Annotated in this window: 77 protein-coding genes, 1 tRNA gene, 1 pseudogene and 1 riboswitch; of the genes and pseudogenes, 57 read left to right on the top strand and 22 right to left on the bottom strand. The window is 62.8% G+C overall.

The features are described 5' to 3' along the window. From BMZ70_RS27315 to rpoC, 10 genes and pseudogenes are all read left to right on the top strand, one after another. Positions 1 to 129, top strand: a pseudogene (locus BMZ70_RS27315) (elongation factor Tu); the annotation flags it as partial. Positions 130 to 193: 64 nt separating this feature from the next. After that, a tRNA-Trp gene (locus tag BMZ70_RS27310) sits at positions 194 to 269 on the top strand. 36 nt (positions 270 to 305) lie between these two features. Beyond that, a complete protein-coding gene (gene secE / locus BMZ70_RS27305) occupies positions 306 to 689 on the top strand; it encodes a preprotein translocase subunit SecE (protein WP_092281526.1) in 384 nt (127 codons plus the stop codon). Continuing rightward, on the top strand, positions 689 to 1,303 hold the full coding sequence (gene nusG / locus BMZ70_RS27300) for a transcription termination/antitermination protein NusG (RefSeq protein WP_092281524.1): 615 nt from the start codon (positions 689 to 691) through the stop codon (positions 1,301 to 1,303). Before secE ends, nusG begins: the two co-directional genes overlap by 1 nt. A gap of 121 nt (positions 1,304 to 1,424) precedes the next feature. Next, positions 1,425 to 1,856 carry a 50S ribosomal protein L11 gene (gene rplK / locus BMZ70_RS27295; protein WP_072789258.1) on the top strand — a complete coding sequence of 144 codons (432 nt, stop codon included), beginning with the start codon at positions 1,425 to 1,427 and terminating at the stop codon, positions 1,854 to 1,856. Between the two features lie 2 nt (positions 1,857 to 1,858). Continuing rightward, on the top strand, positions 1,859 to 2,554 hold the full coding sequence (gene rplA / locus BMZ70_RS27290) for a 50S ribosomal protein L1 (RefSeq protein WP_092281522.1): 696 nt from the start codon (positions 1,859 to 1,861) through the stop codon (positions 2,552 to 2,554). Positions 2,555 to 2,860: 306 nt separating this feature from the next. Continuing rightward, positions 2,861 to 3,397, top strand: a complete 537-nt coding sequence (gene rplJ, locus BMZ70_RS27285; RefSeq protein ID WP_092281520.1) for a 50S ribosomal protein L10 — start codon at positions 2,861 to 2,863, stop codon at positions 3,395 to 3,397. 63 nt (positions 3,398 to 3,460) lie between these two features. Continuing rightward, positions 3,461 to 3,835: a 50S ribosomal protein L7/L12 gene (gene rplL, locus BMZ70_RS27280; protein WP_092281518.1), complete on the top strand. Its 375-nt coding sequence runs from the start codon at positions 3,461 to 3,463 to the stop codon at positions 3,833 to 3,835. Between the two features lie 266 nt (positions 3,836 to 4,101). Next, positions 4,102 to 8,211 carry a DNA-directed RNA polymerase subunit beta gene (gene rpoB, locus BMZ70_RS27275; RefSeq protein ID WP_092281516.1) on the top strand — a complete coding sequence of 1,370 codons (4,110 nt, stop codon included), beginning with the start codon at positions 4,102 to 4,104 and terminating at the stop codon, positions 8,209 to 8,211. Positions 8,212 to 8,284: 73 nt separating this feature from the next. Next, positions 8,285 to 12,514: a DNA-directed RNA polymerase subunit beta' gene (gene rpoC / locus BMZ70_RS27270; protein ID WP_092281514.1), complete on the top strand. Its 4,230-nt coding sequence runs from the start codon at positions 8,285 to 8,287 to the stop codon at positions 12,512 to 12,514. Positions 12,515 to 12,581: 67 nt separating this feature from the next. On the opposite strand, the gene BMZ70_RS27265 is transcribed toward rpoC, so the two are convergent. The 3 genes from BMZ70_RS27265 to BMZ70_RS27260 form a co-directional block, all read right to left on the bottom strand. Next, positions 12,582 to 13,010, bottom strand: a complete 429-nt coding sequence (locus BMZ70_RS27265) for a hypothetical protein (RefSeq protein WP_092281512.1) — start codon at positions 13,008 to 13,010, stop codon at positions 12,582 to 12,584. Positions 13,011 to 13,084: 74 nt separating this feature from the next. Beyond that, a complete protein-coding gene (locus tag BMZ70_RS28215; RefSeq protein ID WP_130301040.1) occupies positions 13,085 to 13,414 on the bottom strand; it encodes a DUF5615 family PIN-like protein in 330 nt (109 codons plus the stop codon). Positions 13,415 to 13,420: 6 nt separating this feature from the next. Beyond that, positions 13,421 to 13,642 (bottom strand): DUF433 domain-containing protein, encoded by a 222-nt coding sequence (locus tag BMZ70_RS27260; RefSeq protein WP_092281510.1) that lies wholly within the window; start codon positions 13,640 to 13,642, stop codon positions 13,421 to 13,423. A gap of 171 nt (positions 13,643 to 13,813) precedes the next feature. Here BMZ70_RS27260 and BMZ70_RS27255 point away from each other — a divergent pair, with 171 nt between their 5' ends. Beyond that, positions 13,814 to 14,428 (top strand): helix-turn-helix domain-containing protein, encoded by a 615-nt coding sequence (locus BMZ70_RS27255; protein ID WP_092281508.1) that lies wholly within the window; start codon positions 13,814 to 13,816, stop codon positions 14,426 to 14,428. Here the strand turns inward: BMZ70_RS27255 and BMZ70_RS27250 are convergent. Further along, entirely contained in the window at positions 14,413 to 15,771 is a 1,359-nt protein-coding gene (locus tag BMZ70_RS27250) for a sensor histidine kinase (RefSeq protein WP_092281506.1), read from the bottom strand. The two genes, BMZ70_RS27255 and BMZ70_RS27250, sit on opposite strands and share 16 nt — an antisense overlap. A gap of 164 nt (positions 15,772 to 15,935) precedes the next feature. Here BMZ70_RS27250 and BMZ70_RS27245 point away from each other — a divergent pair, with 164 nt between their 5' ends. Continuing rightward, a complete protein-coding gene (locus tag BMZ70_RS27245) occupies positions 15,936 to 16,349 on the top strand; it encodes an acyl-CoA thioesterase (RefSeq protein ID WP_092281504.1) in 414 nt (137 codons plus the stop codon). 39 nt (positions 16,350 to 16,388) lie between these two features. On the opposite strand, the gene BMZ70_RS27240 is transcribed toward BMZ70_RS27245, so the two are convergent. Continuing rightward, positions 16,389 to 18,197, bottom strand: a complete 1,809-nt coding sequence (locus BMZ70_RS27240) for a DUF885 domain-containing protein (RefSeq protein WP_092281502.1) — start codon at positions 18,195 to 18,197, stop codon at positions 16,389 to 16,391. Positions 18,198 to 18,397: 200 nt separating this feature from the next. Here BMZ70_RS27240 and BMZ70_RS27235 point away from each other — a divergent pair, with 200 nt between their 5' ends. Further along, positions 18,398 to 19,051 (top strand): PEP-CTERM sorting domain-containing protein, encoded by a 654-nt coding sequence (locus BMZ70_RS27235; RefSeq protein WP_092281500.1) that lies wholly within the window; start codon positions 18,398 to 18,400, stop codon positions 19,049 to 19,051. A 48-nt stretch (positions 19,052 to 19,099) separates the two neighbouring features. On the opposite strand, the gene BMZ70_RS27230 is transcribed toward BMZ70_RS27235, so the two are convergent. Together BMZ70_RS27230 and BMZ70_RS27225 are read right to left on the bottom strand one after the other, a co-directional pair. Then, positions 19,100 to 20,272, bottom strand: coding sequence for an HPP family protein (locus BMZ70_RS27230; protein WP_092281498.1), 1,173 nt, complete (start codon positions 20,270 to 20,272; stop codon positions 19,100 to 19,102). Between the two features lie 39 nt (positions 20,273 to 20,311). Further along, on the bottom strand, positions 20,312 to 20,788 hold the full coding sequence (locus BMZ70_RS27225) for an Lrp/AsnC family transcriptional regulator (RefSeq protein WP_092281496.1): 477 nt from the start codon (positions 20,786 to 20,788) through the stop codon (positions 20,312 to 20,314). A gap of 99 nt (positions 20,789 to 20,887) precedes the next feature. Between BMZ70_RS27225 and BMZ70_RS27220 the strand changes: the two genes are divergently transcribed. The 3 genes from BMZ70_RS27220 (at position 20,888) to BMZ70_RS27210 (ending at position 32,828) form a co-directional block, all read left to right on the top strand. Next, positions 20,888 to 22,966, top strand: a complete 2,079-nt coding sequence (locus BMZ70_RS27220) for an aminotransferase class V-fold PLP-dependent enzyme (RefSeq protein ID WP_092281494.1) — start codon at positions 20,888 to 20,890, stop codon at positions 22,964 to 22,966. Between the two features lie 112 nt (positions 22,967 to 23,078). After that, positions 23,079 to 24,041, top strand: a complete 963-nt coding sequence (locus BMZ70_RS27215) for a DUF4351 domain-containing protein (protein ID WP_165403579.1) — start codon at positions 23,079 to 23,081, stop codon at positions 24,039 to 24,041. Between the two features lie 96 nt (positions 24,042 to 24,137). Further along, the gene (locus BMZ70_RS27210; RefSeq protein WP_373922570.1) at positions 24,138 to 32,828 is read left to right on the top strand and encodes a glycoside hydrolase family 94 protein; all 8,691 of its coding nucleotides are present in this window, start codon (positions 24,138 to 24,140) and stop codon (positions 32,826 to 32,828) included. On the opposite strand, the gene BMZ70_RS27205 is transcribed toward BMZ70_RS27210, so the two are convergent. Then, on the bottom strand, positions 32,817 to 33,392 hold the full coding sequence (locus tag BMZ70_RS27205) for a TMEM165/GDT1 family protein (protein WP_092281490.1): 576 nt from the start codon (positions 33,390 to 33,392) through the stop codon (positions 32,817 to 32,819). The genes BMZ70_RS27210 and BMZ70_RS27205 overlap by 12 nt on opposite strands. A gap of 11 nt (positions 33,393 to 33,403) precedes the next feature. Further along, a riboswitch (yybP-ykoY riboswitch) is annotated at positions 33,404 to 33,587 on the bottom strand. 73 nt (positions 33,588 to 33,660) lie between these two features. Between BMZ70_RS27205 and BMZ70_RS27200 the strand changes: the two genes are divergently transcribed. Together BMZ70_RS27200 and BMZ70_RS27195 are read left to right on the top strand one after the other, a co-directional pair. Continuing rightward, positions 33,661 to 35,502 carry a M1 family metallopeptidase gene (locus BMZ70_RS27200; protein ID WP_092281536.1) on the top strand — a complete coding sequence of 614 codons (1,842 nt, stop codon included), beginning with the start codon at positions 33,661 to 33,663 and terminating at the stop codon, positions 35,500 to 35,502. Then, a complete protein-coding gene (locus tag BMZ70_RS27195) occupies positions 35,499 to 37,058 on the top strand; it encodes a serine hydrolase (RefSeq protein WP_092281488.1) in 1,560 nt (519 codons plus the stop codon). The genes BMZ70_RS27200 and BMZ70_RS27195 overlap by 4 nt, the downstream gene beginning before the upstream one ends. Positions 37,059 to 37,062: 4 nt before the next feature. Here BMZ70_RS27195 and BMZ70_RS27190 read toward each other — a convergent pair whose 3' ends face one another. Continuing rightward, positions 37,063 to 38,778, bottom strand: a complete 1,716-nt coding sequence (locus BMZ70_RS27190; RefSeq protein ID WP_092281486.1) for a diguanylate cyclase — start codon at positions 38,776 to 38,778, stop codon at positions 37,063 to 37,065. A 156-nt stretch (positions 38,779 to 38,934) separates the two neighbouring features. Here BMZ70_RS27190 and panD point away from each other — a divergent pair, with 156 nt between their 5' ends. Beyond that, positions 38,935 to 39,294, top strand: a complete 360-nt coding sequence (gene panD, locus BMZ70_RS27185; RefSeq protein ID WP_092281484.1) for an aspartate 1-decarboxylase — start codon at positions 38,935 to 38,937, stop codon at positions 39,292 to 39,294. Between the two features lie 48 nt (positions 39,295 to 39,342). On the opposite strand, the gene BMZ70_RS27180 is transcribed toward panD, so the two are convergent. Beyond that, positions 39,343 to 39,960: a Crp/Fnr family transcriptional regulator gene (locus BMZ70_RS27180; RefSeq protein WP_229205617.1), complete on the bottom strand. Its 618-nt coding sequence runs from the start codon at positions 39,958 to 39,960 to the stop codon at positions 39,343 to 39,345. Between the two features lie 250 nt (positions 39,961 to 40,210). Between BMZ70_RS27180 and BMZ70_RS27175 the strand changes: the two genes are divergently transcribed. The 16 genes from BMZ70_RS27175 (at position 40,211) to BMZ70_RS27100 (ending at position 57,358) form a co-directional block, all read left to right on the top strand. Beyond that, a complete protein-coding gene (locus BMZ70_RS27175; RefSeq protein WP_092281482.1) occupies positions 40,211 to 41,809 on the top strand; it encodes a methyl-accepting chemotaxis protein in 1,599 nt (532 codons plus the stop codon). Positions 41,810 to 42,082: 273 nt separating this feature from the next. Then, positions 42,083 to 43,216: a methyl-accepting chemotaxis protein gene (locus tag BMZ70_RS27170; protein ID WP_229205616.1), complete on the top strand. Its 1,134-nt coding sequence runs from the start codon at positions 42,083 to 42,085 to the stop codon at positions 43,214 to 43,216. A gap of 13 nt (positions 43,217 to 43,229) precedes the next feature. After that, entirely contained in the window at positions 43,230 to 43,598 is a 369-nt protein-coding gene (locus tag BMZ70_RS27165; RefSeq protein WP_092281478.1) for a response regulator, read from the top strand. Positions 43,599 to 43,613: 15 nt separating this feature from the next. Continuing rightward, on the top strand, positions 43,614 to 43,910 hold the full coding sequence (locus tag BMZ70_RS27160) for an STAS domain-containing protein (protein WP_092281476.1): 297 nt from the start codon (positions 43,614 to 43,616) through the stop codon (positions 43,908 to 43,910). A 14-nt stretch (positions 43,911 to 43,924) separates the two neighbouring features. Continuing rightward, positions 43,925 to 46,093 (top strand): chemotaxis protein CheA, encoded by a 2,169-nt coding sequence (locus BMZ70_RS27155; protein WP_092281474.1) that lies wholly within the window; start codon positions 43,925 to 43,927, stop codon positions 46,091 to 46,093. A gap of 20 nt (positions 46,094 to 46,113) precedes the next feature. After that, positions 46,114 to 46,686, top strand: a complete 573-nt coding sequence (locus tag BMZ70_RS27150; RefSeq protein WP_092281472.1) for a chemotaxis protein CheW — start codon at positions 46,114 to 46,116, stop codon at positions 46,684 to 46,686. Positions 46,687 to 46,701: 15 nt separating this feature from the next. Beyond that, positions 46,702 to 47,511: a CheR family methyltransferase gene (locus BMZ70_RS27145; RefSeq protein WP_092281470.1), complete on the top strand. Its 810-nt coding sequence runs from the start codon at positions 46,702 to 46,704 to the stop codon at positions 47,509 to 47,511. Next, positions 47,508 to 48,023: a chemotaxis protein CheD gene (locus BMZ70_RS27140; RefSeq protein ID WP_175500830.1), complete on the top strand. Its 516-nt coding sequence runs from the start codon at positions 47,508 to 47,510 to the stop codon at positions 48,021 to 48,023. Before BMZ70_RS27145 ends, BMZ70_RS27140 begins: the two co-directional genes overlap by 4 nt. Then, positions 48,020 to 49,093: a protein-glutamate methylesterase/protein-glutamine glutaminase gene (locus BMZ70_RS27135; protein WP_092281468.1), complete on the top strand. Its 1,074-nt coding sequence runs from the start codon at positions 48,020 to 48,022 to the stop codon at positions 49,091 to 49,093. Before BMZ70_RS27140 ends, BMZ70_RS27135 begins: the two co-directional genes overlap by 4 nt. 2 nt (positions 49,094 to 49,095) lie before the next feature. Next, entirely contained in the window at positions 49,096 to 50,379 is a 1,284-nt protein-coding gene (locus BMZ70_RS27130; protein WP_092281467.1) for an EAL domain-containing response regulator, read from the top strand. A 27-nt stretch (positions 50,380 to 50,406) separates the two neighbouring features. After that, complete coding sequence (locus BMZ70_RS27125; protein WP_092281465.1) at positions 50,407 to 52,089, top strand: HAMP domain-containing methyl-accepting chemotaxis protein; 1,683 nt, start codon at positions 50,407 to 50,409, stop codon at positions 52,087 to 52,089. A gap of 12 nt (positions 52,090 to 52,101) precedes the next feature. After that, positions 52,102 to 52,608 carry a chemotaxis protein CheW gene (locus BMZ70_RS27120; RefSeq protein ID WP_092281463.1) on the top strand — a complete coding sequence of 169 codons (507 nt, stop codon included), beginning with the start codon at positions 52,102 to 52,104 and terminating at the stop codon, positions 52,606 to 52,608. Positions 52,609 to 52,616: 8 nt separating this feature from the next. Then, the gene (locus BMZ70_RS27115; RefSeq protein ID WP_092281461.1) at positions 52,617 to 54,305 is read left to right on the top strand and encodes a HAMP domain-containing methyl-accepting chemotaxis protein; all 1,689 of its coding nucleotides are present in this window, start codon (positions 52,617 to 52,619) and stop codon (positions 54,303 to 54,305) included. Positions 54,306 to 54,326: 21 nt separating this feature from the next. Further along, complete coding sequence (locus tag BMZ70_RS27110) at positions 54,327 to 55,067, top strand: substrate-binding periplasmic protein (protein WP_165403580.1); 741 nt, start codon at positions 54,327 to 54,329, stop codon at positions 55,065 to 55,067. 23 nt (positions 55,068 to 55,090) lie between these two features. Then, positions 55,091 to 55,834 (top strand): substrate-binding periplasmic protein, encoded by a 744-nt coding sequence (locus BMZ70_RS27105; RefSeq protein WP_092281457.1) that lies wholly within the window; start codon positions 55,091 to 55,093, stop codon positions 55,832 to 55,834. Positions 55,835 to 55,891: 57 nt separating this feature from the next. Further along, the gene (locus BMZ70_RS27100) at positions 55,892 to 57,358 is read left to right on the top strand and encodes a methyl-accepting chemotaxis protein (protein WP_092281455.1); all 1,467 of its coding nucleotides are present in this window, start codon (positions 55,892 to 55,894) and stop codon (positions 57,356 to 57,358) included. A gap of 2 nt (positions 57,359 to 57,360) precedes the next feature. On the opposite strand, the gene BMZ70_RS27095 is transcribed toward BMZ70_RS27100, so the two are convergent. Then, positions 57,361 to 58,173 carry a class I SAM-dependent methyltransferase gene (locus BMZ70_RS27095; protein ID WP_092281453.1) on the bottom strand — a complete coding sequence of 271 codons (813 nt, stop codon included), beginning with the start codon at positions 58,171 to 58,173 and terminating at the stop codon, positions 57,361 to 57,363. A gap of 281 nt (positions 58,174 to 58,454) precedes the next feature. Between BMZ70_RS27095 and BMZ70_RS27090 the strand changes: the two genes are divergently transcribed. From BMZ70_RS27090 to BMZ70_RS27045, 10 genes are read left to right on the top strand one after another with little or no spacing between them, the layout of a single operon-like run. After that, a complete protein-coding gene (locus BMZ70_RS27090; protein ID WP_092281451.1) occupies positions 58,455 to 60,092 on the top strand; it encodes a TldD/PmbA family protein in 1,638 nt (545 codons plus the stop codon). Positions 60,093 to 60,110: 18 nt separating this feature from the next. After that, positions 60,111 to 61,448, top strand: a complete 1,338-nt coding sequence (locus BMZ70_RS27085; RefSeq protein WP_092281449.1) for a TldD/PmbA family protein — start codon at positions 60,111 to 60,113, stop codon at positions 61,446 to 61,448. 2 nt (positions 61,449 to 61,450) lie between these two features. After that, positions 61,451 to 63,088, top strand: a complete 1,638-nt coding sequence (locus tag BMZ70_RS27080; RefSeq protein ID WP_092281447.1) for a TldD/PmbA family protein — start codon at positions 61,451 to 61,453, stop codon at positions 63,086 to 63,088. Between the two features lie 3 nt (positions 63,089 to 63,091). Then, entirely contained in the window at positions 63,092 to 64,429 is a 1,338-nt protein-coding gene (locus BMZ70_RS27075) for a TldD/PmbA family protein (protein WP_092281445.1), read from the top strand. A gap of 8 nt (positions 64,430 to 64,437) precedes the next feature. After that, entirely contained in the window at positions 64,438 to 65,061 is a 624-nt protein-coding gene (locus BMZ70_RS27070) for a DUF4159 domain-containing protein (RefSeq protein WP_092281443.1), read from the top strand. 5 nt (positions 65,062 to 65,066) lie between these two features. Beyond that, on the top strand, positions 65,067 to 66,068 hold the full coding sequence (locus BMZ70_RS27065; protein ID WP_092281441.1) for an AAA family ATPase: 1,002 nt from the start codon (positions 65,067 to 65,069) through the stop codon (positions 66,066 to 66,068). A 7-nt stretch (positions 66,069 to 66,075) separates the two neighbouring features. Next, complete coding sequence (locus BMZ70_RS27060; protein ID WP_092281439.1) at positions 66,076 to 67,002, top strand: DUF58 domain-containing protein; 927 nt, start codon at positions 66,076 to 66,078, stop codon at positions 67,000 to 67,002. Continuing rightward, on the top strand, positions 66,999 to 68,156 hold the full coding sequence (locus BMZ70_RS27055) for a hypothetical protein (protein WP_229205615.1): 1,158 nt from the start codon (positions 66,999 to 67,001) through the stop codon (positions 68,154 to 68,156). Before BMZ70_RS27060 ends, BMZ70_RS27055 begins: the two co-directional genes overlap by 4 nt. Continuing rightward, positions 68,140 to 70,161: a DUF4175 family protein gene (locus tag BMZ70_RS27050; RefSeq protein WP_092281435.1), complete on the top strand. Its 2,022-nt coding sequence runs from the start codon at positions 68,140 to 68,142 to the stop codon at positions 70,159 to 70,161. Before BMZ70_RS27055 ends, BMZ70_RS27050 begins: the two co-directional genes overlap by 17 nt. Beyond that, a complete protein-coding gene (locus tag BMZ70_RS27045) occupies positions 70,158 to 71,831 on the top strand; it encodes a hypothetical protein (RefSeq protein ID WP_229205614.1) in 1,674 nt (557 codons plus the stop codon). The genes BMZ70_RS27050 and BMZ70_RS27045 overlap by 4 nt, the downstream gene beginning before the upstream one ends. 39 nt (positions 71,832 to 71,870) lie before the next feature. Here BMZ70_RS27045 and BMZ70_RS27040 read toward each other — a convergent pair whose 3' ends face one another. Both BMZ70_RS27040 and BMZ70_RS27035 read right to left on the bottom strand, forming a co-directional pair. Beyond that, a complete protein-coding gene (locus BMZ70_RS27040) occupies positions 71,871 to 74,606 on the bottom strand; it encodes a TonB-dependent receptor (RefSeq protein ID WP_092281433.1) in 2,736 nt (911 codons plus the stop codon). Between the two features lie 173 nt (positions 74,607 to 74,779). Next, positions 74,780 to 75,430, bottom strand: a complete 651-nt coding sequence (locus BMZ70_RS27035) for a pyridoxamine 5'-phosphate oxidase family protein (RefSeq protein ID WP_092281431.1) — start codon at positions 75,428 to 75,430, stop codon at positions 74,780 to 74,782. 83 nt (positions 75,431 to 75,513) lie between these two features. Here BMZ70_RS27035 and BMZ70_RS27030 point away from each other — a divergent pair, with 83 nt between their 5' ends. Next, positions 75,514 to 77,046 carry a MocR-like pyridoxine biosynthesis transcription factor PdxR gene (locus BMZ70_RS27030; RefSeq protein WP_092281429.1) on the top strand — a complete coding sequence of 511 codons (1,533 nt, stop codon included), beginning with the start codon at positions 75,514 to 75,516 and terminating at the stop codon, positions 77,044 to 77,046. On the opposite strand, the gene BMZ70_RS27025 is transcribed toward BMZ70_RS27030, so the two are convergent. The 8 genes from BMZ70_RS27025 to BMZ70_RS26990 form a co-directional block, all read right to left on the bottom strand. Beyond that, a complete protein-coding gene (locus tag BMZ70_RS27025; RefSeq protein ID WP_092281427.1) occupies positions 76,994 to 79,426 on the bottom strand; it encodes a TonB-dependent receptor plug domain-containing protein in 2,433 nt (810 codons plus the stop codon). The two genes, BMZ70_RS27030 and BMZ70_RS27025, sit on opposite strands and share 53 nt — an antisense overlap. 269 nt (positions 79,427 to 79,695) lie before the next feature. Next, complete coding sequence (locus BMZ70_RS27020) at positions 79,696 to 80,490, bottom strand: spermine/spermidine synthase domain-containing protein (protein ID WP_092281425.1); 795 nt, start codon at positions 80,488 to 80,490, stop codon at positions 79,696 to 79,698. Between the two features lie 12 nt (positions 80,491 to 80,502). Further along, the gene (locus BMZ70_RS27015; RefSeq protein ID WP_092281423.1) at positions 80,503 to 81,819 is read right to left on the bottom strand and encodes a sensor histidine kinase; all 1,317 of its coding nucleotides are present in this window, start codon (positions 81,817 to 81,819) and stop codon (positions 80,503 to 80,505) included. Beyond that, a complete protein-coding gene (locus BMZ70_RS27010; protein WP_092281421.1) occupies positions 81,819 to 83,183 on the bottom strand; it encodes a sigma-54-dependent transcriptional regulator in 1,365 nt (454 codons plus the stop codon). The genes BMZ70_RS27015 and BMZ70_RS27010 overlap by 1 nt, the downstream gene beginning before the upstream one ends. Before the next feature lie 38 nt (positions 83,184 to 83,221). Beyond that, the gene (locus BMZ70_RS27005) at positions 83,222 to 84,457 is read right to left on the bottom strand and encodes an ABC transporter permease (RefSeq protein WP_092281419.1); all 1,236 of its coding nucleotides are present in this window, start codon (positions 84,455 to 84,457) and stop codon (positions 83,222 to 83,224) included. Between the two features lie 12 nt (positions 84,458 to 84,469). Next, entirely contained in the window at positions 84,470 to 85,786 is a 1,317-nt protein-coding gene (locus tag BMZ70_RS27000; RefSeq protein ID WP_092281528.1) for an ABC transporter permease, read from the bottom strand. 10 nt (positions 85,787 to 85,796) lie between these two features. Continuing rightward, on the bottom strand, positions 85,797 to 86,495 hold the full coding sequence (locus tag BMZ70_RS26995) for an ABC transporter ATP-binding protein (RefSeq protein ID WP_092281417.1): 699 nt from the start codon (positions 86,493 to 86,495) through the stop codon (positions 85,797 to 85,799). 23 nt (positions 86,496 to 86,518) lie between these two features. After that, positions 86,519 to 87,787, bottom strand: coding sequence for an efflux RND transporter periplasmic adaptor subunit (locus BMZ70_RS26990; RefSeq protein WP_092281415.1), 1,269 nt, complete (start codon positions 87,785 to 87,787; stop codon positions 86,519 to 86,521). A 182-nt stretch (positions 87,788 to 87,969) separates the two neighbouring features. Here BMZ70_RS26990 and BMZ70_RS26985 point away from each other — a divergent pair, with 182 nt between their 5' ends. From BMZ70_RS26985 to BMZ70_RS26955, 7 genes are all read left to right on the top strand, one after another. Continuing rightward, a complete protein-coding gene (locus BMZ70_RS26985; RefSeq protein ID WP_165403581.1) occupies positions 87,970 to 89,439 on the top strand; it encodes a MutS-related protein in 1,470 nt (489 codons plus the stop codon). A gap of 66 nt (positions 89,440 to 89,505) precedes the next feature. Continuing rightward, positions 89,506 to 89,787, top strand: coding sequence for a type II toxin-antitoxin system Phd/YefM family antitoxin (locus BMZ70_RS26980; RefSeq protein WP_092281411.1), 282 nt, complete (start codon positions 89,506 to 89,508; stop codon positions 89,785 to 89,787). Further along, positions 89,762 to 90,019: a Txe/YoeB family addiction module toxin gene (locus BMZ70_RS26975; RefSeq protein ID WP_092281409.1), complete on the top strand. Its 258-nt coding sequence runs from the start codon at positions 89,762 to 89,764 to the stop codon at positions 90,017 to 90,019. Before BMZ70_RS26980 ends, BMZ70_RS26975 begins: the two co-directional genes overlap by 26 nt. 54 nt (positions 90,020 to 90,073) lie before the next feature. Continuing rightward, on the top strand, positions 90,074 to 90,601 hold the full coding sequence (locus tag BMZ70_RS26970) for a GbsR/MarR family transcriptional regulator (protein ID WP_092281407.1): 528 nt from the start codon (positions 90,074 to 90,076) through the stop codon (positions 90,599 to 90,601). 52 nt (positions 90,602 to 90,653) lie between these two features. Then, positions 90,654 to 91,919 carry an SDR family oxidoreductase gene (locus BMZ70_RS26965; protein ID WP_092281405.1) on the top strand — a complete coding sequence of 422 codons (1,266 nt, stop codon included), beginning with the start codon at positions 90,654 to 90,656 and terminating at the stop codon, positions 91,917 to 91,919. Continuing rightward, a complete protein-coding gene (locus BMZ70_RS26960; RefSeq protein ID WP_092281403.1) occupies positions 91,919 to 92,383 on the top strand; it encodes a DUF2269 family protein in 465 nt (154 codons plus the stop codon). The genes BMZ70_RS26965 and BMZ70_RS26960 overlap by 1 nt, the downstream gene beginning before the upstream one ends. A gap of 78 nt (positions 92,384 to 92,461) precedes the next feature. After that, positions 92,462 to 94,060 (top strand): methyl-accepting chemotaxis protein, encoded by a 1,599-nt coding sequence (locus tag BMZ70_RS26955; protein ID WP_092281401.1) that lies wholly within the window; start codon positions 92,462 to 92,464, stop codon positions 94,058 to 94,060. Positions 94,061 to 94,066: 6 nt separating this feature from the next. On the opposite strand, the gene BMZ70_RS26950 is transcribed toward BMZ70_RS26955, so the two are convergent. Next, on the bottom strand, positions 94,067 to 95,950 hold the full coding sequence (locus BMZ70_RS26950) for a phosphoethanolamine transferase (RefSeq protein WP_092281399.1): 1,884 nt from the start codon (positions 95,948 to 95,950) through the stop codon (positions 94,067 to 94,069). Positions 95,951 to 96,224: 274 nt separating this feature from the next. Here BMZ70_RS26950 and rpsL point away from each other — a divergent pair, with 274 nt between their 5' ends. The 4 genes from rpsL to BMZ70_RS26930 all read left to right on the top strand — a co-directional run. Continuing rightward, positions 96,225 to 96,608 (top strand): 30S ribosomal protein S12, encoded by a 384-nt coding sequence (rpsL, locus tag BMZ70_RS26945; protein WP_092281397.1) that lies wholly within the window; start codon positions 96,225 to 96,227, stop codon positions 96,606 to 96,608. A 104-nt stretch (positions 96,609 to 96,712) separates the two neighbouring features. Further along, entirely contained in the window at positions 96,713 to 97,183 is a 471-nt protein-coding gene (rpsG, locus tag BMZ70_RS26940; RefSeq protein WP_092281395.1) for a 30S ribosomal protein S7, read from the top strand. Positions 97,184 to 97,293: 110 nt separating this feature from the next. Continuing rightward, on the top strand, positions 97,294 to 99,399 hold the full coding sequence (gene fusA / locus BMZ70_RS26935; protein WP_092281393.1) for an elongation factor G: 2,106 nt from the start codon (positions 97,294 to 97,296) through the stop codon (positions 99,397 to 99,399). A 71-nt stretch (positions 99,400 to 99,470) separates the two neighbouring features. Then, a partial coding sequence (locus BMZ70_RS26930; RefSeq protein ID WP_083526564.1) for a GTP-binding protein occupies positions 99,471 to 99,673 on the top strand: 203 nt, incomplete at its 3' end.

Here is a 99,673-nt window from a genome sequence, read left to right as displayed (position 1 = left end):
CCAGGCGACAACGTGTCGATCACCGTTAAGCTGATCAACCCGATCGCGATGGAAGAAGGTCTGCGCTTCGCAATCCGCGAAGGCGGCCGTACCGTCGGCGCCGGCGTGGTTGCCAAGATCCTCGGCTAATAGGATGCCGGATTGCCACCCGGGGAACCGGGTGGTATAATCGCAATCCTTTGTGGTTTTACGTAGGGGCGTAGCTCAATTGGCAGAGCGTCGGTCTCCAAAACCGAAGGTTGGGGGTTCGAGGCCCTCCGCCCCTGCCACCGAATATGGTGCAGGGCACCGAAAGTAAAATATAAATGTCTAATCAATCCGTGCAGACCGTCAGCACGTCGAATGACAAGATTAAGGTTGCACTGGCAATTGTCGTTGCAATCGCAGGCGTGATAGGGTTTTACTACCTGTCGGACAAACCAGCTCTGGTACGCGCAGGCGCACTTGTGGCTGGTTTGGCTTTTGCCGTTTTGATCTTGTGGACTTCGTCGACTGGCCGTGATTTCCTGAATTTCGCTAAAGAAGCCGTTCGCGAGACGAAAAAGGTCGTGTGGCCTACCCGTCGCGAAGCAACCCAGATCACAGGCATCGTGTTTGCCTTCGTGCTGGTGATGGCGATCTTCCTGTGGGGCACGGACAAGACCTTGGAATTCCTGTTGTACGACGTCATTCTGGGAATACGAAAATAATGAGCGAAAATGTGCAAGACGACGCTCAGGGCGCAGTCCCTGAGCAAGACGCTGGCGCAGCGCCAATCAGCGTACCGGTGAGCAACAAGCGCTGGTACGTTGTGCATGCGTATTCCGGCATGGAGAAAAGCGTGCAGCGCGCGCTGACCGAGCGCGTCGAGCGCGCCGGCATGCAAGACCAGTTTGGCCAGATCCTGGTGCCGACCGAAGAAGTGGTCGAAGTCCGCAACGGCCAGAAGTCGGTCACCGAACGTCGTTTCTTCCCTGGCTACGTGCTGGTGGAAATGGAAATGACCGACGAAACCTGGCACCTGGTCAAGAACACCTCGAAAGTCACCGGCTTCATCGGCGGCAAATCGAACAAGCCGACCCCGATTCCTGCGCGCGAGATCGACAAGATCATGCAGCAGATGCAGGAAGGCGTCGAGAAGCCACGGCCGAAAGTGCTGTACGAAGTGGGCGAGCAAGTCCGTATCAAGGATGGCCCGTTCACCGACTTCAACGGCAACGTCGAGGAAGTCAACTACGAGAAATCGAAAGTGCGCGTCTCGGTCACCATTTTTGGCCGCGCAACGCCAGTCGAGCTCGAATTCGGCCAGGTCGAAAAAGTATAAATACCGTTCGCCAGAACGGGCGACGGTGTCAACACCCTAGTTAATCTGGCAAAAGAGGAGCCCCGCCCTGCATTTTTCGCATGGTGGGGCGCTACTACTCATATCCAAGACAGGAGCCATCATGGCAAAGAAAATCATTGGTTTTATCAAGCTGCAAGTGCCAGCTGGTAAAGCAAACCCATCCCCACCGATCGGCCCAGCACTGGGTCAGCGCGGTCTGAACATCATGGAATTCTGCAAAGCGTTCAACGCGCAGACCCAAGGTATGGAACCAGGCATGCCGATCCCTGTGGTGATCACCGCCTTCGCGGACAAGTCCTTCACCTTCGTGATGAAGACCCCACCAGCGACCTTCCTGATCAAGAAGCACTCGGGCGTGCAAAAAGGTTCGGCCAAGCCACATACCGACAAGGTAGGCAAGCTGACCCGCGCGCAAGCTGAAGAAATCGCTAAACTGAAAACCCCTGACCTGACCGCTGCCGACCTGGATGCTGCTGTACGCACCATCGCTGGTTCCGCACGTTCGATGGGCATCACCGTGGAAGGTCTGTAATCATGGCAAAACTGTCCAAACGCGCACAAGCCATCAAGGCCAAAGTTGACACCACCAAGAACTACTCGTTCGACAACGCTGTTGCTCTGATCAAAGAACTGGCCACCGCCAAGTTCAATGAATCGATCGACGTGTCGGTCCAACTGGGTGTGGATCCTAAGAAATCGGACCAGGTGGTTCGTGGTTCCGTGGTTCTGCCAGCCGGCACCGGTAAAACCGTTCGCGTAGCTGTGTTCGCTTCGGGCGACAAAGCCGAAGCCGCTAAAGCAGCTGGCGCCGACGTCGTTGGTATGGAAGACCTGGCCGAGCGCGTCAAAGCCGGCGACATGCCTTTCGATATCGTCATCGCTTCGCCAGACACCATGCGTATCGTTGGTACCCTGGGTCAGATCCTGGGCCCACGTGGCCTGATGCCTAACCCGAAAGTCGGCACCGTAACCCCTGACGTCGCTACCGCCGTGAAAAACGCGAAAGCCGGTCAAGTTCAGTACCGTACCGACAAAGCCGGTATCATCCACGCGACCATCGGCCGCAAATCGTTCAGCGATGCAGATCTGAAGACCAACCTGGTTGCTCTGATCGACGCCCTGAACAAAGCCAAGCCGGCATCGTCGAAAGGCGTGTACCTGCGTAAAGTGTCGCTGTCGTCGACGATGGGCGCTGGCGTCCGCGTTGACCAGGCTACCCTGGCCGCGTAATACCCGGTGTTCCAGCTGCTGACACGCGCAGCGTGTCAGCAGCTGGCACCGCTAGTTAAAAGTATTAAGCCCTCGTGCTGAAAAGCGCGGGGCAGTTCTTTGGGATGGCTGCCGTTTCGGCGGCAGCCGCAATCAAAGACCGTTGGGCTAGGTGCATCAGGCAGGCACCCGGTTAATTGAATGTTTCACCCAACGCAGATGGTGTTCCCGATCAAGTTTTGCAGTCCATTGGACTCCTAACCTCGGACGCCGTTGTTCGAACCGATGGCCGGCAATTACGCTGGTTATCATTTAAGGAGATTGACCGTGGGTCTCAATCTGAATGACAAAAAGGCCGTTGTTGCCGAAGTTTCCGCAAAAGTAGCAACTGCGCAAACTATCGTCGTGGCCGAGTATCGTGGCATCCAGGTTGCTCACTTGACGCAACTCCGTGCCAAAGCGCGCGCTCAAGGCGTGTACCTGCGAGTGTTGAAAAACACCCTCGCACGTCGCTCCGTTGAAGGCACGCAATTTGCCGCCCTGGCAGACAGCATGACCGGTCCGCTGATCTACTCGATCTCGGACGATGCCGTTGCAGCAGCTAAAGTCATCGCTGACTTCGCTAAAACCAACGACAAACTGGTCATCACTGCTGGTAACTACGCAGGCAAACAGCTGGATAAAGCAGCTGTTGCAGCGTTGGCGAGCATTCCTAGCCGTGAAGTCCTCATCTCGCAGCTGTTGGGCGTTATGCTGGCTCCGGTCTCGGGCTTTGCACGTGGTCTGGCTGCTCTGGCAGCGAAAAAATCCGAAGGCGCTCCTGCTGCTGCTGAAGTGGCAGCTGAAGAAGCCCCAGCTGCCTAAGCAGCGGATTTTTCCTCAAGTAGCATTCTGAATTAACGTATCAAAAAATTATTGGAGTTTCAAATGGCAATTAGCAAAGACGACATCCTGAACGCAGTTAGCGAAATGTCCGTAATGGACCTGAACGAACTGGTCAAAGCTTTCGAAGAAAAATTCGGCGTATCGGCTGCAGCAATGGCTGCTCCTGCTGCTGCTGGCGGCGGCGCTGCTGCTGCTGCTGAAGAGCAAACCGAGTTCAACCTGGTTCTGTCGGAAGTCGGCGCGAACAAAGTTGGCGTGATTAAAGCAGTTCGCGAAATCACCGGTCTGGGCCTGAAAGAAGCCAAAGATCTGGTCGATGGCGCACCAAAAACCGTAAAAGAAGCTCTGTCGAAAGCTGACGCTGAAGCCGCTAAGAAAAAGCTGGAAGAAGCTGGCGCCAAGGCCGACCTGAAGTAATTCGTAGTACCGGTGGCTAAGACTTGTACTTAGCAACCAAGAGCCAAAGCTAGAAGGTTTCCCCTTGAAAAAGGGGAAGCCTTCGGCTTTGGCTCCTTTGTCGTCTGTGTCGTATTTGTAGCGTTTTCCCGACGTTGCAGTTCCAATTGAATCAGCTGGAAATGGTAGAAGTTTCAGGTTTCGTCTGTGTGACAGACAGCCCGGTTCTTCCTGGAATACAGGCAAAACCTGAAATTTTTTCCCTTTCTGTCACTCACGGAGTGTCCATGCACTACTCATTTACTGAGAAGAAACGCATTCGCAAATCATTCGCGAAGCGCGCCAACGTTCACAACGTTCCGTTCCTGCTGGCTACCCAGCTCGAGTCCTACCACAGCTTCCTGCAAGAAGACGTTGCCCCGTCCGCGCGCAAGAACGATGGCCTGCAGTCGGCCTTTACCTCGATTTTCCCTATCGTTTCGCACAATGGTTTTGCGCGTCTCGAGTTCCTGTCGTACGTGCTGGGCGATCCTGCCTTTGACGTCAAGGAATGCCAACTGCGTGGCCTGACGTTCGCGTCGCCGCTGCGCGCCAAGGTGCGTCTGGTGATCCTGGACAAGGAATCGCCGACCAAGCCGGTCGTCAAAGAGATGAAGGAACAGGAAGTCTACATGGGCGAACTGCCCCTGATGACCTCCACCGGTTCGTTCGTTATCAATGGTACCGAGCGCGTCATCGTTTCGCAGCTGCACCGCTCCCCGGGCGTGTTCTTTGAGCACGACCGCGGCAAGACCCACTCGTCCGGCAAACTGCTGTTCTCGGCCCGTATCATCCCTTACCGCGGCTCGTGGCTGGACTTCGAGTTCGACCCGAAAGACATCCTGTACTTCCGCGTCGACCGTCGCCGCAAGATGCCGGTATCGATCCTGCTGAAAGCCATCGGCATGTCGCCGGAGCAGATCCTGGCCAACTTCTTCGTGTTCGACAACTTCCACCTGCGCTCGGAAGGCGCGGAAATGGAATTCGTCGCCGAACGCCTGCGCGGCGAAGTCGCGCGCTTCGACATCGTCGACCCGAAGACCGGCAAGACCATCGTCATGAAAGACAAGCGTATCAATGCCAAGCATGTACGCGACATCGACGCTGCCGGCCTGAAACACATCTCGGTACCGGAAGACTACCTGGTCGGCCGCGTGCTGGCCAAGAACATTGTTGATGCGGACACCGGCGAAGTCATCGCCAACGCCAACGATGAGCTGACCGACGAAGTGCTGAACCGCCTGCGCGACAGCAATGTGACCGACATCCAGACCCTGTACACCAACGATCTGGACCAGGGCGCCTACATCTCGCAGACCCTGCGCATCGACGACACCGCCGACCAGACCGCTGCCCGTATCGCCATCTACCGCATGATGCGTCCTGGCGAACCGCCAACCGAAGAGTCGGTGGAAGCGCTGTTCAACGGCCTGTTCTACAGCGCCGACCGTTACGACCTGTCGGCCGTGGGCCGCATGAAGTTCAACCGCCGCATCGGCCGTGATGAACTGACCGGCGCCATGACGCTGTCGAACGAAGACGTGCTGGCCGTGATCAAGATCCTGGTGGAACTGCGCAATGGCCGCGGCGAAGTCGACGATATCGATCACCTGGGCAACCGTCGCGTACGTTGCGTGGGCGAACTGGCTGAGAACCAATTCCGCGCCGGCCTGGTGCGTGTTGAGCGCGCCGTGAAAGAGCGTCTGGGTCAAGCTGAAGCGGACAACCTGATGCCGCACGACCTGATCAACTCGAAGCCGATCTCGGCAGCAATCCGCGAGTTCTTCGGTTCGTCGCAGCTGTCGCAGTTCATGGACCAGACCAACCCGCTGTCGGAAATCACCCACAAGCGCCGTGTTTCCGCGCTGGGCCCTGGCGGTCTGACCCGCGAACGCGCCGGCTTTGAAGTACGTGACGTGCACCCGACCCACTACGGCCGCGTGTGCCCGATCGAAACGCCTGAAGGCCCGAACATCGGTCTGATCAACTCGCTGGCACTGTACGCCCGCCTGAACGAATACGGCTTCCTGGAAACCCCATACCGCAAGGTAGAAGGTTCGAAAGTCACCGACCAGATCGATTACCTGTCGGCGATCGAAGAAGGCCGCTACATCATCGCCCAGGCGAATGCCAAAGTGAATGAACAAGGCCAACTGGTCGACGAACTGGTGTCGTCGCGTGAAGCCGGTGAAACCATCCTGGTGTCGCCAGAGCGCGTGCAGTACATGGACGTGGCCCCAGGCCAGATCGTATCCGTCGCAGCATCGCTGATTCCATTCCTGGAACACGATGACGCGAACCGTGCACTGATGGGCGCCAACATGCAGCGTCAGGCTGTACCTTGCCTGCGTCCTGAAAAGGCGCTGGTCGGTACCGGCATCGAACGTACCGTGGCAGTCGACTCCGGCACCACCGTGCAGGCAGTCCGTGGCGGTATCGTGGACTACATCGATGCAGGCCGTGTGGTGATTCGCGTCAACGACGACGAAGCGCAAGCTGGCGAAGTCGGCGTGGACATCTACAACCTGATCAAGTACACCCGTTCCAACCAGAACACCAACATCAACCAGCGTCCTATCGTGCAGCGCGGTGACCGTGTGGCCAAAGGCGACGTGATCGCCGACGGCGCATCGACCGATCTGGGCGAACTGGCACTGGGCCAGAACATGACCGTGGCCTTCATGCCGTGGAATGGTCTGAACTTCGAAGACTCGATCCTGATCTCGGAAAACGTCGTGAAAGACGACCGTTACACCTCGATCCACATCGAAGAGCTGTCGGTTGTTGCACGTGACACCAAACTGGGCGCGGAAGAAATCACCCGCGACATTTCGAACCTGGCCGAGAACCAACTGGCTCGCCTGGACGAATCCGGTATCGTGTACATCGGCGCTGAAGTGCAGGCCGGCGACACCCTGGTTGGTAAAGTGACGCCTAAAGGCGAAACCCAGCTGACCCCGGAAGAGAAGCTGCTGCGCGCCATCTTCGGTGAAAAAGCATCGGACGTGAAAGACACCTCGCTGCGCGTGCCTTCGGGCATGGTCGGCACCGTGATCGACGTTCAAGTGTTCACCCGCGAAGGCATCGTGCGCGACAAACGCGCCCAGCAGATCATCGACGATGAACTGAAACGCTTCCGCCTGGACCTGAACGACCAGATGCGTATCGTGGAAGGCGACGCCTTCCAGCGTCTGGAGAAGATGCTGATTGGCCAAGTGGTCAACGGCGGTCCGAAGAAGCTGGCCAAAGGCGCCAAGATCACCAAGGACTACCTGGACGATCTGGACAAGTACCACTGGTTCGACATCCGCCCTGCGGACGACGCCGCTGCTACCGCGCTGGAAGCGATCAAGGAATCGATCAACGAGAAGCGCCACCAGTTCGACCTGGCCTTCGAAGAGAAGCGCAAGAAACTGACCCAGGGCGACGAGCTGCAACCTGGCGTGCAGAAAATGGTCAAGGTGTACCTGGCCGTTAAACGCCGCCTGCAGTCGGGCGACAAGATGGCAGGCCGCCACGGTAACAAGGGTGTGGTCTCGCGTATCGTGCCGGTGGAAGACATGCCGCACATGGCGGACGGTACCCCGGCCGACGTGGTGCTGAACCCGCTGGGTGTTCCGTCCCGTATGAACGTGGGTCAGATCCTGGAAACCCACTTGGGTTGGGCAGCAAAAGGCCTGGGTATCCGTATCAGCGAAATGCTGGCACAGCAGATCAAAGTGGAAGAGATGCGCAAGTATCTGACCACGGTCTACAACGAATCGGGCCGTCCGGAAGATCTGGACAAGTTCGACGACGAAGAGATCATGAAGCTGGCGCACAACCTGAAAAAAGGTGTGCCGTTCGCAACGCCGGTGTTTGACGGTGCGCACGAGTCGGAAATCCGCCGCATGCTGGACCTGGCCTATCCGGACGATATCGCCAACCACCTGGGCATGACCGCCTCGAAGAACCAGGTCACCATGTACGACGGCCGCACTGGCGAAGCCTTCGAACGTAAAGTGACCGTGGGCGTGATGCACATGCTGAAACTGCACCACTTGGTCGACGACAAGATGCACGCGCGTTCGACCGGTCCATACTCGCTGGTGACGCAGCAGCCGCTGGGCGGTAAAGCCCAGTTCGGCGGCCAGCGCTTCGGTGAGATGGAGGTGTGGGCACTGGAAGCGTACGGCGCATCGTACGTGCTGCAAGAAATGCTGACCGTGAAGTCCGATGACGTGAATGGCCGTACCAAAGTGTACGAAAACCTCGTCAAGGGCGACCACGTGATCGATGCCGGCATGCCGGAATCGTTCAACGTGCTGGTGAAAGAGATCCGTTCCCTGGGTATCGATATCGACCTGGAACGCAACTAAGACACACGCACGGGCCCCGCTGGCATTCGCCGGCGGGGCAGTTTAAAGAATTCATCACTACCTGGAGTGATACATGAAAGCACTGCTCGATCTATTCAAGCAAGTACAGACGAACGAGACCTTTGACGCGATCAAAATCGGTCTTGCTTCGCCTGAAAAAATCCGTTCGTGGTCCTACGGCGAAGTTAAAAAGCCGGAAACCATCAACTACCGTACCTTCAAGCCAGAGCGCGACGGTCTGTTCTGCGCCAAGATCTTTGGCCCGATCAAGGACTACGAGTGCCTGTGCGGTAAATACAAGCGCCTGAAACACCGCGGCGTGATCTGCGAAAAATGCGGCGTTGAAGTCACGCTGGCCAAAGTGCGCCGTGAGCGCATGGGCCACATCGAACTGGCTTCGCCTACCGCCCACATCTGGTTCCTGAAATCGCTGCCGTCGCGTCTGGGCATGGTGCTGGACATGACCCTGCGCGATATCGAACGCGTGCTGTACTTCGAAGCATATGTCGTGACCGATCCAGGCATGACCCCGCTGAAGAAGTGCCAGATCATGTCGGAAGACGACTACGCCGCCAAGTACGAAGAGTACGGCGACGACTTTACCGCCTTCATGGGCGCTGAAGGTATCCGCGAACTGCTGCGCTCGATCGACATCCACCGCGATGCCGAGACCCTGCGCGTGGAACTGAAGGAATCGAAGTCCGAAGCCAAGATCAAGAAATACGCCAAGCGTCTGAAAGTGCTGGAAGCGTTCCAGCGTTCGGGCATCAAGCCTGAGTGGATGATCATGGAAGTGCTGCCGGTGCTGCCACCGGAACTGCGCCCGCTGGTGCCACTGGACGGCGGCCGTTTCGCGACCTCGGATCTGAACGATCTGTATCGCCGCGTGATCAACCGTAACAACCGTCTGAAACGCCTGATGGAGCTGCGCGCTCCAGAGATCATCACGCGTAACGAAAAGCGCATGCTGCAAGAAGCAGTGGACTCGCTGCTGGACAACGGCCGTCGCGGCAAAGCGATGACCGGCGCCAACAAGCGTCCGCTGAAATCGCTGGCTGAGATGATCAAAGGTAAGGGCGGCCGCTTCCGTCAGAACTTGCTGGGTAAGCGCGTCGACTACTCGGGCCGTTCGGTCATCGTGGTGGGTCCGCAGCTGAAACTGCACCAGTGCGGTCTGCCGAAGCTGATGGCGCTGGAACTGTTCAAGCCGTTCATCTTCAACAAGCTGGAACTGATGGGCTTGGCTACCACGATCAAGGCCGCTAAAAAGCTGGTCGAGATCCAAGAGCCAGTCGTCTGGGACATCCTGGAAGACGTGATCCGCGAACATCCGATCATGCTGAACCGTGCACCAACCCTGCACCGTCTGGGCATCCAGGCTTTCGAGCCGGTCCTGATCGAAGGTAAAGCAATCCAACTGCACCCACTGGTCTGCGCGGCATTCAATGCTGACTTCGACGGTGACCAGATGGCAGTTCACGTACCGCTGTCGATCGAAGCACAGATGGAAGCCCGCACCCTGATGCTGGCTTCGAACAACATCCTGTTCCCATCGAACGGCGAACCATCGATCGTTCCTTCGCAGGATATCGTGCTGGGTCTGTACTACGCGACCCGCGAAGCGATCAACGCGAAAAACGAAGGTATGCTGTTCCCTGACGTGTCGGAAGTCATCCGTGCTTACGACAACAAGGAAGTGGAACTGACCACCCGTATTACCGTGCGTATCGTTGAGAATCCTAAGGATCCAGTGACGGGCGAATTCGTCCGCACCGTGACCCGCTACGAAACCACGGTTGGCCGCGCCATCCTGTCGGAAATCCTGCCGAAGGGCCTGCCGTTCAGCGTGCTGAACCGCGCCCTGAAGAAGAAAGAAATTTCGAAGCTGATCAACACCTCGTTCCGTAAGTGCGGCCTGCGCGCTACCGTGGTGTTCGCTGACCAGCTGATGCAGTCGGGCTTCCGCCTGGCGACCCGCGCCGGTATTTCGATCTGCGTGGACGACATGCTGGTACCGCCACAAAAAGTCACCCTGATTTCGACTGCAGAGTCGGAAGTCAAACAGATCGAGCAGCAGTACGCTTCGGGTCTGGTGACCGCTGGCGAGCGTTACAACAAAGTGGTCGACATCTGGGGCAAGACTTCCGACGAAGTCGGCAAGGCCATGATGGACCAGCTGAAAGTGGAAGACGTCATCAAGCGTGACGGCACCAAGTCGACCCAGGAATCGTTCAACGCGATTTACATGATGGCTGACTCGGGCGCACGTGGTTCGGCAGCACAGATTCGCCAGCTGGCGGGTATGCGTGGTCTGATGGCGAAACCGGACGGTTCGATTATTGAAACGCCGATTACCGCGAACTTCCGCGAAGGTCTGAACGTTCTGCAGTACTTCATCTCGACCCACGGCGCTCGTAAAGGTCTGGCCGACACGGCACTGAAAACCGCGAACTCGGGTTACCTGACCCGTCGTCTGGTCGACGTGACCCAGGATCTGGTCGTCATCGAAGACGATTGCGGCACCAGCAACGGTACCGTGATGAAGGCAATGGTTGAGGGCGGTGAAGTCATCGAAGCCCTGCGCGACCGTATCTTGGGCCGTGTGGCTGGTACTGACATCGTCAATCCAGAAACCCAGGCTACCCTGTACGAAGCCGGCACGCTGCTGGACGAAGACATGGTCGAAGAGATCGAGCGCGTCGGCATCGACGAAGTGAAGGTCCGTACCCCGCTGACTTGCGACACCCGCTACGGCCTGTGCGCCAAGTGCTACGGCCGCGACCTGGGCCGCGGCCTGCTGGTCAACGCCGGCGAAGCAGTTGGTGTGGTGGCAGCACAGTCGATCGGTGAGCCGGGTACCCAGCTGACCATGCGTACCTTCCACATCGGTGGTGCGGCATCGCGTGCAGCAGTGGCGTCGTCGGTGGAAGCCAAGTCGAACGGCACCATCCGCTTCACTTCGACCATGCGTTATGTGACCAACGGCAAAGGCGCGCAAATCGTCATTTCCCGTTCGGGCGAAGTACTGATCACCGACGACCACGGCCGTGAGCGCGAGCGCCACAAAGTGCCGTACGGCGCGACCCTGATCGTCAAGGATGGCCTGACCGTTAAGGCTGGCACCGCCCTGGCAACCTGGGATCCGCTGACCCGTCCGATCATTACCGAGTACGCCGGTACGGTGCGTTTCGAGAACGTCGAAGAAGGCGTGACCGTGGCCCGTCAGGTGGACGAAGTGACCGGTCTGGCGACCCTGGTGGTAATCGATGCGAAACGTCGTGGTTCGCTGACCAAGACCATGCGTCCGCAGGTGAAACTGCTGAACGAAGATGGCAACGAAGTGAAGATCGCCGGCACCGAACACGCTGTAGCGATTGGCTTCCAGGTTGGCGCGCTGATCATGGTGAAAGACGGCCAGGCGGTATCGGTGGGTGAAGTGCTGGCACGTATCCCGACCGAATCGCAGAAAACCCGTGACATTACCGGTGGTCTGCCACGCGTTGCCGAACTGTTCGAAGCACGTTCGCCGAAAGATGCGGGCATGCTGGCGGAAGTGACCGGTACTGTTGCCTTCGGTAAAGAAACCAAGGGTAAGCAGCGTCTGGAAATCACCGATATGGACGGCAACAAGCACGAGTTCCTGATTACCAAGGATAAACAAGTGCTGGTCCACGACGGTCAAGTCGTGAACAAAGGTGAGATGATTGTTGACGGCCCAGCCGATCCACAAGACATCCTGCGCCTGCTGGGTATCGAAGCGCTGGCGCGCTACATCGTTGACGAAGTGCAGGACGTGTACCGTCTGCAGGGCGTGAAGATTAACGACAAGCACATCGAGGTGATCGTTCGCCAGATGCTGCGTCGTGTTCAGATCGTCAATGCCGGCGACACCAACTACATCGTTGGCGAGCAAGTGGAGCGTTCGGAGCTGCTGGAAGAAAACGATCGCGTCACCGCAGAGAACAAGATCCCTGCGACCTACGAAAACGTGCTGCTGGGTATTACCAAGGCATCGCTGTCGACCGATTCGTTCATCTCGGCCGCATCGTTCCAGGAAACCACCCGCGTGCTGACCGAAGCGGCGATCATGGGCAAACGCGACGGTCTGCGTGGCCTGAAAGAAAACGTGATCGTTGGCCGTCTGATCCCTGGCGGTACCGGCCTGGCCTTCCACCGCGCTCGCAAAGAGAAAGAGCAGTGGGAAGTCGAAGAGCGTCAAGCTCTGCTGGCAGCTGAAAAAGCCGCCATGTCCGGCGGCGATGTGGAAACCACTGAAGTGGCTCCGCACAGCGACGAAGCGTAATTCCTTAAGCTGCAAATAGAAACGGCACCCTCGGGTGCCGTTTTTTTATCTGAAGCTTAATTGGCGCTTATTTGAATAAGCAGTTTTGCGGCTCTTCGCGCTGCACGCCAGCGGGCACCGGCTCGCTTCCCGGCGTACTCATAAACATCTCCAGCTTGCAGCGGTCGGCCGCCATCGAATAACGAATAATATGCAGCATGCCCGGTTCCGGCGTAAATGAGAAATCTCCCTCGCAGGTATAAGTCACCATATTCCCGTGAATACGCGCCTGGATATAAAAGTTCGTCTGCTTATTGGAAGGAATGCGGAATTGTTTTCCGCTAGGCGAGGTAATCTCATTACGCTGCCCGCAAAACCCTTGCTGGCCGATGGTAAAGCGATCGACATCCCCCACCAGCGCCACAACAGCTTTGGGTGCATCTTGCTGCGCCAGCGCCGAGGCGCAGGGAAGTGACAGGAGCAGGGTGAGGAGTGCAGGCGTGTATCGAAGGTGCATGAGGAGCTAGTTAACTAATATAGATATGCAATTATTAATCATGCCGATCAGTCTGTACACTATTGATTCGTTCGTTAAGGCAATTCGGTGATAACCGCGCCACTACTAATTGATGCCGCCAGCTTGCTGATGTTGTCCCCGAACTTTTTGAACAGATGGTTTTTGCTGCAATTTCCGCAGCGAACCCATAATATTTGAGGCTTGAGACTGCCTAGATGTGCTCGATGTATAAAATCAGAATCCTTGCTAACGATTATTAAATCGTTCAATCGGGCATACTGCCAAATTATTTCATCCGTAGCCGCCTCCAATCCAATATCGCTGACGTGCAGGCTGTCCAGCCCTTTTTGCTGAAGAAAACGCGCCAAGGCGCCTGGCAACTGATTATCGATCAGGAATTTCACGTTGATTTATAGTGGAATTTTATCTAGCCGTTCCGCCGCATATAGAAGGGATGCCCGAATATCCTCTTCTTGTAAAAATGGATAATCCGCCAGTATCTCATCGTGGCCAACGCCGGAGCCGAGCAGGCTGAGGATGTCGCACACGCGAATGCGGAGATTGCGGATGCAGGGACGTCCGCCGCATTGCTCGGGGTTGATGGTGACTCGTTCCAGCAAATCGATCTTCATGTTGGCTCCTTTGAGGTTACTTCACTATACTCCATCCCTGCTCAAGGATTGGGCAGTTGTCTGGCGCAAGCTTGTCGCATAGCAAGAGCTGCGCGCGCGGCACGGTACAACAGGGCGAAACCCTTTCTTTTCCATGCCAGCAAATAGTTCGTTCATGCTAAGATTTGGCTCATGATCGCTCAAGCCCTCTTCACTCCCGCCCAGCAGAAACTGCTGGGCTTGCTGTTTGTACGTGTGAATCAAGGATTCCACTTGAATGAGATCATGCGCCTGACCGGCCTGGGCAGCGCATCGGCGCAGCGTGAACTGAAGCGGCTGCATGAGTCGGGCGTGATCGTGTCGGAACGGATCGGCAATGTGCGCCGCTTCAAGCCGAACAAGGATTGCATCGTGTTCGGCGAATTGAGCGGCTTGGTGAAGAAAACCTTCGGCCTGGTCAGCGTGTTGAATTCGGCTTTGGCGCCGCTGCAGCATGTGCTGAATGTGGCCTTTGTTTATGGCGCCACCGCCAAGGAACATGAAGGCATGGATACTGCCGTTGAATTACTGCTGATCGGCGATAACACCAGCTACGGTGAGTTATTATCCCGCCTGCCGGTTGCCGAACGTTTATTGCGCCGTAAAATCAATCCCAACCTTTATTCGATTCCCGATTTTAAACGCCGGCTGCGCGAACAGCAGCCATTTATTCTCGAGGTTTTACGCGGCCAAAAGATTTATGTATTGGGCGATGAAACCGATCTGGAAAAAGTCAGCGGCGACGATTTAAATCAATTGGTCGGGTAAGGAAACGACAGCGCAAAGCGCGTATATTTTCCCGCCTGCGATTCACACTGAATATTGCCGCCAAACGCGGTAATCACTTTGCGGCAAAACGCCAATCCCATGCCGGTGCCGCCGGTGCTGTAAAACGGTTCAAATACATGCGGCAATATATCGTCGGGAATCCCCGAGCCGGTATCGGTAATCATTAATTGCCGGCCCGTCAGCCGGATCTCCACCTCGCCCCGCCCGGCCGCCTTGATCGCGTGCAGGGCGTTCTTGAACAGGTTGTACAGCACGTACACCAGCAGCACGTCCGAGCCGAAGAAGGTGAAATCTTCCGCCCCCCGCACCCGGACTTTTTCCCGCATCGTGGTTTCAAACGGATAGCTGGCCAGTGCCTCCTCCACGCATTTCTTGATTGAATGGTTGGCAAAATCGCTACGTGCCAACGTGCCGGCGCGCGCCGAGGCCAGCATCATGTCGACGATGAAATTCGACCGGCTGATCTCGTTCTCGATGTATTGGTTGATTTGTTGCATGTATTGCAATTGCGCCATCGACAGCGTGGGCGCCACCAGCTGCGCTTCCACTGCACGCTGATAGCCTGCGAGCAAATCCGGCAGGCAGCGGCTGAGGATGCGCGACTGGTTGCGGATGGTGGCCAGCGGGGTGCGCATTTCGTGGGCGATGGTGGCGGCCACTTCCAGCGGGTCGGCCAGCAGGTTATAGCGCACCATCGCCTGCGCGATCAGCCCCAGGCTGGTGGCGACGAACAGCACGCCCGGCGGGTAGAACTGCACGCCGTAGTTGCACAGGTAGTCGACCGAGGCAAAAAAGTAAATCAGCAGGCTGACCAGGCAGTAGCGCAGCCGAGTGCGCTCGGTCGACACCGCCATGCGCTGGCGGCGGTACAGCAGCCACAGCCCGCGCCCGACCACCAGCGCGGTTTGCAGCAGGTGCAGCGGATGCAGCAGGCCGGCGCGCGGGTAGAATCCGAAGAAGTAGCGATACAGCCCGGCCACCAGCCAGTCGCTGGTCAGCAGCAGCAGTCCCAGCACGCCAGCCGCGGTGTAGGACAGGGCCACCCAGCGCCCCTCGCCGCGCTGCGCCGTCAGCTCGGCAATGAAATGGTAGAGCGTGGTCGGCAGGAACAGGATCAGCAGGTAGCCGAGCTTGGCCAGCGACAGTGCGGCATGCTCGTCGTCCATCTGGAACAGGATGGCCCAGGTAAATTGCCAGCAAAAGGTGGTGGAGCACAGCAGGAAGAAGGTCAGGCTGATGCGGTTGACGCCGCGCGAGTGCAGCACATAGGCGCCGTAGCACAGGAACAGCAGGGAAACCACGGCTGGCAGGAGGGAATGCATGATGCAGGTTCCAAACGAGTGAGAGGTCAGACAAGTATTGCGCTTGATGAAGACGTTTGCTCATTTATCGCAACAGCGTTTGCGCCAGATCAAACTTCCTGCGCGCCAACTCCCGCGTACTGGTGCTGCCCGGTTGCCGGGTAACCTACTCAAGGAGTGTCATCATGCTGATGCAAGTCACCAACCAAACCTTCACCCACTCGCTGACCATTTACCTCAAGGATTCCAACGCCTACGGCAATACCTACTTTGCGCGCTATTTCGAATGGCAAGGCATCTGCCGCGAAAAGTGGTTCTTCGAGTGCATTTCGCGCGACATGCTGCAGAACGAGGGCGTGTTCATCACCAAGCACGCGGAGCAGGATTATTTGCAGGAGACTTTCCCGTTTCAGGAAATTGCCTGCGAGTTGAACGCTTATGACGTCAAGAAGTGCTCATTCTGGCTGGAGTTTCGCTTTTATGCCGACGGCAAGCCGGTTTCGGTAGGGCGCCAGCAGATTGTGTTTGCCAACCACGCCAAGCAGATCACTGCACTGCCGGCGGCGGTGATTGAGCGCGTCAAGCAGTACGCCAAGTAAAGGAGGGGCGGCGGGCCGGACGGCCCGCCTTTTAGAGGATTATTGCTGCGCCGCGATCCAGCGGTCGACCTTCTCTTCCAGCAGGGCCAGCGGCACGGTGCCGTCGCCCAGCACCACGGCGTGGAAGGCCGGCAGGCTGAACTTCTCGCCCAGCGCTTGCTCGGCGCGCGCGCGCAGTTGCTGGATCTTCAGCGAACCTACCTTGTAGCCCAGCGCCTGGCCCGGCCACGCCATGTAGCGCTCGGTCTCGGTCTTGGCCACCACGTCATAGCCCAGCGTGTCCTTCATGTACTGGATGCTTTGTTCGCGGGTCCAGCCCTTGGCGTGCATGCCGGTGTCCACCACCAGGCGCACGGCGCGCAGCATTTCATCGTTCAGGTGGCCGAAGTACTGGGCCGGATCTTCAAACAGCCCCATCTGCTTGCCCAGCGTTTCCGCATACAGCGCCCAGCCTTCGGTAAAGGCATTGTTGCCGCCGAATTTACGGAAGTTCGGCAGGTTCAGTTCCTGCGTCAGGGCGATGTGGAAGTGGTGGCCGGGCTTGCCTTCGTGCAGGAACAAGGTCGTCATGCCGGTGCTGCCGTACTTGGTCGGGTCGTTGACCACCGACCAGAATACGCCCGGACGCGAACCGTCGCCGGCCGGCGAGGTGTAATGGTCGGAGGCGGTGGCGCGGCTCAGCTCAGGCTCGAGGCGCAAGTCCAGCTTGGCTTTCGGGATCAGGGTGAATAGCTGCGGCAGCTTGGTGTCGAGTACGTCGCTGAGCTTGTGATAGACCGCCTGCACTTCCTCTTCAGTTTTGAACGGGTAGAACTTCGCCTGCGCCGCTACCCACACCGGCAGGCCGGCGGCCGGGCCGGTGTAGCCCAGTTTTGGTCCCACGATGGCAAATTCGGACTGGATGCGCGCCACTTCTTTCAGGCCGATGGCGTGGATTTCTTCCGGTTTGAGTGAAGTTGTAGTCGCGTTTGCGACGCGGGCCTGGTACCAGGCGGCGCCATCCGGCAGCGCGCCGAGGCCGGTCGAGGTGCGGCAGGCCGGCACATATTCTTTTTCCAGGAAGGTGGACAGGCGCGCCAGCGCCGGCATCAGCTTGTCGTTGATGGTCTTGCGGTAGGCGGCGCTCAGGCGCTGTTTGTCGGCGTCGGAGAATGCGGCCGGCAGCTTGGTGATCGGCGTGTAATAGATGCTGGCTTCCGGCGTCGCGCTGACCAGCTGTTTGAATTGCGGCAGGGCCGAGACCATGATGGCTTGCGGCTGGGTCACGCCTTTTTTCATGCCTGCGCGCATATTGGCAATGGCCTGGTCGATCCAGGCCGGCAGCTGCGCCACGCGGCTCAGGTAAGCTTCATATTCCTTGACGGTACCGATCGGCTGCGAGGCTTCGCCGCCCGCGTAGTTGGCCAGCGTCACCGGCAGGCTGTCCATCTGGCTGATCGGCAGCAAGTGTTCAGGGAAGCGCTCCATCGCCAGCAGGCCGCGCAGTTCGTATTGCAGGATGTCGTAGTTGATGCGGTCTTTGGCGTCCAGCTGCGCTCGCGGGATGGCTTGCAGGCGCTGTGCAAACTGGCGGTACAGCTTGAACTGCGCGGCGCGCTTGGCCGGCGCGATGCTCATGCCCAGCTGATCGTCGAAGCGGTTATCGCCGTTTTCCGTCGCACCGATCGGCTCGAAGCGGGCTTGCGCGTCGTAGTACTGATCGGCAATGGCCAGCAGGGCTTTGTGGGCCGGCGCGGCGCTCGCTTGCGGCACCGGCGCCACGGTAGCGGCATGGGCGGCGCCCAGCGGGGCAAAGGCCAGCGCGATAGCGGCGGCCAGGGGAGCGATGATGTTGCGGCGATACGTCATGTGAAAGTCCTCGGTGTAACAAAGTTGGCCGACAGCATAAGCCATCCAGGGGCGAGCGCGGGGACAAATTTGTATCAGCGACACATTGTTTTGTAGCTGCAAGACTCGCTTCCAAATTGCTATTTATTTTGTCGATTTAACTATCGGATGAGGAGTAAGATTGGTTCCCACAGCACCCAACAATAACAACAGGGGGATGTATGAAAGCGTTGAAGAAGGCAGGCCTGGCGCTGGCCGTGATCGCGCCGCTGCAAGCTTTTGCAGCCGACACCGTCAACTGGACCAAGTGGGATGACGCCAGTACCGGACACTTCATGTACGGGATGAGCAACATCACCGTCACCTACACCGGCGAAACCTTGGGCATGGATCCCAGCGCATACATCTACGATGTGCCGTCTTCCTTCACCAACGCCGAGGTCACCAACACGCCGGGCACCAATGGCACCATCCTGATGTCGGGCGGCGGCCCGTATCTGGTGAACAATTTCCATTTCAGCGCGCCAGTGACGAATCCCTATCTTGATATGTTCAGTGTGGGACAAGGGGGCGTGCCGGTCAGCTTCGTGTTCCTGAACGGCAGCTTCAGCATTCTGGCGCAGGGTTCCGGTCACTGGGGCGGCGGCACGCTGATGCAGAGCGGGATGGCGGCGACTGGGGTGGAAGGCAACGGTCTGCTGAAGTTCTACGGTACCTACACCGACATCAGCTTCCTCACGCCGAACGGTGAGTTTTATTACGGCGCCACGGTTGGCGGCCTCGTCGCAGGGGTGCCGGAACCGGCCACCTACGCCATGCTGCTGGCCGGCCTGGGCCTCACCGCCGCATTGGCCCGTCGCAAGAATAAGCAATAACAACAAGTGTTCTACGCCATTGGCCGCGCCACGTGCGCGGCCTTTTTTTTAGGCGGCCGCTTCCGCGAAGCGGCTTTCGTACAGTGCCGCCACCAGGTCCGACTGGGTGACGATGCCGACAAATCGCTGTTCTTGATCAACGATCGGGATGTGGTGGAAGCCAGAGTCCGCCATCAGCGGCACCAGGTCGACGATCGGTGTGTCGACCCGCGCGGTGGTCGGGTGGGCGCTCATGATCTGGCCCACCACTTCAGCTTTTTCGGTGTGGGTGACGCCGCTCTTGCGCAGGAAACGCTGCAGTTGCTGGCGGATGCTGCCGTAATCGTCCAGTCCGCCGTGTTCGAGGAAGTCGCTCTGGGTGACGATGCCGATCACGCGGCGCGCCCGGTTCAGCACCGGCAGCGCCGCCACGCGGTGGCTGCGCATTTGCTGCCAGGCTGCCGCCAGCCCGGTGCCGAATTCGGCGCTGATGGTGTCGCGCGACATGATGTCTGCGCAATTGATGATGCCGAAGCGGCGCTGGTAGGCGCGCTGCTCGGTCTGCATGAACAGCGATTCGAGATCGTCGCGGCTGATGTCCAGCACCTGGTTGTGCTGTTGCAGCACGGCGTCCAGGTCCTCCGGCTTGAAGCCCAGGCGCACGGTCGGCACCGCATCCTTGGTGGCGTGCGGATTGATGTGCGGATTCTGCTGCTGGTGTGGATAGCTGCGGCCGGTCAGGTTGTTGTAGGTAATGGCCATCAGTACCAGCAGCACGGAGTCGGCCAGTACCGTCATCAGCACGAATTCGAAGCCGGCCGCCTGCACGGCGGCGCCGCCGATCACGGTGGTCAGCGCCACCGCGCCGCCGGGCGGATGCAGGCAGCGCATCATGAACATGGCGGCAATCGCGCCGCCGCAAGCGACACCAGCCAGCAGCGGCAAGGGCAGGGCGTGGCCCAGCCAGCGCACGCAGGCCACACCCACCAGCCCGCTGATGACGTTGCCGCCGATCACGGACCACGGCTGCGCCAGCGGACTGGCCGGCAGCGCAAACAGCAGCACGGAGGAGGCGCCGATCGGCGCGACCAGGAATGCGGCGGCATGGGTCGATTGCAGCAGCGCCTTGCTGACGATGGCGGTGAGCATGATGCCGAGCAGGGCGCCGACGGCGGCGCGCAATTGTTCACGGCGGTTGGCGGTGGCGGGGCTGGGCAGCCAGCTGGCAAACAGGGCGCGCATGGGCTTAATCAAGTATTTAAAAAGATGCATTATCGCACTTTATTGGTGCGAGACCAGCCCCAGGGGGAGGGAGGTGGTGATCTTGATCTGCTCCATTGAAAACGCCGAGGACACGCCGTTGAGCTGCACGGATTTGATCAATTTCTTGTAAAAGCGGTCATATCCTTCAATATCGCTGGTAACCACCTTTAACAGGTAATCAACGTCGCCGCTCATGCGGTGGAATTCCTGCACTTCCGGCAAGGCCGCCACGGCATCGGCAAAGCGCGCGAACCAGTTTTCGTCGTGCTGGGTGATGCGGATGCTGACAAATACCGTCACCGGCAGGCCAACCTTGCGACGGTTGATGATGGCCACCCGGTTCTCGATAAAGCCTTCCTCTTCCAGCCGCCGCAGGCGCTTCCAGCACGGCGTCGAGGACAGGCCGATCTGCTCGCTGAGCTGGGCGACGGACAGGGTGCCGTCGCGTTGCAAGGCGTCGAGGATAGCGTAATCGTAGCGGTCAAGTTGGTTCATTCTAAGAATCGATTAATGGAAGCATGAAATATCTACATATTAGGCATTAAGGCGATACTTTGGTATGTTTATTTCAGCACCAGTGCGTAAGCTATACGCATGAATACCGAAATCTATCTCGACAGCAACGCCACCAGCGTTGTCCTGCCTGCCGCCATCGCAGCGGCCACCGACGCCATGCGCCAGCGCTACGGCAATCCGAGCAGCACGCACGCCACCGGGCTGCAAGCCAAAGCCATGCTCGACGAGGCGCGCGCCTGCGCCGTGCGCCTGCTGGGCGTGGGTAGTGGCCGCCTGATGTTCAACAGCGGCGCCACCGAAGGCATCCAGACCGCCGTGCTGTCCGCGCTGGTGTCGCTGCGTGAGCGCCGTGATGCGGGCGAGGCCATCGGCGCGCTGCTGGTCTACGGCGCCACCGAACACAAAGCCGTGCCGGAAAGCCTGGCGCACTGGAACCGCCTGCTGGGCCTGAACCTGACGCTGCACAAGCTGCCGGTCGATCACGACGGTGCCCACCGCCTTAACGCGCTGCGCGAAGTCGCACCGCAAGCGGCGATGGTGTGTACGATGGCGGCCAACAATGAAACCGGCGTCGTCAGCGACCTGGCCGGCATTGCCGCCGCGCTGGAAGGCAGCAAGGCGCTGTGGCTGGTCGACTGCGTGCAGGCGCTGGGCAAGCTCAAACTGGATCTGTCGTCTACCCGCATCGATTACGCGCCGTTCTCCGGGCATAAACTGTATGCGCCGAAAGGCATCGGCATGCTGTACGTGCGTGCCGGTGCGCCGTTCACGCCATTGATCATGGGCGGCGGGCAGGAAGCGGGCCAGCGCTCGGGCACTGAAAACATGGCCGGCATTGCCGCGCTGGGCGCAGTGCTGGCGGCGCTGGAGCGCGGCGACACCTTCCGCAGCGCCGCCGAACTGTGCGGCTTCCGCGCACGTCTGGCCGATAGCCTGCGCGCCGCGTTGCCGGGCGTGGTGTTCAACAACCCGTTCGACAAGGCCTTGCCGACCACGCTGAACTTCTCCGTGCCGGGCTTGTCCAGCCGCGAGTTGATGGATGTGTTCGACGCGGCCGAGGTGCGCGTCAGCGCCGGCAGCGCCTGTTCCTCGTCCAAAGCGGCCCCGAGCTATGTGCTGGATGCGATGGGCCTGCCGCTGTGGCGCAGCGCCGGCGCGATCCGCATGTCGTTCGGTCCGCTGGCCGACGAGACCACCATTGCCGCCGCCTGCGAACGCATCGAACGCTGCGGCGCGGCCTTGCGCGCCAGTTGCCTGATTCCATCCGAACGCAGCGCCGCGCCGCAGGACGGCTTGCTGCAACTGGGCGTGGAGGGCGCGTGCAGCTGGATGGTGCTGGACGCCGCCAGCCGCAGCTGCATCGTCATCGATCCGCTGCCGGATCATGTGGCGCGCATCGAGTCGTATGTGCGCTGCCAGAACTATCAGGTGCAAGCCATCGTCAGCACCCTGCCGAATGCCGGCCGCGCCATGCTGATCGACGCGCTGGGCCGCCATTACAACCGCCAGGTGGAAGCCGATGAATACGGCTGGCCGCAGCAAGCCGCCAGCATCGCGCTCGACAATGGCGCCCGCGCCGCCGCTATTGCGCTGGGTGAACAAGTGTTGGCCTGCGTACCGTGCGGCAGCGGCGACGAGTTGCGCGCCTACCTGCTGGGCACGGTACACGGCGGTGCCTTGCCGGTGGCTTCGGTGCGCTTTGCGTTCAGCGCGCGTCCTGCCTTGCAGGGTTTGCGCGCGGTCAGTGGCGAGCAAACCCTGTTGTGTCCGACCCGCGATGAGGCCAACCAGTTCTGTACCATCGCCGCACCGGTGGCCAGCATCGCTGCCGACGCGCAGCTCGACCGCGCTGCGCTGGAAGCCTTCTTGCAAGCCCATCCGGACGCCCGCCTGGTCGATGTGCGCGAGCCGTATGAATTCGCTGCCACCGTGGCGCCATCGCTGGCCGGCCGCGCCGCTGTCAGCGTGCCGCTCAGCCGCCTGGCCGAGCACGCCAGCGTATGGCTGCGCGCCGAGCGCACTCCGCTGGTGTTCTTCTGCCGCAGCGGCAACCGCAGCATGAAGGCCGCGCAACTGCTGCGCCGCCTCGGTCACCAGCAAGCCTACAGCCTCAACGGCGGTCTCGCTTTGTCCAACCCGCTGCTGCTGGCGGCGTAAAGTCGGCGCTACTTTGTTTTTTGTCAGACATGGCGGCGTGATATGACGGCAGACTGGGCGGATGCCGAATTCCGCTCAGCCTGCCCGATACGATCTGCCTTGGAAAGCCGTATTGACGCATGCTTTCCATCCCTTCATGGATTTTTACTTTCCTGAGTTCAGCGCCCACATCGACTGGACGCAGCGGCCGCGCTTTTGCGACAAGGAGCTGGCAGGATTCGGTATCGGCACAGCGCCGGACCTGATGGTAGCGGACATGTTGGTTGAGATCTTCATGTGTGAGGGCCGTCAACAACGACTGTTACTCCATATTGAAATCCAAACGCAGCGCGATGCGTCGTTGGCCCGGCGCGTGCACGATTACAACTACCGCATCGGCAAGGCGTGCAGGCAACCAGTGACCAGCATGGTGTTGCTGGCCGATACAGACCCTAGCTGGCGTCCTCGCAGCTTTCGCGAGCGCGTGCGGGGCAATGCCAGGACCTATACTTTTACTACCGCCAAGCTGCTGGATTGCGTCCGCGACGTGGATGCGTTGGCGGCTTCGGACAATCCGGTTGCGTGGTTCACGCTAGCACACTGGCGCACGCAGCAGACCCAACATCATCCTCGCAAACGCTACGCCGCCAAGCTGCACCTAACCAGGCTATTGTTCCGACATGGTTGGAGCGACAGGCGCATAATGGTTTTATTCAATGCGATCAACTGGATGATGGTGCTGCCTGAGCCGTATCAGCGGCGCTATTGGCAAGCTGTCCTTCGATTGGAAAAGGAGCGCGACATGAAATTGCTCAACCCACTGGAACAAATGTTCTTTGATGATGGCATTAAGAAAGGCCGGGAACAGGGGCTTGAGCAAGGTCTTGAACAGGGTCTTGAACAAGGTCTTGAACAAGGCCGGGCGGAGGGGCGCACGGAAGGTGCGGCTGCACTGTTGGAGCGCTTGCTGACGCAGCGCTTCGGGCCGCTGCCGCAAACTGTCCGGCGTAAGCTGGCCAAGGCCAGTGTCGCGCAGGTGGAAGCCTGGAGCGACGCGCTGGCGGGGGCGCAATCGCTGAAACAAGTCTTCGGCTGACCTCGTGTGTACGTCAGCGCACAGTCTTTTTCTGTGCGCCGCCTTACCATGCGCTGACACATACTGCGATTCGCAAGAATCGAAGCGAGGTCAAAGTTGAACACGTTCCATTCCCTGCTGCGCGAGCTGGCGCTCGGCTTTCGTGAATCGCCTTCGGGTGCCCTGCTATCGGACGAAGACGATGACGACCTGCCGCTGCGGGCGGAACTATTCAGCGTGGCGCAAATGGCGGCGCACGGCAAGACGCTGGCCCGCCATCACGAGCTAAGCAAGCGCGGCGGGCGCGACCGCCTGCTGTCGCGGCTGGCGGAAAACGCCGCCGTCATCAGCGCCACCTGCGACGAGCTGACCGCCGCCGTCAAGGACAGCCGCCAGATCACGCCGGCCTCGGAATGGCTGCTCGATAATTTCTACCTGATCGAAGAACAGATCCGCATCGCGCGCCGCCACCTGCCCAAGGACTACAGCAAGGAGCTGCCGCGCCTTGGCAAGGGCGCGCCGGACGGCTGCCCGCGCGTGTACCAGATCGCGCTGGAAATCATCGCCCACGGCGATGGCCGCGTCGATCCGGAATCGCTGTGCCGCTTTGTCGACGCCTACCAGGAAGTGGCCACGCTCAAGCTGGGCGAGCTGTGGGCGATTCCCATCATGCTGCGGCTGGCGCTGATCGAAAACCTGCGTCGCGTGGCCGCGCGCGTGGCCGAGAACCGCATCCAGCGCGACCTCGCCAACAGCTGGGCCGACCAGATGACCGACATCGCGGAAAAAAATCCCAGCGGCCTGATCCTGCTGGTGGCCGACATGGCGCGCTCCAATCCGCCCATCACCAGCGCCTTCGTGGCCGAACTGGCGCGCCGCCTGCAGGGACAAAGCCCGGCGCTGACGCTGGCGCTGACCTGGATCACCCATCGCCTGGCCGAATCCGGCCAGACCATCGAGCAGCAGATCCAGGCCGAGATCCAGCAGCAGGCCGCCGAGCAGGTGTCGATCGCCAACAGCATCGGCAGCCTGCGCTTCCTCGGCACGATGGATTGGCAGGAGTTCGTCGAGACCATGAGCGTGGTCGAACAAACCCTGCGCCAGGACCCGGCCGACATCTACGGCAAAATGGAATTCGCCACCCGCGACCAGTATCGCCACGCGATTGAAAAAATCGCCAAGCGCTCGCGTTACTCGGAAGTGGAAGTGGCGCAGCAAGCCTTGCAGCTGGCGCTGGACCACCACGGCAGCGGCGATGCCCGCCACGGCCACGTGGGCTTCTACCTGATCGGCGGCGGCCTGGCCGCGCTGGAACGGCAGACCGGCATGCGCCGTCCGTGGCTGGAAGCCTTGCAGCACACGTCGCGCGCCTCGCCGCTCACGTCCTACCTTGGCGCCATCGCCGCGATTGCGCTGGTGTGCACCGCGCTGCTGCTGGAGCGCGCCGCCTTCCACGGCGTGCACGGTTTCATGCTGGTGGCGTTGGGCGTGCTGGCGCTGTTGGGCAGCAGCCAGCTGGCGCTCAGCCTGGTGAACTGGTTCGCCACGCTGGTGACGCGGCCCAATCCCTTGCCGCGCATGGACTACAAGGACGGCATCCCGGCCGACGCCCGCACGCTGGTGGTGGTGCCGACGCTGGTCTACAGCAAGGAGAATATCGACAGCCTGTTCGAGCAGATGGAGGTCCGTTTCCTGGCCAACCGCGATCCCAACCTGAAGTTTTGCGTGCTGACCGACTTCGCCGACGCCCGCGCCGAAAAGCTGCCCGGCGACGACGCGCTGATCGAACACTTGAAGCGCTGCACCACGCACCTCAATCACAAATACAGCGACAGCCAGCCCTTCCTGCTGCTGCATCGCCCGCGCCTGTGGAATCCGCAGGAAGGCGTGTGGATCGGCTATGAGCGCAAACGCGGCAAGCTGGAAGACCTGAACCGCTACCTGCGCGGCGGCGCGCGCGACAAATTCGCGCTGGCGCTGGGCGACACCAGCGACCTGGAAAGCATCCGCTACGTCATCACGCTGGACACCGACACCCAGCTGCCGCGCGACGCCGCCGCGCAATTCATCGCCACCATGCAGCACCCCCTCAACCGGCCGCGCGTCGACATGCAGCGCGGCCGCGTGACCGAAGGCTACGGCATCCTGCAGCCGCGGGTGGCGGTCAGCCTGCCGAGCGAGCAGGCCTCGCGCTACGAAAAACTGTGCGGCGGCGAGCCGGGGATCGACCCCTACACGCGCACCGTGTCGGACGTGTACCAGGACGTGTTCTTTGAAGGCTCCTTCATCGGCAAAGGCATCTACGATGTCGACGTGTTCGAGCAAGTGCTGGGCGGCCGCCTGCCGGAGAACAAAATCCTCAGCCACGACCTGCTGGAAGGCTGCTACCTGCGCGCCGGCCTGCTGAGCGACGGCCAGCTGTACGAGGAATATCCGGCGCGCTACAGCGAAGACGTCAGCCGCCGCCAGCGCTGGATCCGCGGCGACTGGCAACTGGTCGGCTGGCTGGCCGGCCGCGTGCCGGGACGCGGCGGCAGGCGCGAAAAAAATCCGCTGTCGCTGCTGTCGCGCTGGAAGCTGTTTGACAATCTGCGCCGCAGCCTGACCGCGCCGGCGCTGGTGCTGTCGCTGATCACCGCGTGGCGCTGGCTGCCGTCGCCGTGGATGTGGACCAGCGCCGTGCTGGCGGTGATTTTCGTGCCGCCGCTGGCCAGCCTGCTGCATGATTTGTGCCGCCGTCCGCGCGACACCTTGTGGAGCCAGCATATCCGCGCGGTGCTGCGGCGCGGTGGGCTGCAGTTCGCGCACGCCGTGCTGATGCTGGTGTTCCTGCCCTACGAGGCCTGGTTCAGCCTGGACGCCATCCTGCGCGCCCTGTGGCGCACGCAGGTGTCGCACCGCCGCCTGCTGGAATGGCGCGCTTCGGCGCTGGTGCGGCAGGCCGAGGGCGCGGCCAGCACCTGGCGCACCATGTGGATCTCGCCGGTGCTGGCGCTGTTCGTCGGCGGCGCGCTGCTGGGATGGCGCCCGGCCAGCCTGCCGTCGGCCGCGCTGTTCCTGCTGGCGTGGCTGGTGGCGCCGGCGCTGGCCGACTGGATCAGCCGTCCCATCGCCCGCAAGCACGCGCAGCTCTCGGCCGAGCAGCAGCAATTCCTGCACGCGCTGGCGCGCCGCACCTGGGGCTATTTCGAGCGCTTCGTCGGCCCGGAGGACAACTGGCTGCCACCCGATAATATGCAGGAGCACCCGGCGCAAGTGGTGGCGCATCGCACCTCGCCCACCAACATCGGCATGGCCTTGCTGGCCAACCTGACGGCCTGCGACTTCGGCTACATCACGGTGGCGCAGCTGATGGCGCGCACCGGCAGCACGCTCGACAGCATGGACAAACTGGAACGCTACCAGGGCCATTTCTACAACTGGTACGATACGCAAACCCTCAAGCCGCTGCATCCGATCTACGTCTCGACCGTGGACAGCGGCAACCTGGCCGGCCACCTGTTGACATTGCAGCCCGGCCTGACCGGCTTGTACGACGCGCCGGTGCTCGGCCCGTCCATCGTCGAGGGCGTCGCCACCACCGCGCGCGTGCTGGACGAAACGCTCAGCGAGGCCGGCGCCAGCACCTTGCTGAATGCCTTGATGCCGGCACCGGACGCCGCCAATCTACAGCAGCTGCACGCCTGGCTGCTGCGCGTCGCCGCAACGGCGGAGCAGTTCCTGCCGAACGCCACCTCCCACAGCGAGGCCGGCGCCGCCTGGTGCCAGTCGCTGATACAGCAATGCCAGGCCGCGCTGGATGAACTGGCCGCCCTGACGCCGTGGGCCGCGCTGCCCGACGGCGCCGTCTTCGACACCAGCATGACGCGCATGCCGACCTTGCGCGAACTGGCCGGCCTGGCACGTGCCAGCGCCGCCGTCGCCGTCAATGATCTGGCGCCGGCCGAACGCGAACGCCAGCAGCGACTGGCGCAGCTGTTCGAGCAAGGCAGCAACGCCGCGCACGAACGCATGCGCGCGCTGGCGGACCTGGCACAGCGCTGCGGCGCGTTCGCCCAGCTGGAATATGGCTTCCTGTACAACCCGACCACCAACCTGCTGGCGATCGGCTACAACGTCAGCGAGCGCCGGCTGGACGCCAGCTACTACGACCTGCTGGCGTCCGAAGTACGCCTCGCCAGCTTCGTCGCCATCGCGCAGGGACAGCTGCCGCAGGAGCACTGGTTTGCGCTGGGCCGCCAGCTGTGCATCGTCTCCGGCAAGCCGGTGCTGCTGTCGTGGAGCGGCTCGATGTTCGAATACCTGATGCCGCTGCTGGTGATGCCGAACTATCCAAGCACGCTGCTCGATCAAACCTACCATTCGGTGATCGACGCGCAAATCGACTACGGCAAGCGCCGCAACGTGCCGTGGGGGATTTCCGAATCCGGCTACAACACGGTGGACGCCAGCCTCAATTACCAGTACCGCGCGTTCGGCGTGCCGGGGCTGGGCATGAAGCGCGGCCTGGCCGACGACCTGGTGATTGCGCCGTACGCCAGCATGATGGGATTGATGGTGCAGCCGGAAGCCTCCTGCGCCAACCTGCAGAAGATGGCGGAACTGGGCTTCATGGGCCGCTACGGCTTCTACGAAGCGATCGACTACACCACCTCGCGCCTGCCGCGCGGGCAAAGCTGCGCCGTGATCCGGTCCTTCATGGTGCACCATCAGGGCATGGGGCTGCTGGCCCTGAGCTACCTGCTGCACGACCGGCCGATGCAGCGCCGCTTCGAGTCCGATCCGCTGCTGCAATCGGCGCTGCTGGTGCTGCAGGAGCGCAGTCCGCAAGTGGGCGCCTTCTATTCCAATTCCTCCGACCAGGCGGCCATCCGCACCACCACGCCCGACCAGTCGATGCCGATGCGGATCCTGACGCAGGCCTCGACGCCGGTGCCTGAAACCCAGCTGCTGTCGAATGGCCGCTACCACGTGATGGTCACCAACGCCGGCGGCAGCTACAGCCGCTGGAAAGATCTGGCGGTGACGCGCTGGCGCGAGGACAGCACGCGCGACAACTGGGGCAACTTCTGCTACGTGCGCGACGTCGACGATGGCGCATTCTGGTCCACCACCTATCAGCCGACACTGGTCGACCCGCTCAAGTTCGAAGTGATCTTCTCCGAAGGCCGCGCCGAGTTCCGCCGCAGCGACCGCCACATCGACCTGTACACCGAAATCGTGGTCTCGCCGGAAGACGACATCGAATTGCGCCGCACCCGCATCACCAACAAGAGCGACCGCGTGCGCACCATCGAAGTGACCAGCTTCGCCGAAGTGGTGATGGCGCCGGCCGCCGCCGACAATGCGCATCCGGCCTTCAGCAAGCTGTTTGTGCAGACCCAGATCCTGCGCGATGAAAACGCCATCCTGTGCACGCGCCGCCCGCGCGGGCAGGGCGAAGTCATGCCGTGGCTGATGCATTCGATGATGGTGCACGACGCGCCGGTGCACGACATCTCGTTCGAGACCGACCGCTCGCGCTTCATCGGGCGCGGCAACACCGCCGCCGCGCCGGACGCCATGCTGCAAGAAGGGCCGTTGAGCGGGGCAGAAGGTTCGGTGCTCGATCCGGTGGTGGCGATCCGCTACACCGTCACCCTGCAGCCCGACCAGTTTGCGACGGTGGACATCGTCACCGGCATGACCGAGCAGCGCGAGACCGCGCTGCACCTGATCGACAAATACCAGGACCGCCACATGGCCGACCGCGTGTTCGAACTGGCGTGGACCCACAGCCAGGTGGTGCTGCGCCAGCTGAACGCCAGCGAGGCCGACGCGCAGCTGTACGGCCGCCTCGCCAACTCGGTGATCTACCCGAACGCCGCGCTACGCGCCGACGCCGGCACGCTGATGAAAAACCAGCGCGGCCAGTCCGGCCTGTGGGCGTATGCGATTTCGGGCGACCTGCCGATCGTGCTGCTGCAGATCAAGGACCCGGCCAACATCGAACTGGCGCGCCAGATGGTGCAGGCGCACGCCTACTGGCGTTTGAAAGGGCTGGTGGTGGACCTGGTGATCTGGTACGAAGACCAATCCGGCTACCGCCAGGCCTTGCACGACCAGATCATGGGGCTGATCGCCTCCGGCATCGACGCCCAGGCCATCGACCGCCCGGGCGGCATCTTCGTGCGGCTGGCCGACCAGATCGCCAACGAGGACAGGGTGCTGCTGCAATCGGTGGCGCGCGCCATCATCAGCGACGCGCGCGGCACGCTGGCCGAGCAGATCAAGCGCCCGGCCCCGGCGGCGATGCGCATGTCGCCGCTGCTGGTCGACAACCGCGGCGAGTATGCGGACGCCGGGCCGCACGTGCATCCGGCGCGCGGGCTGGTGCTGGAAAACGGCATCGGCGGCTTCACGCCGGACGGGCGCGAATATGTCATCACCACCAGCGACACCCAGCGCACGCCGGCGCCGTGGTCCAATGTGCTGGCCAATCCGCAGTTTGGCAGCGTGATCTCGGAGAGCGGGCAAGCCTATACATGGCACGAGAACGCGCACGAATTCCGCATCACGCCGTGGCACAACGATCCGGTCAGCGACAGCGGCGGCGAGGCCTTCTACCTGCGCGATGAACAGAGCGGCCAGTTCTGGTCGCCGACCGCCTTGCCGGTGCGCGGCAATGGCGTGTACATCACGCGGCATGGCTTTGGCTACAGCGTGTTCGAGCATATCGAGACTGGTATCCACAGCGAGATGACCACCTTCGTCGCCATCGACGCGCCGCTCAAGTACACCGTGCTCAAGGTGCGCAACGATTCGCTGGTGCAGCGCCGCCTGTCGGTCTTCGGCTATGTCGAGTGGGTGCTGGGCGACATGCGTTCCAAATCGGGCATGCACGTCATTACGGAAGCGGACCCGGTCAGCGGCGCGCTGTTTGCCCGCAACGCCTACAACACGGAGTTCGGCGGCCGCGTGGCCTTCTTCGATTGCGACGCCACGCTGCGCACCGTCAGTGGCGACCGCACGGAATTCATGGGCCGCAACGGCACGCTGGAGGAGCCGGCGGCGCTGCGGCGCGCGCGCCTGTCGGGCAAGATCGGCGCGGGGCTGGACGCTTGCGGCGCGATCCAGGCGCCGTTCGATCTGCTGCCGGGGCAGGAGCGCGAGATCGTGTTCGTGCTGGGCGTGGGCGGACGACGCAATGCCGACGCCAGCAGCCTGGTACAGAAACACCGCAGCGCCGGAGCGGCGCATGAAGCGCTGGCCGCCGTGCACGCGCACTGGAACGAGGTGTTGAGCGCGGTGCGCGTCGAGACGCCGGAGCCGGAGCTGGACGTCCTCGCCAACGGCTGGCTGATGTACCAGACCATCGCCTGCCGCATCTGGGCGCGCAGCGGCTACTACCAGTCGGGCGGCGCGTTCGGTTTCCGCGACCAGCTGCAGGACGCGATGGCCACCATCCACACGCAGCCGCAGCTGCTGCGCGATCAACTGCTGCTCTGCGCCGCGCATCAATTCCTGGAAGGCGATGTGCAGCACTGGTGGCATCCGCCATCGGATCGCGGCGTGCGCACGCACTGCTCGGACGATTATCTCTGGCTGCCGCTGGGCGCATGGCGCTACGTCTCCGCCACCGGCGACAGCGCCGTCCTCGATGAAAGCGTGGCTTATCTGGAAGGCCGCCCGGTCAAGCCGGAAGAGGACTCCTACTACGATTTGCCGGCCCGCTCGGGCGAGCAGGGCACGCTGTACGACCACTGCGTGCGCGCCATCCGCAACGGCCTGCGCTTCGGCCAGCACGGCCTGCCGCTGATCGGCTCCTGCGACTGGAACGACGGCATGGACAAGGTGGGCGAGCATGGCAAAGGGGAGAGCGTGTGGCTGGCCTTCTTCCTGTGCGAAGTGCTGCAGCGCTTCGCCGAGGTGGCGGACTTGCGGCACGACGAGGCGTTCGCCGCCGAGTGCCGCGAACAGGCGCGCAGCATTGCCGCCAACGTCGAGCAAAACGCCTGGGATGGCGAGTGGTATCGCCGCGCCTATTTCGACGACGGCACGCCGCTGGGATCGCACACCAACGAGGAATGCCAGATCGATTCGATTTCGCAAAGCTGGGGCGTGCTGTCTGGCGCCGCCGATCCGGTGCGCGTACGCGGTGCGATGGAGCAGGTCAATCAGCGCCTGGTGCGGCGCGATTCCGGCATCATCCAATTGCTCGATCCGCCGTTCGACAAGGCCGGGCCGAATCCCGGCTACATACGCGGCTACGTGCCGGGCGTGCGCGAGAACGGCGGCCAGTACACGCATGCCGCCATCTGGACCGCGATGGCGTTTGCGCGACTGGGCGAAACCGAACGTGCATGGGAACTGGCGCGCATGATCAATCCGGTGCAGCATGCCGCCACGCCGGAGAAGAGCGCGCGCTACAAGGTCGAACCGTACGTGGTGACGGCCGACGTGTATGCGGTGGCGCCGCACGTGGGGCGCGGCGGCTGGAGCTGGTACACCGGTTCGTCCGGCTGGATGTACCGGCTGCTGCTTGAATCGCTGCTGGGCCTCACGCGCACCGCCACGCACCTCAAGCTGGAGCCGCGCATGCCGCCGGAGTGGAGTGGCTTCAAGCTGACCTACCGCCACGCCGGCACCAGCTACGAAATCCGCGTGGTGCGCAACGGCACGGCGACGCCGCTACTGACGGTGGATGGCGTGCCGCAGCACGACCTGATGATCGAACTGCGGGACAGCGGCGGCGTGCGGCAGGTGGAGCTGCTGCTGCCTGCGCCGCCGCCGGTATCGCCGGCATCGCCGCCAGCCTTAAACGCCTAAGCTCGCGCCGGCGCCCAGCAAGGTCGCCGCGCCCAGCGCGGCGAAGATCAGCGCGGCGATGCCGTGCACCAGTTTGAGCGAGACGCGGTTGGCGATCTTGTCGCCGAAGTACACGGCCGGCACGTTCGCCAGCATCATGCCCAGCGTGGTGCCGCACACCACGGCGACGATGCCGTGATAGCGCGCCGCCAGCGCCACGGTGGCGACCTGCGTCTTGTCGCCCATCTCGGCCAGGAAGAAAGCGATCAGGGTGGTGAGGAACACGCCGTACCTGGCCAGTTCGGCCTCGTCGTCGTCCAGCTTATCGGGCACCAGCGTCCACGCGGCCATCGCCAGGAAGGAGACGCCCAGCACCCAGCGCAGCAGGTCTGGCCCCATCAAACTGGTGATCCAGGCGCCGACGGCGGCGGCAAAGGCGTGGTTGGCAATGGTGGCGACGAAGATACCGGCGACAATCGGCAGCGGGCGGCGGAACCGGGCGGCGAGTACAAAAGCGAGCAGTTGGGTTTTGTCGCCGATTTCTGCGAGGGCGACGATGCCGGTAGAGACGAGGAAGGCTTCCATGATGTATGCGTAAGGTTAGCGGGCCGGATACGAAAAACCAATGACCAAGCGCGGCTCCGGCCCTACATGGCCGCGCAATGATCATGGTCTCGTCAAGCCTTACAGCCACCTGCACCACGGTCTGCGGACCGATTATGTTGACACAGGTTCTTGCGCCGGGGAGGCGCAAGCCGACTACTCCCCAATTACGGCCCGGATTCTAACACATGCCAGAAACATGGCTGTGATATTCTGCTCGGCGATCCAGCAAAACATTGAAAGTAAGACCATGATCAAGAAGACTCTCGCCGCCTTCGTGCTATCCGCATGCATGTCGCTCGCCGCTCACGCCGATCCGCTGAGCTATGCCCGCTACGACCAGGTCCGCACCACCGATTTGCATCTCGACCTGAAAGCAGACTTCAGCCACAAGATCCTGTCCGGCTACGCCGAGCTGACGCTGAACTGGATCGACAAGTCCGCCCGCACGCTGGTGCTGGACACCAATGAACTCAACATCGCCAAGGTGCAGGTGCTGGCCGCCAACGGCAAATGGACCGCCGCCTCCTTCATGCTCGACAAGCTGAATGCCGAGAAGGGCCGCGCGCTGCGCATCGCCCTGCCGTTCCAGCCGCAGAAAGTGCGCGTGTACTACCGCACCGCGCCGTCGGCCGCCGCGCTGCAGTGGATGGCGCCGGAGCAGACCATGTCCGGCAAGCGTCCATTCATGTTCAGCCAGTCGCAGGACATCAACGCCCGCTCGTGGGCGCCGATCCAGGATACGCCTGCCGTGCGCTTCACCTACAGCGCCCGCATTGAAGCACCGGCCGGCCTGCGCGTGGTGATGAGCGCCGAGAACGACCAGCAATCGACCGGCGCCGGCGGCTGGAAATTCAAGATGGCGCAGCCGATTCCATCCTACCTGCTGGCCATCGCCATCGGCGAAATCGAAGTGCGCAACCTCGGCCCGCGCACCGCCGTCTACGCCGAACCGGCGCGCATCGAAGCGGCCGCCTATGAACTGGGCGACACCGAAAAAATGATCGACGCGGCGGAAGGCCTGTACGGCCCGTATCGCTGGGAGCGTTACGACATGATCGTGCTGCCGCCATCGTTCCCGTACGGCGGCATGGAAAATCCGCGCATGACCTTCCTCACGCCGACCATGATCGCCGGCGACCGCAGCCTGAACGACTTGATCGCGCATGAACTGGCGCACTCGTGGTCCGGCAACCTGGTGACCAACGCCTCCTGGAAGTACACCTGGATGAACGAAGGCTTCACCACCTACGTTACCACCCGCATCGTCGAAAAACTGTACGGCGCCGAGTTCGCGCAAATGCAGCAGCAGGTGGAACAGGAGCAGGCGTTGGCATCGCTGGCGACTATCCCGGCAGCCAAGCAGGCATTGGCCACGCGCGGCCCGGACACCGATCCATCGGTCTACGCAGACGGCAGCCTGATTTATCCGAAAGGCGCATGGTTCCTGCACACGCTGGAGCAGCGCGCCGGCCGCGAGCTGTTCGACCCGTTCCTGCGCGGCTGGTTCGACTCGCACGCCTTCCAGTCGGCCACCACCGACGAATTTGTCTCCTACCTGAAGAAAAACCTGCTGGATGCGCATCCGGAATTCATGTCGGCCAGCGAGCTCGATGAATGGCTGTACAGCCCTGGCATTCCCGCCACCGCCAAGCGCGAAGCCTCGCCGCGTTTCGCCGCTGTGGACACGCAGCGCACCGCATGGCTGAAAGGCGAACTGCCAACCGCGCAGCTGAACGCCAAGAGCTGGGTGGCGCTGGAGTGGATGCACTTCCTGAACGACATCGACGGCAAGGCCAGCGCCGCGCAGATGCAGGAACTGGACCAGACCTTCGGCCTGGGCAAGAGCGGCAACAACGAAATCGCCTACCGCTTCTACCTGTCGTCGGTGAAGGCTGGCTACAACGTGCGCGAACCGCTGGAGAAATTCCTGATGAGCGTCGGCCGCCGCCTGTACGTGGTGCCGCTGTACAAAGCGCTGTTGGCCAATCCGAACGAGAAGGACTGGGCCAAGACCTTGTACAGCAAGGCGCGTTCGCACTATCACCCGATCACGCAAGTGGCAGTCGACAAGGCATTCAAGAAGCAATGAAACTGAACCAGACTTTTGTGGCGGCCGCGTTCGCGCTGGCTGCCGTGGGGGCATATGCAGCGCCGGCATTCAATCTCGATGCTGATGCCAACCGGGTATTGAAAACCTTCGACGTGCCGGGCATGGCGGTCGCCATCGTCAAGGATGGCAAGCTGGTGACGGCCAAGGGCTACGGCGTGCGCAAGCTGGGCGAGCCTGCACCGGTGGACGGCAAGACGCTGTTTGAAATCGCCTCCAACTCCAAGGGCTTCACCGCTGCGGGCCTGGCGATGCTGGTCGACGAGGGCAAGCTGGCATGGGACGATCCCGTCACCAAACACCTGCCGGGCTTCCAGATGTACGACTCGTATGTGACCGGCCAGATGACGGTGCGCGACCTGCTGGTGCATCGCAGCGGCCTTGGTCTGGGCGCCGGCGATTTGCTGTGGTGGCCGAGTTCCACCTTCAGCAGTGATGACATCATCGCCAGGCTGCGCTACATCAAGCCGGCCACCAGCTTCCGCGCCAGCTACGCGTATGACAATCTGCTGTACATCGTGGCCGGCAAGATCATCGCCGACAAGGATGGCAAGCCGTGGGGCGAAGCGATGCGCGACCGCATCTTCACGCCGCTGGGCATGAGCGCCACCAACACCAGCGTGGCCGACATGCGCGCCACCAGCGACTACGCTTCGCCGCACAGCAAGATCGGGGAGCAGATCGCCGTCGTGAAGCCGATGCCGGTGCCGAACGCCGGTGGCGCGGTGGGCATCAACACCAACGCCGAAGACATCGCGCGCTGGATGACGGTGCTGCTCAACCAAGGCAAAATGGAGAACGGCAAGCAGCTGTTGAGCGCCAGACAGGCGGCCGAGATGTGGACCGCGCAAACGCCGATGCCCATCCGCGAACCCAAGCCGCCGCTGGCCGCGACCAAGGCCAACTTCTTTGCCTATGGCCTGGGTTTCCAGCTGCGCGACTACAAGGGCCGCAAAGTGGTGCTGCACACCGGCGCGCTGCAAGGCTTTTATTCGCTGGTGCTGATGGTGCCGGAGGAGAAGCTCGGCATCGCCATCCTGACCAATGCGGAGAACAGCCCGGCCATGTCGTCGCTGTACTATCGCATCCTCGATCAGTACCTGAAGGTGCAACCGACTGACTGGATCCAGCTGTATGCGGACCAGGAAGCGGCCGCGCACAAGGAAGAGCTGACGCGCCAGGGCAAGGAGCAGACCGCGCGCGCGGCGGACTCGAAACCGTCGCTGCCGCTGTCGGCCTACGATGGCGAGTATGAGGATGCGTGGTACGGCAAGGTGAGCATCCGCGAGGAGGGCGGCAAGCGCATCATGCGGTTTGCCGGCACGCCGGACCTGAGCGGGGAACTGGAGCACTTCCAGCACGACAGCTTCATCGTGCGCTGGAAAGAGCGCAACTTCAACGCCGACGCCTACGTGACCTTCGCGCTGAATCCGGACGGCAGTATTGAGCGCATGAAGATGGCACCCATCTCCACCGAAACGGATTTCAGCTACGACTTCCGCGACCTGAACTTCACGCCGGTGATGACCAGCCCTTAACCAGCTAGGCCGCGCTCTCGACGCGGTTGCGGCCCTTGTGCTTGGCGCTGTACAGCGCCTGGTCGGCCGCGTGCAGCAGATTGTCCAGCGAGGCCACTGGTCCGCTGGCGCTGGCGACGCCGAAGCTGGCGGTCACCTGCAAGGCGCGGCCGTCAGCCAGTTCGATCGGCGCGTCGGCGATCGCCTTGCGCAGCCGTTCCGCCAGCAGCATGGCCTGCTGCGGGCTGCAGTGCGCCGGCATCACTACAAACTCTTCGCCGCCGTGGCGGGCCACCAGCTCGCCGTCGCGCAGCTGGTCGCGCACCAGCGCCACCACCCGCTTCAACACCAGATCGCCCGCCTCATGGCCGTAGGTATCGTTGACCATCTTGAAATGATCGATATCGAACAGCAGCAATGACTGCGAGGCGTTGCAGTCGTAAGCATGGCGCAGCCGCTTGGCGCCGGCCGAGGTGAAGGCGCGGCGGTTCAGGATGCCGGTCAGGTAGTCGGTATCGGCGCGCAGGCGCAGCTCCTGGATCAGGTGCTGGCGCTCCAGTTCCAGCTGCTGCCGCTCGATGCTGTTGGTGCGCAGCGTGGACAGCGCGCGCAGCATGTCGCCGATTTCATCCTGCCGCGATGAGCCGCTGGGGTCGCGCGAGTAGTCGCCATTTCCCAGCCGGATCACCGCGCGCGTGGCGCGCAACACCGGCACCACCACGCGCCGCCTCACGATCAGGATCAGCAGCGTCAACGCCAGCAGGATGGCCACGCCCGACAGGCTGGCAATCAGCAGTTCATAGCGCGCGTGTTCGTGATCGCGCCCGGCCTGCTCCTGCGCCTCGCGCAGCAGCTCATCGCGCAGCGCCAGGATCGGCGACATGGCCGGCACATAGCGTTGGACGAACTGGCCGGTGTCCAGGCCATAGTCGCGGCCCGCGCGGCTGGCTTGTTCGACCGCCTGCACCAGCCGTTGGCCGGCGCCCAGCGATACCTCGTCCACGCGCGCGATGGCCGCGATCAACTCAGGCGAACTGCCATCGCCAGGCGTGAGCATTTGCTGGCGCAATTGGGTCACGCGGCCACGCAGCGCTTGCAGTTGTGCGTAGTCGGCCTCCGTGAGCGGTTGGCGCATGGCCAGCGCCACCGTCAGCACGGAGCCCTGCCGGCCCGCATACTCGCGCAGCTCGACCGCATAGCGCGCTTTGATCAGCGTGCGGGCGATGCGCGGGTAGGCGCGTTCGGAGGCCAGTGTGTAGCCGGTCACCGCGTCCAGCGCCAGCGGCACCAGCGCAAACATCTGGCCGACCGCGCCGCCCAGCCGCGCTGCCGAGCGTCCGTCCGGCGGCAGCGCGGCCAGTTGGTCGACCGTGGTGCGCGCCGCAGCCAGCGCGCGGTACAGCGGCGCCATCCCCACCGGATGCGGCGCCCCGATGTCAGCCTGCAGTTCGCGTTCCAGTTGCAGCAGCGCCAGGTCGGTGGCGGCCCGCGCCCGCAGCAGCCGCTCCTGCAACGCGGGATCGGCCGGCTGCTGGTCGCCCAGCACGGCGTTGACGGGGCCGCGCTCGTAGGCCAGCTTTTCCGCCGCCACCATCGCGCGCTGCGTCAGGCGCAGCGCCTGCAGACCGGTATTGGTGTGCTCGTAGTGCAGCCAGGCGTCGCGCGTAATGTGGCTCAGCATGCCAATCACCAGCGCCGCCAGCACGGCGGTCGACAGGGTTAGCAGGCGGGTGAGTTTCATGAAAATAGTAGAAGACTTTTACTAGAGGCAATATGCCACAAAGCCTGCTGCTGCGGCTAGTGGCGGGGACAAGATGGTACAATGCCGGCCTCGCGTCGCTGCCGTTGCGTGGACAGGATGCAAAGTTTGAATCATTACTATCGAGGGAAGAAGACGATGCAACGTATTATGCTGCGCTCCAAGCTGCACCGCGTGACGGTGACCCAGGCCGACCTGCACTACGAAGGTTCGTGCGGGATCGACGTCGACCTGCTGGAAGCGGTCGACATCAAGGTCAACGAGCAGATCGAACTGTACAACGTGAACAATGGCGAGCGTTTCGCCACCTACGCCATTCCAGGCAAGCGCGGCAGCGGCGAGATTTCGCTGAACGGCGCGGCGGCCCGCAAGGCGCAGCTGGGCGACCTGCTGATCATCTGCACCTACGGTCCGATGACCGACCAGGAAATCGAGACCTACACGCCGAAAGTGGCGTTCGTGGATGAAAACAACAAGATTACTTCGATGAAGAAATAATCTGCTGTTTCAAGAGGAGGCCCGGCAAACGCTGGGCTTTTTTTTCGCTTACTTGCTGCCGTCCTGGCGCAGCAGCTGCGACATGTACTGCGGCGTGATGCCGAGGAAGGACGCCACCACTTTCTGCGAGATGCGCTGCTCCAGCCCCGGGTACTCGCGGCGGAAGGCGTTCAGGCGGCCCTGCGCCGGCGAGGCGTTCAGGTACAGGCGGCGGCTCTGCTCGATGATGCTGTTCTGCGCCGCCGCGAGGTAGTAGTCGCGCAGCTGGCTGTTCTGCTGGTACACGGCGCTCACTTCGGACCAGTCCAGGCGGTAGCCGTGGATCGCGGTCTCGGCCACCACAAAATTCAACGCCGGTTCGGCATCGCGCGAACGCAGCAAGTCGTCATGCGCGGCCACCGGCTCGCCGTCGGTCTGGAAGTGCAGCGTGACTTCGTTGCCGGACTCGGTGATGAAGCCGGTACGCGCCACGCCGCTGTGCAGCCAGTGCACATACTGTGCCGGCACGCCGATGCGCTGCAGGAACTCGCCCTTGCGCAGGCTGAAGGGCGTGGCCAGCGGCGCCAACAGGCGCGACGCTTCATCGTACAGTTCGGGCGTCACGCCGTAGCGGCGGGACACGGCTTCGCGGTATTTCGCGCGGTGTTCTAGGAATGCGTTGCTCATACTCAGTGGTTTAGGAGTGCGGTAGGAGTGCGGATGGCCGAATCAGCAATGTTGTATTTTAAATCCTGCTATGTAAACGGCCGTACAAGTGTAATTCGAAAGTGTAAACGTTTTCACACCGAAAGGTGCAATATTTGTTGCAGATTAGAATGAAAATTAAAATATATTTCAAACTTCAAGAAGTTGAAGAGCTCCCCGCCGCCGCTGGATCGCGCTAATATTGAAGCACAATTCGATACAGGAGACCGGCATGAAGATTTCTGATCTCAGCATTGGTAGGCGGATGTCGTTTGGCTTCACCATCATCCTCGCCATTCTTGTCCTGAACACCGGCCTCGGGATTTATCGATTGCAGGGCGTGGCCGAATCCACGCGCGCGATGATGGCGCAGCCGCTGACCAAGGAGCGCCTGATCTCCGACTGGTATCGCATGGTGTACTCCGGCATCCGCCGCACCACGGCCGTGGCCAAGAGCGCCGATCCCTCGCTGGCCACCTTCTTCGCCGAAGAAGCCAAGACCGCCACCGCCTACTCGCAAAGCCTGATCAAGAAAATCGAAGAGCTGTCCAACGAGGGCGACAAAAAGCTCATGGAAGAGCTGGTGGAAACCCGCAAGATCTACGTCACCTCGCGCGACGGCCTGATGAAAGCCAAGGCCGCCGGCGACGCCGCCGAAGCCACGCGCCTGCTGGAACAAGTGTACTTGCCGTCGTCGAAAGTGTACGAGGGCATGCTGCAGCGCATCCTCGACCACCAGCGCAAGCAGATCGACGCCGCCGCCGAGAAGATCGAGCAGGTGGCCGAGAGCAGCCGCAACCAGCTGGCCTTGCTGGCGGTGCTGGTAATCGGCTTTGGCGTCAGCTTCGCGTGGTGGCTGACCACCGGCATCACCCGTCCCATCAATGAAGCGGTGGCGCTGGCCGAGTGCGTGGCCGAGGGCGATCTGGTCGACCACAGCCATCGCGGCCCCGCCGACTTCAGCCAGGACGAGCCGGGCAAGCTGCTGCATGCCCTGAACCGCATGTCGTCCAGCCTGGTGCGCATCGTCAGCGATGTGCGCAGCGGTACCGACACCATCGCCACCGCGTCGTCGCAAATCGCCTCGGGCAATCTCGACCTGTCGTCGCGCACCGAACAGCAAGCCAGCTCGCTGGAGGAAACCGCGTCGTCGATGGAAGAGCTGACCAGCACCGTCAAGCAGAACGCCGAGAACGCGCGCCAGGCCAACCAGCTGGCGGCCAGCGCGGCCGAGGTGGCGCAGCGCGGCGGCGCCGTGGTGTCGGACGTGGTGCAGACGATGGCCTCGATCGACGCCTCGTCGAAGAAGATCGTCGACATCATCGGCGTGATCGACGGCATCGCCTTTCAAACCAATATCCTCGCGCTGAACGCGGCGGTGGAAGCGGCGCGCGCCGGCGAGCAGGGACGCGGCTTCGCGGTGGTGGCGTCCGAGGTGCGCAGTCTGGCGCAGCGCTCGGCCAGCGCCGCCAAGGAGATCAAGCAGCTGATCGACGATTCGGTCGGCAAGGTGGAAGCCGGCACGCGGCTGGTGGGCCAGGCCGGCAGCACGATGGACGAGGTGGTGGCCAGCATCCGCCGCGTCACCGCCATCGTCGGCGAGATCAGCAACGCCAGCGTCGAGCAGACCCACGGTATCGAACAAATCAACCTCGCCATCTCGCAGATGGATCACGTGACGCAGCAGAACGCGGCGCTGGTGGAGCAGGCCGCCGCCGCCGCCGGCTCGATGCAAGAGCAAGCTGGCAAGCTTGCCGAAGCGGTAAGCATTTTTAAACTAGACGAGACCGCGCCGCAGTTGCGCGCAAGCTCGCGCGCTCTTCTCGCTTAGTCAATCAAGTGGATGAAGAAGGTGTGCATGATGCAGTTGCGCAACAACCTTCTGAAAAGATGCATTTAATTGAAAACAAAAGCAGCCCTGTAACGGTGGGGCTCTCCGCAAGACGTGTTCAGATTTATTAACTTGCGCGAGGGCCATTTGTGGCCGCTGGCCCATGAAACTACAGCTACAATGAATTTCCCCGTCACGCTCTGGTGCGGCGGGATTTTGGAGACTAAAACGGAGTGGCATCCAGTGAATAAACAAAGCATTGCAAATAGCAAAATGCTAGTGCCCTTCGGCTTCGCCGCTGCGGGCGCGTTGGGAACCGTGGTGGCCGGTTGGAGCGCTTACGGATGGTACACGCTGATCTGGGCCACGCTGTTGCTGGGCGCCGCCGCGTGGCTGACGCGCGATGCGGGCTTCGGCACGGTTAGCGCTACCGGCGACAATGCCATGATCGATAACTACCTGGCGGCGCGCGAACGCTTCGGCGACGCCGTGCTGCCGGTGTGGTGCCGCCACATTGAAAACTCGCGCACGCAGATGGAGGAAGCGGTGTCCGACCTGGCCGGGCGCTTCTCCAGCATCGTCGACAAGCTCGACAACGCGGTGCACGTTTCCAGCGCCGACTGCGCCGGCGGCGCCTCCATCACCGACGTCTTCAGCCACAGCGAAACACGGCTCGGTTCGGTGGTCACCTCGATGAAATCGGCCATGACTTCCAAGCAGGCCATGCTGGCGCAGATCAAGGACCTGGAACGCTTCACGCGCGAACTGCGCGGCATGGCCGAAGGCGTGGCCAGCATCGCTGCCCAGACCAACCTGCTGGCGCTGAACGCGGCGATCGAGGCGGCGCGCGCCGGCCCCGCCGGACGCGGCTTCGCGGTGGTGGCGCAGGAAGTGCGCCAGCTGTCGATGCGCTCGGCCGAAACCGGCAAGGAAATCACCAACCGCGTCGGCCTGATCAGCAGCGCCATCCTGGCCGCCAGCCAGGCCGCCGACCAGTCGAGCGAAGCGGAAGACAAATCGATGCAGTCGGCCGAAGGCATGATCGAGGCGGTGCTCAGCGAATTCCGCCAGATCACCGATGCGCTGGTCGAGCAGTCGGAACAGCTCAAGCAGAACAGCGTCGGCATCCAGGGCGAAGTGGGTGAGGCGCTGGTGCAACTGCAATTCCAGGACCGCGTCAGCCAGGTGATGGCGCACGTGCGCGAAAACATGGAGCGCCTGCTGCCGCTGCTGGCCGAGAACCGCGAGCGCTATAACGACAGCGGCGTGCTGGAGCCGCTCGATCCGGACCGGCTGATGCACGAACTGCAAAAGACGTATGCGATGGCGGAAGAACACGCCGTCCACAGCGGCGCCCGCCTTGCGGCCCCGGCCGCGGCGGAAGCCGATGAAATCACTTTTTTCTGAAGGTAGGTAGAACATGGCAAAAACCATTATGGTGGTCGACGATTCGGCCTCCTTGCGTCAGGTGGTCGGCATTGCGCTCAAGGGCGCGGGCTACGATGTGATCGAAGGCCGTGACGGCATGGACGCGCTGTCCAAGTGCACCGGCCAGAAAATCCATCTGGTGGTGTGCGACGTCAACATGCCGAATATGGACGGCATCACCTTCGTCAAGGAATTCAAGCAGCTGCCGCTGTACAAGTTCACCCCGGTCATCATGCTGACCACCGAGTCGGCCGAAGGCAAGAAGGAAGAGGGCAAGGCGGCCGGCGCCAAGGCGTGGGTGGTCAAGCCCTTCAAGCCGGAAGTGCTGCTGGGCGCCGTTGCCAAACTGGTCCTGCCATAATTCACGGAGGCGGCGATGGCTGAGGATGTCACCCGGATTACGCTGGACGGCGAGCTGACCATTTACCGCGCCGCCGATTTGAAAGTCACCGTGCTCGATGCGCTGCGCAAGACGCGCGTGCTGGAGATCGACCTGTCCGGCGTCACCGAGCTGGATACGGCCGGCCTGCAGGTGCTGATGCTGGCCAAGCAGACCGCCACCGCCGACCAGCGCGAGCTGCGCCTGTTGCAGCACAGCCCGGCGGTGGTGGAAATTTTCGAGATGCTCGACCTGGTCGCCTTCTTCGGCGACGCCGTGCTGATCCACGCCTGAATGAGGGAGTGCCCATGAATCTGGACGAAGCGCTACAGACATTCATCGCCGAGAGCCGCGAACTGCTGGAAGAAATGGAGAACGCGCTGCTCAACGTCGACCTCGCGGGCGACCAGGACGAGGCCATCAACGCCATCTTCCGCGCCGCCCACACCATCAAGGGGTCGGCCGGTTTGTTCAGCCTCGACCACATGGTCGGCTTCACCCATGTGGTGGAAAGCCTGCTCGACAAGGTGCGCGACGGCAGCGTCAAGCTCAACGATGAAATGGTGGTGCTGCTGCTGTCGTGCTGCGACTACCTGACCGGCATGGTGAACGGCCTGGTGGCCGGCCAGCACGAACAAGATCCCGATACCGCACCGGAAGGCGAGATGCTGAAGCAGCAGCTGCAACGCCACATGGATGGCGAAGGCGCGGCGGCCATCCCATCGATGCCGGTGCTGCATGCCGAGCCGGACGTGGAGCGCATCGACAAGGAACGTCTGGAGCAACTGAGCAGCGACTACTGGCACATTTCGCTGCGCTTCGGCCGCATCGTGCTGCAAAACGGCATGGACCCGATCGCCTTCCTGCGCTACTTGTCCAAGCTGGGCCGCATCGTCGGCATCGCCACCATCCCGGACGCGCTGCCGCCGGCCGAGGACATGGATGCGGAGTTGTGCTACCTCGGTTTTGAAATCGCCTTCGACAGCACGGCCGACCGCGACGCCATCGCCGGCGTGTTCGAGTTCGTGCAGGAAGACTGCGAGATCCGCATCATCCCGCCGCACAGCAAGGTGTCCGAATATGTGAACCTGATCCGCGCCTTGCCGGAGCAGGCCGCGCGGCTCGGGGAAATTTTGATTCGTTGCGGCAGCGTGACCCAGCAGGAGCTGGACGGCGCGCTGCACCAGCAATCGCACCAGGACGAAGACGCGCCGGCGCAGCAGCTGGGCAGCATCCTGGTCGGCGCCGGCAATGTGCCGCCGGTGGTGGTGGAAGCGGCGCTGGCCAAGCAGAAGCAGGTCAGCGAGCAAAAGGCGCAGGAGAGCCGTTCGATTCGCGTCGACTCCGACAAGCTCGATAAATTGATCGACCTGGTGGGCGAACTGATTATCGCCGGCGCGCGCGCCAGCATGATCGGCCAGCACATCCAGAACACCGAACTGCTCGAATGTACCTCCACCCTGACCGGGCTGGTGGAAGACGTGCGCGACGCCGCGCTCGAGCTGCGCATGGTCAAGATCGGCGCCACCTTCAACCGCTTCCAGCGCGTGGTGCACGATGTGGCGCGCGAGCTGGGCAAGGACATCGGCCTGATCGTCGACGGCGAGGATTCGGAACTCGACAAGACCGTGGTGGAGAAAATCGGCGACCCGCTGATGCACCTGGTGCGCAACGCGATGGACCACGGCATCGAGCCGGCCGAGGTGCGCATCGCCGCCGGCAAGTCGGCCAAGGGCATGATCAAGCTCAACGCCTTCCACGAATCGGGCAGCATTGTGATCGAGGTCAGCGACGACGGCGGCGGCCTGCGCAAGGAAAAAATCCTGGCCAAGGCGATCGAGCGCGGGCTGGTGGACCCGGAGCGCAAGCTGACCGACAGCGAAATCTACAACCTGATTTTCGAAGCCGGTTTTTCCACCGCCGAGAAGATCACCAACCTGTCCGGGCGCGGCGTCGGCATGGACGTGGTCAAGCGCAACATCCAGGCGCTGCGCGGCAGCGTCGACGTCGGCAGCCGCGAAGGACAGGGCACCACGGTGACCGTGCGCTTGCCGCTGACGCTGGCCATCATCGACGGCTTCCTGGTGCAGGTCGGCTCCTCGGTGTTTGTGGTGCCGCTCGACATGATCGAGGAATGCATCGAGTACGCCACCGAGCCGGGGCAGGACTACACCAACCTGCGCGGCCAGGTGCTGCCGCTGGTGCGCTTGCGCGAGCTGTTCCGCATTGACGGCGTCGCCACGCGGCGCGAGAGCATCGTGGTGCTGAAGTTCGGCACCCACCGCGCCGGCCTGGTGGTGGACACCTTGCTGGGAGAATTCCAGACCGTGATCAAGCCATTGAGCCCGATGTTCAGCGAAGTCAAATGCATCAGCGGTTCCACCATCCTGGGCAGCGGTGAAGTGGCGCTGATCCTGGACGTGGCCGCGCTGATGAACACCGTCGGCGGCAAGGGTGCCGTGGCCCTGGCCGCATAGCCGAATATACGAGGACAATTATGAGTGCCGCAATCGACGCCAATGTAGTGACTTACGGGAGCAGCGCCATCGTCGCCTTGCAAAGCGGCGCCGCGCTGCCAAGCCAGTTCCTGACCTTCATGCTGGGCGAGGAGCAGTATGCGGTCGGCATCCTGCACATCAAGGAAATCATCGAATACGGCAGCCTGGCCACGGTGCCGATGATGCCGGACTGCGTGCGCGGCGTGATCAACCTGCGCGGCGCGGTGGTGCCGGTGATGGATTTGTCGGCCCGCTTCGGCCGCGCGCAAAGCACCATCGGCAAGCGCAGCTGCATCGTCATCGTCGAAACCGAGGGCGGGGACGGCGACGGCAAGCAGGTGCTGGGCATGTTGGTGGACGCGGTCAACGCGGTGGTGGAAATCGCCGCCGCCGACATCGAACCGGCGCCGTCGTTCGGCACCCGCATCCGGCCCGACTTCATCGCCGGCATGGGCAAGCTCGTGGACAAAAATCGCGGCCGCTTCGTGATCCTGCTCGATATCGAGCGCGTGCTGTCGAGCGAGGAAATCGTCGAGATGGCGCGCGGCAGCGCCGCCGTGGCCACTGCCTGAGCGAGGTGAGGTCCAATGCCTGTCACCATGATCACCGAGCGCGAGTTCACGCAGTTCCAGCGCTTCATCTACGATGCGGCGGGCATCACTATGGCCAACGGCAAGCAGGCGCTGGTCAGCGGCCGGCTGGCCAAGCGGCTGGCGCATTACCAGCTCAGTAGCTACGGCGATTACCTCAAGCTGCTGGAAAGCCGTAGCGAGCCGGCCGAGCTGCAAATGGCGGTCGACCTGCTGACCACCAACGAGACTTACTTTTTCCGCGAACCCAAGCACTTCGCGCTGCTGCGCGACCTGGCGCAGGACGCGCGCGACAAGAACCGCGGCCTGCGGGTATGGAGCGCCGCCAGTTCCAGCGGCGAGGAACCGTACAGCATCGCGATGGTGCTGGCCGACGTGATGGGCGAGGACGCGGCGTGGGAAGTGCTGGGCACCGACATCAGCACCCGCGTGCTGGCCAGCGCGCGCCGTGGCCACTACCCGATGGAGCGCGCCAGCCAGATGCCGCAGGCTTACCTCAAGCGCTTCTGCCTCAAGGGCCAGGGCAGCGAGGCCGGCACCATGCTGATCGAGCGCAGCCTGCGCCAGCGGGTGCAGTTCCAGCACCTGAACCTGAATGCGCCGCTGCCCAAGATCGGCCAGTTCGACGTGATCTTCCTGCGCAATGTGATGATTTACTTCAGCCTGGAGACCAAGCGCCAGGTGGTGGCGCGGCTGCTGGCGCAACTGCGTTCCGGCGGCCATTTCCTGATCGGCCATTCGGAGACGCTGAATGACATCAACGACACGGTGATCGCGGTCGCCCCTTCGATTTACCGCAAGCCATGAGCGACAAACTGATCGACATTTTCCTGATGCCCGGCGAGTACTTCGTCGGCGATGCGCAATACCGCGTGCGCACGCTGCTGGGATCGTGTGTGTCGATCACGCTGTGGCATCCGGCCATGCGCATAGGCGCCATGTCGCACTTCCTGCTGCCGGGCCACGGCCGGCGCAGGGCCGACCGTCCGTCCGACAAGCCGGGCATGTACGGCGCCGACGCCATGCAGCTGCTGGTGGACGGCATGGCGCAGCGGGGCGTGCCGCTGGCCCAGTGCCAGGGCAAGATTTTCGGCGGCGGCGCCATGTTCCCGCGCAGCGCCAAGGTGCGCGACATCGGCACCCAGAACGGCGACTATGCGCGTAGCATGTTGCAGCAGCACGGCATACACGTGGTGTCCGAAAGCCTGTTCGGCGAAGGCCACCGTCATTTGATTTTCACCATCCGCAGCGGTGAGGTGTTGAGCCGGCAGGTTCCGCCAGAACCCGGATGGAGCAACGCAGGAGCCAAGAGCGCATGAATCCCATCAAGGTCATGATCGTCGACGATTCCGCCGTGGTGCGGCAGGTGCTGAGCGGCCTGCTGAACGCGGCGCCCGGCATCACCGTCACCCACGCGGTGGCCAATCCCTTGCTGGCGATGGAGCGCATGAAGAACCAGTGGCCGGACGTGCTGGTGCTGGACGTGGAAATGCCGAAGATGGATGGCATCACCTTCCTGCGCAAGCTGATGGCCGAACGGCCGACGCCAGTGGTGATCTGCTCGACCCTGACCGAGAAGGGCGCACAAACCTCGGTGGAGGCGCTGACGGCCGGCGCGGTGGCCATCATCACCAAGCCGCGCCTGGATCTCAAGCAGTTCCTGCACGATAGCTCGGACGAGCTGGTGTCGGCGGTGCGCGCTGCCGCTGGCGCCCGCGTCGGCAAGCTGGCCAACCGGCCGGCGCCGCCGCCGGTCACCGCCAAGCTCAACGCCGACGCCGTCCTGCCGCCGGAAACTGTGCGGCCGATGACCGCCACCACCGAGCGCGTGGTGGCGATTGGCACCTCCACCGGCGGCACCCAGGCACTGGAGGAAGTGCTGACCTCCCTGCCGCGCGTGTCGCCCGGCATCGTGGTAGTGCAGCACATGCCGGAAAAATTCACCGCCGCTTTCGCCGCGCGGCTCGACAGCGTGTGCGAGGTGAGGGTCAAGGAGGCGGCCAATAACGATCGCGTGCTGCAAGGCCAGGTGCTGATCGCGCCCGGCGGCAAGCACATGCTGCTGCGCCGCACCGGCGCGCAGTATTTTGTCGAGGTGGTGGATGGGCCGCTGGTCAATCGCCACCGGCCGTCGGTCGATGTGCTGTTCCGTTCCGCCGCGCGCGCGGCCGGCGCCAACGCGCTGGGCGTGATCATGACCGGCATGGGCGATGATGGCGCCGCCGGCCTGCTGGAAATGCTGAAGGCCGGCGCCCGCACCGTGGCGCAGGATGAAGCCAGCTGCGTGGTGTACGGCATGCCGAAGGAAGCGGTGAAAAAAGGCGCGGTCGAGAAATCGGTGCCGCTGAACGCGATCTATCGCGAAATCCTGCAGCAGCTGCAATACTGAACATGATGAATACCACGCCCGCCGCCGTTGCAGCAGAAGAGGCAGAAGCCGCCCCCGCGTGGACCGGCCGCCGCGTGCTGGTGGTGGAAGACAGCGTGGTGCAGCGCGGCTACCTGGTCGGCCTGCTGCGCCAGCTGAACTTCGGCGAAGTGCTGGAAGCGGGCGACGGCAACGAAGCCTTGCGCGTGCTGGAACAGCAGGAGCAGCCGCTGTACCTGGTGCTGACCGATCTCGAGATGCCAGGCATGGACGGCATCGAACTGACATGCCAGCTGCGCGAGCGGCGCCTGACGGAAAACCTGATCGTGGTCAGCGCGCGTGATCCACGCCTGCTGGAAATCATCGAGAGCATGGCGTGCGAGGATGCCTCCATCGGCCTGCTGGGCACCTTGCTCAAGCCGGTGCAGCTCGATTCGCTGACGCAGCTGCTGTGCAAGGCCAGCGGCCGCGGCGCCGGTTGCGCGCCGCCGGTGTCGCAGTCGCTGCCACCGCAAGCCTCGCTGGAACAACTGGCGCAGGCGCTGACGCGGCGCGAATTCGTGCCGTGGTTCCAGCCCAAGATCGCCATGCAGAACGGCCACCTGAAAGGCCTGGAAGCGCTGGCGCGCTGGAAGCATCCGCAGCGCGGCCTGCTGTCGCCGGCACACTTCATCGATACGCTGGAAGGTCATCCCATCATGGCCGACTTCACGCTGGACCTGGTGCAGCAGGTGCTCGACCGCATCATCGACTGGCAGGCGCACGGCTTGCCGCCGCTGACGGTGTCGATCAACCTGTCGGCCGACAACCTGGCCGACCGCAGCTTCATCGACCGCCTGATGGCGCGGGTATCGAAGTCCGGCGTGTCGCCCTCGGTGCTGGTGTGGGAGGTGACCGAGACCAGCGTGATGCGCCAGCTGTCGCAGGCCTTGACCAATATGGGCCGGCTGCGGCTGGCCGGCTACGGGCTGGCGATGGACGATTTCGGCATCGGCTATTCGTCCATGCAGCAGTTCGCGCGCTGCCCGTTCACGGAATTGAAGATCGACCGCGCCTTCGTCAACGGCGCGGCGCAATGGCCGAATCGCCACATGGTGCTGAAAAGTGCGCTCGACCTGGGCCAGAGCCTGGGCGTGGCCACGGTGGCCGAAGGGGTGGAAACGGTGGAAGACTGGAAGCTGTTGCGCGACCTCGGTTGCGACATGGCACAGGGGTACTTGCTGGCCAAGCCCATGCCCGCTGAAGAGCTGGTGGGGTGGATCCGGCAGGACAGGCGCAGATTGCGTGCGCTGGCAGGCGAGGAATAAACATAACTAAAGCTAGAGGGGATTTTAATGCTGTCGACATTGCAGGTACGGACCAAGATTTTGATTTTGCTGGGGGTAGCGGTCGCCGCGCTGGTGACGGTGGTGCTGATCGCCTTTGCCGGCATGAAGACGCAGGGGCTGATGCTGGCTGAAATCGGCGCCAACCGGCTGCCGTCGGTGCAGACGCTGCTCACCATCAGCGAGGCGCAGACGGCGGTGCGTTCGGCCAGCCGCGCCATCGACGCCATGTCGAGCACCCCGGAGGACGTCAGCGGCATCGCCCACGAGATCAAGCGCAAGCAGGAAGCCTGGGCCCGCGCCGACAAGGCCTGGAAGATCTACGATCCGCTGCCGCAAGAGCCGGAAGAGGAGAAAGTGTGGAATGTCTTCGTCAAGCAGTGGGATGCGTGGAAGCAGCGCGACATGCAGATCAGCGAGCTTGGCAACCAGATCACGCGCGCCGAACCGGCCAAGCGCAAGGAACTGTTCCTGACGCTGCACGCCACGCTGAAGGACAACAGCGCCGCCTTCCGCGAGGCCGAGGAAAGCCTGAACAAGCTGGTGGAGCTGAACGTCGGCTACGGCAACGACGCGGTCCGTCACGCGGATGAGTCGTCGGCCAAGGCCATGAACACCATGTACCTGGCGTCCGGCGTGGCGCTGGCGCTGCTGGTGGCGATTGGCCTGGTGATCCTGGCCGGCATCATGAAACAGCTGGGCGGCGATCCATCGTATGCGGCCGAGATCGTGCGCCAGGTGGCCGACGGCGACCTGCGCGTTGATGTCGACGTCAAGCCTGGCGATACCAGCAGCCTGCTGGCGGCAATGAAGGGTATGATCGAGAAGTTGTCGCACGTGGTGCAGGAAGTGAACAACGGCGCCGAAGCGCTGGCCTCGGCCTCGGAAGAGGTGAGCGCTACCGCGCAGTCGCTGTCGCAGGCGGCCAGCGAGCAGGCCGCCGGCACTGAAGAGACCAGCGCCTCGGTTGAGCAGATGACGGCCTCGATTGCGCAAAACACCGAGAACGCCAAGGTCACCGACGGCATCGCCAGCAAGGCGGCGGTGGAAGCGCAGGAAGGCGGCGAGGCGGTCAAGTCGACCGTGGCGGCGATGCAGCAGATCGCCAAGAAGATCAGCATCATCGACGACATCGCTTACCAGACCAATCTGCTGGCGCTGAACGCGGCGATCGAAGCGGCGCGCGCCGGCGAGCATGGCAAGGGCTTCGCGGTGGTGGCGGCCGAGGTGCGCAAGCTGGCCGAACGCAGCCAGGTGGCGGCGCAGGAAATTGAACAAGTGGCGTCCAGCAGTGTCGAACTGGCGGAGAAGGCCGGCCAGCTGCTCGGTGAGATGGTGCCGAACATCCGCCGCACCTCCAACCTGGTGCAGGAAATCACGGCGGCGTCGGAAGAGCAGTCGGCCGGCGTCGGCCAGATCAACGCGGCGGTCACGCAGCTGAGCCAGACCACCCAGCAGAACGCCTCGAGCTCGGAAGAACTGGCGGCGACGGCGGAAGAGATGAGCAGCCAGGCGGAACAGCTGCAGCAGACCATGTCCTTCTTCAAGCTGGCCGGTTCCTCGTCGCTCACGCGGGCACCGGTGATCCCGGCCCGCAAGCCGCCGCGCGGCCGCACGCCGGTGAGTGCGCTGAGCAGCCGCCGCATGAGCGAGATGAACGAACCGGATGAGTCGCACTTCGTCAAATTCTAAGCGAGGCTGGTGATGAGCACCTTGACCGTAGTTGACACGCCGCCGGCGCCGTTGCCGGTGTCGTCCCAGTACCTGAGCTTCATGCTGGGGCAGGATATGTTTGCGATGGGGATCCTGTCGGTGCGCGAGATCCTCGAGTACGCGGGCGTGACGCCGGTGCCGCAGATGCCGCCGTCGATCTGCGGCGTGATCAACCTGCGCGGCACGGCGGTGCCGGTGCTGGACCTGGCGCGGCGGCTCGAACGCGAGACGTCCGCCATCAGCAAGCGCACCTGCATCATCGTGGTCGAGGTGGAAGTCGAAGAGGGGCCGTTCGTGATCGGCATCCTGGTCGACGCGGTCAACGCGGTGCTCGACATCCCCGGCGGCGACATCGAGCCGGCGCCACGCTTCGGCGCGGTGAAAGCCGATCTGCTGAACGGCATCGGCAAGGTCAATGGGCGCTTCATCTTGCTGCTCAATGTGCAGCACGTGGTATCGACGTTACATCTGCAGGAGTTCGTCGCGCAAATCCCTTAGGAGACATCATGTTCGCAAACGTTACCGTCCGCACCAAGATCCTGACGCTGCTGGGCGTCGCCGTGCTGGCATTGCTGGTGGTGGTCCTGATTGCCTTTATGGGCCTGAAGAAGCAAGGCGAGATGCTGGCTGAAATAGGCCGCAACCGCATGCCGTCGGTGCAGTCGCTGATGAGTATGAACGAGGCCAAGACCGGCATCCGCTCCGCCAACCGGGCTGCCGACGCGACCGCCATGTTCCCCGAGAACACAGCGGAAATCACCCAGCAGATCAAGCGCCGCAACGAGTTGTTCGAGCAGATCGACAAGGCCTGGAAGATCTACGAACCGCTGCCGCAAACGCCGGAGGAGGCGGCGGTGTGGAAGGTCTTCGTCAAGGGCTGGGATGCGTGGAAGGCCAAGAACAACGAATTCGGCAACATCCTGACGCAGATCCAGAACGCCGAAGCCGGCAAGCGCAAGGAGCTGTTCGTCGCGCTGCATAACAACCTGGTCGAGAACCGCAACAACTTCCACGAGGTGGAAACCAATCTGGAAAAGCTGGTCGACATGAACGCCAAGTACGGCGACGACGCCGTCAAGGAAGCCGACGCCGCCTCGGCCGCCGCCACCTCGCGGATGTACACCGCATCCAGTGCGGCGCTGCTGGTGCTGGTGGCTTTGGGCCTGCTGATCCTGCGCGACATCATGAAGCAGCTGGGCGGCGACCCGGCCTACGCGGCCGACATCGTGCGCCAGGTGGCGGATGGCGACCTGCGGGTCGAGGTGGCACTCAAGGCAGGCGACAGTAGCAGCCTGCTGGCGGCCATGAAAGGCATGATCGACAAACTGTCGCAGGTGGTGGATGAGGTGAACAACGGCGCCGAGGCGCTGGCCTCGGCCTCGGAAGAGGTGAGCGCCACCGCGCAGTCGCTGTCGCAGGCCGCCAGCGAGCAGGCTGCGGGCACCGAGCAGACCAGCGCCTCGGTCGAACAGATGACGGCTTCCATCGCGCAGAACACAGAGAACGCCAAGGTCACCGACGGCATCGCCAGCAAGGCGGCGCTGGAAGCGCAGGAAGGCGGCGAGGCGGTCAAGTCGACCGTGGCGGCGATGCAGCAGATCGCCAAGAAAATCAGCATCATCGACGATATCGCGTACCAGACCAACCTGCTGGCGCTGAACGCGGCGATCGAGGCGGCGCGCGCCGGCGAGCATGGCAAGGGCTTCGCGGTGGTGGCGGCCGAGGTGCGCAAGCTGGCCGAACGCAGCCAGGTGGCGGCGCAGGAAATCGAGCAGGTCGCCAGCAGCAGCGTGGAGCTGGCCGAGAAGGCCGGCCGCCTGCTGGACGCGATGGTGCCCAACATCCGCCGCACCTCCAACCTGGTGCAGGAGATTACCGCGTCGTCGGAAGAGCAATCGTCGGGCGTGGGGCAGATCAACGCGGCGGTCACGCAGCTGAGCCAGACCACCCAGCAGAATGCATCGAGTTCGGAAGAACTGGCGGCGACGGCGGAAGAGATGAGCGGCCAGGCGGAGCAACTGCAGCAGACCATGTCCTTCTTCCGCCTGTCCGGTTCCCTGCACAAACCGGCGACGCAGACGCAGGGGCCGGCGCGGCGCAAGCCCGGCAAGCCGGCTCGCCTGAGCAATAACTTCGCCAGCCGGCGCATGCCGGAAATGAGCGATCCGGACGAAACCAACTTCGTCAAGTTCTGAGGATGCGCCGTGTGCCGCGCCGTGCTGCTTCTGGTCTTGCTGCTGGCAGCGGCGCTGGCGCCGGCGCGCGAGCCGCTGCGCATCATCGCCTCGGGCATACCGCCGCTGAGTTTCACGCGCGACGGTGCCATTACTGGGTATTGCGTGGAACTGATCCGCGAACTGCAGCGCCGCGTCGGCGATACCACGCACATTGAACTGATGCCGTGGGCGCGCGCCTACCGCATGGGCATGGACGGCGCCAACGTGGTCCTGCTGTGCCCCAAGCGCACGCCGGAGCGCGAGCCGCGCTTCAAGTGGGTCGGGCCGGTGCTGGAATCGGAAAGCATGTTCTACGCGTTGCGCCGTTCGCGCATCCACCTGTCGTCGCTGAACGAGGCACGCGCGCTGGAGGGCATTCTGGTGCCGCGCGATTTCTACTCCTACCAATACCTGCGCGACGCCGGCTTTACCAATCTCGAACCGGTGAACTCATCGCAAACCATGCTGGCCATGCTGCTGGCGGGCCGCCGTCCGGTGATGGTACTGGACCGCGAGCAGTTGCCGGCGCTGCTGGAACAGGCCGGGGCCGACGCAGACCAGGTGGAGCCGGTGCTGAAACTGATGAGTATCCAAAGCTACTTCACATTCGCGCTCGACGCGCCGGACAGCCAGGTGGCACAATGGCAGCAAGCGCTGGACAGGATGAAGCGCGACGGCGCGCTGGCGCGCCTGCAGCGCCAGTGGTTCCCGGACGGAACCGCGCTGCTGCCGCGCCGCTAACCCCTTGGTGAGAAGGATGAGCAATGCGCTGTAGAACCTGGGCCGTGGCGCTGCTGCTGGCAATATCGGCGGCGCCGCTGCCTGCGACGGCGGCCCAGGGGCCGCTGCGCATTCTTGGCGCCGATGCCGCGCCGCTGTTCTTCCAGCGCGACGGCGTGATTAGCGGCTTTTGCGCCGAAGTGGTCAAGGACATCCAGCGCCGCATCGGCGACCGTGCACCGCTGCAGGTGGTGCCGTGGGTACGCGCCTACCGCACCGCGCTGGCTGGCGAGAACGTGGTGCTGGCCTGCCCCAAGCGCACGCCGTCGCGCGAGACGCTCTTCAAGTGGGTAGGGCCGTTGCTGGAAACGCACACCCACCTGTACGCGCTGCGCAGCGCCGGCCTGCATCTGCAAGCGCTGGACGATGCGCGCAAACTGGACGGCATCCTGCTGCCGCGCGAGTTCTACTCCTACGAATATCTGGCCGCCGCCGGCTTCACCAACCTGGAGCCGGTCGGCACCGCGCGCGTGATGCTGACCATGCTGCTGGCCGGGCGCCGGCAGGCGATGGTGACCGACCAGGAGCAACTGGACACCCTGCTGAAACAGGCCGGGGTAGCGGCCGATACCGTGGTGCCGCTGCTGCCCCTGATGAGCACCCAGAGCTACCTGACCTTTCCGCCCGACGCCCCCGAAGCGCAAGTGGCGCGCTGGCGGCAGGCGCTGGACGCGATGAAGCGGGACGGCACTTTTGCGCGCCTTCAGAAACAATGGCTGCACCGTTAGTATTGGTGAGAATTGCGGCGGAATATAGGTTCACAATGGCATGGAGGAGGATACGCCATGCTCAGTCAAATGAAGATGGAGACCCGGCTGCATGCGGGGTTCGGCGGCATCGTGCTGCTGGTGGTACTGCTGGGCGTCATCGCCTTCAGCAAGCTGACTTCACTGCACGATCACTGGAACAGCTTCGAAACCGTCACGCTGGCGCGCAAGAACGCCGTGCTGGAAGGCGTGACCGCGCATGGCCGCGCCGTGCGTCACTTCAAAAATTATATCCTCCGTGGGCCGGACAGCAATGCGCAGTTCCGCACCGAACTGGCGCAGATTGAAAAAGAGATGGCGGCCTATCGCGCCGCCGGCGACCTGACGGCGGAAGAGCAGTTGCTGCTGGGCGAGGTGTCGGCCGGCGTCAAGAGTTATGAGCACAGCATGGCGCAGCTGGAAGCCATGCACGAGAAGGGCATGACGGCGCTGGAGATGGACAAGAACATCAAGGGCGCCGACGAAGCCATCGCCGCCGCCTTCCGCAAGCTGCTCAAGGTAAACGACGCCGAGACGCAGAAGGAGTCCGAGTCCATGCGGCAGGTGACCGATTCGGCCAAGCAGATTATTCTGGCGGTGGATGTGGCGATCGCCATCCTCGGTTGCGTGCTGGCGGTGTGGCTGGCGCGCAGTTTGTCGTCCATTGTGCGCGAAGTGCAGCTGGTGGTGAGCAGCCTGGCCGGGGCATCGCAGGAGGTGAGCGCCACCGCGCAGTCCTTGTCGCAGGCGGCCAGCGAGCAGGCGGCGGGCGTGGAGGAAACCAGCGCATCGATCGAGCAGATGACAGCGTCGATTGCGCAGAACACCGAGAACGCCAAGGTCACCGACGGTATCGCCACGCAGGCGGCATCGGAGGCGGAGCGTGGCGGCGAGGTGGTGAAGGCAACGGCATCGGCCATGAAGCAAATCGCCGGCAAGATCGGCATCATCGACGACATCGCATATCAGACCAATTTGCTGGCCTTGAATGCGGCGATAGAAGCGGCGCGCGCGGGCGAGCATGGCAAGGGGTTTGCGGTGGTGGCGGCCGAGGTGCGCAAGCTGGCCGAGCGCAGCCAGGTGGCGGCGCAGGAAATCGGCGAAGTGGCGGCGGACAGCGTGAAACTGGCGGAGCAGGCGGGCCAGATGTTCGATCAGTTGGCGCCGAATATCCGCAAGACCTCGGATTTGGTGCAGGAGATTTCGGCGGCGTCGGAGGAGCAGAGTTCCGGCGTGCGGCAGATCAACGGCGCGGTGATTCAGCTGAGCGAGACCACGCAAATGAATGCGGCCAGCTCCGAAGAACTGGCCGCGACTGCGGAAGAGATGAACGGGCAAGCGGACCAGCTGCGGCGCCTGATGGCGGTATTCAAGCAGTACGTGGTGGAAGACACCACCACAGTGCGGCGGCCGGCGGTACTGAAACCGGTGGCCGCACGCCCGGCCCGCAACATCGCCTTAGCACCAGAGCGCGCGCCCGACGAAACCAAGTTCACGCGCTTCTGACATTACGGCTTGACGAACTTGAGCGTCATGCGGTCGCTCTCGCCGATGGCCTGGTACTTGGCGCGGTCTTCATCGCCGTTGGTGTAGGTCGGCGGCAGCGCCCACACGCCGTTCTTGTGATCAGCCGTATCCTTCGGATTGGCGTTCACCTCCGACTTGCCGGCGAACTTGAAGCCGGCCGATTCCGCCAGCTTGATCACATACTGCTCGTGCATATAGCCAGTGCTGGCTTTCTCATCCTGCGTCTTAGAAGCCGGCAAGCGATGCTCCTCCACGCCCAGCACGCCGCCCGGTTTCAGCACCGTGTACAGGCTGCCGAACAGCTCCTTCATCTTCTCCGGACCCAGCGGAATCCAGTTATGGATATTGCGGAAAGTGACCACCATGTCGACACTGTTCGGCGGCGCCATCTCGTACTTGCGGCCCGGCGAGAACACGCCCACCGCCACCTTGTTGTACACCTCCGGCTTGGCGTTCAGGCGCGCCATCCAGCGCTCCGCGCTCTTGCGCTCATTCTCGTTCGGCGAGGCCAGGTCGCTGCCGCCGGTAATCAGCTTGCCATTCGCGCGCAGGTAAGGCGCGAGAATTTCGGTGTACCAGCCGCCGCCCGGCGCCAGTTCGATCACCGTCATATTCGGCTTGATGCCGAAGAAGTTCAGCGTTTCATACGGATGGCGATAGACGTCGCGCTTCACATTATCCGGCGTGCGCGATGGCGCGGCGATCGCCGCCTTGAGCGCGTCGTCGGCCATTGCGGCGCCGGTCGCGCCGAACAGCATCGTGGTGGCCAGTGCGGCCAGTACGTATCGTTTCATGCACAGTCTCCTGTTTTGTTGGATGGGCGCGACGATCATCGGTCAAGCTTGTCAGCAGGTCAAGCAAAATGAAACTCCATAGTGCGCGGACGCCGGGCGGACACCCGGCGGACACTGAAACGGACAGTTCGGACACTGCAACGAGCCACTTGCGCAACATTGATAGTTGGCATACATTTTGCAATCCACTCGGAGTGGCAACAGATATTCTGATGTAACGTAAAGTAACAGTATAAAAAGAAGCTTATGGGCGGCTGGCCCACAACAACGTTGGAGAGAACATGGAACGACGTGCATTCCTCAATATCAGTAGTCTGGCTTTGGGCACGATGCTGCTGCCCTCGTTCGGCCGCGCCATCGCGGCGGAAGAACTGCTCAAGCCAGTGGATGTGAAATTCAAGAAGGCCCTGGCCGATACGGCGATGGGCGCTGCGACCCAAGCCGGTGCATCGTACTGCGACGTGCGCATCGGCCGCTACCTGAATCAGTTCCTCACCACGCGCGACCTCAACGTCGAGAACGTGGTCAACACCGAGTCGGCCGGCGTCGGCGTGCGCGTGATCGCCGGCGGCGCCTACGGCTTTGCCGCCACCAACGACATGACGCCGGACGGCGTGGCCGCTGCCGCGCGCCAGGCGGTCGCCATCGCCAAGGCCAACGCCAAGCTGCAAACCGAACCCGTGATCCTGGCGCCAGTCAAAGGCGTGGGCGAAGTGTCGTGGGCCACGCCTATCGTCAAGGACTGGCGCACCGTCGCCATCAAGGAGAAGGCCGACCTGCTGATCGCCGCCAACAAGGCCGGCATGGATGGCGGCGCGAGCTTCATGCAATCCTTGCTGTTCCAGGTCAACCAGCAGAAGTACTTCGCTTCCACCGACGGTTCCTACATCGACCAGGACATCCATCGCCTGTGGATGCCGTTCTTCGCCACCGCCGTCGACAAGAAGGAAAACAAATTCCGCACCCGCCAGGGCCTGTCGGCGCCGGTCGGCATGGGCTATGAATATCTGGACGCGCGCCCTGAGCACAAGCTGCAGGCGGCGGGCGGCGTCACCACGCTGTACACCAAATCGTATGACCTGATCGAAGACGCGCGCCTGGCCGGCAAGCAGGCCAAGGCCAAGCTGAGCGCCAAGTCGGTCGAACCGGGCAAGTACGATCTGGTGCTGACGCCGGAACACCTGTGGCTGACCATCCACGAATCGGTGGGCCACCCGACCGAGCTCGATCGCGTGCTGGGCTACGAGGCCAATTACGCCGGCACCAGCTTCGCCACGCTGGACAAGTGGCAGTCGAAGACCTTCAAGTACGGTTCGGAGCACGTCAACATCGTCGCCGACAAAACCACCCCGGGCTCGCTGGGCGCGGTCGGCTACGACGACGAAGGCGTCAAGTGCAAGAACTGGGACATCATCAAGGACGGCATCCTGGTCAACTACCAGGCCACCCGCGACCAGGCCCACATCATCGGCGAAAAAGAATCGCACGGCTGCTCGTATGCGGACAACTGGGCCAACGTGCAGTTCCAGCGCATGCCTAACGTCTCGCTCAAGGCCGGCAAGAAGAAGCTGACGCCGGACGAGATGATCAAGGACGTCAAGAAAGGCATCTACATCGTTGGCGACGGTTCGTTCTCGATCGACCAGCAGCGCTACAACTTCCAGTTCGGCGGCCAACTGTTCTACGAAATCAAGAACGGCAAGATCGGCCAGCAACTGGAAGACGTGGCTTACCAGTCGAATACCCAGGAATTCTGGAACGCCTGCGTGGCGGTCTGCGACGAGCGCGATTGGCGCATGGGCGGTTCCTTCTTCGACGGCAAAGGCCAGCCGCCGCAAGTGTCCATCGTGTCGCACGGCGCATCGACCACGCGCTTCAACGGCATCAACGTTATCAACACCGCCCGCAAAATCGGCTAAGTCCCGGAGAGAGATAAGATGAAATTCCTGAGTCAAGAAGAGACCAAGCGTATCAGCGACAAAGTGCTGAAGCTGACCAAAGCCGATCAATGCGAAGTGTCGATCAACGGTTCGCGCAAGGGCAATATCCGCTACGCGCGCAACGCCGTATCGACCGCAGGTTTGATTGAAGATACCCAGCTGGTCGTCTCCGTTGCTTTCGGTAAGAAGCAGGGCACCGCTTCCATCAATGAATTCGACGACAAGTCGCTGGAAAAAGCCGTGCGCCGCGCCGAAGAGCTGGCGCGCCTGGCGCCGGAAAATCCGGAGTTCATGCCGACGCCGACCAAGCAAGAATACAAGGCCACCGAGACCTTCTTCCAGAAGACCGCCGATATCGATCCTGAATTCCGTGCGCAAGTGGCGGCCTACAGCATCGAGAACAGCAAGAAGAACAAGCTGGTGGCAGCAGGCTTCTTCACCGACGGCACCTCGTTCACTTCGATCGCCAACTCCAACGGCGTGTTCGGCTACCAGCAGGACACGGGCCTGGACTTCACGCTGACCGTGCGCACCGAAGATGGCCGTGGTTCGGGCTGGGTCAAGCGCAGCGTGGGCGATGCTTCCAAGTTCGACGCGCGCGCCGCATCGGATATCGCCATCGAAAAAGCACTGCGTTCGGTCGATGCGAAAGCGCTGGAGCCGGGCCGCTACACCGTGATCCTGGAGCCGGCCGCCACCTCCGACGTGCTGGCTTACATGTTCAACGCCTTCGACGCGCGTTCGGCCGATGAAGGCCGCAGCTTCCTGGCTAAGAAGGGCGGCGGCAACCGCATGGGCGAGAAGCTGTTCGATGAACAGGTCAACGTCTGGACCGACCCGTGGGACAAGGACGTCGCCGTGCTGCCGTTCGACACCCGCACCATGCTGGCGCGCGAACGCCAGGACATCATCAAGAACGGCAAGATCGCCTCGCTCGGCTACTCGCCATACTGGGGCAAGAAGATGGGCCAGCGCGCCACCGGCACGCCGGGCAATATCATCATGGCCGGCACCAACAAGTCGACCGAAGAGCTGATCGCCAACACCAAGAAGGGCATCCTGGTCACCCGTACCTGGTATATCCGCATGGTGGATCCACAGTCGGTGCTGCTGACCGGCCTGACCCGCGATGGCACGTTCTACATCGAGAACGGCAAGATCAAGCACCCGGTTAAGAACTTCCGCTTCAACGAAAGCCCGGTGACGATGCTGAACAACATCGACGAAATCGGCCGGCCGGAAATCCTGTCGGGCGATGAGTCGCAGTTCCAGTTGCTGGTCCCTGCCATGAAGGTCCGCGACTTCAACTTCACCTCCCTGTCGGACGCGGTGTAATCATGGAACGCCGTTCATTCCTGAAAATTGGCGCTGCCGCTGGCAGCGCCTTGCTGGTGCCGGTCTTCGGCAATGCCATCGCGGCGGAAGAGCTACTCAACCCGATGGCTGTGCAATTTAAAAAGTCGCTGGCCGACGCCGCCATGAATGCGGCGACCAAGGCCGGTGCCACGTATTGCGACGTGCGCATCGGCCGGTATCTGAATCAGTTCATCGTCACGCGCGATCTGAACGTAGAGAACATCGTCAACACCGAGTCCTCCGGCATCGGTGTGCGCGTGATCGCCAACGGCGCTTACGGTTTCTGCGCCACCAACGTCATGACGCTGGACGCGGTGGCCGACGCCGCGCGCCAAGCGGTTGCCATCGCCAAGGCCAACGCCACGCTGCAATCCGAGCCGGTGGTGCTGGCGCCGGTCAAAGGCGTGGGCGAGGTGGCGTGGGCCACGCCGTTCAAGAAGGATTGGCGCACCGTGCCGATCGCCGAGAAGGCGGAGATGCTCCTCGCCGCCAACAAGGCCGGCATGGAAGCGGGCGCGAACTTCATGCGCTCCATGCTGTTCCAGGTGAACCAGCAGAAGTATTTCGCCTCCACCGATGGTTCGTACATCGATCAGGATATCCATCGTCTGTGGTCGCCGTTCACCGCCACGGCGGTGGACAAGGCCAGCGGCAAGTTCCGCACGCGCGACGGCCTGTCGTCGCCGGCCAGCATGGGCTATGAATTCTTCGACTGCAAACCGCAGAACCGCGTGCAGGCCGCAGGCGGCGTCACCACGCTGTACAAGGGCGCTTACGATCTGATCGAAGACGCACGCGCTGCGGGCCGCCAGGCGAAAGAGAAGCTGACCGCGAAGACGGTCGAACCGGGCAAGTACGATCTGGTGCTGTCGCCGGAACACCTGTTCCTGACCATTCATGAATCGGTCGGCCACGCCACCGAGCTGGATCGTGTGCTGGGCTACGAGGCCAATTACGCCGGCACCAGTTTCGCTACGCTGGACAAGTGGAAGACCAAGAGCTTCAAGTACGGTTCGGACCTGGTCAACATCGTCGCTGACAAGACCACGCCGGCCTCGCTGGGCCTCGTGGCCTACGACGACGAAGGCGTGGCCGCCAAGCGCTGGGACCTGATCCGCAACGGTATCCTGGTGAACTACCAGGCCACGCGCGACCAGGCCGCGATGATCGGCGAAAAAGAATCGCACGGTTGCTCGTATGCGGACAGCTGGAGCAGCGTGCAGTTCCAGCGCATGCCTAACGTGTCGCTGGAAGCGGGCAAGAAGAAGCTGACGCCGGACGAGATGGTCAAGGATATCAAGAAGGGTATCTACATCCTCGGTCGCGGTTCGTACTCGATCGACCAGCAGCGCTACAACTTCCAGTTCGGCGGCCAGCTGTACTTCGAAATCAAGAACGGCAAGATCGTCAACCAATTGGAAGACGTGGCCTATCAGTCGAACACGCAGGAGTTCTGGAATGCCTGTTCGGCGCTGTGCGATGAACGCGACTGGCGCCTGGGTGGTTCCTTCTTCGACGGCAAAGGACAGCCTAGCCAGGTCAGCGCCGTATCGCATGGTTCGCCGACTACGCGCTTCAATGGCATCAACGTGATCAACACTGCCCGCAAGATTGGATAAACCATGAAGATGCTGACGCAGGAAGAAGCAAAGCGTATCTGCGACAAGGTCATGTCGCTGTCGCGCGCCGACGAATGCCGTGTGCAGATCAGCGGCAACCGCCGGGGCAATATCCGTTACGCGCGCAACGCGGTGTCGACCGCCGGCCTGCTCGAAAACACTGAGCTGACCGTGAGCGTGGCCTTCGGTAAAAAGCAGGGCACGGCGTCGATCAATGAGTTCGACGACAAGTCGCTGGAAAAAGTGGTGCGCCGTGCGGAAGACGTGGCGCGCCTCGCTCCGGAGAACCCGGAGTTCCAGCCGGCGATCAAGCAGCAGGCGTATAAAGCCTCGGCGACGTTCAGCGACGCGACCGCCGCCATCGATCCCGAGTACCGCGCGGAAGTGGCAGCCATCAGCATCAATGCGGCGAAGAAGCAGGGCCTGATCGCGGCTGGCTTCTTCAGCGACACCACCGGTTTTGAAACGGTGGCCAATTCGAACGGCGTGTTCGGCTATCAGACCCTGAGCAATCTCGGTTTCACGGTAACCACGCGCACTGAGGATGGACGCGGCTCCGGCTGGGTGACGCGCTCCGCCAACGACGCCCGCAAGTTCGACGCGCGCGAAGCTTCCGAGATCGCCATCGAAAAGGCGGTGAAGTCGGTGGAGGCCAAGGCGCTGGAACCGGGCCGCTATACGGTGATCCTGGAGCCGGCGGCGACCTCGGAAATCATCGGCCGTATGTTCGGCGCGTTCGATGCGCGCCAAGCGGATGAAGGCCGCAGCTTCCTCGCCAAGAAAGGTGGCGGCAATCGCCTCGGCGAAAAGCTGTTCGATGAGCAGGTCAATATCTGGGCCGACCCGTGGAATCCGGACGTGCCGGTGCTGCCGTGGGATAACCAGGCCATGCTGGCGCGCGAACGCCAGGACGTGATCAAAGGCGGCAAGATCGCTTCGCTGGACTACACGCGCTACTGGGCCGAGAAACAGGGCCAGCGCGCGATCGGCCGGCACGGCAATATGATCATGGCGGGCGGCGGCAAGTCGACCGAGGAACTGATCGCGTCAACCAAGAAGGGTATCCTCGTCACGCGCACGTGGTACATCCGCATGGTTGATCCGCAGTCGCTGCTGCTGACCGGTTTGACGCGCGACGGTACTTTCTACATCGAGAACGGCAAGATCAAGCATCCGGTCAAAAACTTCCGCTTCAACGAAAGCCCGGTGACGATGTTGAACAACATCGATGAACTGGGCAAGCCGGTGGTGATCGGCGGCGACGAAGTGCGCTACCAGATGATGATTCCGCCGATGAAGGTGCGCGACTTTAACTTTACGTCGCTGTCGGACGCGGTGTAAGGGACGCAGTGGCTTCGTACGATTTCTATTTCACCCGCCTGACCTACGAGTCGGGCGACTGGGATGTGGATGTCCGCATGCCCAGCAACGTGCTCAATTCGCTGGTCGAGTACACGACCTTGCGGGTTGATCCCGTTGAGCGCATCGTCGCGCTGTCCGATCCGAAGATGCTGGAAGCGCCGTTCTGCTATTTCGCCGGCCACAAGCTGGTGCAGTTCACAGCGGCCGAGCGCAAGAACCTCGAGCGCTACATCAAGGGCGGCGGCTTTTTGTTCGTGGACGACTGCAACCACGATATCGACGGGCTGTTTGCGAAATCGTTCGAGGCTGAAATTGCCCGTATCTTCGGGCCGAAGGCGCTGCACAAGATCCCGAACAATCATCCGATCTATTCGAGCTTCTTCAAGTTCGAGGACGGGCCGCCGAATACCTCGGTGGAGCTGAACGGCTGGGGCGACGACTTGGTGCACGACTACCTGAAGGCGGTGGAGGTGGGCGGGCGCGTGCGGCTTTTGTATAGCAACAAGGACTACGGCTGCGAGTGGGACTACGACTTCCGCAACAAGCGTTTTCTCGCGGTCGACAATACCCGCTTTGCGGTCAATATCATTCAATATGCGTTGGGAGCGTAGTTATTATGGCTGATGGTGCAATCGCCTGGAGCGAAAAGGAAATCGGCGAATTGACCGCCAAGGTGAAGGCGCTCAAGGCCAGCATGGGCCGCGTGATTATCGGTCAGGAGAATGTGATCGATTCGCTGATCATCTGCCTGCTGGCCGGCGGCCACGCGCTGGTGGAGGGCGTGCCGGGACTGGGCAAGACGCTGCTGGTGAAGTCGCTGTCGCAGGCGACGGAGCTGGACTTCCATCGCGTGCAGTTCACGCCGGACCTGATGCCGTCCGATATCGTTGGCACCGAGATTCTGGAAGAGGACCATGCGACGCGCAAGCGCGAGTTCCGCTTCCAGCAAGGGCCGGTATTCACGCAGGTGCTGCTGGCGGATGAGATCAACCGCGCGCCGCCGAAGACGCAGTCGGCGCTGCTGGAGGCGATGCAGGAGCGTTCGGTGACGTTTGCCGGCCAGACGCACAAGCTGCCCAAGCCTTTCTTCGTGCTGGCGACGCAGAATCCGATCGAGCAGGCGGGCACCTATCCGCTGCCGGAGGCGCAGCTGGACCGCTTCCTGTTGCGCATCGATGTGGTGTATCCGACTGAGGAAGAAGAGATTGCAATGGTGTCCGCCACCACGCACGCAGGCCTGAAGGATGCGGAGCCGGTGATGGACGTTGCCACCTTGCTGCGCTTGCAGCAGCTGGTGCGCGATATCGAGATTGGCGATCACCTCGTCGCTTATGCGACGCGCCTGGTGCGCGCCACGCGTCCCGCACTGACCACGGTGCCGGCAGTGAAGCAGCACATCGGCTGGGGCGCGGGGCCGCGTGCCGGCCAGGCCTTGGTGCTGGCGTCCAAGGCGCGCGCCTTGATGCACGGCCGTCTCGCCGTCACGCGCGAGGATATCGCCGCGATGCTGCTGCCGGTGCTGGCGCACCGCGTGCTGCGCAACTTCGAAGCGGAAGCGGACGGCATCGCCATCGCCGACATTCTGCAAGCGCTGCGCGAGCATATCCGCCCTGACTAAGCCGCTGATGCAATCGACTTCGCAATCGCCCGCCGGCGGCGCGGCCAGCGCCATGACGGCCATGATGGCCCGGACCAAGGATCTGGAGCTCGTGATCCGTCACGTGCTGGCGGGCCTCGGCCACGGCATCCACGCAGGCCGCGAGCGTGGCGCGGGCGTGGAATTCTCCGAGTACCGCGCCTATGCGCCGGGCGACGAATGGCGTCGCGTGGACTGGAAGCTGCTGGCCCGCGCCGACCGCTACTTCGTGCGCGAAGCGGAGCGCGACAGCCACGTCGCCGTCTGGCTTTGCCTGGACGCCACCGCCTCCATGTCCGAGCCTAGCCGCGAAATCAACGGCATCGACAAACTCTGGTTCGCACGCACTGTGCTGGCCTGCGTGGCCGCCATCGCGCAGCGGCAGGGCGATGCATTCGGCCTGCTGGTCTGCACCGACGGCAAAGTCGAATTCACGCCGGCCTCGCGCGGACCGCGCCAGTTGCAGCGCGTGCTGGCTGCGTTGTCCAAGGCCGAACCGCGCGGCCAGTTGCCCTCAGCCGAAACACTGCGCGCCAGCCTGCACTTTGCCCGCGCACCGAGCATGATCTTCGCTGCCAGCGATTTCCTCGACTGGCCGTCGCCGCTGAGCGAAGCCTTGCTCCGCTTGCGTAACATGCGCCACGACGTGCGGCTGCTGACCCTGCGCACGCAGGCCGAAGTCGATGCCAGCTTCAAATCCGGCGCCGGCTATCGAGATCCGGAGCAGGCCGACGGCTTGCACCGCATGAGCAACGCCGACCGCGAATCTTACAAGCAGCAAAGCCGCGCGCACTTCGATGGCGTGGCGGGGAGCTGCCGTCAAAACAATATTGTCCACTACGAGGCGCGCATCGAGCAGCCCTTGAGTGGCGTCTTGCGCAGCTGGCTGCAGCTGGCGGGAGCGCGGGCTAAATGATGCTGAGTTCTTATCCCTTTTGGTGGCTGGCGTTGCCGGTGCTGCTGCTGCCGGTGTGGTGGCATCGGCAGAAGCGCCAGCGGGTGAAAGCCGAATTGCTGGCGACCGCGCGCTTCCTGCCGTCTGCGCCGCCGGAACAACTGCGCGTCTGGCAGTGGCGCGACAAGCTACTGCTGGCCGTACGCTGCCTGATGCTGGTGACCTTGATCGCCTGGTTGGCCGCGACCATCTTCCCTTGGCGTGGCGATACAGTGTTGGTGGATGCCGGCGTGGATAAAGCGTGGGCAGAAAAAGAAATCGCCGCCGCAGGCTTCAGCGCCGCCAGCCGCATGGCGCTGCCGGCCGACGCATTGCAATGGCTGCGCGCGAACGAACGCGATTGGCGCGGCGACGCCAAACTGCTGCTGGTCGCCCGCAGCGGCCAAATCGCCATGCCCGCCCGCGTACCGCAACTCAACCACCAACTGACCATCCGCACCCAGCCCGCCGCCACGCCGACCGCTGCCGCCGTTGCCCCCGCATTAGCGTCGGCAGTGAGCGGGTCGCCCAGCGCCTCTGCAGTCACCGCGACGCCGTCAGCCGCCGCATCGCAGGCCACGCCGCAGCCGAGTGCACCGGCCGAGCAGCAAATCGCACTGGCGGCGTCGACGGCGCGCGCGACTGCTTGGCGCTCGTTGTTCACCGCCTTCGACAGCACAGGCAACTCCGCCCGCCGCCACAAGTTCGCCATCGAACCGGACGCCAAAACCACGCTGATCGTCTGGGATACCCCTGCCGCTGCGCCGCCCGCCACATGGCGCGCTGCGAACTGGTGGATCGCCGCATCGACGACAGCATTCCCCGAGCTGGCGAACGCTTCGACGCTGACGGTCAACGGCATCACGCTCAAATACGCCGACTCGCCGCGCGGCCGCCTGTGGACCTCGGACGCCTTCCCGCCGCGCGACGCCGACACTGCGCGCGCGCTGTACGACGCCTGGCAACTGCTGGCCGACGCACCGGCGCCAGCCTACGCCATGCCATCGCAAACCTTCACCGCCGCCCGCAGCGTGCTGCCCACCATCGCCGACGCCAAGCCTGCGACGTGGCTTGCCCTTGCCCTGCTGGCCCTCTTCATGATCGAACGGATACTTGCCCATGCCCGGCGCCACTGACCACCTGCGCAGCCGCCTCTGGACCGCCATCCTGCGCCGCCGCGCACCGCAATGGCTGCTCACCCTCGCACCGCTCGCGCTGACCGTCTGGCTGCTGCCAACAGCAACCGTCGCCGCCGCCATCGCCATCTGCATCATCTGGATCATCGCAGACGCAGTGCGCTGGCGCCGCCGCATAACTCAGCAATGGCCATCGTGGCTGAACGCCGCCATCCCGCGGCTTGAAGACAGCAGCACCCTGCTGGCCGTAGACGCAGCCACACCCATCGCCAAACTCCAGCAACAACGCCTGCAAGCCCGCCTGGCCGACGTCCTCACCGACACCGACTACCAGGCCATCGCCCGCACGCGCACCAAGCTCGCCATCCTGCCACTCGCTCTTAGCCTGCTGGCCACCGGCGCCGCATGGGCCTACCACAGCCGCGCCGCCGCCCCATCCACGCCGCCAGCCGCAGCCCAAGCCAACAAACCGATCATCGACGGCGAAGTCCACCTGCGCGTCACGCCGCCAGCGTACACCGGCGTCGCCCCATTCGACACCGGCGCCCGCGACATCGTCGTTCCACAATTCTCTGAAATACGCTGGTGCGTCAACAACCCACGCGGCGCGCAGCCAACGGTAGAACTGGGCGACGGCCAAACACTGGCCATCGACAAAGACTGCGCCAAACTCCGTGTTGAAGACTCGCTGTTCTGGCGCGTACGAGGCGCCGCCGCCACTCGCTACAACATCCGCGTAACACCGGATCAGGCGCCCCAAGTCACCATCATCGAACCAACAGAACTGATCCACCTGCTGGCGAAGGACACCAAGTCCGTCCAGCTCTCCGTCAGTGCAAAAGACGATTACGCCATCATCCGCGCCAGCCTGCACATGACCCTCGCACGCGGCAGCGGTGAAAACATCCGTTTCAGCGACAAGGAAGTGCCACTGCCGCAATCGTCCGATCCGAAATCGCGCAACTGGAAGAAACAATGGACACTGGCGGAACTCGGCATGGAACCGGGCGATGAACTCTACTTCTTCGTGCGTGCCACCGACAACGCGCCTAGCCCGCATACCGCGCAATCGCCGACCTACACCCTGCGCCTGCCCGGCCCCGACGCCGAAAGCCTCGATTCCACTGCGCTGCCTAGCGTAACAAAGCCGGAAAATCTGCGCAGCCAACGCCAGATCATCCTCGACACCGAACAACTGGTGGCCGACCTGAAAGCGCATCCCGACATGCCGCAGCCAACCCTGCGCAACCGCAGCGAGATCATCGCCTCCGACCAAACCAAACTGCGCCTGCGCTACGGCCAATTCCTCGGCGAAGAATCGAGCCTGTTCGGTGAAGAAGAACATGAAGAACACCATGACGCAGGCGGCGCACGTCCCGGCAGCGAACTGTCGGTGATGAAAGCCTTCGGCCACGCCCACGATCAGGAAGACAACGCCACCATCTTCGATCCGCAAACCAAGGCGATCCTGAAGCGCGCACTGGCTGCGATGTGGGACGCGGAGAAATCCCTGCGCGCCATTTCGCCGAAGACTGCGCTGCCGCCGGAATACAAGGCGCTGGACGCCATCAAAGAGTTGCAAGCCGCAGAACGCGTCTACCTGCACCGCACCGCCTTCGTGCCGCCGGCTTTGAAAGAAGAAAAGCGTATGAGCGGCGACATGGTCGGCGCCATGAGCTACAAGCGCGAGCAGGGCGCAGCCAATGACACGGTGCCGGTGGAAGTGCGTGAACTGATACAAGCGCTGTCGCAGGATGGCATGCTGCCCGCGTTGTGGAGCAAAGCCGCGCGCGACGCCATCGCCGCGCGCATCACAGATCAAGAACAGAAACTGAGCGCACAGCGCGCGGTGCAGGATGTGCAGGACGGCTGCGTGCCATGCCGCGCCGAGTTGCGCGCCTGGCTGCGCGGCACGCTGGCCGATGCGCCGGTGCTGCTGCAAGCGCGTCCATCGGCGGATACGCCGTTCCGCCGCGTGTGGAGCGGCAAGGAGCAGGCGAAATGATGATATCTACCGATCTGGCGTCGCTGGCCCCGCTGGCGTTGCCATTGGCCGCAGCGGCCACCGGCGTTGTCAGCGCGGCGCTGTATGGCCGCAAGAAACAGTGGCTCAACGCGGGCCTTGCTGGCATCGCTGGCGTTGCGCTGGCGACTGCACTGGCAGATATCCGCTTGCCCGCCACCGCTGCCAGTGCCGCACCGCTGGCGGTCAACATGGAAGCAGGGCGCATCAGCGATGCCGACCGCGTGGCGATTCCCGCCGCAGCCGCCATCGCCCTGAGCGGCGACGGTGTGCGCGAAGCGGAGTGGAGAGACCTGCCTGCGCGCCCACTGCAATGGAAACCTGCCGCTGCCGATTTGCTCTGGTTGGACTTCCCGCGTTCGATGTCGCTCGGCCGCATCTTCACGCTGTCGGTGCGTCGTGCGCCGGCGCAGGCCGGGTGGCGTTTGCAGCTGCTGGCAGAGAACAAGCAGGTGCTGGCGGATTCCGGCGTATCGACTGCTGCGCAGTTGTCGGTGCAGTGGCTGCCGCCGGTGGCGGAGGCGATGGTGCTGCAAGCGCGCTTGCTGGATGCGAATGGCAAGACCATCGCGCAAGGCCCGATACCGCTACAGGTGAATGAACCGGTGCCGCTGCAGATCGTCGGCCGCTTCGATGCGCCATCGTTTGATGCGCGTGTCCTGAACCAGCTGCTGTCGGATGGCAGTGCGATTCTCGACTGGCAGGTCGCGCTGGGCAAGGCGATCACGCGCAGCGAGACGGCGCGCGCGCCTTTGTCAGCACCGAATGCGATGTTTGTCGATGCGGCTTACGTTGAACATTTGAGTCCTTCTGCGCGCGCTTCGCTGCTGGCGCAAACCGGGCAGGGCGTGCCGCTGGTGATCCTCGGCGGGAATGCTGTCGATGCCGGTGTGTGGCAGCGGGACTTCGGTCTGTCACTGCACCCGCAGTCGCCCACCACCGAGAAGGAGGATGTGCGGCAGTTCGGCGCCGCCTTGTCCATGCCGCCGGCTGGCTTGAATCCGGCCGATAGCGTGGCCGAGCCGTGGTCGGTGCTGGCGCGCGATAACAAGAAGCAGCCTTGGATCTGGCAGCGCAATGTTGGGCAGGGCCGCGTGGTGTGGATCGGCGTGGCGGATTGGCACAGGCACGCGATCAGCGAGCCGCAGGCGCTGGCGTTGTGGTGGCAGTCGGCGATGGATCGCATTGCGCTGGATAGCGCGCAGAAAACCGTTTGGCAGATGAGCGATCCGATGCCCGTGCCGGGGTTGCGCAGCGAGGTGTGCGCGCAAGGCGTGAAGGCCGGGACGGCGTTGACGGCGGAAGGATATGCACCGATGCAGCTGGCCGCGCGCGCAGACAAGGCGGATGGCGTGTGTGCCGCATTCTGGCCGCAGAAGGCTGGATGGCTGAAGTTCAGCGCCGAAGGGATGGCGGGGCCGGGGATGGAATACGTCTACGCGGCGAACGACTGGCCGGCGTGGCAGCGCGCGCTGCGTCGCGATGCGACGGCGATTTACGCGGCTCGCACCTCGTCCGCGCAGGTTGGAAAAGGAGCGGAGCGGCCGTTGCCGGTCGCTCCGTTTGGTGTGCTGTTCGCCTTCTGCATGCTGGCCCTATGGTATCGTGAACAAAGCGCCGAAAAAAGCCCTGCACGCGAGGCGCAGGGCTAAAGCCGGCCCCAGACTGCGGGCCGGCGTCCTTGGAAGGACTTAGAACTTATAGTTCAGTCCAAACAGCACGGTGCGGCCGTACTTCGCATACTCCAGCTGACGGTCCTTGCTGTTGGCGTAGGTTTCATACGCCTCGTTGGTCAGGTTGTTCACCTGCAGCAGCACGCCCAGACCTTTGTACGCGCCTTCATTGAAGGTGTAGCCGATCTGGAAGTCGACCGGGCTGTCACCCACCACGTAGCGCAGCTGGCGGTCGCCGGCGAAGTTGCCGATCTCGCCGACATAGTCCGAACGCTTGCGGGTGCTCACGCGGGTCGAGAAGCCATTCTTTTCATAGTACAGCGTCAGGTTGGTGACGTTGCGCGACAAGCCTTGCAGCGGGATCTTGCCGATGGTCGAATTGACTTCCTTGATGTCGATGCCGCTCTCGGTGTACGAGGTCGAAGCCAGCACGCCGAAGCCGTCCAGCGATGGCGACAGCATTTCAAACGGCACCGATACCGACAGCTCCGCACCTTTCAGCACGCCGCCATTGCCGTTGTAGGCCGTGGTGTACTGGCCCTTGTTGGTGATGGCGATGGTGCCGGCCGTGTACTGCGAGAAGTCGCGGGTGTCGGAGAAGGTGTAGATGTAGGTGTCGAGCTTTTTATAGAAGCCCGCCAGTGCCACGTAGCCCTTCTTGGCGAAGTACTTTTCCCACGAGATGTCGATGGCCTTGGCCTTCCACGGATCGAGCTGGGTATTGCCGCCGCTGCCGCTAGGCAGGCGGGTGCCGGTATCGACGGTGAAGTTGAAGCCGGCGTTCAGCTGATCCACGCGTGGACGGGCGATCTGCTTGGCCAGCGACAGGCGCACTTTCTGGTCGTTCGGCAGGCTGAATGCCAGGTTCATGCTCGGCAGGACTTCGTTGTAAGTCTTGCCGTCGCTGATCGGGTGTGCCACGCCGCCGTTGTCCGCGTACAGCGACTCCGACGACTGGTCGGTGTGCACCAGCTGCGCGCCGATGTTGCCGCTGACCGGGATGCCGCCGATTTCCGAATCGATGTTGGCGCGCACGAAGCCGGTGGTGATCTTCTCGGTCACGTCCCATGCACGGCTGATGGTGCCGGAGTTGTTGGCCAGGCTGTAGTTGATCGGATCGAAGTACTTGGCGATGACCGCCGGTACGTTCCACGAAGGGACCACGCCCGAACCGGCGAAGCCCAGGTCCACCGGCGCGTACAGCAGGTCGCTGGAGATGGTCGGATTCCCTTTGGCGAACAGCTGGCCCGAAGGCTGGCGCTTGGTCTTGGTGCGGTCGCTGTAATTGACGCCGACATCCAGGCCGTGCAGGTAGGCGTCCAGCGCATCCGGCGCCGGCAGCGTGGCCACCAGCTTGAAGCTTTTCAGCGTATCGACCAGGTGCGGCGAGTAGGTGCTGCCGTAGCCGTAGATCGAGTTACCGGTCAACAGTTTGCTGGCGTCGCTGTAATCGAGCTTGCCGCCGATGGTGGCGAAGTTACCAGTCTTCCAGCCGACCGTCATCAGCGGATCGTTGAAGGCGCCGCCGGTGGCGCTTTGCAGCTGCAGGTTGTTTTCGAGGTAGGTCTCGTCACGCTTGGCGCGCGAGTAGTTGGCGTCGGCCAGCAGTGACCAGCTGCCGAAGTTGAAACGGTTGGCCCAGCCGGCGGTGCGGATCTGGTCCTTGCGGTTGTTGTACTGGCCGCGCACCAGTGGATACGCGCCGGTGGCAGTGCCGCCCAGCAGCGTGCCGTTGACGATGTTGGTGGTTTGGTAGTTGAAGCCGACCGGGTTGTTGCTGCCGTTGTAGCCGCCCAGGTTCACTTCGAACTGGTTGTTGGTGTCGACTTGCTTGAACTCGGACGCGAACAAGTCCACGGTGCTGGTCCACATTTTCGATGGACGGTATTCCAGCACGCCGATCAAGCCGGTGCGTTTCAGCACGCCGCTCTTGGCCAGCGATTTCACGCCGGCGGTGACGTAGGTGCCGGCCGGGACGCCAGAGACCGCGCTTTGCGAGAAAGGCTCGTAGGTGCCGGTCTCGTTGTCGAGGATAGGCGATTGGATGTGGGCGATACCCAGCGCCACGCCGATCGTGCGGTTCGCAAACTGATCGATGTAGCTGCCGCTGATGCGGTGGCCGGTGTCCTTGGCGTTGGCGATCTTGCCGATCGAGTTTTTCTCGCCGCGCACGTTGAGCGAGAAGTTACGGCCCGAGAACGCCAGCGGGCGTACGGTCTGCATGTCGATGGTGCCGGACAAGCCCTGGCCTACCAGGCCCGCGTCCGGCGTCTTGTAGACGGTGACAGCGCTCAGCAGTTCGGACGGATACTGGTCGAATTCGACGCTGCGGTTGTCGCCGGTGCTGACTTGCTCGCGGCCGTTCAGCAGCGTGGTGGCGAAGTCCGGCGACAGGCCGCGAATCGAGATCACTTGCGCGCGGCCGGCGACGCGTTGCGCGGCCAGACCAGGCAGGCGCGCGATCGATTCGGCGATCGAGACGTCCGGCAGCTTGCCGATATCTTCGGCGGAGATGGTTTCAACGATGGAGGTCGCGTCTTTCTTGACCGAGATGGCGTCCTCGATGCCGCGGCGGATGCCGGCCACCACCACGGTGGTTGGCGTCGCTTCGGCGGCTTGCGGTGCGTCGGCCGCTTCGGCGGCGACGGCGTAGGCTGGGGCGGACAGGGCGGAAATCAGTACCGCGCAAGCGGCGGCGACAGGGCTGAGCGGGAGCGCGGCACGCAGGCCGCGCTCTGGGGTGTTGAGCTGCATTATTAGTCTCCGTAATAGTCGAGTGGGGCGTTCTTGCGACGCTTGAACTCGATCTTGTATTAAAACTAGAATGCTAGTCAAACAAAGTTTACTGAAAAGCTACCGGTCAGCCTCTGTTTTAGTACTATTTTCCCTATGAACGTTGATCTGGTTGTATTTATACTACATCGCAGCTATTGATGCTGTAGTCGAACTACATAGTCCGGAACGGGCAATGTGCAGTCGTCCGACGTTTGCGGCGCCAGCGGCGTGCGGGCAAACGGCAGCACCCCGGCCCAGGCCGGCCAGCTCAGGTCTTCCTCATCGTCGTTGGGGGCGCCGCTGCGTACTTTGCAGGCCGCTTCGGCCAGCGAAATGCGCAGCACGGTGGTGGCGGCGTACTCCTTGTCCGAGCCGGGACGGATCTCGGCCTGGCGGCCGGGCACCAGCTGTTCCATGAACGCTTCCATCGCCTGCCGCGCGGCCGCGCCTTCCACCACCTCGAAGCGGCCGTAGATCATGGCCGAACGGTAGTTCATCGAATGGCTGAACGCCGATCGCGCCAGCACCAGCCCGTCCAGGTGTGTGATGGTCACGCAGCACTCGCTTTCGATCAGGCGCTTGACCATCCGGCTGCCGTTGGAGCCGTGGATGTACAGGTAGTCGCCCTCGCGCCAGCAGGCGGTGGGAATGCAGTGCGCGCCCTTGCCGTCGCTGAAGGCGATGTGGCACAGGTAGGCGTCGTCGATGATGGCGTGCAGCGTGGCGGCATCGTATTGCGCGTTGGTGGCGACGCGGCGCACGCGGGTGCGGTCCGATGGTGGCAGATTCGGTGGCTGGTTCATGGTTCCCTTTCTTAAAATGACAATATAATGAAACGCTGGCTCTAGAAATAGATCCACGGATTGCTAATTTTATGGAGCCATGAATGGACTTTTCCCTGCTGGTCAACGGTTATGAGGAGCAGCATCGCCATCGCAACTGGCCGCGCCAGCGCATGCTGCACGAATGCCTGCGCGCGGCGATCCGCAACGGTACGCTGGCAGCAGGGACCAGGCTCGCTGCTTCGCGCGCGCTGGCCGAGGAATTGGGTGTGGCGCGCAATACCGTGCTGTATGCGTATGAACAGCTGGCCAGCGAAGGACTGGTGACGACCGACCGGCGTGGCACGGTGGTGGCGGCCGTGACGCCGGTGCGCGCGCGTCGCCGCAGGGCGGCTGCTGCGCCGCTGGCCGGGCTGTCGCAGCGCATGCGCGAATTGCGGCCGGTGCCAGGTCCTGCCGAACGCATGGGCGCTTTCGTGCCCGGCGTGCCGGCGCTGGAGCAGTTCCCCATGACGCTGTGGCGGCGGCTGATGGAACGCGCGCTGCGCAGCATGACAGTAACGCAGCTGAACTACGGCGACACCGCCGGCGAACCGCTGCTGCGCGCCGCCATCGCCGATCATTTGCGTGCCTCGCGCGGCGTGGTGTGCGAGGCGGCGCAAGTGTTCATCACCGACGGCACCCAAAGCAGCCTCGATCTGTGCATGCGCGCCCTGGCCGACGAGGGCGATGCCATCTGGATCGAGAATCCCGGCTACGGCGGCGCATTGGCGGCCGCACGCGCCGCCGGGCTGGCGGTGCACGGCATCGACGTCGATGACGACGGCATGGCGCCGCAAGCGGAAGACTGGCTGCTACGCCCGCCGCGCCTGATCTACACCACGCCCTCGCACCAGTACCCGATCGGCAGCGTGCTAAGCCTGCGCCGCCGCCTGGCGCTGATTGAAGCCGCGCGCGCCGCCGGTGCGCTCATCATCGAAGACGACTACGACAGCGAATTCCGCCACGACGGCGCACCGCTGCACGCCATGCAGGGCCTGGCGCCGGACGCGCCGGTGCTCTACCTGGGCACCTTCAGCAAGACCATGTTCCCGTCCTTGCGCATCGGTTTCGTGGTGGTGCCGGCGGCATTGGCCGAAGCGTTCGCGCAGATGCGCGAGCAGTCGGCGCCGCGCGGGCGCGTGGCGGAGCAACTGGCGCTGGCGGAATTCCTGCGCAGCGGCCAGTTCCTGGTGCATCTGCGCCGCATGCGCAGGCTGTACCGCCAGCGCCGCGATGCACTGGTGGCGGCGCTGCAAACGCATATGGGATCGGTGGCGACGGTGCACGGCGGCACGGCAGGCATGCATCTCTCGCTGCGCTTCAGGGACGCGCGTATCGACGACGTGGCGATAGTGGAGCAGGCGCAGGAACACGGCATCGCCGTCAATGCGTTAAGCACGCACGCTACGCGGGGGGATCTGGAATGGCGGGGATTGATGCTCGGCTATGCACAAGTGCCAGCCGAGCAAATGGAAGGACTGGTTAAACAGTTGGCCGCATTGATCCACCTTGCGGCGTATGCGGCCAACCGTTCCGGCTCAATTAAAACGCCGTATCAGCACGCACGTACATCGAGCGGCCGTTCACGCCGATAGGGCAGGTTTCCCAGCAGCGGGTGAAGCCCAGTTGTGGGAACACGCCGCCGTTGGCCCACTTGTTCGGCAGCTGGTCGAACACGTTGTTCACGCCGACGCTCAGGAAGGTGCGCTTGCTGAAGCCATAGCGTACCGTGGCATCCACCAGCCAGCGCGCATCCCACTTCTGCAGAGGGCTGAAGTTTTCAGCATACACTTCGCCGAAGTAGTTGGCGCGGGTGGTCACGTTCCAGGCGCCCACCGTGTAGTCAGCAGCGACCACGTGGTGCTTGCGTGGCTGACCGCGTTCGATCAGGGTCACTTGCGACTGGTCGAACAGTTTTTCGCCGCTCAGCACCGACGACGTCGAGTGACGCTTGGTCACTTCGGTTTTGTTGAAGCCCAGTTGGCCCGACAGCACCAGTTTCGACGCATCGAACTTGGTGGTGTGTTCCGCCACGATATCCAGGCCACGGGTGCGGGTGTCGACCGCGTTGGTGAAGAACTGCGCCTGGCCTACGCCCAGCGGTTTCAGGATGTTGGCGATCGGGCCGCCGCCGGCTTCCGGTGCGATCTCGCTCGAGAACACGATACGGTCCTTGATCTTGATCTGGTACGCGTCAGCGGTCAGCGACACGTTCGACGCTGGACGCAGCACGACACCGCCGCTGAAGCTGGTCGAGGTTTCTTCCTTCAGCGGCTTGATGCCGAAGGCCTGGGTCACAGCACTGCCTTGACGCGCGGTCAGGGTTTCGGTCAGCACGCCGTTATTCAGGTTGGTCGACACGGAGCTGTAGAACTCCTGCTGCACGCTTGGTGCGCGGAAGCCGGTCGATGCGCTGGCGCGGAAGCCGACTTCCTTGCTTGGGTCGAAACGGGCACTCAGCTTGCCGGTGACGGTGTCGCCGAAGTCCGAGTATTTTTCGTAGCGCACGGCGCCGGCCAGGGTCAGCTCTTTGACCGGTTTGGTTTCGGCGTCCAGGAACAGGGCGATGTTGTGGCGGCCCGAATCGACGGCGGTGCCAGGGGTGTAGCCAGGGAAGCCCTGAATGCCGGCGCCGGCGGTCGCGCCGCTAGGCGTCTTGATGACGATGGCCGGGTTGTTGGTGCGGCCGTACTGGTAGGAGATCGGATCGCCTGCGACGATCTGGTAGTTATCCTGGCGGTACTCGAAGCCGGTAGCCAGCGAGACGTCGAGATCACCGACCTTGACCGGGCCCTTGACGTCGGCGTTGAAGGTCAGCTGGTTGAATTTCAGCGTGCCGGTGTCGGCTTCGCGTGCCGATTCGGCGTAGATGCCGCCGCCCGGTTTCGGCTCGTACCAGTACGACACGTTCACGCTGTTCGATTCGTGGAACGCCAGTTCGCTTTGGCCGTAGTTGATGCTGAAGTCGGCCTTCCAGTCGCCGACCAGATCGCGGCGGTAGCCGAAGGCGAACGACGCATCCTTGATCTCGGTGCCGATGGCAGGCAGGAAGCCGTTCGGGTACACGGCCGGGATGGCGCGGTCGTCGCCGGCAGGGCGGAAGAAGCCGAACGAATCGCTCTTGCGTTGCGAGACGCCGCCGAAGGCGTAGAACTCGCTGTGGGCGTCGATCGGCAGCGCGCCGTTCCACCACAGGTAAGCGTCCTTGGTGTTGCTGTCGCCGATGTGCTGGGTCACGCGCGGCGGGTTCACGCGCGCCGAGTCAGGGCCGGCGCGGTTGGTTTCGCCGCGTTTGCGCCATTCGGCGGTCAGGTTGATGTAGCCGCCGTTTTCGCCCAGGGCGAAGCCGCGATTGACGCTGGCCGAGTAGTTGTCGCCGTCGCCTTCCGAGGTGGTGCCCACCTGGCCGCTCAGCGCAGTCTCGCCGATGTTCGATTTCAGAACGATGTTGATCACGCCTGCAATCGCGTCCGAGCCGTATTGGGCTGCGGCGCCGTCGCGCAGGACTTCAATGTGGTGGATCGCCGCCAGTGGAATGGCGTTGATGTCGGTACCGGCCGAGCCACGGCCAATGGTCTGCTGCACGTTGACCAGCGCTTGCTGGTGGCGGCGCTTACCGTTGATCAGCACCAGCACCTGGTCAGGGCCCAGCGAACGCAGGGTAGCAGGGCGGATCGAGTCGGTGCCGTCGCTGATGAAGGTGGTGGAGAAGTTGAACGACGGGTCCAGTGTTTGCAGCAGCTTGCCCAGTTCCAGCGGGCCGGCGGTCTGCAGGTCTTTCAGGCCGATCAGGCCCACCGGCGAGGATGTGTCCAGCGCGGTCTTGGCGACCGAACGGGAACCCAGAACCACGACGGTTTGTTCATCGGCCTTGGCGCTGCTGTCGGTAGACGATTGCGCGAAGGCGGTTTGCGCAGCCAACAGCAGGATAGCGCTGGCCAGCAAGGTGCGTTTGAATTGTGGTGCTCTTTGCATTGTGTTTTCTCTCTTGGTATTTGAAAACGGCCAGCGGGGTAGGGCCGTTGATAAAAATACTAAGGGTTGCGCGCGAAGAGCGACAACGCGGCATGCACCACAATGTTGCGGAATGTGCACATTTATCAATATTCCGTGCACTGCAACGCAATGTATCGTAAAGTATCCGGCGGCCCGGAACGATCATGGTGCAAAGCTGCACAAAAGTGTGGCGCGCATGCATCGGTATGATGCGGGCGCATATCGATATGCGGAAAATGCACCGGTTCTTATTGGTGGTCGCGCATCCAGTTTTTCAGGCCGTTGACCCAGTTCTTGGCCGGCAGGTTCAGGGTTTTCTTGATCTCGCCGGCGCGCTCATACAGCTCGCTGAAGTCCAGCGATGGCGCGTTCTTGAAGGCGATGACGACGATGTTCGCATCGTGCACTTCCGGCAGCCACACCACCGCGTCGAACACCAGTTCCATCGTTTGCAGGTTCTTGTCGTAGTTGGTGAAGTCGTCGCCGAAGACGTTGGTGGTCATCATGCCGCCGTCGCGCAGCACGTCGGCGCAGCCTTGGTAGAACTCCTGCGAGTCCAGCACCGGGCCGCGCGCCGCTTCGTCGTACAGGTCCACCTGCAGGATATCGACGGTGTTGCGGTTGGCCGGATCGAGCACAAAGTCCATTGCGTTCATTTCGCGCACGTTGAGGCGCGCGTCGTTCGGCGGCAGCGCGAACTGCGCCTCGCACATGGCGATCACGTTGGGATTGAGTTCGATTGCGGTGACGCGCGCCTGCGGCAGGCGGCGGTAGCAGAACTTGGTCAGCGCGGCGCTGCCGAGGCCTAGCTGCACGATGTGCTGCGGCTGAGGGTGAAACAGCATCCACATCATCATCATCTGCACGTATTCGAGCTCGATGTTATCCGGCTTGGCGATGCGCATGGCGCCTTGCACCCATGAGGTGCCGAGGTGCAGGCTGCGCACGCCCTGGAATTCGGTGATGGTGGCCGGCGGATGGCCGGGCTGGTCGAAACGGACGGCGTTGGCGGCGTTGGTAGTGTTGGCGGATGACTTGGACATCCCGCTAGTTTATCAGGCCAGCGGCAGCAGCATGGTCACGGTCAGGCCGCCGCCTTCTCGGTTGGCGAGGGTGATGCGGCCGCCGTGGGCTTCGGCGATCTCGCGCGCCAGCGCCAGGCCCAGGCCGGTGCCGCTGCGTTTGGTCGAGTAGAACGGCACCAGCGCGTTGGTCAGCACGGTGTCGCTCATGCCGGGACCACGGTCTTGCACGTCGATGCGCACGCCTTCGTGCAGGCGCCGCACTTCCAGCGTGACCTCGTCGGTCGGCGAGCCGGATTCGTGGGCGTTCTTCAGCAGGTTGAGCAGCGCTTGTTCCAGCTGGGCCGGATCGAAGGCGCAAGGTTCGGTAGGCGCTTCGCCGAGCTGGCGGAAGATGACCTGTTCGCCCAGCTGCGTGAGGAAGGCTTGCCAGTGCTGGCTTTCCAGTCGTGGCGCCGGCAGCTTGGCAAAGCGCGCGTAGCCAAGGATGAAGCTCTCCAGATGGCGTGTGCGCTCCTCGATGGTGCCGAGGATTTGCGGCAGCCTTTCGGTTTGCCCGCGCCGCACCAGTTCCGCGCCGGAGTGGGCCAGCGAGGTCAGTGGCGCCAGCGAGTTATTCAATTCATGGCTGATCACGCGGATCACCTTCTTCCACGTCTGCACTTCCTGTCGCCGCAACTCCATCGTCAGTTGGCGCAGCAGCAGCAGTTCGTGCTTGCGGCCGTTCAGGTTGAAGCTGCGGCGCGCCAGGTGGTACACCTCTTCCTCATCCTCGCCGCTGACGGTGAACAGGCCGTCGCCGCCGCGCGCCAGCGCTTCCAGCAGGGCCGGCGAGGCGTGGGTCAGCACATCGGCCAGCTTGTGGCCTTCCAGCTTGCGACCCTGGTTCAGCAACTGGCGCGCGGCCACGTTGGCGTAGACGATGGGACCGGACTCGCTGACCAGCAGCATGGCCACCGGCGTGTTTTGCACCATCGTGTCGAGCAGCAGTTCGCGCTGCACGAGATCGAGGCGCTGCTGGCGCAGCACGTCGCCCAGCGCGTTGTGCGCGGCCACCAGGTCGCTCAGCTCATCGTTCTGCGGCCAGTGCAGGCTGAAGGAAAAGTCGCCGTCCTTGTAGCTGGTGACGGTGCCGGTGAGGGCACGGAACAGCGACAGCATGCGTTCCAGTTCGGCGCGGATGGTGATGATCGAAATCGGCAGTACGCACAGCAGGCAGACGCCCAGCACCAGCCCCGGATTCTTGGGGAAGAAGTGGTCCATCGCCAGCGCGATGAGGATGCCGACGGTGAGCAGGGTGCCCACCAGCGCGGTCCAGCGCGTGAGCAGCGAGAGCCGCAGGCCTTTCATCACGGACGGACGATGCCAAGCCGCTCCATGCGGCGGTACAGCGCCTGGCGCGACAGGCCGAGTTCCGCCGCCGCTTGCGCCACCACGCCGCCGGCGCGGCTCAGCGCGAGGCTGATGGTGTCACGGTCCGGTTCGCGGTTGCCGTCATCGCCGGCACCGCCCATGCCGAAGCCGCCCGCACCGGCGCCCACCGCCGGCAGGCCAAGGTCGCCGACCCGGATCACATCGCCGCTGGCCAGCAGGCTGGCGCGCAGCATCACGTTTTTCAGTTCGCGCACATTGCCCGGCCACGGGTGCGCCAGCAGCGCCGCCTGCGCGTCGGCGTGCAGCTGCTTGCCCTCGCCGAGGAAGCTCATGGCCAGCGGCAGGATATCCATCGGCCGCGCGGCCAGTGGCGGCAGGCGCAGCTCGATCACATTCAGGCGATAGAACAAATCCTCGCGGAAGGTGCCGGCGCGGATCATGGCCTGCAGGTCCGCATTGGTGGCGCTGACCACGCGCACCTTGACCTGGCGCTCGCGGTTGGAACCGAGGCGCTCGAAGCGTCCCGTCTCCAGCACCCGCAGCAGCTTCATTTGCCCGGCCAGCGGCAGGTTGCCGATTTCGTCGAGGAACAGCGTGCCGCCGTCGGCTGCTTCAAACTTGCCCTCGCGCGCCTTGGCGGCGCCGGTGTAGGCGCCGGCTTCGGCGCCGAACAATTCCGCCTCGATCAATTCGGAAGGAATCGCGCCGCAGTTGAGCACCACGAACGGTCCGTCGCGCACCGCCGAATTGGCCTGGATGATTTCCGCGATGCGTTCCTTGCCGGTGCCGTTGGGGCCGGAGATCAGTACCGGTACATCGGCGCGCGCCACCTGGCAGGCCAGATGGATCACGCGTTCGGTGGCCGGATCCTGGAACACCATGCCGCGCAAATCATGGCCGCGTTCCAGCTCGCGGCGCTGGCGCAACTCGCCCTGCACGCGCTGCTGCAAGGCGCGCTTGGCCTGTCCCAGTTCGATCAGGTTGTTGACGGTGGCGATCAGCTTGTGGTCGTCCCACGGCTTGGCCAGATAGTCGGCGGCGCCGGCCTTGATCAGGTCCACCGCCGCGTTCAGATGGGTCCACGCGGTAAGCAGAATCACCGGCAGGTCCGGATGGCGCTCGCGGATCGCCTTGAACAGCGCCGTGCCTTCCTCGCCCGAGGTGGTGTCGGCGCTGAAGTTCATGTCCTGGATGACCAGGTCCACGCTGTGCTGCTCCAGCATGGCCAGCCCGGCTTCGGGCGAGGCCGCGCGCAGCGCCTCGATATCGTGCAGTGAGAACAGCACGTCGAGGGCCACGGACACGGCGGCGTTATCGTCGATGATTAATACGGTAGGCATGCCGCAAGCATAACATCATGAAGGCCCATGTCGATGGCCTACGCGCTGCGCGTCGCCGTCGCCGGCGATATGCTGGCCGCGCGCCACGCCGGGCCGTACACCGCCATCACACCCAGCGCCCAGAAGATGCCGGCACCGCCCAGCAGATAGCCGGCCGGCAGGCGCGGCATCTCCAGCTGGCTGACCAGCAGCTGGTTCAGGCCCAGCGCGATCAGCAGGCCGGCGCCGACGCCGGCGCTGGTGATCATGAAGTTTTCGGTGATGAAGTAGCGCAGGATGTCGACGCGCCGCGCACCCAGCGCGCGGCGTACACCGATCTGCTTGCGGCGCTGCGTGACCCACAGGCTGGCCATGCCGACGATGCCGCTGGCGGTCACCAGCAACAGCAGCACGCTCACCGCCACCAGCATCCACGCCAGCGCGTTGTCGGCGCGATAGCGGTCGGTACGGAACTCGGTCACGCTGCGGGTGCGGGTGACCACCGGCGTTGGCGAGGAGATGCGGATGGCTTCCGCCGTTTCCTTCATCACGCGGTCCAGCTGCCCCGGTTCGGCGCGCATGGTGTAGTGCGTCACTGGAATGCCGGTCAGGCGGGTCGGCGTCATGATCGAGTACTCGCCGCCGTCGCTGATCTGCGCGCCCGGCGTTTGCAGGCGCTCCACCACGCCGACCACTTGCACGTCGCGCGATTTTTCGCCGACGCCGAAGTACACCGTCTTGCCGAGGTAGCTGCTCTGGCCCGGCCACATCTTCTCCGCCAGCGTGCGGGTGACGATGGCCACTTTGGGGAAGTCATCGCTGGTGTTGACGTCGATTTCCGGTACCTCGTTCGGCAGGAAGTCGCGGCCTTCGATCAGCTTCAGGCCCCAGGTTTTGACCAGCGAATCGGCCGTGTGGTAGCCGCTGGCGGTGGCCGTGGTGCTGGTCTGCTTGCGGTCCGCCGCGAGGCCGGTGTAGTTACCGGAGCGCGACAGCGGCATCTGGCTGGTCTCGGCCACCGACATCACGCCGGCCACCGCGCGCAGCGTGGCGGTGTCCTTGCGCTGGGTTGCCAGTTGCTCTTCGTGGCCGCCTTGCTTCAGATGGCGCACGGTCAGCACGAAGATGTCTTGTTCGCGTTCCAGCCCGGACGGACGCGCCGACACGGCTTGCCGCACCTGCACGATGTGCAGCGCGTTGGCCAGGATGCCGAGGCTGAGGGCGACCTGGATCGCCACCAGGATCGGGCCGGTTTTACTGCGCAGCAGCGCAGACAGGATAGGACGAATTTCCATGAGGGCGCTCGCTTATTGGGATTTCAGTTGCAGGGCCGGCGTCACCTGGCAGGCGCGCCAGGTCGGCAGCAGGCCGGCCAGGATGGCGGACAGCACGGCCAGCCCGAAGGTGGTGAGCAGCATCACCCAGTCCATGTGCGCCACCAGCGTCAACGCGGTGGACTGCATGGCGATCAGGGCCAGTGCGCCGAAGGCCAGCAGCAGGCCAAGCACGCCGCCGACCAGGCCCACTACGGTGGTCTCGATCAGGAACTGGGTGAAGATCTCGCGGCGCGAGGCCCCCAGCGCGCGGCGAATGCCGACTTCCGCCGCGCGTACCGAGAACTTCGCCAGCAGCAGGCCGATGGTGTTCACCAGGCACAGGACCAGGAAGCCGAAGGCCAGCCAGGCCGACAGCTTGTTGTCGTTGCCGACCACCTTCATGTAGTCCAGCCATTCGCGCACGTCATACAGCTTGTTCGGCGCGGCGCGCTTCAGGCGGCCCAGCTTGCGCTGTTCGACCGCGTACGAGTCGAGGAAGCTTTGCAGTTCGGCGCGGTCGGACGCGCTGCGGATTTCGATCCAGCCCTGGATCCAGGTGCACTCGGAATCGAGGAAGGCCTGGAAGCCGGGGGCGATATCTTCGTAGCAGCTGGTGCTGCCGTTGCGCGAGAACTCGTGGCGGATGGCGCTGGAGAAGGGGATGAACAGCTCATCCTCTTCGCTGAAGGCGCCGTCGTTGTTGCCGATGATGCGGTGGAAGCGCGGCACCACGTTCCACGTATTGAGCACGCCGACGATCTGGTACTGGAAGCCGCCCAGCGTCATGCGCTTGCCGACCGGGTCGGCATCGCCGTACAGTTTTTCCGCCAGCTTGCGGCTCAACACCACCATATCGGCGCCGGTCTTGTCGTCGGCCGGGGTCCAGCCCTGGCCGTGCAGGAAGGGGGCGTCGAACATATTGAAGAAGTCCGCAGTCGGCGCCAGGCCGCGCGCGTTGAACGCGCCGATGTCCTTGCGTTCCGGCTCGATGGCGACGCCGATGCCGTAGATGGCGGTGCGGCGTTCTCCGGCCTTGCTGTTGAGGATATTGGTGGCGTCGCGGTAGCTCAGCTGGTCGTCGTTGATCTTGTCGCCGGGCTTGTAGTTTTCGATGCTGCCATTGTCGAACAACGGTACCAGCAGGCGGTCGCTCTTGTGCGGAATCGGGTCGCCCGACATCACGTGCAGGATCGTCAGGGTGGCGACGCTGGCCGCCACGCCGATGGCCAGCGTCAGCACCATCAGCGCGGTCAGCGCCGGGTTGCGGCGCAGGCTGCGCACGCCCAGCAGGAAGTAGTATTGGAACATGCTGCGCTCCTTACGCGACATTGGACAGCGACGGCGACTTGCGCACCAGGTCCGACACCTGGCCGTCGATGATGTGGACATTGCGCTGGGTGCGCACCGCCAGTTCGGGATCGTGGGTCACCATCAGGATGGTGGTGCCCTGGGCATTGATCTCTTCCAGCAGCTCCATCACGCCGCGCGCCATTTGCGTGTCGAGGTTACCGGTCGGTTCATCGGCCAGCAGCAGCTTGGGCGAACCGGCCAGCGCGCGCGCGATCGCCACGCGCTGTTGCTGGCCGCCCGACAGCTCGGCAGGGTAGTGCTTCATGCGCGAGGCCAGGCCGACTTTCGACAGCGCGTCCTCGATGCGCTCCTTGCGTTCGGCGGCGTTGAAGCCGCGATAGCGCAACGGTACGTCGACGTTGTCGAACAGCGACAGGTCGGGAATCAGGTTGAAGCCCTGGAAGATGAAGCCCAGCTTTTCATTGCGCAGGCGCGAGCGGGCGTTGTCGTCCATGCCTTTGACGTTGATGCCGTCCAGGACGTACTCGCCGTCGGTGAATTCTTCCAGCAGGCCGGCGATGTTGAGGAAGCTGGTTTTGCCGGAACCCGAAGGACCGGTGACGGTGACGAATTCGCCTTGCTTGACGTCGATCTCGAAACCACGCAGCGCGTGGGTCTCGATCATGTGGGTGCGATACACTTTGCTCAGGTTTTTCATGCGCAGCATGGAGGGCCTCTTCAGAAAGTTATTTATTGATTGATCGAGACGCGTTCGGCGTTCTCAAAGGTTTCAGTACCGGCTACAACAATCTTGTCGCCTTGTTTCAGGCCGCCGAGGATTTCCACGGCGGAGACGCTGGTGGCGCCCAGCTTGATCGGGGTGCGGATGGCGACGCCGTCGCGGACCACGTAGGCATAACGGCCGCCTTCCGATTCCACGAACGGGCCGCGCTGCACCATCAGCGTGTTGGGTTTCTCATCGATCAGCAAACGCGCGGTGAGGCGCTGGTTCTGGCGCAGGCCGGCCGGCTGTTCGCCGTTGAAGCGCACGCGCGCCAGCACCTGGTTCTTCACCACTTCCGGCGACAGTGCCGACAGCTTGCCGGTGGTGGTGCCGGTGCCGTAGTTGACTTCCGCGTTCATGCCCAGCCCGATGTCGGAGACATAGGTTTCAGGGACTTCCAGTTCCACCTCAAGGCGCGACAGATCGACCAGCGTCATCAGCGGCGTATTGGCCGGGACCACGCTGCGGTCGGCCACGGACAGCGTGCCGATGAAGCCATCGACCGGCGCGCGCACCGTCAGCTCGTCGACGCGGCGCTGGGCGTTGGACAGGGTGCTGCGCTGCTGGTCCAGCTGCTTGATCTTCGATTCCAGCTCCAGCGCCACGTTGTCGTTTTCCAGCGTGGAGGCTTCGGTGGCGTGCTTGGCGCGGATCACGGCGGAATTGACCGCATCCTTGGCGCGCTGGTATTCGATCTTGGCGACCGCGCCTTCGTTGGCGACGGCGTCGTAGCGCTCCAGCGTACGCTGGGCCGAGACGCGGTCGATTTCGGCGGTGTCGGCGTCGCGCTGCGCCAGCAGCTTTTGCTTGCGTGCGAGGATGCGCTGGCGCGCCACGTCGGCCTCGGTCTGGGCGTAGGCGGCTTGTTCGCGCTTGAGCGCATCGGACAGGTCGGGCGATTCCAGCACGGCGAGCACGTCGCCTTTCTTGACCGTGTCGCCGGCGTGGACTTTCAGCGTGACTGTGGCCAGCGACGGCGCGTACAGCGTCGGGCTGACGGCGGCCACCACGCGGCCATTGACGGCGGCGTCGCGGATCAAGGTACCGCGTCCGACTTCGGCGATGCGCAGGCGCGAGGCGTTGACGGAATGGTCGCTGCCGCGCCAGGTGTGCACCAGCGACCAGCCGGCGGCCAGCAGCGCCACTACGCCGGCGGCGATGATGATGCGGCGCTTGGTGGCCCGGCCTTTCGGTGGCGCGATGACGGCGTCTTGGGATGAGGTGTCGCGGATCATGGATTGCTCGTTTGTGAGTAGATGCGCAACGTTATGCAGAAAGCGTGCCACGCGCTAAGTGATTGATTTATATGGGATGTGTGCTGTCCGTTCGGCGTCCGAAGCGTCCGAAGCGTCCGCTGTGTCCGCACCGTCCGGCGAGCGGACTTGAAAAATTGACAATCGCCGCCAACTGGCCGTGCATGAACGATTACCCCTTTGTACCCAGTGACGTCGCCCTCTACCGCCGCATGCTGCCCGGCGCGCATGCCGCGATCGATGAACAGACATGGAACGACCTGCTGCTGCCGGCCTACAGCGCCGAACTGGCGCGCGAGACCAGCATCTTCGGCCAGCAGGAACTGCACCGGCGCTTGTACGCGGCGTCCGCCGACGAGGTGTCCGCATCCGCCGGCCGCGTGCGCGGCTTGATGGCGGACGATGCGCGCCGCCAGCAACTGCAGGCCACCGTCACGGACCTGCGCCGCGCCGACCGCGAAATCAGCGAGACCTTGTACGGTCCGACTCTGCCATCGTCGCCGCGCTGGCTGCCGGTGCTGGCTTGGTTGCCGCTCGCCTTCCTGCTGTCCGCCGGTATGGCGCTGGGCATGGGCTGGATGCCGATGTGGATTGTGGCGCTGGCCTTGTGCCTGACGCTGTGTGCGATACAGGTGCGCTGCTACGAAGCGGTGCAGGAATGGGGCCGCATCCTCGACAGCACCCAGCTGATGCTGCGCGTGCACTCGCTGCTGCCTTGGGACGACGCGGCGCAGGCGGGCAAACTCAATCGCCGCCTGAGCCGCTCGCTGATGGCCGGCATGCCGGGCGTGGCGGACTACAGCGACTGGCTGTTCCTGCAGAATGTGCGCCACTACTTCTGCAGCCGCGACGTGGCGCGTGAAAACATCGCCTTCCTGCGCGCCAGCTTTGAGCGTGTAGCGACGCTGGATGCTGACCTGGCACTGGCGCGTCACCTGTCGCGTACCGCACATTGCTGGGCCGAGGCGGGTGAGGCAGTGGAGCTGAAGCAGGTAGTGCATCCGTTGCTGGCCGATGCGGCGGCGCTGGATTTCGGCATGGCGGAGCAGGGCGTCTTCATCTCCGGGCAGAACGGCGTGGGCAAGAGCACCTTGCTGCGCACCGTGGGCCTGAACCTGGTGACCGCGCGCGCCTTCGGCTTCTGCTACGCGGCGCGCGCGGTGACGCCGCTGCTGCCGGTCTACGCGAGCATGCAAAACGAAGACGCGCTGGATAGCGGCGAAAGCTTCTACATGGCCGAACTGCGGCGCGGGCAGGAGCTGCTGGCATTGTCGGCGCAGCGTCCGGCCATCTTCATCATCGACGAAATCTTCCGCGGCACGAACTACCTTGAGTCGGTATCGGCGGCAGCGGCGGTGCTGCACACGCTGGCCGCGCAGGGGCGGGTAGTGGTGGCCTCGCACCACCTGGTGCTGGCGTCGCTGCTGTCCGATTGCCTGCAACCGTGGTGCGTGCGCCGCGAAGGCGGCGCCTGGCAGCTGACACCCGGCCTGCTGCAGGACACCAACGGCATCGCCCTGCTGGAAGAACGCGGCTTCGCTCCCGCCATCACCACCAAGGCCAACCGCGTCCACACCTGGCTGAGCGATTACCTGGCTCATCCGGAAGACCAGGCCTTGATTTCCCTCAATTGAGTTCGCTTGTGTTGTCGATGAAACCAACTACACTTCAAATTCACTTCTTCATCGGGGAAAATTGCCATGAAAGTCGTTCGCTTCGCAGAAACAGGCAACAACTTGAACGCAGTACTGAATGATGCTGCAGAAGGTGGACTGACGGTGCTGCGCGATGAAAGCAAGCCGATGGTTATCATTGCGTTGGCTGAATATAACGGCCTGATGGAAACCGCCTATCTATTGAGCTCCCCCAATAATGCATCCCACTTGGCCGCATCGCTGGCGGACCTGCGTGCCGGACGCGTGGCCAAGCATGAGCTGATCGAAGCTGGCGAAGACCATGTGCAGCCTTACCTTCACAAATGAGGCATGGCTTGACTATATCTGGTGGCAGCAGCAAGACAAAAAGACCCTCAAGAAAATCAACGAGCTTCTCAGTGCTTGCAGCCGTTTTCCCTTCGAGGGCATAGGCCAGCCGGAAGCATTGAAAGGCGATTTATCCGGACTTTGGTCCCGCCACATCGACAAGAAAAACCGTCTTGTTTATCAGGCAGATGATTCGCGCGTTACGGTGATCTCCTGCCGTAACCACTGTTGACTCCAGCCAAAAGGCGGCCTATTATTTCTGTATTGACAGAAATTAGAGAAATCCATGAACCTCACGCCGACTACTCAGAAGTACATCCTGCACTGGGGGGAAATGGGGGCTCGCTGGGGCGTCAATCGCACTGTGGCGCAGATTCATGCGCTGCTATTCCTGGCTAACCAGCCGCTGAACGCCGAGGAAATCGTCGAGGCCTTGAATGTGGCGCGCTCAAACGTCAGCAACAGCTTGAAAGAGCTGCAAAGCTGGGGGCTGGTGCGCGTGACCCACGTGGCCGGTGATCGGCGCGATCACTTCCTTGCCTTGCAGGACGTGTGGGAAATCTTTCGCGTCATTGTCGAAGAACGCAAGAAGCGCGAGATTGACCCTACCCTGACGGTGCTGCGCGCCTGTGCAGTGGAGGCGGAGAGCGATCGTCAACTGGAACAGGCCACCAAGGTCAAGATGGAACAGGTGCTGGATTTCCTTGAAATGCTCACGGCTACCTATGACGATTACAAGCACCTGCCACCAGCCACCATGCAGCGTTTCCTGAAAATGGGCGGCAAGGTGGCTCGCTTGCTTGGCAGCGACTAAAAAAATTTCATCAATCATTTCTGTTTTTACAGAAATTACAGGCGGAGGCGGTATGAAAGTTCTGATACTTGGCGCTACTGGTTTGATCGGCAATCACGCAACGCACGCCTTGCGCGGCGCCGGCTGCACCGTCATCGGCTTGAGCCGCCGCCGTCCTGCCGATGAGCTGCCGCAGCACTGGATCGAGGCGGACTTCGGCTCCTTGACTAGCGAGCAGGACTGGCTGCCGCTGCTGCAAGGCGTTGATGCGGTGGTCAATTGTGTCGGCATCATTCGCGAAGCCAGTACGGGGGATTTCGACCGTTTGCATCGTGCCGCACCCGTCGCCTTGTTTGCTGCTTGCGAGCGGCTGGGCGTGCGCCGCGTGGTGCAGGTCTCCGCGCTGGGCAGTCATCCGGACGCCGCGACCGGCTACTGGCGCAGCAAGGGCGCGGCGGAAGTGGACCTGCTGGCACGTGATCTGGACTCGACCATCATCCGTCCATCGCTGGTCTATGGCGAAGATGGCGCCAGCAGCGTTATGTTCCGCATGCTGGCCACGCTGCCCGCCCTGATGATGCCGATGGCGCACGGCGCCAAGGTGCAACCCATCCACGTCGATGACCTGGTCGCCGTGATCGTCAGGCTGGTGACGGCCGGCACCGCCGGTCCGCGCGAGCTGGCGGTGGTTGGTCCGCGCGCCACCACGATGGCGGGTTATCTGGGCGACCTGCGCATTGGCATGAAGGCGGCGCCGGGAATGGTGCTGGATTTGCCGATGCCGGTTGCCCGCGTGATCGCGCGCATCGCCGCGTTGATCCCGTCCAGCGCCTTGACCCCGGAGTCGCTGCTGATGCTGGAACAAAGTGCAGATGGCAGCAATACCGCAGACGCCAGCGCAACCGCTGCGCTGCTGGACCGTCCACTCCGCGACCCGGCGCATTTCACCCGGCCGGCACAACGCATCAGCGCTGTCTGGGATTGGGCCGCGACGGCGATTACGCTGGCGTTGGCGGCGCTGTGGCTATGGACGGCCGCCGTCTCCTGGTTCGGCTGGCCGCATGCGGAAAGCCGTGCGTGGCTTGCGGCATGTGGTGTTCCGGCCGCAGCACAGGAGGCCGTGTTGTTGGCGGCCAGCCTGACTGATGCCGCGCTAGGCCTGCTGCTGTTGCTGCGGCCGCGCCGCTGGCTGTGGGCGTTGCAACTGGGGCTGGTCGCCGTCTACACGCTGGCGATGAGCATCTGCCTGCCGCACTTCTGGCTGCATCCGTTCGGTCCCCTGAGTAAAAACCTGCCCCTGCTGGCATTGATGTTCGTGATGTGGAGAGCGAGTAAATAATGGAATATCTTGCGATCAAATGGCTGCACATCCTCTCGGCCACCCTGATGTTCGGCACCGGCTTCGGCACGGCCTTTTACATGTTCTTCGCCAACCGCAGCGGCAACGTGCCGGCAATCGCGGTGGTGACGCGGCTGGTGGCGCGTGCGGACTGGTGGTTCACCACGCCCGCCATCATTGTTCAGCCTCTGTCGGGGTTGTGGATGATTCATCTGGCGGGCTTTCCGCTGAGTTCGCGCTGGATCGTCGGGTCGGCGGCGTTGTATCTGTTGGCTGGCGCATGCTGGCTGCCGGTCGTCTGGCTGCAACTGCGCATGCGTGACATGGCGGCGCTGGCCGCACGCAATGGCGAGGAACTGCCTTCGCGCTACTGGCGCTATGAAAAAATCTGGACCGCGCTGGGATTCCCGGCCTTCGGCGCACTTTTGGTGGTGTACTGGCTGATGGTGCATAAGCCAGCATAAATTCAGCCAGATTCAGTTTTTTCTTTATTCGCGTATAATTTCTTTCTGGTAACTTTTTAAAGATAACAGGAGATGGGCGTGAAAAATATCAGTGTGCGGGCGAGCCTGCTGGGGGTGTTGGTGCTGTTTGCGGTGATGCTGCTGGCGGGCGCCGGCCTGGGTATTTTCGCCTTGCAGCAGTCGAACCGCTCGATCGCGGAGGTGCACCACATTGCGTCGCAAGTCATCACCATCAACGACGCCTACAAGGACACCACCCGCACCCGTTCGGCCCTCACGCGCGGCTACGCGGCGCTGAAGGAAAGCGATAACAAGGCCGAGCGCGACTCCGCGCTGGCCAGCGCCAAAAAGTCCTACCAGCGCACGCTGGATTTCCTCGACAAGTTCGACAAATCACCCAATTATCCAAGCCAGGATGCACAACTGAAGAAGGATCTGGTCGACGCCGGCCGCAAGCTGTCCGTCGTGCTGGACCGGGCGTCCGCCGCGCTGGCCAAGGACGATACGGCCGCTTACTCCGCCATCAATTCCGGCGAGCTGACGCCAACCGGCGCCGCGTTCTCCGCGCTGCTGGAGAAGTTCCAGAAGCTGGGCGATGAAGAGATCAACACGCTGGCCGACAGTCGCGCCGGCGAGTACAAGGTGGTGATGTGGCTGGTGGCGCTGGGCTTGTTGATCGCGCTGGCGGTGGTCTTTGGCGTGCATCTGCTGCTGCGCTCCACGGTGCTGCTGCCGCTGGAAGGCGCGGTGGCGCAGCTGGACCGTGTCGCCGGCGGCGATCTGACCGCGCACATCGAAACCAATGGCGACAACGAAATCCAGCGTCTGTTGAAAGCGATCCAGCGCATGCAGCGCGATCTGCTGTCGACCGTGTCGCGCGTGCGCCAGGGCGCCGACGTGATCAGCACCGGTTCGCAGGAACTGGCAGCCGGTAATATGGAGCTGTCCTCGCGCACCGAGACGCAAGCCAGCTCGCTGGAAGAAACCGCCGCCTCGATCGAGGAGTTGACCAGCACCGTTAAGCAGAACTCGGAAAACGCCCAGCACGCGCGCAAGCTGGTGGAAGGCGCGTCGGCCACGGCGGCACAGGGCGGGGAAGTGATGCAGCAGGTGGTCAGCACCATGAACGATATCAACGACGCCTCGCGCAAGATCGTCGATATCACCGGTGTGATCGACGGCATCGCGTTCCAGACCAATATCCTCGCGCTGAACGCGGCGGTGGAAGCGGCGCGCGCCGGTGAGCAGGGCCGTGGCTTCGCGGTGGTGGCGTCGGAAGTGCGCACGCTGGCGCAGCGCTCGGCGGCGGCGGCCAAGGAGATCAAGGTGCTGATCGATGACTCAGTACAGAAGATCCAGCTCGGCACCAATCTGGTCGAGCAGGCCGGCACCACCATGTCGACGCTGGTGGGCGATGTGCATCAGGTGACGCAGATCGTTGGCGAGATCGCCGTCGCCAGCCGCGAGCAGAGCGAGGGCATCGACCAGGTCAACCAGGCCGTGGCCCAGATGGACCAGGTGACGCAGCAGAACGCCGCGCTGGTGGAGGAAGCCGCAGCGGCCACCCAGTCGCTGCAAGACCAGGCGGGCGAGTTGCAGCAGACCGTCAGCGTGTTCAAGATCGGCGATGCCGGCGATGCCGGCGTGGCGCACGCGGGCCGCCTGGCGCTGCGCTAGGGCGCGCTACTTCTCCTGCTTGAGCGGCTTGCCCTTGTCGATCACTTCGCGGCAGTCGCCCTTGAAGCTGGCGTTGTCGTAGTTGGACCAGCCGTAACTGTCGACGTAGCGCTTGTGCTGCTTGAATTGTTTGTTGAGGAAGCTCCACTCCAGCTTCTGGTCGTCGTACTGGATGTCGGCCAGGTCGAGCAGGGTGTGGAACATGTTCTCGGTCGCCAGCCGCGCCTTGCGGTGGCGCAGCAGCTGCTGCACTTTGTCCGGGTAGCGGTCTTTGTATTCGTCCGAGTACCAGACCATCGCCGGCACGTGGAATTCGTACTGCGTGTTGTGGCCGTGGAAGGCGAGGTTGCAGCTGTTGTCGTACAGCGTCTGGCCGTGGTCGGCCACGTAGACCATCGAGGTCAGCTGCTGCGTCGCTTTCAGCTGGCCGATCACCTGCGACAGGAACCAGTCGGTGTACAAAATCGAATTGTCGTAGCTGTTGTTCAGCTGCGGCTTGATCTTCAAATCGGTGTACACCGGCTTGTCGACGCCGAACAGCGACGGCTGCCACTTGTCGAATTCCTTGGGATAGCGCTGGCTGTAGTTCCAGTGGTTACCCAGCGTATGCAGCACGATCAGTTTTTTCGGCGCCGGATCGGCAATCGCGTGCTGCAGCGGTTGCAGCAGGATCTGGTCGAAGTTGGAGTTGTTGGTAAAGCCGCCCAGGTTCATGAACTGGATCACATCGGCTTCCTTGGCAAACACCGACACCGGCGTGTCGAACTGCCCGAACGAGATCTGGTTCGACAGCCAGAAGGTCTTGAAGCCGGCTTCCTTGTACGCGGTCAGGAACGATTTTTCTGAGAAGCCGTCCTTCAGGCTTTGCATGGCCGGCTTGCGCGAGATGATCACCGGCACCGACAGCCGCGTGGCCGACACCGAGGTGATCACATCCGGCAGCGTCACCAGGTTGGTTTCCTGCCGCAGCAGCGGCGTGGTGTCGCGCGTGTAGCCGTTGATGCCCCAGCGGTCGTAGCGCGACGATTCGCCCAATACCATGATGACGATTTCCGGCGTGTCGTTTTTCTCCGGCTGGCGGGCGCCGAAGCGGAAGCTGCTGCTGCGCCGGCCGAGGTCGGCCAGGTAGGCGCGCTCCTTGTAGAAGTCGACGCCGCGCGCGGTCAGGCCGAACGGCCACGATGAGGCGAAGTCGCTGAAGGCCAGCGGCGAGCGCAGCGGCCACGGCAGCGCCGGCCAGTGCCAGCCGCTGCGGCCGGCGCCGGCGATGGCTGCGTGCTCGGGATCCTTGTCTTCTTCCGCATCCTCTTCCTCGGACGCCTCCTCCGCGCTGGCGGCGGAGGCCGGGCTGACGCTGGCGCTGGCGCGCACCGCCGGCGCGGCCGGCTTGGCGCTGACGCCGAATTCCCAGCCGTAGGCCCACAGCCCGCTCAGCAGCACTAATACACACCGCGCGGCCCAGCGGGTCTTGCCGCGCCACGCCAGCGCCGGGCTGCGCCGCGCCGCGACCTGCACCGCGATCCACCAGGCGATCACGCCCACCAGCACGGCTGCCATCAGCCACACTTTGCGGCCGAGGAATTCCATCGCCTCCCTGGGGCTGGTCTCGGCGATGATGCCGAGGTGGTGGGTGGATATGCCCTGGCCGTAATAAATGAACAGGTAGATCTCGGTCGGCAGCGCCAGGAAGGCCGGGATCAGCAGCCAGTGGAACCAGGCCGGCCGGCCGAACACGCCCCACACCGCCAGCCAGGCCAGCGCTTCCACCGCCATTACGTGGCCCAGGCCGGGCACCTGCTTGCCGAGCAGCAGCGGCACGCAGGGCACCAGCGACAGCAGCACATAGGTCAGCAGGACAAACAAGGGGGCAGGGCGCAGCAGGGATCGCATTCGACAGGGGGCGGGAATTGAATTGTTTGCTATTATCAAGTGTTTCCTTTCCCCTTGGAAGCCGCATGGCGCCGTGAAATTGGTTGACTGGGCCGGGCTTCACGTCTATACTCGCGAGTTCTCAATTTATTCTGCACATCGTATACGTTGAATCTGGCTGCTCCATGAGAGTGGCTGTTTGCGCCTCCGGTGGTCCCGTAGAGTGAGAGAAGGTTTTTTGTCCCCGGCACTATGACCGGGTTGTTAATGTTGTTATTTAGTTGGGTTTAGAACGATGCCAACCATCAATCAACTGATTCGCCAACCACGTACCAAGCTGGTCGTGAAGAGCAAATCGCCGGCGCTGGAAAACAGCCCGCAAAAACGTGGCGTGTGCACCCGTGTGTACACCACCACTCCTAAGAAGCCTAACTCGGCACTGCGTAAAGTTGCCAAAGTGCGTCTGACCAACGGTTTCGAGGTAATCTCGTACATCGGCGGTGAAGGCCACAACCTGCAGGAACACAGCGTTGTGCTGCTGCGCGGCGGTCGTGTAAAAGACTTGCCAGGTGTGCGTTACCACATGGTTCGCGGTGCACTGGATACCCAGGGCGTTAAAGACCGTAAACAAGCTCGCTCGAAATACGGTGCCAAGCGCGCCAAGCAAGCTAAGAAGTAATCTACATTAATTGAGTTGAGCCGGTCGCGAGACCGAGTAAGTGGATGGCTATGATGGCCACCGCGAGTGCCTAAAGCACTCAACTGAAGAGAAAAGGAAATGACATGCCACGTCGTCGTGAAGTACCCAAGCGCGAGATCCTGCCGGATCCAAAATTCGGCAACACTGATGTCGCCAAATTCGTGAACGTTCTGATGCTGTCCGGTAAAAAATCGGTCGCAGAAAACATCATCTACGGTGCCTTCGAGCACATCTCGCAAAAATCCGGCAAAGATCCGCTGGAAGTGTTCGCCACCGCGCTGAACAACGCCAAGCCGCTGGTTGAAGTGAAATCCCGTCGCGTCGGTGGTGCAAACTACCAGGTGCCGGTTGAAGTCCGCCCAGTGCGCCGTATGGCCCTGTCCATGCGCTGGCTGCGTGAAGCTGCCAACAAGCGCAGCGAAAAGTCCATGCCACAACGTCTGGCTGGCGAGCTGATGGAAGCCGCTGAAGGCCGTGGCGGCGCGATGAAGCGTCGTGACGAAGTTCACCGCATGGCTGAAGCGAACAAAGCGTTCTCGCACTTCCGCTTCTAATAAAATCGGCCGGCTCCTGAGCCGGCTGTTATCCGTTGTTCGAGGCCGGGCTCATTTTTGTCACCAAAAATGGCGCTCGGTTTTGTCCATTAAACGATTTAGGATTAATTATGGCCCGCAAGACCCCCATCGAGCGCTACCGCAATATCGGTATCTCCGCTCACATCGATGCAGGTAAGACCACCACTACCGAGCGCGTTCTGTTCTACACGGGCGTGAACCACAAGATCGGTGAAGTTCACGATGGCGCCGCCACGATGGACTGGATGGAGCAGGAACAAGAGCGTGGTATCACCATTACCTCGGCTGCTACCACCTGCTTCTGGAAAGGCATGGCAAACAACTTCCCAGAACACCACATCAACATCATCGACACCCCAGGCCACGTTGACTTCACCATTGAAGTGGAACGTTCGATGCGCGTGCTGGACGGTGCTTGCATGGTTTACTGCGCAGTGGGCGGTGTTCAGCCACAGTCGGAAACCGTATGGCGCCAGGCTAACAAGTACAAAGTGCCACGTCTGGCCTTCGTCAACAAGATGGACCGTACCGGCGCAAACTTCTTCAAAGTTTACGACCAGATGCGCGCCCGCCTGAAGGCCAACCCAGTCCTGATCCAGATCCCGATCGGCGCCGAAGACAACTTCAAAGGCGTGATCGATCTGGTCAAGATGAAAGCGATCCTGTGGGACGACGCTTCGCAAGGCATGAAGTTCGACTACGTCGATATCCCTGCTGAGCTGGCTGATTCGGCTGCCGAGTGGCGCGAGAAGATGGTTGAAGCCGCTGCTGAAGCGAACGAAGACCTGATGAACAAGTACCTGGAAGAAGGCGACCTGTCGGAAGCCGAGATCAAAAAAGCGCTGCGTGACCGTACCATCGCTTCCGAGATCGTTCCTATGCTGTGCGGCACCGCCTTCAAAAACAAGGGCGTGCAGGCTATGCTGGACGCGGTTATCGAGTACCTGCCATCGCCAGTCGACATCGCTGCTGTTAAAGGCACCGACGAAGACGACGAGCCAGCCACCCGTAAAGCCGCTGACGACGAGAAATTCTCGGCGCTGGCCTTCAAGATCATGACCGACCCGTTCGTGGGCCAGCTGGCCTTCTTCCGCGTGTACTCGGGCGTGATCAACGCCGGCGATACCGTGTACAACTCGGTCAAAGGTCGTAAAGAGCGTCTGGGCCGTATTCTGCAGATGCACGCTAACCAGCGCGAAGAGATCAAAGAAGTGCGCGCCGGCGACATCGCCGCTGCGGTTGGTCTGAAAGACGTGACCACCGGCGAAACCCTGTGCGATCCAGCGTCGATCATCACCCTGGAAAAAATGGTGTTCCCAGAGCCAGTGATTCAACAGGCTGTGGAACCAAAAACCAAGGCTGACCAAGAGAAAATGGGCCTGGCCCTGAACCGTCTGGCTCAGGAAGACCCATCGTTCCGCGTGAAGACCGACGAAGAGTCGGGCCAGACCATCATCGGTGGTATGGGCGAGCTGCACCTGGAAATTATCGTTGACCGTATGAAGCGCGAATTCGGCGTGGAAGCGACCGTGGGCAAACCACAGGTTGCATACCGCGAAACCGTCCGCAAATCGGTTACCGATGTTGAAGGCAAGTTCGTTAAGCAGTCGGGCGGTCGTGGTCAGTACGGTCACGCTGTTGTGACCCTGGAACCACAGGAACAAGGTAAAGGCTTCGAGTTCGTCGACGCAATTAAAGGCGGTGTGATTCCACGTGAATTCATCCCTGCAGTTGAAAAAGGCGTGCGCGAAACCCTGAACACCGGTGTTCTGGCTGGCTACCCAGTGGTTGACGTTAAAGTCACCCTGACCTTCGGTTCGTACCACGACGTTGACTCGAACGAAAATGCATTCCGCATGGCCGGTTCGATGGCATTCAAAGAAGCGTGCAAACGCGCTAACCCAGTCATCCTGGAACCAATGATGGCGGTGGAAGTGGAAACGCCGGAAGACTACGCCGGTACCGTGATGGGCGACCTGTCGTCCCGCCGCGGTATGGTACAGGGCATGGACGAAATCCCAGGCGGCGGCGGCAAGATCATCAAAGCCGAAGTACCGCTGTCGGAAATGTTTGGTTACTCGACCACCCTGCGTTCCGCAACGCAAGGTCGTGCAACCTACACGATGGAGTTCAAGCACTACTCCGAGGCGCCTAAGCACGTTATCGACGCTATCGTTACCGCGAAAGCTAAGTAATTCTGTAATTTTTGCGGCCGGGTAGATCATCCGGCCGCACATTTAAAAACTTGTTCTGAGGAAGAATCAAAATGGCAAAAGAAAAGTTCGAGCGGACTAAACCGCACGTCAACGTAGGCACCATCGGTCACGTCGACCACGGCAAAACCACCCTGACCGCAGCAATCGCTACCGTTCTGTCGAAGAAATTCGGCGGCGAAGCTAAAGCCTACGACCAGATCGACGCTGCTCCAGAAGAAAAAGCACGCGGCATTACCATCAACACCGCTCACGT

The sequence above is a fragment of the Duganella sp. CF402 genome (assembly GCF_900109645.1).
Lineage (GTDB): Bacteria > Pseudomonadota > Gammaproteobacteria > Burkholderiales > Burkholderiaceae_D > Rugamonas.
The sequence above is the reverse complement of the archived record's forward strand: the minus strand, read 5'-3'. Positions and strand labels throughout refer to the sequence as shown.

What these genes read in the sequence shown, in the direction of transcription:
- BMZ70_RS27065 (WP_092281441.1), top strand. Translation starts at nt 65,067, where the DNA reads ATGGCTGATGGTGCAATCGCCTGGAGCGAAAAGGAAATCGGCGAATTG.
- BMZ70_RS26985 (WP_165403581.1), top strand. Translation starts at nt 87,970, where the DNA reads ATGAACGATTACCCCTTTGTACCCAGTGACGTCGCCCTCTACCGCCGC.
- BMZ70_RS26990 (WP_092281415.1), bottom strand. Translation starts at nt 87,787, where the DNA reads ATGATCCGCGACACCTCATCCCAAGACGCCGTCATCGCGCCACCGAAA.
- BMZ70_RS27055 (WP_229205615.1), top strand. Translation starts at nt 66,999, where the DNA reads ATGATGCTGAGTTCTTATCCCTTTTGGTGGCTGGCGTTGCCGGTGCTG.
- BMZ70_RS27115 (WP_092281461.1), top strand. Translation starts at nt 52,617, where the DNA reads ATGTTCGCAAACGTTACCGTCCGCACCAAGATCCTGACGCTGCTGGGC.
- rpsL (WP_092281397.1), top strand. Translation starts at nt 96,225, where the DNA reads ATGCCAACCATCAATCAACTGATTCGCCAACCACGTACCAAGCTGGTC.
- BMZ70_RS27195 (WP_092281488.1), top strand. Translation starts at nt 35,499, where the DNA reads ATGAAACTGAACCAGACTTTTGTGGCGGCCGCGTTCGCGCTGGCTGCC.
- BMZ70_RS27230 (WP_092281498.1), bottom strand. Translation starts at nt 20,272, where the DNA reads ATGCGCGCCCTGTTTGCCAGCTGGCTGCCCAGCCCCGCCACCGCCAAC.
- BMZ70_RS27060 (WP_092281439.1), top strand. Translation starts at nt 66,076, where the DNA reads ATGCAATCGACTTCGCAATCGCCCGCCGGCGGCGCGGCCAGCGCCATG.
- BMZ70_RS26960 (WP_092281403.1), top strand. Translation starts at nt 91,919, where the DNA reads ATGGAATATCTTGCGATCAAATGGCTGCACATCCTCTCGGCCACCCTG.
- BMZ70_RS27205 (WP_092281490.1), bottom strand. Translation starts at nt 33,392, where the DNA reads ATGGAAGCCTTCCTCGTCTCTACCGGCATCGTCGCCCTCGCAGAAATC.
- BMZ70_RS27080 (WP_092281447.1), top strand. Translation starts at nt 61,451, where the DNA reads ATGGAACGCCGTTCATTCCTGAAAATTGGCGCTGCCGCTGGCAGCGCC.
- BMZ70_RS26995 (WP_092281417.1), bottom strand. Translation starts at nt 86,495, where the DNA reads ATGCTGCGCATGAAAAACCTGAGCAAAGTGTATCGCACCCACATGATC.
- BMZ70_RS27100 (WP_092281455.1), top strand. Translation starts at nt 55,892, where the DNA reads ATGCTCAGTCAAATGAAGATGGAGACCCGGCTGCATGCGGGGTTCGGC.
- BMZ70_RS27085 (WP_092281449.1), top strand. Translation starts at nt 60,111, where the DNA reads ATGAAATTCCTGAGTCAAGAAGAGACCAAGCGTATCAGCGACAAAGTG.
- BMZ70_RS27125 (WP_092281465.1), top strand. Translation starts at nt 50,407, where the DNA reads ATGCTGTCGACATTGCAGGTACGGACCAAGATTTTGATTTTGCTGGGG.
- BMZ70_RS27140 (WP_175500830.1), top strand. Translation starts at nt 47,508, where the DNA reads ATGAGCGACAAACTGATCGACATTTTCCTGATGCCCGGCGAGTACTTC.
- BMZ70_RS27150 (WP_092281472.1), top strand. Translation starts at nt 46,114, where the DNA reads ATGAGTGCCGCAATCGACGCCAATGTAGTGACTTACGGGAGCAGCGCC.
- BMZ70_RS27145 (WP_092281470.1), top strand. Translation starts at nt 46,702, where the DNA reads ATGCCTGTCACCATGATCACCGAGCGCGAGTTCACGCAGTTCCAGCGC.
- BMZ70_RS27180 (WP_229205617.1), bottom strand. Translation starts at nt 39,960, where the DNA reads ATGAGCAACGCATTCCTAGAACACCGCGCGAAATACCGCGAAGCCGTG.
- rplK (WP_072789258.1), top strand. Translation starts at nt 1,425, where the DNA reads ATGGCAAAGAAAATCATTGGTTTTATCAAGCTGCAAGTGCCAGCTGGT.
- BMZ70_RS27165 (WP_092281478.1), top strand. Translation starts at nt 43,230, where the DNA reads ATGGCAAAAACCATTATGGTGGTCGACGATTCGGCCTCCTTGCGTCAG.
- BMZ70_RS26980 (WP_092281411.1), top strand. Translation starts at nt 89,506, where the DNA reads ATGAAAGTCGTTCGCTTCGCAGAAACAGGCAACAACTTGAACGCAGTA.
- fusA (WP_092281393.1), top strand. Translation starts at nt 97,294, where the DNA reads ATGGCCCGCAAGACCCCCATCGAGCGCTACCGCAATATCGGTATCTCC.
- BMZ70_RS27075 (WP_092281445.1), top strand. Translation starts at nt 63,092, where the DNA reads ATGAAGATGCTGACGCAGGAAGAAGCAAAGCGTATCTGCGACAAGGTC.
- BMZ70_RS27045 (WP_229205614.1), top strand. Translation starts at nt 70,158, where the DNA reads ATGATGATATCTACCGATCTGGCGTCGCTGGCCCCGCTGGCGTTGCCA.
- BMZ70_RS27095 (WP_092281453.1), bottom strand. Translation starts at nt 58,173, where the DNA reads ATGAAACGATACGTACTGGCCGCACTGGCCACCACGATGCTGTTCGGC.
- BMZ70_RS27175 (WP_092281482.1), top strand. Translation starts at nt 40,211, where the DNA reads ATGAAGATTTCTGATCTCAGCATTGGTAGGCGGATGTCGTTTGGCTTC.
- BMZ70_RS27260 (WP_092281510.1), bottom strand. Translation starts at nt 13,642, where the DNA reads ATGAAGATCGATTTGCTGGAACGAGTCACCATCAACCCCGAGCAATGC.
- BMZ70_RS27255 (WP_092281508.1), top strand. Translation starts at nt 13,814, where the DNA reads ATGATCGCTCAAGCCCTCTTCACTCCCGCCCAGCAGAAACTGCTGGGC.
- BMZ70_RS27265 (WP_092281512.1), bottom strand. Translation starts at nt 13,010, where the DNA reads ATGCACCTTCGATACACGCCTGCACTCCTCACCCTGCTCCTGTCACTT.
- BMZ70_RS26970 (WP_092281407.1), top strand. Translation starts at nt 90,074, where the DNA reads ATGAACCTCACGCCGACTACTCAGAAGTACATCCTGCACTGGGGGGAA.
- rpsG (WP_092281395.1), top strand. Translation starts at nt 96,713, where the DNA reads ATGCCACGTCGTCGTGAAGTACCCAAGCGCGAGATCCTGCCGGATCCA.
- BMZ70_RS27010 (WP_092281421.1), bottom strand. Translation starts at nt 83,183, where the DNA reads ATGCCTACCGTATTAATCATCGACGATAACGCCGCCGTGTCCGTGGCC.
- BMZ70_RS27035 (WP_092281431.1), bottom strand. Translation starts at nt 75,430, where the DNA reads ATGAACCAGCCACCGAATCTGCCACCATCGGACCGCACCCGCGTGCGC.
- BMZ70_RS27130 (WP_092281467.1), top strand. Translation starts at nt 49,096, where the DNA reads ATGATGAATACCACGCCCGCCGCCGTTGCAGCAGAAGAGGCAGAAGCC.
- BMZ70_RS27235 (WP_092281500.1), top strand. Translation starts at nt 18,398, where the DNA reads ATGAAAGCGTTGAAGAAGGCAGGCCTGGCGCTGGCCGTGATCGCGCCG.
- BMZ70_RS27245 (WP_092281504.1), top strand. Translation starts at nt 15,936, where the DNA reads ATGCTGATGCAAGTCACCAACCAAACCTTCACCCACTCGCTGACCATT.
- BMZ70_RS26975 (WP_092281409.1), top strand. Translation starts at nt 89,762, where the DNA reads ATGTGCAGCCTTACCTTCACAAATGAGGCATGGCTTGACTATATCTGG.
- BMZ70_RS27005 (WP_092281419.1), bottom strand. Translation starts at nt 84,457, where the DNA reads ATGGAAATTCGTCCTATCCTGTCTGCGCTGCTGCGCAGTAAAACCGGC.
- BMZ70_RS27170 (WP_229205616.1), top strand. Translation starts at nt 42,083, where the DNA reads ATGCTAGTGCCCTTCGGCTTCGCCGCTGCGGGCGCGTTGGGAACCGTG.
- BMZ70_RS27090 (WP_092281451.1), top strand. Translation starts at nt 58,455, where the DNA reads ATGGAACGACGTGCATTCCTCAATATCAGTAGTCTGGCTTTGGGCACG.
- rpoC (WP_092281514.1), top strand. Translation starts at nt 8,285, where the DNA reads ATGAAAGCACTGCTCGATCTATTCAAGCAAGTACAGACGAACGAGACC.
- BMZ70_RS27160 (WP_092281476.1), top strand. Translation starts at nt 43,614, where the DNA reads ATGGCTGAGGATGTCACCCGGATTACGCTGGACGGCGAGCTGACCATT.
- BMZ70_RS27025 (WP_092281427.1), bottom strand. Translation starts at nt 79,426, where the DNA reads ATGCAAAGAGCACCACAATTCAAACGCACCTTGCTGGCCAGCGCTATC.
- secE (WP_092281526.1), top strand. Translation starts at nt 306, where the DNA reads ATGTCTAATCAATCCGTGCAGACCGTCAGCACGTCGAATGACAAGATT.
- BMZ70_RS26950 (WP_092281399.1), bottom strand. Translation starts at nt 95,950, where the DNA reads ATGCGATCCCTGCTGCGCCCTGCCCCCTTGTTTGTCCTGCTGACCTAT.
- BMZ70_RS27120 (WP_092281463.1), top strand. Translation starts at nt 52,102, where the DNA reads ATGAGCACCTTGACCGTAGTTGACACGCCGCCGGCGCCGTTGCCGGTG.
- rpoB (WP_092281516.1), top strand. Translation starts at nt 4,102, where the DNA reads ATGCACTACTCATTTACTGAGAAGAAACGCATTCGCAAATCATTCGCG.
- BMZ70_RS27050 (WP_092281435.1), top strand. Translation starts at nt 68,140, where the DNA reads ATGCCCGGCGCCACTGACCACCTGCGCAGCCGCCTCTGGACCGCCATC.
- BMZ70_RS27040 (WP_092281433.1), bottom strand. Translation starts at nt 74,606, where the DNA reads ATGCAGCTCAACACCCCAGAGCGCGGCCTGCGTGCCGCGCTCCCGCTC.
- BMZ70_RS27020 (WP_092281425.1), bottom strand. Translation starts at nt 80,490, where the DNA reads ATGTCCAAGTCATCCGCCAACACTACCAACGCCGCCAACGCCGTCCGT.
- BMZ70_RS27200 (WP_092281536.1), top strand. Translation starts at nt 33,661, where the DNA reads ATGATCAAGAAGACTCTCGCCGCCTTCGTGCTATCCGCATGCATGTCG.
- rplA (WP_092281522.1), top strand. Translation starts at nt 1,859, where the DNA reads ATGGCAAAACTGTCCAAACGCGCACAAGCCATCAAGGCCAAAGTTGAC.
- BMZ70_RS27105 (WP_092281457.1), top strand. Translation starts at nt 55,091, where the DNA reads ATGCGCTGTAGAACCTGGGCCGTGGCGCTGCTGCTGGCAATATCGGCG.
- BMZ70_RS27225 (WP_092281496.1), bottom strand. Translation starts at nt 20,788, where the DNA reads ATGAACCAACTTGACCGCTACGATTACGCTATCCTCGACGCCTTGCAA.
- panD (WP_092281484.1), top strand. Translation starts at nt 38,935, where the DNA reads ATGCAACGTATTATGCTGCGCTCCAAGCTGCACCGCGTGACGGTGACC.
- BMZ70_RS27240 (WP_092281502.1), bottom strand. Translation starts at nt 18,197, where the DNA reads ATGACGTATCGCCGCAACATCATCGCTCCCCTGGCCGCCGCTATCGCG.
- BMZ70_RS27000 (WP_092281528.1), bottom strand. Translation starts at nt 85,786, where the DNA reads ATGTTCCAATACTACTTCCTGCTGGGCGTGCGCAGCCTGCGCCGCAAC.
- BMZ70_RS27220 (WP_092281494.1), top strand. Translation starts at nt 20,888, where the DNA reads ATGAATACCGAAATCTATCTCGACAGCAACGCCACCAGCGTTGTCCTG.
- BMZ70_RS27250 (WP_092281506.1), bottom strand. Translation starts at nt 15,771, where the DNA reads ATGCATTCCCTCCTGCCAGCCGTGGTTTCCCTGCTGTTCCTGTGCTAC.
- BMZ70_RS27015 (WP_092281423.1), bottom strand. Translation starts at nt 81,819, where the DNA reads ATGAAAGGCCTGCGGCTCTCGCTGCTCACGCGCTGGACCGCGCTGGTG.
- BMZ70_RS27155 (WP_092281474.1), top strand. Translation starts at nt 43,925, where the DNA reads ATGAATCTGGACGAAGCGCTACAGACATTCATCGCCGAGAGCCGCGAA.
- BMZ70_RS26965 (WP_092281405.1), top strand. Translation starts at nt 90,654, where the DNA reads ATGAAAGTTCTGATACTTGGCGCTACTGGTTTGATCGGCAATCACGCA.
- BMZ70_RS27135 (WP_092281468.1), top strand. Translation starts at nt 48,020, where the DNA reads ATGAATCCCATCAAGGTCATGATCGTCGACGATTCCGCCGTGGTGCGG.
- BMZ70_RS27030 (WP_092281429.1), top strand. Translation starts at nt 75,514, where the DNA reads ATGGACTTTTCCCTGCTGGTCAACGGTTATGAGGAGCAGCATCGCCAT.
- rplL (WP_092281518.1), top strand. Translation starts at nt 3,461, where the DNA reads ATGGCAATTAGCAAAGACGACATCCTGAACGCAGTTAGCGAAATGTCC.
- BMZ70_RS27190 (WP_092281486.1), bottom strand. Translation starts at nt 38,778, where the DNA reads ATGAAACTCACCCGCCTGCTAACCCTGTCGACCGCCGTGCTGGCGGCG.
- nusG (WP_092281524.1), top strand. Translation starts at nt 689, where the DNA reads ATGAGCGAAAATGTGCAAGACGACGCTCAGGGCGCAGTCCCTGAGCAA.